The organism is Dellaglioa carnosa, assembly GCF_026948345.1.
GTDB lineage: Bacteria > Bacillota > Bacilli > Lactobacillales > Lactobacillaceae > Dellaglioa > Dellaglioa algida.
In genome coordinates this window covers 519,045-611,386 of the sequence record NZ_JANXLI010000001.1, presented here as the reverse complement: position 1 = coordinate 611,386, position 92,342 = coordinate 519,045, and the positions used below count along the sequence as shown (strand labels likewise).

Here is a 92,342-nt window from a genome sequence, read left to right as displayed (position 1 = left end):
ACAAGAAGTACAAGAAGTACAAGAAGTACAAGAAGTACAAGAAGTACAAGAAGTACAAGACAGTTATTACGATGACCAATCTGATGAAGAAATCGTAATTGCAGATGCCACTTATCAATTCCCATCTCTTGATTTATTACCAGATCCTATCTTAGAGAATGCCGGCGAATTAGATGAGTGGGTACTTTCTCAAATTGATGTATTGAATAATACATTAGAGGCGTTTCACGTGAACGCAGAAGTTGATGGATGGACAGTTGGACCGACCGTTACACAATTCGAAATTTCACTAGCTGCCGGTGTTAAGGTAAGTAAAATTACTAATCTTGTTGACGATTTGAAATTGGCATTAGCCGCAAAGGATATTCGTGTGGAAGCACCAATTCCTGGACGGAGCAGTGTCGGAATCGAAATTCCTAATTTGAAATCGAGACCGGTTCTCCTTTCTGAAGTATTGAGATCTGCAGTCTTTATGGAAAACAAATCACCGCTAACGGTTGCCTTAGGTGTTGATTTATTTGGTGAAGCACAAGTAACTAATCTACAAAAAATGCCGCATGGATTGATTGCTGGAGCTACAGGTTCCGGTAAATCAGTTTTTATTAATAGTTTACTGGTTTCTATTCTATATAAAGCAACACCTAATGAGGTTAAGCTTTTATTAATTGATCCTAAGGCAGTTGAGTTGGCACCATACCATGATATTCCACATCTCTTGGCACCAGTTATTTCAGATGCAAAAGCGGCATCAGCAGCATTGAAGTGGGCTGTTGATGAGATGGAAGAACGTTATCAAAAATTAGCCGCTGCTGGCGCTAAAAATATTGGTAACTTTAACCAAAAGGCGGAAGCAAATGGTGATTTTGGCTTAAAAATGCCATACATTTTAATTATCATTGATGAATTAGCCGATTTAATGATGGTTGCCTCAAATGAAGTGCAAGATTATATCGCTAGAATTACGCAAAAAGCTAGGGCTGCAGGGATTCACTTGATTCTTGCGACACAGCGTCCAAGTGTTGATGTTGTCACGGGAACGATTAAAAACAACATTCCTACCCGAATAGCATTTATGGTTTCTAGTCAAATTGATTCAAGAACAATCTTAGATACTGCTGGAGCTGAAAAATTACTGGGTCGAGGAGATATGTTATATCTCGGTAATGGATCGAGTCAAGCTGTTAGATTGCAGGGAACATACATTGAAGATGAAGTTGATTTAATTACGGATTTTGTCAGAACGCAAGGAAAACCAAGATACGCATTTAATCCGGATGGATTGAAAAAAATGGCAGATCAAAATGAACAACAGGATGATTTGCTTCCAGGTATTTTAGATTTTATAGCACATGAACAGACGATTTCAATTTCTAAGTTACAACGTGTTTTCTCAATAGGTTATAACAGGGCTGCGAATATTATTGATGAGCTTGAGAACCAACAACATATTTCGCATGCTAAGGGTTCAAAGCCACGAGATGTCTATTTAAATGAAGATGAGCTCAGACGAATGAGAGAAGAATTTTAACGACAATCTGAATATTAACTCATTTTAAGGTTTATTTATGGTAAAATTATGAATGAATAATGTCAGAAAAGAGGATAATAATGAATAATCAAAAGGTATATTACTTTGTAGGAATAAAGGGTTCAGGGATGAGTTCTTTAGCCCTAATTTTACATGATCAAGGCTTTAAAGTTGAAGGGTCTGATATTGATCAATATACGTTCACACAACGTGGACTAGAGTTGGCTGGCATTAAGGTCTATTCATTTGACGAAAATAATATGCGTGAAGGATTGACTATAATCGCAGGTAACGCGTTTACCGCAGATCATCCTGAACTTAAAAAAGCACGTGAAATGGGATTAGATATCGTTAGTTATCCTGAAATGTTGAGTCGTTTAATGGAGGGTTACACAAGCATTGGTGTAGCCGGATCACACGGTAAAACAAGTACAACGGGACTTCTTGCACATGTTCTTAGTGGTATTGCACCAACAAGTTACTTAATTGGTGATGGTACCGGTAAAGGGAAACCAGACGCACGATTCTTTGTTTATGAAGCTGATGAATATCGTCGTCATTTCGTTGCTTATCATCCAGATTATTCAATTATGACTAATATTGATTTTGATCATCCAGATTATTTTACCGGTATAGATGATGTTTTCGATGCCTTTGAAACTGTTGCAAAACAAACGAAAAAAGGTATTTTCGCTTGGGGAGATGATCCATTACTTCGTAAAATAAAAGCTGATGTACCAATTTATTACTATGGAACAAAGGATTCTGATGATTTTCAAGCTCGTGATATTAAACGGACGACTAAGGGTTCAGAATTCGACGTTTTCTATCATGATGAACCTTTAGGTCATTACCAAATTCCTATCTTTGGGGAACATAACATTTTAAATAGTTTGGCTGTTATCGCTGTTTCACATTTTGAAAAAGTTGATTTAGAAGAAATTGCAAAAGAATTATTAAGTTTTAAAGGCGTTAAACGCCGGTTTAGCGAAAAATATATTGGTGATATGACAATTATTGATGATTATGCACATCATCCATCAGAAATTAAAGCGACAATTGATGCCGCACGTCAAAAATATCCTGACAAAGAATTAATTGCTGTTTTCCAACCACATACATTTAGTAGGACGATTGCGTTAATGGATGATTTTGCGGTTAGTTTAAATCTTGCCGATAAAGTTTACCTAACTGACATTTTTAGCTCAGCCCGTGAAACATCAGGAAACGTTTCCAGTGAAGATCTGGGTGCTAAAATTGTTAAGGGCGGTGATATTATTAAACTTGATAATATTTCGCCATTACTGGATTATAGTAACGCAGTGGTTATCTTCATGGGCGCCGGAGATGTTCAAAAATATGAATATGCTTACGAAGAGTTATTGAGTAATTTAAGTTTTAAAAATAATTAATAAATTCAGTAAGGAATGACGTAAAAGTCGTTTCTTTTTTATTAGTTAATTATTTTTTAAGAAAAGCGAAGATTCTTGATAATATTAAATAATTTGATACACTTGTGCTTATACAATGAACCAGGAGGAAAAAGAGATGGATAATCAAAATAGAGTTATTATTAACGAAAATGATGGATTAAATAATTTTTTATCAAAGCTATATGGGTATATGGCGCTAGCAGTTGGCGTTTCCGCAATTACGTCGTTCCTAACCTTAACGGTATTTCAAGAATCAGTTTTTGGGTTTATGGCTGAAAATCGTTGGTCAATTTGGGCGTTATTTATCGTTCAGTTGGTAGTTGTTTTAAATATTAATGTTAAAGCTTCAAGGGCGCCTTTTGTAACTTTTGCTTTATTAATGGGTTATTCGGTACTTGAGGGTGTAACGCTTTCGTTAATTATATCTATGTATTCGGTTGGGAACATTATTGCCGCGTTTGCTGCAAGCTCAGCCGTATTCGTTACAATGACTATTTTAGGAAATGTAACAAAACGTGACTTAACTAAGCTTGGTACGCAAGCATTAGCAGCCTTAGTTGGATTAATTGTCGCTTCGTTTGTCAATTTATTCTTACAAAGTGAACTAATTAACTACGTATTCTCATATGTAGCAGTTATTATTTTCACTATTTTAACAGCTTGGGATACACAAAAATTAAGGCAGATATTTTTACAACGTAATAGTGATGTTTCAGTTCCTAATCTCGCAATGACAGGTGCATTAATGTTGTATCTTGATTTTATCAACCTATTCATTTCGTTCTTACGAATCTTTGGTTACGGTGGAAGAGATTAGTAATTAATAAAATAAGTCGTTTAAACCTCTAAGTTAGTCATTCATAACTTGGGGGTTTTTATTACTTTAGAGATATTGCGTGATAAATTATTAATCATGGCTGATGTTTGTTAAAATGGGGATAGAGATTTTAAAAGGAGACGGATATCAGATGACGAATACTAATGAAAAACTATTATTAATTGACGGAAATAGCATTGCGTATCGTGCATTCTTTGCACTTTATCAATCTGTAGATCGATTTACGAATCAAGCAGGGTTACATACAAATGCGTTATATGGTTTCAATAATATGTTGAATGTCATATTGGATACCGAAAAACCCACGCATGTTTTAGTCGCTTTTGATGCTGGAAAGACGACATTTAGAACAAAAAAATATGATAATTATAAGGCCGGAAGATCAAAAACGCCACCAGAATTAAAAGAACAAATGCCTTATTTTAAAGAATTATTGGCTGGATACGGAATTAAAACGTATGAACTAATTGATTTTGAGGCTGATGATATTATCGGAACAATGGCCAAAAAGGGTGAGGCAGCGGGATATGATGTTACGATTGTAACTGGAGATCGCGACCTGACGCAGTTAACGACTGATAAAGTAACTGTTTCGGTTACTAAAAAAGGTGTCAGTGAAATAGAAAAATTTACGCCGGCACATGTGATGGAAAAGTTTGGGTTAACGCCGCTACAAATTATTGATATGAAAGGGTTAGTTGGGGACACATCTGATAACTATCCTGGTGTCACTAAAGTTGGTGAAAAAACAGCAATTAAGTTGTTAACTGAATATGGTTCAATGGAAAATCTTTACGACAATATTGATCAATTAAAGAAAAGCAAGATGAAAGAACATTTAATTGAAGATAAAGATCAGGCATTCATGAGTAAGGATTTAGCAAGAATTAGACAGGATGCGCCTATTACAATTGATTTTCCTGATACAAAATGGGAAGGACAAGACCTAGATAAATTAGTTGCTTTCTATGAAGAAATGGACTTTAAAAAGTTTTTAAGCCAGTTAAATTTAAATCCGACGTCTGACAGTCTTGAACTGAATTTGTTCCCAGAACCTAAAAAGACGAATTACGTTACATTAACAACTGATAATTTGGATGACTTAAAGCAATTATCACAACCAATTTCATTTTATTTAGAGATGTTAGATGATAATTATCATACAGCGGATTTCGATGGATTTGCTATTGGCGATGGCGAAAAATTCTTTGTGACTCAAGATGTTGCGTTATTAAAATCGGCTACTTTGGTTAATATTCTTTCGGATGCCTCAATTTCAAAGAACGTATTTAATTTTAAACGTAATTATGTTGCTTTAAACCGTTTAGGGATTCAACTTGATGGAACTGGATTTGATCTCCTATTAGCCTCATACTTGTTAGATACAAGTGATAATAGTGACGATCTTAGCAAGGTTGCGCAAAAACATGACTATTATGATGTTAAGACGGATGAGGAAGTATATGGAAAAGGTGTTAAGCGTGGAATTCCAGAAGACGAAGCTACTTTCTATAATCATATGGCATCAAAAGTCGAGGCTTTGCATCTTTTAAAAGCCCCATTGATGGCAGGATTGGTCGACCATGAGCAACTTAATTTATATACAGATATGGAACTCCCACTATCACTTGTATTAGCCAAGATGGAAATCCAAGGAATTACTGTGGATGCGGATCGACTAAATACCATGCAAGGCGAGTTTTCAACTATTTTGACGGAGATGGAAACTAAGATATATACCGAAGCGGATGAAGAATTTAATATTAATTCACCAAAGCAGTTGGGTGTTATTTTATTCGAAAAATTGAAGTTGCCAGTTGTTAAGAAAACTAAAACGGGTTATTCAACTGCTGTTGATGTTTTAGAACAACTTAGTACAGTAGCGCCGATCGCGGACCTAATTTTAAAGTATCGACAAATTGCAAAAATTCAGTCGACTTATGTTGAAGGATTATTAAAAGTTAGACATGCCGATAAAAAAGTTCATACGAGATATCTACAGACATTAACGGCAACGGGACGGTTATCATCTGTTGATCCTAACTTACAAAATATACCAGTTCGCGTTCCCGAAGGTAAAAAAATTAGACAGGCATTTGTCCCTGAACACAAGGGATGGAAAATATTCTCATCTGATTACTCGCAGATTGAATTACGTGTTTTGGCGCATATTGCCCATGACGCTAACATGCAAGAAGCGTTTAGAGAGGGAATTGACATTCATGCCAATACTGCAATGAGAATCTTCGGATTAGACTCACCGGATGAAGTAACACCAAATATGCGTCGGACGTCTAAGGCCGTTAACTTTGGAATCGTTTATGGGATTAGTGATTTCGGGTTATCGAAAAATATTGGTATTACTAGAAAACAGGCACAAACGTTCATTGATACTTATCTAAATGAATTCACAGGTGTCAGGGATTATATGGAAAATGTTGTACGCGAAGCTAAAGATAAAGGTTACGTTGAGACACTATTTCATCGTCGTCGTTATTTACCAGATATTAATAGTCGAAACTTCAACTTACGTTCATTCGCGGAAAGAACAGCGATGAATACACCTATTCAGGGAAGTGCTGCTGATATTATTAAAGTGGCGATGATTAATATGAACAAAATGCTTGAGGAAGAACATTTGCAAGCTAAAATGTTATTGCAAGTACATGATGAATTAATTTTTGAAGCGCCAGAAGAAGAAATTGCCATTTTACAAAAGAAAGTACCTGAAGTTATGGATGCCGCTGTTTCTTTAGAGGTTCCTCTAAAAGTTGAAAGTGCATTTGGCGATACTTGGTTTGATACTAAATAAAAGTGGTAAGGAGGAGATAGTATGCCAGAGTTACCAGAAGTTGAAACGGTTCGAAGAGGTCTTAGTCAGTTAGTTATTGGTAAGACAATTGAATCCATAGATGTTTTATGGCCCAAAATTATAAATGGGGATATCATTCCGTTTAAACATGAACTTGAGGGACGGAAAATTGAATCAATCGATCGTTTAGGTAAATATTTACTTTTCCGGTTTGATAATCAAATGACAATGGTATCTCATCTTCGAATGGAAGGTAAATATTTCGTTCGTGCCACGGATGAACCAATTGAAAAACATTCACATGTTATATTCCATTTAACTGATGGTCAAGACTTAAGATATAATGATGTTCGTAAATTTGGTCGAATGCAGTTAATTCCGACCGGACAAGAACGTGAACTTTCAGGTCTTAAAAAATTAGGTCCAGAACCGACTGAAAATGAATTTAAACTCAGCAATTTTAAGAAATATTTAGCGCGAAAACATATGGCTATTAAGCCTGTGTTACTGAACCAAGAAGCGGTTGCTGGTTTGGGGAATATTTACGTCGATGAGGTATTATGGATGAGCAAAATAAATCCGGAACAACCAGCAAATTCAATTTCCGATAGTAAATTAAGTAGTTTACGTAAAAATATTATTCTTGAATTGGCTACTGCGGTTCAAGCTGGTGGTACAACGATTAGATCTTATACTGGTGCATTTGGCGAAACTGGACTGTTTCAATTTGACTTAAATGTTTATGGTCAAACCGGTAAACCATGCCCTAGATGTGGGACGCCCATAGTTAAAATAAAGGTGGCACAACGAGGAACCCATTATTGTCCGCACTGCCAACCACTGAGGAAAGCTTAAATATGACCTATATACTTGGATTGACTGGTGGGATTGCGACAGGTAAATCAACTGTTAGTCATATTTTTAAGAATTCAAACGTACCTGTAATCGATGCGGATATTATCGCAAGGCAGGTTGTTGAGCCGGAATCTGAAACTTTGAAAATGATTATCAATGAATTTGGTGAGAAGTATCTCATGGAAAATGGCACGCTAAATCGTAAAAAATTAGGAAAATTAGTTTTTAGTGATGGTGTCGCATTAGAAAAGTTGAATGGCGTTATCCATCCCGCTATTAGAAAAGAGATTTTAGCGCAAATTCAATCTCATAGAAAATTAGGTAGTCCGTTAATCGTTTTAGACATGCCATTGTTATTTGAAGAGAGTTATCAAACAATCTGTGACGCCGTTATGGTTGTTTTCGTACCCGAAATAACCCAGTTAAAACGATTAATTAATCGGGATGGGCTGACTTCTGCTGAGGCGCGATTAAGAATTAAGGCACAATGGCCAATTCAAAAGAAGAAAGATTTAGCTGATTTTGTAATTGATAATTCGACAACGGTTGCCGTTACAAGGGGTCAAGTGCTAAACTGGCTTAGTAATCAAAATAATGTCTAAATAAATGTAAATAAAAAATAATGAGGTGTCACAATGAAATGTCCACATTGCCAACATAATGGCTCTCGAGTCGTTGACAGTCGACCAACAGATGAAGGTCGCGTTATCAGACGACGTCGCGAATGTGAAAATTGTGAATTTAGATTCACAACATTTGAACGGGTTGAAGCTACACCATTACTTGTTATTAAAAAGAATGGGACGCGAGAAGAGTTTAACCGCGAAAAAATTCTTAAAGGAATTATCAGATCTGCTGAAAAACGACCAGTTTCAATGAAGGATATTACTCATCTTGTTGACCAGGTTGAAAATAATGTCAGAGCATTAGGCGAAAATGAAATTTCAAGTCAACTTATTGGTGAATACGTCATGGGACTACTTGCCGATGTCGATGAAATTGCGTACATCAGATTTGCCAGTGTCTATCGTCAGTTTAAAGATATGGGCGTTTTCCTTAAAGAATTGAATGAGATGATGGATCGGGATAAGACACCTACTGATAAGTAAGATTTGAAGGAATGATAATCAATGATTGAGACATGGGAAAATATGAGTCCAAAAGATGGCTACGTCGTACTAATGGATGAGAAAGTTACAAATGATGATATAGAACGATTAGACTACTTGTATCAACCTATTATGGGTGTGATTGCGAGTGGTCTATTTTCACTATTAAAGGGTGAAGCGAACCAAAATCCGCAATTATCTAATCGGAAGATGCATAACGAATTGCTGTCGTTACTGAATATTGATTTAGCAGCATTCTATGAAGCAAGAAGTTCACTTGAGGCTTTAGGCCTTTTAAAAAGTTTTGAAAAAGATGACGTCATGGGAAAAGTGATGGTCTATCAGTTGCGTCGCCCCCTAGAAGCGGCAGATTTTTTTACGGATGACTTGCTTAGTGTCTTGTTATGGGAATCAATCGGGGATACACGATATAAAGAAATTACTGCGCGATTTGCATTACCCACATTAAAGTTAGACGGATTTAAAGAAATTTCGAAAAGCTTCTTGGACGTTTTCCAAGTTAGCCAAGTACATCTTTCTAATAAACCTGATATTATTTCCGAGAGTAAAAAATCGTTTTTAACCAATAAAAAAGCCCCACAAAAATTGATTGAATCAGATACTATTGACTCGTTTGATTTTAAATTTTTTATTGAATTATTGAAAAAAAGTTTTGTGTCTTTAGATGAAATTAATAATCAACGAGATTTGATTGTTTCAGAGCATCTCCTGTATGATATCGACGAGATTGAAATGGCACAGTTTATTGGTGATGCGGCTGATTTATCAACCAATGAGGTTGATTATAATGTCTTTAAGCAAAAGATTGCGCATAAATATAATCAACAGGTTAAACTAAAAAAACAAGATGATCCAATGAATGATGATAGACAGAATAATGGTCAAAAATCAGTTGAGACTCTAAAAAAGGTTGGTTTTTCAGAAGAAGATTCGCAATTAATTCTTGCTAGTGACGCGTACAGTCCCTTTGATTTTTTGAAATCATTGAAGGAAAGTAAGGGCGGATACGTAACAGACAGTGAATCCTATCTGTTACAACAACTTGTACAACGCCAAATATTTACCAATTCAGTGATTAATATTTTGATACATTATATTTTAATTGATCGAGACTTAGCGACGCTTAATAAATCATTTGTTGATACTATGGCCAATGACTGGTCACAGCAAAAAGTGAAAACACCTGAAGATGCGATTAATCAGGTTCGCCATTTTAATACGAAAAAAACTGAAACTAAGGTAGCAAACCAGCGTCAAAGAAAAATAATAAAAAAAGAAACGTTGCCTGATTGGGCAAAGGATGATTATCAAGCACCAGAGGCAGATACTGAGATTGATAAAGCTGCATTGCAACGACAACTTGATGAGTTTAATAAAACGGCACCAAAAGGAGGATGACAATGGAGGATTTAGGGACAGAAATTAAGAAATTTTTAAAAAATGAAAACTTAAGTGAACGATATCCTAACGTGAATTATCGTGATTTGATGAAGAAAGTTTACGAAGATCCAGACGTGATTGCTTTTTTGGATAAAAATAAAGCTGAATTAACGGAGTCTAATGTTCAAAGAGCCGACGCTAAATTGTATGAATTTTTATCTGAAAAAAATAAAATTATTTTAGGTAAAGGGATGATAGCGCCCGGTTACAAACCTCAGTTAGTTTTGAATAATCATATGATTGATGTGTCTTATGTACCAACGGATGCGCTCATTGAGGCGCAAAAAAGTAAGGCGTTAGCTAAGCGTGTTAAATCTATGAGTATGTCTAAAGATATTAAAAATGCAACGATGAATGATTTTGATATGGATGGGCGAGGGGATGCGCTCAGCCAAAGTCTGAAATTCATAACTGAATTTGTGGCCGATCCTAGCGCATATCATCAAGCGATGTATTTTTACGGTAGTTTTGGAGTTGGAAAAACGTATCTCCTAGGTGCTATGGCCAACGAGTTGGCCAACCGTGGCTATCAAACAACCTTAATGCATTTTCCCAGTTTTGCTGTTGAAATAAAAAATGCAATTAGTGATAATCGCGTTTATGACATGCTAAATGCCGTTAAAAAATCTGAAATTTTAATGATTGATGATATCGGCGCGGATGCAATGTCCAGCTGGGTTCGAGATGATATTTTAGGCGTTATTTTGCAGTACCGTATGCAAGAGGAATTACCAACTTTCTTTAGTTCTAACTTTTCGATGAAACAATTGGAAGATGAACATTTGCGTATTAGTCAAAGGGGTGAAGATGAACCGCTTAAAGCAAAAAGAATCATGGAACGCGTTCATTTTTTAGCAAAAGAAGTTAAAATTGTTGGTAAAAATAGACGACCTAAATAAGATTAGTAGTTGCTAAAATGAACTAAAAATGGTTAAATAGTTATTAAATTGATACGGAAGATTACATTCTTTTTTTATGTCCGCAGGGAGAGAAAGCATAGCTGAAAGCTTTCTTGGCAGAGAATAAGTGATGACCACTTCCATAATGTTGCCTGACTTTTTGTTGGGTCGGATTGAATCCGTTAAAATCTATGGAGAAATTTTTGTTTCGGCAAAGATTTAAATTTGGGTGGAACCACGTTAATCGACGTCCCTAATACACAAGCTTATTTGTGTATTAGGGACTTTTTTTGTATCAAAAAATAGATAAATAATGGAGGAAGTTAACATGTCAAAAATAAATATTACATTTCCAGATGGCGCAATCAAAGAATTTGATGCGGGCATTACAACAGAAGATGTTGCTAAATCAATTAGTCCTAGTTTAGCTAAGAAATCAATTGCCGGTAAATTCAACGGTGTTTTGGTTGATTACCTTCGTCCGTTAGAGGCTGATGGTGCTATTGAAATAGTCACTAAAGATTCTGAAGATGGCTTGGTTGTTTTATGGCATACTGCCGCTCAAGTTTTGGCTAATGCTTTACAACAATTATATCCAGGTATGAAATTTGGAATGAGTTCTGATATTGAAAATGGATTCTATTTTGATACAGATAATGGAGAAACGCAGGTCAGTGTTGATGATTTGAAAAAAATCCAAGACAAAATGAAAGCTATTGTTAAAGAAAACTTAAAAATTGAACGTCAATTAATATCAAAAGCTGAAGCGCTTGAATTATTTGCTGGAGATCCTTATCGTGCTGAACTAGTCGTAGAAGCAACTGATGAAAATGGCCAAGTTGAAGTTTACAAACAAGGCGAATTTGTTAATTTAAGTGATGGTGCTCAATTACGTTCAACAGCAGACGTTAAAATTTTCCAACTATTATCAGTTGCTGGTGCATATTGGCAAGGTAAATCAAGTAATCCAATGTTACAACGTGTTTACGGAACGGCATTCTTCAAACAAAAAGACTTGGATGCAGAATTAGTTCGTCGTCAAGAGGCACGTGAGCGTGATCACCGTGTGATCGGTAACGACTTAGATTTATTCTTTGTCGATCCTAAAGTTGGTGCTGGATTACCTTACTGGTTGCCTAATGGTGCCACAATTCGTCGTACGATTGAACGCTACATTGTTGATAAGGAAGTTTCAAATGGTTATGACCATGTGTATACACCTATTTTAGCTAACCTAGATTTATACAAAACTTCAGGTCATTGGGATCATTATCGTGAAGATATGTTCCCACCAATGGATATGGGAGATGGCGAAGAATTGGAGTTACGTCCAATGAATTGTCCTTCGCATATTCAGGTGTACAAGCATCATATCCGTTCATACCGTGACTTACCTATCAGAATTGCTGAATTAGGTATGATGCATCGTTATGAAAAATCAGGTGCACTTTCAGGATTACAACGTGTACGTGAAATGACGTTGAATGATGGACATACGTTTGTTGCGCCTGATCAAATTCAAGAAGAATTTAAAAGTGTACTTCGTTTAATGATGGAAGTTTATGCTGATTTTGGGATTGCCGATTACTCATTCCGTTTAAGCTATCGTGACCCAGCTAATACAGAGAAGTACTTTGATGATAATGAAATGTGGACTAAATCACAAAATATGCTAAAAGGTGCTATGGATGACTTAGGTCTTGATTACTATGAGGCCGAAGGTGAAGCAGCATTTTACGGTCCTAAATTAGATGTTCAAACAAAAACGGCATTGGGTAATGATGAAACATTGTCAACAATCCAATTAGACTTCATGATGCCTGAAAAATTTGAATTATCATATATCGGTGATGATGGTGAAGAACATCGTCCAGTTATGATTCATCGTGGACTTGTTTCAACAATGGAACGTTTCACTGCTTACTTAACAGAAATGTACAAAGGTGCATTCCCAACATGGTTAGCTCCTAAGCAAGTGACAATTATTCCCGTTAAGAATGATCTCCACGCTGACTATGCGCATGATCTACGTGCCAATTTAGTTGCTCGTGGCGTCCGTGTAACGGTTGATGAACGTAATGAAAAAATGGGTTACAAAATGCGTCATGCACAAGTAACTAAAGTTCCGTATATTCTGGTTGTTGGTGATAATGAAGTTGCAGAGAATACCGTTTCTGTTCGTCGTCATGGTGAAGATGACTCTAACGTGTTCACAAAAGAAGACTTTATTAATAACATTTCAAAAGAAATTGCGAACTACAGTCGTAAGGCATAAAAAAGATTCGTTTCAATTGGCTTGACAAAATGTTACCAACTTGTTATGATTTAAAAGTTAAGAAAAAAGCAGAGGCTCCCGCTTCTCGCCTGAAGGGACAAAAGAGTCTCTGGGCAGAATATTATTGAAATTAAATTCCAATTAAAATGGATTTCAAGCGGGCTGTGATAATTTATTATTACTGCCCGTTTTTCTGTGCTTTTTCTCAAAAAAATTTGGAGGTGCATTGCCATAGCAGTTGATAAAGTAGACAAAATGGTCAATGAAGGTATCCGCGCGTCGGAACTTCGTTTAATTGGTGACGATGGTGAACAGCTTGGTGTTAAAACCAAACAAGAAGCATTAGATATGGCAGAAGCTGCCAATTTAGATGTTGTTGTTGTTGCTGCTAACTCGAAACCACCTGTTGCTAAGATCATGGATTATGGGAAATATCGTTTCGAATTACAAAAGAAACAAAGAGAAGCCCGTAAAAACCAAAAGATTGTTAATGTTAAAGAAGTTAGACTTAGTCCAACAATTGATATTAACGATTTCAATACAAAATTGAAAAATGCCTCAAAATTCCTTGCAAAAGGTGATAAGGTTAAAGTATCAATTAGATTTAAAGGCCGTGCAATTACGCATAAAGAAATCGGACGTGATGTCTTGAATCGCTTCGCTGATGCTGCTAAAGAAGCTGCAACAGTTGAATCAAGAGCGAAGATGGATGGACGTAGTATGTTCATGATGCTTGCACCTAAGGCTGAAAAGTAAAGCTATATTAGGAGGATATTAGGATTATGCCAAAACAAAAGACTCATCGTGCATCAGCAAAACGTTTTAAACGTACAGGAAATGGTGGCTTAAAACGTTCTAAAGCTTATACAAGTCATCGTATGCATGGTAAAACTAAGAAACAACGTCGTCAATTAAGCAAATCAACTACAGTGTCAGCATCAGATAACAAGCGTATCAAACAAATGCTTTCACAAATGAAATAATAAATATAAATTAGACAATTGATGCCATTTTAAATGGCTCAATAAGGAGGAATTTTCATGCCACGAGTTAAAGGTGGAACTGTTACACGTCAACGTCGCAAAAGAATGCTTAAATTAGCAAAAGGTTACCGTGGATCAAAACATATCCAATTTAAGGTAGCTAAACAACAAGTAATGAAATCGTACCAATATTCATTCCGTGATCGTCATCAAACAAAACGTAACTTCCGTCGTCTATGGATTGCACGTATTAACGCTGCAGCACGTATGAACGGTTTAAGTTACAGCAAGATGATGCATGGCTTGAAATTAGCAGAAATTGAAGTTAACCGTAAAATGTTAGCTGAATTAGCTGTTAAAGATTCAGCAGCATTTACTGCTGTTGCAGATGAAGCTAAAAAAGCATTAAGCAAATAATAAATTCAAGAGGGTACTTGACCAATCGTCAAGTGCTCTCTTTTTTTAATAAATTTCTGTAAAGGAGTTAAGCATGTTATTTTCAGAAAAGGTACGACGAGAATCAAATGATTGGTGGGAACGGAGTTTTGAACATCCATTTATTAAACAACTAGTTGATGGTTCCTTACCTGCGGAGACTTTTAGATATTATTTGATTCAAGATCATTATTATCTGAAACACTTTAGTAAAATTCACCAATTAGTTGGGGAACAATCAGATGATGCAGAAATTAAAAAATTAATGTTTGCTTCTGCTGAAGGATTAGCACGGAGTGAGTCAGCAATTAGAGATGATTTTTTTAAAGAGTTAAATATTACGGATGAAGAAATTGAGCAAACCGGAATTGCACCAACTGCGTACCATTACGTATCACATATGTATCGTCAATTAGCTGAATTTAATCCAGAAGCTGCATTTTCTGGCCTTTTACCATGCGCTTGGCTCTATTTAGAGATTGGCTACAAGTTAATTGGTAAAGGCTCTCCAAATCCGATGTATCAAAGATGGATTGAAACGTATTCAACTGATGAATTTAAAGAATCCGTAGACAATCAACGACGTTCATTAGATAGAGTCGCGAAGGAATCCAGCCAAGAGACCGTTGAAGCAATGGCGAACGCATTTAAAATAAGTAGTATTGAAGAATATAATTTTTGGGGAATGGCACTTGATCATCAGACCTGGGAGTAAGTTCGTTTTCATAAATGACCAGGATTAACCGAGGTTCTGAACGTTTCTTTCATTGTAAAGTGAAATTAAATTCAATAGTTTTCATAGAAAACATGCAATTTAAGCGAAAGTACATTATACTTAGATTATTATTCTAAAATTGAGGTAACTAAACATGCTTGAGAGATATAAACCAACCTGGATGGTTGAATCAATCTATGATTTAACGCCAGAAGATTTACAAAACCACGGCATTAAAGTTGTTATGACTGATTTAGATAACACATTAATTGCGTGGGATAATCCAAATGGAACACCCGAATTAAAGAGTTGGCTTGAGATTATTGCTGCGGCTTCAATTCCGGTAATTGTTGTGTCAAACAACAGTCATGAGCGTGTTGAAAAGGCATTGGAACATATTGGATTACCATTTGTTTCGCGAGCACTGAAGCCCTTTACAAAAGGAATAAACCAAGTTAAAGATGAATTCAAGATGGATAACCAAGATTTAGTCTTAATTGGTGATCAATTAATGACTGATATTGCTGCGGCTAATAATGCGGGAATTAAAAGTATTTTGGTGAAACCACTTGTTGAATCTGATGCTTGGAATACGAAGCCTAACCGTTTCATTGAAAAAAGAATTAAAAATCATTTGATTAAAAAACATGACTTTAAAACTAAATGGGGGAATTCATTGGATGACTGACATAATCGAAGTACCAGAAGTTGACGAAGATCTTTTTTGTATTGGTTGCGGATCGAAAATTCAAAGTGAAAACGTTGATGAGTTAGGATACACACCTAAGTCTGCAGTAAAAAAAGGACTTGAAACAAATGAATTATATTGCCAAAGATGTTTTAGATTAAGACATTACAACGAAATTGCTGACGTTAAGTTAACAGATGATGATTTCTTAAAATTATTGAATCAAATTGGTAGCGCCGATGCTTTAATCGTTAATGTTATTGATATTTTTGATTTCAATGGTAGTTTAATTCCTGGATTACACCGTTTTGTGGGTGATAATCCCGTTTTAATGGTTGGAAATAAGGCTGACTTATTACCTAAATCGTTAAGACGCTCGAAGTTAAAAGATTGGATGAGACAACAAGCCAACTTACAAGGATTGAGACCTATTGACGTTGCATTAACAAGTGCAACGAAAAATTTTGCAATTGATGAGTTATTGGAATTAATTGAAAAATACCGTGAAGGTCGTGATGTTTACGTCGTTGGGGTTACTAATGTTGGTAAATCAACGTTAATTAATCAAATTATCAAACAAAGAACGGGTGTCCAAGATTTAATTACAACGTCAAGATTCCCGGGAACAACACTTGATAAAATTGAAATTCCACTGGATGATGACCGTGCTTTAATTGATACACCTGGGATTATTCATCAGGATCAAATGGCTCATTATTTATCGGGTAAAGCATTGAGATTAGTTTCTCCACAGAAAGAAATTAAGCAACGTGTCTATCAGTTAAATGACAATCAAACGTTGTTCTTTGGGGCTGTTGCTAGATTTGACTACATTTCTGGCGGAACGCCCGGAGTTGTCGTCTATCTTGATAATGATTTAATGATTCATCGAACAAAAACGGAATCAGCAAGTGAATTTTATGAAAAACATGCTGGTGGTTTGTTAAATCCACCAACAGATGATGAAATGGTTGATTTCCCAGAATTAGTCCGTTTTGAATTCAAAGCAACACAAAAAAGTGATTTAGTTTTTGCTGGTCTTGGGTGGGTAACCATCAATGAAGGTGCAAAAGTCGCTGGTTGGGCACCAAAAGGTGTTTCAGTTCTTTTACGAAAAGCAATGATATAAGAGGAGTTAACTAACATATGACATTAAGAGGCAAACAAAAAAGATATTTACGCAGTCAAGCACATCATTTACGTCCACTTTTCCAAGTTGGAAAAGAAGGCGTATCGATTGGCTGGTTAAACCAGATCCGCGAAGCAATTGAAAAACGTGAATTAATTAAAATTAACATGTTACAAAATGCTACGGTTGATACAAATGAAGTCCGTGTTTTCATCGAATCTAACAGTTCGATTCAAGTCGTTCAAGTAATTGGACATACTTTAGTTCTTTATCAAGCTGCAACAGATGTTGAAAATCGCGATATCTCTGATAAGGTTAATTTACTCGCTTAATTTAAAATTATGAGGAGGTTTTTGACTTGACTATTCAAGTACAAAAATTAAAAGAAATTAATTTAGTCACGGAATTTAAAACAGCCCCCATATTGGCTAGCGAAAAAAAACGCGTTGGTATTCTCGGAGGAACGTTTAATCCACCTCATATGGGACATTTAATAGTTGCTGATCAAGTTTGTCAACAACTGGGATTAGATGAAATTCGGTTTATGCCAGATGCTATGCCACCACACATAGACAAAAAAGAAGCGATTGATGAAAAATATCGTCTTGATATGGTCAATCAAAGTATTGCTGATAATGCTAATTTTAAAATAGAAGATGCTGAGCTTAAACGCGGAGGTGTTAGTTTTACGTATGACACAATGGTTGCTTTGAAAGCTGAGCATCCGGAAAACGATTATTATTTTATTATTGGTGGCGATATGGTTGCCTACCTGCCTAAGTGGTCTCGTATCGATGAGTTAGTAAAATTAGTTCATTTTGTTGGTGTCAAACGAACGGGATTTGAACAAAAGAGTCCGTACCCGATACTCTGGGTAGATGTCCCAACGATTGATATTAGTTCGACTCAAATTCGAGATAAGATAAAAGAAGGGCGTTCAATTAATTATTTAGTCCCTAAAGCTGTATCTGACTACATTGAGAAAGAAGGCTTATATCGTGAGTAATTTAGTTTATTCTAAGAACCTTTTCAGTGGAACTAGAGAAGAATTAGTACAAATTTTAAGAGATACTTTAAGTGAAAAAAGATTTCAACATGTATTAAATGTTGAAAAATCAGCAATCGAACTTGCTGAACGTAATAATGGTGATAGAGAGAGAGCCAGTATTGCAGGGTTAATTCATGATTATGCCAAGGAACGATCAGATGAAACGTTTATCACGGTAATTAAACAAAAACACTTGGATCCCGATTTGTTGAATTGGGGAAATGCCATTTGGCATGGTATTGTCGGTGCTGAGTTGATTCATGATGAATTAGGTATTTCAGATAATGAAATACTGACTTCAATTGTGAAGCACACAACCGGGGATGTTGATATGACTTTATTGGATAAAATCGTCTATGTAGCTGATTTTATTGAAGAAAGTCGAACTTTCCCCGGGGCCGTTGAAGCACGTAAAATTGCGGCTGTAAACTTAGATGCAGCCGTTGGATTTGAAACGAAACACACACTAAGTTATTTAATTGATACCGATAAAAAAGTGTATCCTAAAACAATTTTGACCTTTAATAAATGGGTCGCAGAATAGAGGAGTAATAATGAATAGTATAGAAAAATTAGAAGTTGCAGTTAAGGCTGCTGACAGTAAACGTGGCGAAAAAACGGTAGCTATTGATGTTCATGAAATTAGCTTATTAGCAGATTATTTCATGGTAACGCAGGCTGATTCGGCTCGCCAAGTTAAAGCAATTGTCAAAGAAATACAGGACCAAGAAGAACTTGCAGGCGTTGAAGTTCGTCGTATTGAGGGACGTAACTCAACTAGCTGGGTTTTATTAGACTTTGGTGATTTAATTGTCCACGTATTTAAAACTGAATCACGTGAATTTTATGATCTTGAAAAATTCTGGTCTGAAGGCGCATCTGTTGATTTATCAGCTTGGATTGAAGAATAATGATTTACACCACCTTTTCAAAATTATATGATCAATTAATGGATCCTGATTTATATGATTCTTGGCAGACATTTGTCGAGGCACAAGTTCCCAATAAAAAAGCAGAGATACTTGAACTGGCTTGTGGTGCGGGACAATTAGCCATCGCATTAACGCAGTCGGGCTATTCAGTTGTTGGGTTAGACTTATCTGAAGAGATGTTATCAATTGCTGATCAACATGCACAAGATGCTAACGTGTCTTTGCCGTTATTACAAGGCGATATGATGGATCTAGAGGATTTGGAGTTACCACAATTTGATGCGGTGACTTGTTTTGCTGATTCATTTTGTTATTTACCGGATGCTCAGTCTGTCGGCAAGGTTTTTAAATCAATCCATGGCCTATTACGAACAGATGGCCGGTTTGTTTTTGACGTGATATCAACGTATCAAACGGACGACGTTTATCCGGGTTATATGTATAACTACCAGGATGATAGTCAAGCTTTTTTATGGTCGACTTTTCAAGATGAACAACCACATAGTGTCGTTCATGAACTGACTTTTTTTGTTAAAAATGAGAGTAATGATCAATTTGAAAAAATTACTGAAGATCACCATGAAAGAACGTATTCTGTTGAAACGTACACTAAACTGTTAAAAAATGCTGGATTTAAAAATATTCAAGTTTCTGCTGATTTTGGTACAAGTAAAATTGATGATAAAACAACAAGATTGTTTTTTGTCTGCGATAAATAGGAGTGAGGCGTTTGGACACCACAGGGGTTATCGTTGAATATAATCCATTTCATAACGGGCATTTGCATCAAATTAATCAAATAAGAGCACAATATCCTGATACAACGATTGTTGCCATTATGAGCGGGCAATTTTTGCAGAGGGGTATTCCGGCGGCACTTGATAAAGAGAGCCGTACAAGGCAGGCATTACAGTCTGGTGTCGATTTAATGATTGAGCTACCCGTTGCGTTTTCCGTCCAGCCGGCCGATTTATTTGCTAAAGGTGCAATTAAGTTATTATCGGGGATGAAAATTACCCGACTTGTATTTGGCGCCGAGCATCCAAAATTAGACTTTAAGTCTATTGCAGTTAAGATTCAAAATATTGATGGTGATTTTGATCAATTTAATGAAACTTATGCTAGTCAGTATCAGCAGGCCGTTTTTGATAATACGGGTATTCATATTGACGAGCCAAATGATTTGTTGGGTCTGGCATATGCTGAAGCCTGTTTATCAGAAAAAGCTGAGATTCAATTATGTCCTATTCAACGGATTGGTGCAGGCTATCACGAAACCATATTTGATGACTCGCAAGAAATTGCAAGTGCCACTGCGATTAGACTAGCGATTAAAAATCAAGAATCCATTGAAAATGTCGTTCCTAGTCAGACGAAGATTGATTCAGAAAATGAAAAATGGATTGATTGGTACGATTTTTGGCCTTATCTTAAATATCAGTTGAGTCTACTAACACCTGAGCAATTATCGACGTTTTATGGCATGTCTGAGGGAATTGAGTACCGATTGCTACAACAGTACGAGAAATTGCCTGAAGACGCTAGTTTTGATGATTGGGTCCATGCAGTAAAGTCAAAACGAGTAACTTATACAAAAATTTCAAGACTCGCAACTTACATTTTATTAAAAATAAATAAAAATGAAATTGACAAACAATACAAGCAGCCTTATTATCATGTCTTAGGGTTCTCTAAAAGAGGTCAGAGTTTACTTAATTATTTGAAGAAGGAAGTCCCATATCCAATACTAACTAAAATTAGTAAAAAAGATAAAGAGGGTCTTTATTCTTTAGATTATCGAGCAGGAATTATTTATGGCTTAGTTAGCCATAAGAAATCTGATCTTTTTAGACACCCCGTGCAAATTAATTAACAACCTGTCAAGGAAATATCATTGACAATGTTTTTAATCACAGGTATAATCATAAGCGTTGCATTAGGAGGCATATTTGCATGAAATGGTCCTTAGTTGAGTTAAAAAAACAAAGTGATGAACCACTTCAAGTTGACGAAATGTTAGACCTTTCCGAAGGATTAATGTTGCGCAACAAAATAATTACGTCGGTATCAGAAGTCCATGTTACGGGTATTCTAACGGCAGACCATCAAGATGTCATCGGCCATTTTAACGTTAGTTTAACAGTTAAGATGCCATCAACACGTTCGCTAGAGAGTGTCGATGTCCCATTGAATTTTTCAGTTGATGAATTTTATGTAGGTTATCGCGATAAAGCACTTGAACGATTTGATAAAAATGATGTCGTAATTATTTTGGAAGAAGATATGCTCAATTTGAATTCTGTGATAGAGGATAATGTTTTATTACAGATTCCGATGCAGATACTGACTGATGATGAGAAAAAAGCAGAAGAATTACCCGCCGGTGACGACTGGGAAGTTCTTACTGAAGATAAACTCGTACAGGTTAGAAAAGAAAAAGTTGATCCTCGATTTGCGTCGTTACAGAATTTTTTCGATAACGACGGTTCTGAAGAGGAATAAACATAACAATACTTTTATTAAAAGTTTTGGATAATTTTAAAGGAGGTGTTTGATAATGGCAGTACCAGCACGTAAAACATCAAAAACACGTAAGAGAATGCGTCGTACGCATTACAAGTTGACAGTCCCAGGTATGAGCGCTTGCCCTAACTGTGGCGAATTAAGAAAATCACATTATGTATGTCCTAGCTGTGGTTTTTATGACGGAAAAGAAGTTGTAAAAGTAAACAACTAAATTTACGCTAAGTAAAAGGCCTTAACAACCATGGTGTTAAGGCTTTTTCTGTATAAAAAACGATGACATTCAGTTGAATGTCATCGTTTTTCGTTAATTGTTAAACTCATAATTTTAAAGTCGGTCTCTGGATTGAAGAATTGAAAAGGTAGTTTAGCCTGGCCTTCAATATAATTCACGTTCTTAGCCGGCGTTTTAACGGCTTTAAAAGTTGATGAATTAATTGATTTAATTAAGTCAATTAAATCTAAAAGTAGTAATTCAGGTTTGTTACTAAGATTTGACCAACCCGAGAATTCAGAGCGGTAATTTTTGAAGATGGCTTTTCTAATCGGACTGATAAAAGCATTACTGCTGTCATTTTCATAAGGAATTGACTGAGAAGCAATTGTATGTTGACTTGTTGTACTATAAATTTGGATACGACTGTCTTTTAGATCTAAAAAATCGGCCGTTAATAATTTTCCGTCAACTTGAACAACTAGGTCAAAAGTGGGAATGTGGTTAGAAAATTCAGCCTTTGCTCGACTGTATAAAAAGGTATCGATAGCGTAGTATAACTCTTGAACTTCAACTAATTTCATATTTGAATGACCTCCTGAAATCAGTATAACAAAAAAAGACAAAATAGATAGGAATTTTTGTTGTCTGGTGTATAATTGACGTTGAAAGTTAAAATGGGTTTATTGACAAAGTCGGTAGCTGATACTTTCTTAGATTACATGGTTTTTGATTCACAAAAAATTAAAGAAATGTAGGGGGTATTATGATGGATAAGGCACAAATTGGTGTTATTGGAATGGCTGTCATGGGTAAGAATCTTGCCTTGAATGCTGAGAGCCGTGGACATACTGTAGCAATCTATAATAGAACAGGGGCTAAAACTGAGCAAGTTATGAAAGACCACTCAGAAAAAAACTTAGTACCTAGCTACTCAATTAAGGAATTTGCAGATTCATTAGAAAAACCTAGAAGAATTATCATTATGGTTAAAGCTGGGAAACCAACTGATGCTGTTATCGCAGAATTATTACCATTCTTGGATAAAGGCGACGTTTTAATCGATGGCGGAAATACTTACTTTGAAGATACTGTGCGTCGTAATGCAGAATTAGATAATTCTGGGATTAACTTTATTGGAATGGGTGTTTCTGGTGGTGAAATTGGTGCCCTTGAAGGCCCATCAATGATGCCAGGTGGCCAAAAAGAGGCATATGACCTCGTTGCACCAATTCTTGAGGAAATGTCAGCTAAAGCTAAAGATGGCGCTCCATGTGTAACTTACATCGGTCCTAACGGTGCCGGACATTACGTTAAAATGGTTCATAATGGAATCGAATATGGTGATATGGAATTAATTTCAGAATCATATCATTTATTGAGAGACTTATTAGGACTTTCAGTGGACGAAGTTGCTAGCATCTTCTCTGACTGGAATGAAGGCGAATTGGACAGTTACCTTATCGAAATTACGGCAGATATTTTAACACGTAAAGATGATTTAGGTACTGGTAAACCAATTGTTGATGTTATCTTAGATCGTGCCGGTAACAAAGGTACGGGTAAATGGTCATCACAAAGTGCCCTTGAATTAGGTGTTCCTCAATCAGTTATTTCTGAATCAGTTTATGCACGTTACATTTCAGCAATGAAAGAAGAACGTGTTGAAGCAAGTAAAGTGTTACCTAAACCTGAAGTTAAATTAGGTGAATTAGATAAAAAAGAATTAGTTGAAAAAATTCGTGAAGCATTATACTTTAGTAAAATTATGAGCTATGCTCAAGGATTTGAACAATTGCGTGTCGCTTCAGAACATTACGAATGGGACTTGAACTTTGGTGATATGGCTAAGATTTGGCGTGCTGGATGTATTATTCGTGCTCGTTTCTTACAAAATATTACTGATGCATTTGATGAAAAAGCTGATTTAAATAACATCTTATTAGATGGTTATTTCAAAGATATTGTTAAAAAGTATCAAGAATCAGTTCGTGATATCGTAGGTATCGCCGTTAAAGCTGGTATTCCAGTTCCTGGATTCAGTGCAGCAATTACTTACTACGATCAATATCGTTCAGAAGTATTGCCCGCTAACTTGATCCAAGCACAACGTGATTACTTTGGTGCGCATACGTATGAACGTACTGACAAACCAGGTTCATTCCATTACACATGGTATACTGAACAATAAATCATTAAATTAAATGTGCTAAAAACAGGTAACGACATTTTAAAATGTTGCTGCCTGTTTTTTTATAAAATTTAATTATCTGGGTGTTTTTCGATAGATTAAATGGTATTTCGATGAAAAATGTATACGGGTAACTGCATATTGTTGATAAATAATATGCAGTATAAATGCTTATAAATGGCTATCTAATTTGAGTAAACCAAGGTGTATGCAAGAATATCATTTAATGGTAGAATAAGAAAAGTAAGATATCGGTTAAAAAGTATCTGGATTTGAATGAGAAAATAAAATTAAACTAACGGGAGATCATGAAAATATGAGTCGTATTCTAATAATTGAAGATGAAAAAAATTTGGCACGCTTTGTTGAATTAGAATTACAACATGAGGGATTTGAAACTGAGGTTCATTTTGATGGACGAACAGGTTTAGAGGCAGCCCTAAATGGCGATTGGGATTCAATTTTGCTTGATTTAATGTTGCCCGAATTAAACGGGCTTGAAGTTTGTCGTCGTGTGCGACAGGTTAAAAACACACCTATTATTATGATGACGGCTCGTGATTCGGTCATCGATCGCGTATCTGGATTAGATCATGGCGCAGACGATTACATCGTTAAACCATTTGCAATCGAAGAGTTATTGGCACGTTTACGCGCATTATTACGTCGTATCGATATCGAAGGTGAACAAAACGTTGCTAAACAAACGACAGTTACCTATCGTGATTTAACAATTGAAAAAGAAAATCGTGTCGTTCGTCGTGATAAAGAAGTGATTGAACTAACAAAACGTGAGTATGAATTATTGTTGGCTTTGATGGAGAGCGTTAATGTCGTTTTAGCGAGAGATGTTTTATTAGCTAAAGTTTGGGGTTACGAATCAGAAGTTGAAACAAATGTTGTCGACGTTTATATTCGTTATTTACGAAATAAAATTGATCGCAGTGGTGAGGAAAGTTATATTCAAACGGTTAGAGGTACGGGGTACGTAATGAGATCATGAAAAATAAAATAATCCAGCATCCAAAAGAAGTAAGACGCATGTCACTCAAATGGAAATGGGCATTGGGAACGGCAATAGGGGTATTACTTATATTTGCCGTTTTTTCTGCGCTTATTTTTCAGAGTTTTAGCGGTGTTTTACTAGATAAAGAAAAAAAAGATGTACAAAATACGTTAAGAACTGTGACACAGCAGTTAAGTCGCGAAAATCAAGAGCTAACCGTCGCGAGTACTGAACAGCATTTAAAACCAATAAATTCAGACCCCAGTCCGTCTAAGGACGAAAATAATTTATATTCAAACGCCGTAATTGTTAATTTATCAAAAGAAAATATCGCGGTTGGCATCTATGATTTGAACCAAAGGGAAGTTTTTGCTTCAAGAAATTTGAATGTCCCATTTATTAAAAAAAATGAAATGACCTTTACCAGTCAGAAAATTGATGGTGTGAATGGGTACGTCGCTAGAAGAGCCATCCATTCGTCTAAGACGGGTAAAAAAATTGGTTATGCACAAGTAGCTAATGCATTAGAAAATTACCACAAAATAAGTAATAAACTCATTTTAATTTTCATAGTTTTAATCGTTACGGCTACATTTGGTAGTGCGATGTTAGGATATGTTCTTGCATCTTGGTTACTAAGGCCGATTGATGTCGTAAATGAGACGATTGATATTATAAATGAAGGGGATACGCCAATTGGACACGTCCGCGTACCCGACTTGCATCGAAATGATGAATTATCTGATTTAACCGATTTATTTAATAGTATGTTAGATCGGATGGAGCGTTATGTTGATCAGCAACAACAATTTGTTGAAGACGTTTCACATGAACTAAGGACTCCTGTTGCGATAATTCAGGGACACATGGAATTATTGAATAGGTGGGGAAAAGACGATCCGGCGGTTCTGGCTGAATCGATTGAGGCATCCCTACAAGAAATTAATCGAATGAAGAGTTTAGTTCAAGAAATGTTAGATTTATCACGAGCTGAACAAGTTGAAATGACATTTAAAAATGAATTAACTGATGTCCGATTAGTGGTTTTACAAATTTTTAACGATTTTAAAATGATACATCCAGATTTTACTTTTATTTTGGATGAAGATTTTAAAGGAGAAAGTTTAGTAAAGATATCGCGTAATCATTTAGAGCAAGTTTTAATTATTTTAATGGATAACGCAGTTAAATATTCAGAAACAAGAAAAGAAATTCATATTTCAGCATCGAAAGACTTGAAAATGGTTCAAATTGCGATTCAAGATTTTGGTGAGGGAATTTCTAAAGATGATTTGAAAAATGTCTTTAATCGCTTCTACCGTGTTGATAAGGCAAGAAGCCGTGATAAGGGTGGAAATGGGCTCGGATTATCAATAGCACAAAAATTGATAATGGGTTACAAAGGTACTTTAGTAGTCGAGAGTGTTGAAAAACGTGGATCAATCTTCAGAATTTCATTACCTTTAACCGCAGAAAAAATTACTGAGGATAAAAAAAACGATTAAACCTTCAAATCGAAGGTTTAATCGTTTTTTTTATTTTCTATTTTGTTTACCTGCGTTACGATTACGATTCTTTTTTGCTGTATCTGAAATGTTATCTTCAACATTATCAAGTGTACGTTCAACTGTTTCTTCGACATCGTCAATGATTGTATGTTCTCTAACGATGGGTGGGTTCTTAGCAAGTTCTGCTTGGATTTCTCGACGAATTCTTGGACGCATTAACATAATAATAAATGTTTGGATACAAGCAAAGATTCCACCGATGAAGAAGTAGAGACCAATACCTGCAGGAGCACTTAATGTCACAAAAACCATCATAACGGGACTTGCAATTAACATCATTTGCATTGTTTTCTTTTGTTCTGGTGGTAAGCCAATTATTGAGATGAATCCTTGACCTAAGTAGACGATAAAACATAAAACGGTAAAAATAATCGATGGTGAACCTAATTTGATACCGAAGAATACGGCACCGTTTAATTCTGCTGAGTAAAGAATGGCCGCATAGAGGGCTGCAAAGATTGGCATTTGGATTAATAATGGTAAACAACCAATTCCGCCGGTCATGCTGACGTTATTATCTTTATAAAGGGCCATCATTTCTTGGTTAATTGCCGCTTTATCTTCTGGTGATTTCGCAGCTTTTTGTCGTTCTTGAATTACTTTTAATTGTGGTTGAATGGAACCCATCTTTTCTTGTTGGACCGTTGCCTTTTTTGATTGATTAATCATCATTGGCATTAAGGCCATTCGAATAACGAATGAGATCACGATGATTGCAAAACCATAGTTGTTACCTAGATGAGCTGATAACCATTCAATTAATCCCTGGGTAGGTTTTGCTAAGTAGTCGTAAACCATTCCGTAAGGATCACCATTTTTGTCTTGGCGTACACATCCTGATAAAAACAAGATGATCGCCATAAATATTGGGAGCATTGTCAAACGTTTAAGCTTTTTCATTAATTTATTTCCCCTTTTAATATGACTATAACGATTACTATACTTTAAATATAAAGGGATTTCAATGAAATATAGACAAATATTGGTTAGTAAAGAACGGTAAATTCAGTCGGATTATAATTAGTTAAGGGGGTTTCTGTATATTCGGTGACCTTACCGGCCGGAGTAGGTGATTTTTTTATTCTTTGTATGAATTTTTCTAACTGAGTATTGTCTGGACTGCTTGCTTTAATTGTGACGCTATCATCAAAATTATTTTGCACTGACCCATAGATACCTAAGTTGTCGGCTAACCTTTTGGTTGTATATCTGAATCCGACACCTTGAACACGGCCAAAAACAGTAATTTGAATTGCATTCATTATATAATCCTCCATAACATAACATAACATAAGATTAGTGTAAGCCCTTTTATTACCCCAGTATAACTTGAAAAGATGAGAACTACCAACTAATGACATTTTAATTATGATATAATTATGATAATAGTAAGAGGGGTAACATTATGGAAAAAATTAATTCAACGCAGAATGCTAAAATAAAATATTGGAAAAAATTGCAAACGAAAAAAGGTCGAAAAAAAGAAAATAAGTATTTACTAGAAGGTTGGCATCTTGTTAAAGAAGCGCTAATGGTAGATGCTAAAATTGAGTATTTACTTGTTACAAATGATTTCAGATATTTTGATGACATTATAAATACGGAAATCGAACAAGTTGAAATCTCGTCCGAAGTAAGCTTGTACCTTGCTGATACGAGTACACCACAAGGAATTTATGCAGTTGTTGAGATGGAAGAAAATCGTCAACTGTCAATTGATAACCTCGCCGGTGGCTGGCTGATGCTGGATGGTGTCCAAGATCCTGGTAATATTGGAACAATGGTCAGAACCGCTGATGCCGCTGGTTTGACAGGAGTTATTTTTGGGGAAGGTAGTGCAGACAGTCACCACCCTAAGGTTTTACGCTCAATGCAAGGAAGTCAGTTTCATATTCAATTGGTGAATGCTGATTTAATGGAAGTTGCGACATTATTTAAAGAAAATCATATCCCTATTTATGGATCCGAATTAAATGAAGATGCACGTAGTTATCGTGAAATACCCGCTACCGCTAATTTTGGTTTAATCATGGGTAATGAAGGTAACGGGATGCGTAATGATTTGTTAAATACAACAGATGCCAACTTATATATTCCAATTAAAGGCCGTGCGGAATCATTGAATGTAGCTATTGCCGCTGGTGTGCTAATGTTTCAACTTAAGGCCTAATTTTAAACGATATAACAAGATTATTACGTTTTGTTAAAGATAGGAGATTACGCTTGCATTGGCCGCTTAATCAGATATGATGGAGATATGAAAAAATGATTCTGGGGGCGCGTTAATAAATGAAAAAAGATTCGTATCTTGATGATGAGTTGTACATGAGCTACGTTGGCGATCTTTTGGCTAAACCAGAAGTTCAAAGATTAAGTGAATATACGCAACATCATTTCTCTACTAGATTAGAACATTCAATTTCAGTTTCCTATGACAGTTATCGCATTGCAAAAAAATTACATTTAAATGCTAAGGCAACGGCAAGAGCCGGATTACTGCACGATTTATTTTACTATGATTGGCGTACAACAAAATTTGATCGTGGAACACATGCCTGGATTCATCCTCGTATCGCAGTTAGAAATGCAGAAAAATTAACAACATTATCTGATTTGGAAAAAGATATCATCATTAAACACATGTGGGGCGCAACAATTGCACCACCTAAGTATCCAGAAGGTTACATTGTGACAATGGTCGATAAGTATGAAGCAACGAGCGAGGTTTCTTCACCAGTGAAGAATAAATCAAAACGTGGTTTCCAGCAGTTAATTGCAATTTTAAAATAAGATTAACAAAGAATGGGTCTTCGGACCCTTTTTTAGTTTATTAGAAAGTAGACCGATTTGTTTACTTTTTGTTAGTTAATGATAAAATATAATAGTAAAGTAATGGAGGAGGGATAAAATGCAAATTATTCAAGAAAAAACAAATTATGAAGTCTGTCCTAAGTTTGAGAAAACTTTCTCAATTCTGGGCAAAAAATGGAACGGTTTAATTATTAATGTTTTGTTGGATGAAGGTCCTCAACGATTTAAAGAATTAGCTCAAAAAGTTGATAAATGCAGTGACCGTGTGTTAGTCGAACGTTTAAAAGAGCTTGAAGAGGTTGGACTTGTTTCGAGAAGTGCGATTGGTGAAACGAGTCGTAGTTCTTATGAACTTACTGAACAAGGTGAGGACATGAAAAATATGATGACAAGTGTTCACGAATGGTCAGAAAAATGGTATACGCTTAAAGATTGTGAGTAGGACTTGACGCTAGGCTTTTATACCTTTAAACTATGAATATAGTGTTAAAGGCTTAGATAGAAAATAGTAGGTATCTTGCTTCGAAATAAAGGGATGGGCAGCTAGACTGAGACTGACCAATAAAATAAGATATTGAATTCACTTCTGGAGCTGTTAATTAACGTAATTTTAACTTAAGTAAAATAATTAACCGGTTAATGGCCGTTATCATTTTGAGTGTTTGGGGGTCTTTTTGTCTCCAAAAACAAGGGTGGTATCGCGAGGCCTCGTCCCTTTTTAGGGATGGGGTTTTTTTGTGTCCAAAAACCTGGTAAAAACAATCAAACGAAGGAGTCGATATTAATGGATTTAAAAGAGAAGTTACTCGAACTACAAGAAAAAGGCTTAAAGCAAATTCGTGAATCAGAAGATTTAAAACAAATTAATGATATTCGTGTTAATTTACTTGGTAAAAAGGGTCCTATTACGGAAGTATTAAGGGGAATGAAAGATTTATCTGCCGAAGAACGTCCTAAAATCGGTAGTTTTTCTAACGCTATTAAAAATGAATTAGCAGAAGCAATTCGATTAAAAAATGAAGAACTTGAAATTAAGAAGACGGCTAAGAAATTAGAAAAAGAGAAAATCGATGTAACCTTGCCAGGGGCTCAAATTCAATTGGGACAACCACATGTAATTGTTCAAGTTATTGAAGAATTAGAAGATCTCTTTTTAGGAATGGGATACCAAGTCGTTTCTGGTCCTGAGATTGAAGAAGATCATTATAACTTTGAAATGTTAAATTTACCTGCTGATCATCCTGCACGTGATATGCAAGATACGTTCTATATTACGAAAGAATTATTAATGAGAACGCAAACGTCACCCGTTCAGGCAAGAACAATGGAGAACCATGACTTTTCAAAAGGTCCATTAAAAATGGTATCGCCCGGTAAAGTTTATCGACGTGATACGGATGATGCGACTCACTCACATCAATTCCATCAATTTGAAGGATTAGTAATTGATAAACATGTAACAATGGCCGACTTAAAAGGAACAATTGAATTAATTGCCAAAACAGTATTCGGTGAAGAACAAGAAATCCGTTTACGACCAAGTTATTTCCCATTTACTGAACCATCAGTTGAAGTTGATGTCACTTGTTTTAAATGTCATGGTAAAGGATGTTCAATCTGTAAGTATACAGGCTGGTTAGAAGTATTAGGTGCCGGAATGGTCCATCCAAACGTCTTAAGAATGGCCGGTGTTGATCCTGAAGTTTACGGTGGGTTTGCCTTTGGCTTAGGACCTGATCGTTTTGCGATGCTTAAATATAGTATTGATGATATCCGTAATTTCTACTTGAATGACAATCGTTTCTTGTCACAATTTACGAAGAGGGGTTAGAAAATAATGAAAGTATCTAAAAATTGGTTAAACGAATATTTAACATTAGACATTGAACCTAAAGCTATTGCTGAAAAAATAGCACGAACGGCTGTTGAAATTGACAGCGTTAAACGTCCCTCTGAAGGACTTAAAAAAATCGTTGTTGGATATGTGGATAGTTTAGTGCCACATCCAGATTCAGATCATCTGAGTGTCTGCCAAGTTGACGTCGGTGAAGAAGAATTGATTCAAATTGTCTGTGGCGCACCAAATATCGCGGCAGGACAAAAAGTAATCGTTGCGCTCCCAAATTCTAGAATTGCGGACAACGTTAAAATAAAACGTGGTAAAATGCGTGGACAAGCCTCAGAAGGTATGATTTGTGCGTTACAAGAAATTGGATTTTCTGAAAGTGTTGTTCCTAAAGAATTTGTTGAGGGAATTTACGTAATGCCAGAAGATGCGGTTCCTGGTGAACCAGTGTTTGATTATTTAGGTATGAATGATGATATCATTGACGTTGATGTCACACCCAATCGTGCTGATATGTTAAGCATGCGCGGTGTGGCTCATGAATTATCTGCAGATTACGACGTACCAGCTACGTTTAAACATCCAGATTTAAAAGAAACTTCTGATGAAAAAATTGAAGACTACGTCTCTTTAGCTTTACCAGATAAGACATTAGCACCAACATATTCTATGCGTGTTATTAAGGACCTAACCGTTAAAGCAAGTCCAATGTGGTTACAGATTAGACTTTGGAATGCGGGCGTTAGACCAATTAATAATGTCGTTGATGTTACAAATTATATCTTAATGGATTACGGTCAACCTTTACACGCATTTGATTATAATAAATTAGGCAGCAAAGATATTTTAGTAAGAACGGCAAATGCCGGTGAAAAAATAACGACGTTAGATACTGAAAAACGCGAATTGAAAGATTCAGATATCGTTATTACAAATGGCGAAAAAGCTATTGCTATTGCTGGAACAATGGGTGGGGAATCAACTCAGATAACAAATGAAACGGTCACGGTTGCACTTGAATCTGCCGTATTTAATAATTCGATGGTCAGAAAAACGGCACGTTCTCAAGGCATCCATAGTGAAGCATCAATGCGCTTCGAACGCGGGATTAACGTTGCTACGGTTCAAGAATCCCTTGATGCGGCTGCTGAATTAATTGCTAAACTTGGTGACGGAACAGTCGTTACCGGTACGGCCAGTGCAAGTCTATTAGAAGCTGAATCAACTTTTGTGGACACAACGACGACGCATTTAAATAATGTGATGGGAACTGAATTGTCAGAAATGCAAATCACTAAATTATTCCAACAATTAGGATTTACCGTAACCAATCGAGGATCAGTTTTAAATGTTGAAGTACCCGCAAGACGTTGGGATATCAGTATTGAAGCAGATTTAGTTGAAGAAATTGCTCGGATTTATGGTTATGACAATATTCCTTCAACTCTTCCAACGGGTGAGATGACACCTGGTAAATATACTTACAAGCAAAAATTGGTTCGTCAAGCACGTCATATTTTGGAATCTGCCGGATTGTCGGAGGCTATCAGCTATGGTCTAACAACTGAAGAAAAAGCCGGTAAGTTTATTTTTGAAGAAAAAGATGTGTATACAACTAATTTAATGTTCCCAATGAGTTCAGAACGAACAACGGTAAGAATGAATTTAATTAGTGGCCTATTAGATGATTTAAGTTATAATGAGGCACGTAAATCGGATAACATTGCTTTTTATGAACAGGGTAGAGTCTTTTTCCGTAGCGAGGGTGAAGATCGCCCCGTTGAAATTGAACATATAGCGGGTGCAATGACAGGTTTATTTAAACTTGCTAATTGGCAAAGTGAGAAACAACCAGTTGATTTCTTCATGATTAAGGGAGTTGTTGAACAACTCTTGACACAATTACAACTAGCTGATGATGTTACCTATGTAGCATCTGAAAGTCACGAAGATATGCATCCGGGACGTACGGCAGATGTATACCTAAAAGATGAATTAATCGGGTTCGTTGGACAAGTTCATCCTAATGCAGCTAAAGAATTTAATTTAAAAGAAACGTATGTCTTTGAATTGGATCTTCAAAAATTAGTTGATGCTAAAAAGGAAGAACGTCTATTTGCACCTATTTCTAAATTCCCGGCAGTTACCCGTGATGTAGCCTTAATGGTTGCTAATGAATCAGCTAATAGTGATATTGAAACACTAATTAAAAACCAGGGTGGAAAACATTTAATTGACATTCATTTATTTGACCTTTATCAAGGATCTCATATTGAATCCGGTATGAAATCTCTTGCCTACACGTTAACTTATCAAGATACCGCTAAGACGCTAGTTGAAGAAGACGTGACGAAAGATTTTAATCGTGTTATTGAGGCCTTGAAAGAAACATTTAAGGCAGACATCCGATAATTTTAAACGCGGCATAATGACATCATTATTATACAGCGCGAGGAGGTTAATTAATGAAAAATGAGGATGTCTCTCCGGAATTGCCACCAGAGAATAATAAAAAGCAGGCTAAAAGAATTATTGTAGGAGTAATAACATTATTATGCGTGTTACTGCTGACAATATTATTTATGACCTATAATTATATAAAGGCGTCATTAGATCCTCTAGATAAAAATAATAATAAAATTGAACAAGTTTATATTCCAATCGGATCAAATACAAAACAAATTGGAACCATTTTAGAAAAAAATAAAATTATTAAAAGTGGAACTGTTTATACCTATTATGTGAAACAAAAAAATGTTTCAAAATTTAAAGGTGGCTACTATCAACTTAAAGCGTCAATGAGTTTAGATAAGATTGCATGGACGCTTCAACAAGGTGGTAGCAGTGAACCTATTCAAAATACGTTAACTAAGGTTTTAGTTAGTGAGGGAACGACAGTCAACGAAATTGGCAAGGCAATTGCTAAAAAAACCAACTTTTCGTATGATGATTTTATTAAACTAATGAAAAATAAAACTTTTTTAGCATATTTGGACAAAAAATATCCGGAACTTTTAAATTCTTCTATGGCGTCTAAAAATGTCAGATATCATTTAGAAGGTTATCTGTTTCCGGCAACGTACACTGTTTATAAAAAGACGACGTTGAAGGATCTTGTTGAACAAATGATTGTTAAGGCCAATGATGAGTTATCACCTTATTATGAAACGATATCAAAACAAAAATTAACGGTTCAAAATGTTATTGCGCTTTCTTCATTAGTTGAAAAGGAGACGGCAAATCATGCCGATCGACAGAAAATTGCGGGTGTATATTTTAATCGAATTGATGCAGAGATTCCGCTACAATCGAACATTTCAACTAGTTATGCTTTAAACACACCGCAGAAAGACTTAACATCGGCGGACTATTATACGGATAAACCATATAATTTGTATGTCTACAAAGGATTTGGACCGGGTCCGTTTAATAATGCCAGCTTGGATTCCATTCAGGCCGTATTAAAACCGTTGGACAGGAAGAAAGATAATATCTATTTCATTTTCAACTCAAATTCTAAAAAAATAGAGTATTCTAAGACATACGAATATTATCAAGCCTTTTCTCCTACGACTCAAACGGATAATGGTTACGTGCAATAATTTACGTAACCGGTTTACAATCGCAACATTAAATGTTAATCTGATAGGCATATTGAACATATCAATTTTAAGAGGAGTAAGTAATGGCAGAAGATAAAGTATACCCAATGACCGTAGACGGTAAAGTTAAACTTGAAGAAGAACTTGAAACATTAAAAACAAAAACACGCGCAGAAATTATTAACCGAATTAAAATTGCGCGTAGCTATGGTGATTTATCAGAAAATTCAGAATATGAATCAGCTAAAGATGAACAAAGCTTTGTTGAAGGTCGCGTAAAGACAATCGAGCATATGCTACATTATGCAGAAATCATTGATAATGCCGGTATAGACGATGACGAAGTTTCAGTTGGAAAAACAGTTTCATTTGTGGAACCTGGTGAAGAAGCGGAAACATATACGATTGTTGGTGCGGCAGAAGCTGATCCAATGTCTGGTAAGATTTCGAATGAATCGCCAATTGCCAAGGGGTTACTTGGTCATAAATTAAACGAAACAGTGACGATTGAAACACCAAATGGTAATTTCGATGTTAAAATTACGGATGTTAAAGATAATTTATAAAAGCTAAATAGAAAGGATTAAGGTGCAAATATATTTGTTTCTTAATCCTTTTTTATTAAAATTAAGTGGGTGAAATAAATTGAAAAAGAATTTTGCAATCATTGGACTGGGCCGATTTGGTTCGAGTGTTTGTCAAACTTTGATTGAATCCGGACAAGAAGTTTTGGTTATTGATAAGGATGAAGCAAGGGTAAACGACTATATGGATATTGCAACGCATGCCGTTGTTGCGGATGCGCAAGATGATGAAGCACTTAAGTCAATTGGAATCCGTAATTTTGATCACGTCATTGTGGCAATTGGTGAAGATATTCAAGCTAGCATCTTAGTTACATTAATGGTTAAAGAGTTAGGCGTTCCCGTTGTGACGGCTAAGGCTTTAAATGAATATCATGCTCGGGTACTCCAAAAAGTTGGGGCAGATCATATTGTACATCCTGAACGAGATATGGGAATAAAACTTGGTAGGGCATTAAGCTCTAATCACTTGCTAGACTATCTAGATTTGGACGATGGGTATCGACTGGCTGAGATTGATATGACGGACCCAAGATACGTTAATAAAACATTAGATGAGTTAAACTTTAGATCAACGTTTAACCTGAATGTGATTAGTATTAGGCGTGGGAAAGAAATGATTATTTCGCCATTGGCGGACCAGATAATTTTACCAAACGATCAATTGTTAATTATCGGGGAAACAAGATTTGTTACAGAATTTGATGGAAAAATGAATAAAACAAAATAAAAAGGATAAGATTGCGATATGCAATCTTATCCTTTTGTATTATGCAAAAACTATCTAATCAATCTTTTAATTACAGCCGTGATTGGGTTAATGAGAACGATTAATATAGCTAGAATCGAAATTAGTAAGCCAATACCCATGTAAGGTGGCCAATAAACGAGCTTAACAGTATGTTTACCAGGCGCAACACTAAAGGCAAGGAAGGTATCCATAGATTTAGTTGTTGAGACCGACTTACCGTCTACTTTTACATGCCAACCTTTGCTATACGGAATAGTTGTGAAAATAGCCTGATGAGTCTTTTTAACATTTACTGAGCCAGTAATTGAATGTTGATTATATTTTTTTACGTTTAATTCATTTGCCTGCAAATGATTAATTTGCGTTTCAAATGACCCTATATCCATTCGGTAGAGCGTGAAGTTTTCTAAGAAAAGGGTTCTTTTCTTTAATTTTGCTGTTAAAGTGATTTTTTTACCTTTATCATTTGACGCAATATTTACAACAACAGTATTTCGATAAGTTTTATATTGTTTTAATTCATGACCATTTAACTTAAATAGGACGTTATCAGTACTTAATCCAGCACCTAAAGTTAAGTAATATGCATCATTTGTTGTTGGCGTATAAGTAAAGGTTACGATTCCAGGTTTACTCAATTTAGTTTTAGTTAACATAGAGTCGGTTAAATTGGCTTGTGAACCAACATTGTCAAAGTTGACGGTATTAAAATTGATTGGTGAGAATAAAGTACTATTGTCAGTACCCGTTAGGGAAGTTAGCCAGTTTGATTGGTATCTCAATGGATTAGTTTCCTTATTTTTCTTCGAAAGAATAGTATCATTTGCCACGTAACCAACTGATAAGGCGTAAGGATTTTTGACTGTCTCAGTCAATGAACCACTTGAAACAGTATTATAGTAAGACGTATCGGGTTTTTCGGTCAGTGGCGTTAGGGTGTCAAGTTGTGTCGTGAGAGCTTTTGACGATTTCATTTGTTTCGGAGTAAAAACGTATTTCATATTTAATAAAGCATCTGTCAGTAAAGTCCCATTTGAATAGGTGACATAGTTATCGCCGTCTGGTTGCCCAATCTTACCATAAAAGGTCGGAATAGATTTAGAGAACGCAGAGCTAAAGTGCGATCCGCTGAAGAAATCGGCTGACATTGCATCATTTTTGGTACGACTATAAGTCTGAGCAACACGGTAGAAAGAATTATCTATTTTCTTTAATGACTTACTCTCTGTTGCCAAAGCTGATGTTGAAACGTCATACTCGCTCGTAGATAAATAACTGATATTATCTAGTGAATAAACGGCATTACAAGACATTTCGGCAATAACACCCATAAATAATAACCATTTAAATGAAGGTGATGAATGGTCTTGAAACTGAATTAATATTAGCATTAACAGAATGAATAGAATCGATAAAAACAATGTTTCGTTTGATAGATAATTGTATGTCGTTCCTGATAAGAATAGGTAAGTGAACATGCCAATGAATAAAATACTTACGATGCCTATCTTCCAATATTTAATAGGATTAAAGTATTCGAACTGTTGAGCGGCCAATAGAATAATCCAAAAACAAAATACGAATGAAAAGCGATAAGGATACCAAACTGGGAACTGCATCCCATGCCATAATAAATCTAAAGGTTCAAAACACATAGATAAAACGAGGAAACTTGTGATTAAGAAAGCGACGACTCGTTCTCTAATAGAGAAACGAATATTCATGAAATATAAAATAAAGCCAATTAAAACCAGGCTTCCGACAAAGATATTTGGAAATCCAGAAGGCATTTGATCAAAATTAAAAGAACCGATTACAAATTTTGACAGCATTGCTAATGGGTTATACTCAAACTTCGCCTTAATAGATTCTTCAGTATATTGGCCCTTACTTGAAAGTAGCGAAAAGAGGGTTGGAAATAAGATAACGGCTGAAATCGCTACAGAAATTAGTGATTTATATGTAAAAGTCCAAGTTTTTTTCAGGAATTGTTTAAACGTTACGTTTAAACGACTTGTGGTATACAAGAAGTATAAAATCATAAAGAGACAAACCATATAACCCATGTAGTAATTAACAACTAAAAGTAATGCAAGCCACCAGGTGTATGCCCAACTCTTAGAATTATTTTGTAGTTTTTCAAAACCTAGAATGACAAGAGGTAATAATATTACCGCGTCCAACCATAACAGATTCAGCTGATTTGCAATCGTCCAACCCATTAAAGCGTACGCCGTAGCAAAAAGTGGAATGTAAAATGAGTTCATTCTGGTTGTTTTTTTCAGGAGTAGTCCAAATGTGAGGCCTGATAAAGCATATTTTAGAAGCGTGACCACCATCACTCCAGCGATTATTGATTTACCCGGAAAAAGCAAAAAGATGAGATTAAAAGGACTCATCAAGTAGTACGCCCATTCGCCTAACATATCGCCACCAATGGCTTGTGAAAATGAGTAGAAGAAACTTGTAGGATGGTGAAGAAGCGTTGCTCTAAAGTATGAGAAAAAATCAATATATTGCTGACCCAAATCAACAGTTAATAAAGAACTGTTGCCAAACGGATACATTTTCCGACCAATGAAGTAACAAAGCATAATGGTGAACGGAATAAGAAAGCTTAAAAGAAGAACACGATGTTTTTTTAGATAATTTTTTATTGGGAGCATTGTAAAACCTCTCTGACTATTAATGTATGGTAATAAGAATAGCATATTTAGGCATTAATCGCATGAATCAATCACGGATATAAGCACCAAATAAGAAGATAATTAAAGTTTTTATTACATTCTAATTCGTTCTCTCGCTTATGATCACAATGGGTCTCAAAATGTGGTAATATGATAAGTGATATATTTATACGAAATAAAAGACTAATAACGATACAGTGAGAGGTAATTAAACGTGAAACTTCCAAAATCAAAGCAAGGTCGAAGTAAACAAAATAAATCGCACATTCCATTCAGGTTAAATTTCTTATTCTTTATTGTTTTCTTGCTCTTTGCGGCATTACTAGCACAATTAGCTTATCTACAAATTTTAAACGGGGCTTCATTTGAAGCAACCGTTAACAGCACGGATACGACAACAGAAACGAAGAATGTTCAACGAGGGATGGTTTACGATTCAACGGGTAAAGTCTTAGTTGGTAACAACTCTTCACGTGCAATTACGTACACAAAAGGCTCAGGGGTTTTATCGCCTGATTTATATAAAATTGCTAATAACTTAGTAACATATGTCAGTATTGATACAAAAAAATTAACGGATCGTAATGCTGCCGACTATTATTTGGCAGATACCAAACACCTAGCTACGGTTACTGCTGCAATTAAAAAAGAAAAAAATTTAACTAATGCTGATGTCAATAAATTAGCTAGTACCGATTTTAACGCGATGGCAGTTGATTATGTTGTTAAAAATAATATTGACTCATTAAATGATAAAGAAAAAGAGGCCGCCGTTGTTTTTGCCAAAATGACAGGGGCATACTCATTATCAACGGTCTATTTAAAAACAGCTGACGTATCGGATAAGGAAATGGCCGAAGTTGGTGAACATTTATCAGGCATGAATGGCATTAAGATCGGGACTAATTGGTCAAGAAGTTATCCAAATGGTAAAAGTATGAATAGTATCATTGGAAATGTTACTAGTGAATCAACTGGGTTACCTAGTGATAATATTGAAACATTAATGGCTGAAGGCTATTCAAGAAATGATAGTGTTGGACAAAGTTACTTAGAGAAACAGTATGAAGATGTTTTAAAAGGAACGAAGTCACAAACAAAAGTTGAAGTGGCCAATAGTAAAATTGTAAAACAAGCACAAGAGTATAGCGGCGAAAAAGGGGATAACCTTGTTTTAAATATTAATGCCGGGTTCCAAGCTGAAGTACAAAAGATTATGAATGATAGTGTGAAATCAATTGCCGGAAGTAATCCATATAATCCTGGTGCTTATGCGGTTGTTATGAATCCCAATACTGGTGCGGTTTATGCCATGGCTGGGGTTAATCGTAATGTTAAGACGGGTAAGATTACAGATGATGCACTGGGTTCGATAAATCAAGTGTTTACAATGGGTTCAGTTGTTAAAGGTGCGACAGTTATGGGAGCTATGATGGATGGTGTGATCACGCCATCAAGTAACACCATAACTGATGAACCAATCAGGCTTGCCGGAACGGCACCTAAATCATCATGGTTTAATGCTTCTGGTTCGGCTAATATTGCATTGTCGGCGTCTGATGCGTTAATGGTTTCTTCTAACTCATACATGATGCAATTAGCAATGCGTGAGGGTGGATTCAAGTATTCAAGCGGTTCTTCACTTGATATGGCCAATTCTATCTTCCCAAAAATGCGAGGTTATTTTAATCAATTTGGACTGGGCATCAAGACTGGTGTCGATTTACCTGGAGAATCAACCGGATTTGAAGGGGTCGCTAATCAAGAAAATATTGGTAAGGCACTTGATTTATCTTTCGGAAATTATGATTCATACACGACAATTCAATTAGCGCAATATATGTCAACGATGGCTAATGGTGGGACAAGATTGCAACCACAAATTGTTAAAGCAATTCGTTCAACGAACGAAGATGGCTCATTAGGATCCGTAAAAACGGAAATGACACCTAATATTTTAAGCACGGTTAACGCAACAAAATCAGAATTTGATGTTGTTCAATCTGGATTCTATAAAGTTGTTCACGGATCGAACTCATTGAGAACTGGTGGTACGATGAGTGATGTAACACCATCTATTTCTGCTAAAACAGGTACTGCGCAAACATTCTATGGTACGGCCGAAACAGAAGCACTTAGTTTGGCTTCATATGCGCCATCTAATAAACCTAAAGTGGTTGTTGCGTTAGTATTCCCTGGTATGGCTAACAATACAGGTAGTGGTATTAACTCGCAGGCAGCGGTTAAAATTTACTCAGCATTCTGGAAAATGGTGGAATCTAGTGGTAAATAAGCATCAGAGTTAGTAATTTTAGTGCTGTAAAGTAAATTTCCTTAACAAATAAAAAAAAACACTAGCGTTTACTTATTAATAATGATATTATATAAGACGTTAAAGACTAATATGTCTTATGAAATTATGAAGAAATATATGGAGGGTTGCAACCATGCGTGTACACATTACATTAGAATGTACGGAATGTCATGAACGGACATACCTATCAAGTAAAAACAAACGTAATAATCCAGATCGTGTTGAGCTTAATAAATTTTGCCCACGTGATCGTAAGGTTACTTTACATCGCGAAACAAAATAACAACGGGAATTTTCCTGTTGTTTTTTTATTTTAAATAACTTTTATACTATTTGAAACAAAATCTTGTAAACGTTATTTTGTAAATTTGTAGATAAATAAGGAGCTATTTCATGAATTTGGCAAAATATAAAAACACACCATTTATGACGTACTTCTTCATTGGACTATCGGCAATTATTTTTGTCATGATGACGATTGCCGGTGGTAGCCAGGATACAAATGTATTAATTGAATTTGGTGCAAAATACAATCCACTGATCATAAATGGTGAGTGGTGGCGGTTATTTAATCCCATATTTTTGCATATTGGCTTTGAACATATCGTACTTAATATGTTTACGCTGTACTTTATAGGAATTCAAATCGAGACAATGTTTGGACATTGGCGTTTTACGGGTATTTATTTATTGGCAGGTATTGCCGGAAATATTGCCAGCTTTACGTTCAGTCCCGATACCATCTCGGCTGGTGCCAGTGGTGCTATTTTTGGGTTGTTTGGTGCTTTTTTAATGCTAGGAGATAACTTTAGAGAAAGTGCTTATTTCAGACAGATGTCACAGCAATTTCTACTATTTATTATGTTAAATCTGGTATTTGGATTTATGTCGTCAAGTACAGATAATGCCGCCCATATTGGTGGTATTTTATCCGGATTCTTAATTGCAACTACCGTGGGTGCACCAAATCTAGCACAGATTAGTCGTGTTAAACAGATAGCAGCATTCATTATTTTTATCGTGATTAATTTAGTTCTAATCAGAATTGGTGTTTCTAACAGTATCTAGCTTAAGGTGGTGGCTACCAAATGAAAGATTTATACGATGTCCAACAACTATTGAAGCAATTCGGTGTGTATGTCTATGTTGGTAAGCGAATGTGGGACATAGAACTGATGGCGTTAGAATTAGATAATTTACATCGATCAGGTGTGATTGATGATAAAATCTATGCTAGGGCTAAAATTGTACTATCTCACGAACACAGAATCGAAGAACAAAATAATTGAAAGCATAAGCGGAGGAATTGAATAATGGCAATTGAGAAAAAATTAATCGGTGTTGACTTAGGTGGCACAACGGTTAAATTTGCAATTTTAACAGAAACAGGCGAAATTCAACAAAAATGGAGTATTGAAACAAACGTCCTTGATGAAGGTTCACATATCGTGCCAGACATCATTGATTCAATTAATCATCATATCCAATTATTCGATATGACTGCAGACCAATTCAGTGGAATTGGCATGGGCTCACCGGGTACAGTTGATCGTGCAAACGGAACTGTCATTGGTGCCTACAATTTAAACTGGAAAACATTGCAAAATGTTCAATCAGAAATTGAAGCAGGTACTCAAATTACATTTGCCATTGATAACGACGCTAACGTTGCTGCCTTAGGCGAACGTTGGAAGGGTGCTGGCGAAGATGATGATGAAGTTGCCTTTATTACACTTGGAACTGGTGTCGGTGGTGGAATCATTGCCAACGGTAAATTAGTGCATGGTGTTGCTGGTGCTGGTGGCGAAATTGGACATATTACGGTTGAACCAAATGGTTACATGTGTACTTGTGGCAAGAGAGGTTGTTTAGAACAATACGCATCAGCTACAGGTGTCGTACGTGTTGCTCGCGATATGGCTGAAGAATTTGCTGGTCAATCAAAATTAAAAGAAATGTTAGATGATGGTCAAGAAATAACATCAAAATTAGTTTTTGATTTGGCTAAAGATAACGATGCTTTGGGTAAAATGGTTGTAGATAGAGTTTCTTATTACTTAGGTTTGGCTTGTGGAAACTTGGGTAACATGTTGAACCCTGCCTATATTGTTATCGGTGGTGGTGTTTCTGCCGCTGGAACTTTCTTGTTGGATCAAGTAACAAAATACTTTAAACAATTCTCATTCCCAACAGTTCGTTCATCAACATCATTAAAATTAGCGCAATTGGGAAATGAAGCTGGCGTTATCGGTGCCGCTTCACTTGCTCGTCAGTTTATTAAATAATAATTGAGGGGAGAACCATCATGATTTTAGGAGCAATGAAAGTTAATGTAATCATTAATATTATTTTAATTATTATTTTAGTAGGTCTTGCTGGTAATCAATTTTACCTTTGGTACATGGGCCGTCGTTCAGCTAAATTAGTTACAAATGAAGAATTTAATGAAGGTATGCGCAAAGCGCAAATCGTTGATTTACGTGAAAAAAGTGAATTTGATGCTTCTCACATCATGGGTGCTAGAAATATTCCATATTCTCAATTTAAAACTGCAGTTGGTGGATTAAGAAAAGATTTACCACTTTATCTATATGATCAAGGTAAATCGATTAGTACTCGTGCTGCTTTTAAGTTGCATAAACAAGGATATACAGATATTACTATTTTGAAAACAGGTTTTTCAAAATGGGATGGAAAAACTAAAAAACGTTAAATAAATAAAAGCATCGAAGAATTTTTATTCTTCGATGCTTTTATTAGTTTATGAATGATGTGATGAGCGACTCTTACGTGTTGCACGTTTACGATTATCTTCAATCATTTGTTCTTTTTCTTCAAGAGGTGCAACGACGGTTTTTTTAAAGGCAACAACGCTACCAATTAATGCGCCTACAGTTGCAGCTGCTCCAACAAAGAATCCTTTTGAGAAGTTTTTCATTATGTAGACCTCCTTATTCATTTGACCCCTTCATTATGACTTATTCCGGCTAAAATTGCCACTAAAAGCACCGCTATTTTTTGATTAATGATATAATAATTTTTGGAAGTTAGGGGTGGATTGCGAATGAAGACGAAAATTTTTGCACATCGTGGTAGTAAGGGAACCAGACCAGAAAATACATTAATTAGTTTTCAGGCCGCAATAGATGCAGGTGCTGATGGCATTGAGACCGATGTTCAGTTGTCCAAAGATGGCAAACTAATCATTATGCATGATGAAAAAATTGATAGAACAACTAATTTAACAGGTAGAGTAACTGATTTAACGCTAACTGAATTAAAAAAAGCAGATGCTGGCGTTAAGTTTAGCAACGACTATGAGGGTGAACAAATTCCAACTTTAGAAGAAGTTATTGAATTATTGAAGCGCAATAACTTTAAGGGGACATTTAATTTGGAATTGAAAACAAATCATATTGAGTATCAAGGAATTGAAGAACTCGTGAACGAACAAATGAGGCAATTACCAGCGGATATTCATCTTTTGTATTCGAGTTTTAATCCAAACTCAATTCGAAGAATACAAAAAATTAACCCTGAAGCTGAATTTGCAAGTTTGTTTCAATTTAAAATTAAAGAATCGCGTCTTTTGGCTAAAAATCATTTAATTACTAGCTTACATCCTGATGTCACTTGGTTGAGGGAACGACACGGTTTATTTTGGCCAAAGTTATTAATTCGTCCTTGGACGGTTAATTCGACTAAAGATATGACCTATTGTTTTAAAAAGAAGTATGACGCTATTTTTACAGATTACCCAGCAAAGGCGTTGGAAGTGCGAGGGAACATTCAAGGAGATTAGAAATGACACAAAAAGTATTGCTGATTGTTGGACCAACTGCAGTTGGTAAAACTGATTTATCAATTAAGTTGGCGAAAAAATTAAATGGTGAAATTATTTCGGGTGACTCTATGCAGGTTTATCGTAAGTTAGACATTGGAACCGCTAAAGTGACGGAAGATGAGATGGATGGAATACCACATCATTTAATTGATCATAAAAATAGCGATGAGCGCTATTCAGTTGCCGAGTTTGTAGAAGAAAGTCGTGCGGCTATTACTGATATTGCTGCTAAAGGAAAACTACCAATAATCGTTGGAGGAACTGGCTTTTATGTGCAAGCGCTACTTGATAATTTTCAGTTGGGTACAAAAAATGACGATGATTTAACCCTTAGAGGGAAGCTTCAAGAACGTGCCGAACAACTGGGACCTGAAGCAATTTGGCAGGAGTTAAACGATTTGGATCCAAAGGCTGCAATAAAGATTCCTGTCAATAATACACTGCGAGTAATTAGAGCTTTAGAGGTTATTCAGAAATCAAAAGCGTTATTCTCTGCACAGAATGACAAAAAAACGAATGAGTATGATCCGTTCATTATCGGTTTGTCTACAGATAGGGCTGTCTTATATGATCGAATCAATCAACGGGTTGATTTAATGATTCAATCGGGACTTATCGATGAGGCGAGATGGCTCTTTGACCAGAAAATTGATGATCTTCCGGCCGGAAAAGGAATTGGTTACAAGGAATTATATCCTTATTTTGAAAACACTCAATCACTTGAAGAAGCAACAGAATTAATTAAACGAAACTCAAGGCGCTATGCAAAGAGACAGCTAACTTGGTTCAGGAATAAGATGACGGTCAACTGGTTTGATCTAATTGAATATCCAGAACAGATGGCTATGATAGAGCAACAAGTGACCGATTGGTTACGAAATTAAAAGATATCAGGAGATGAATAGATGAAAAAATGGACAGATAGCTTACCAGATAAATTGGTTGAAATTGTGGCAGAAACCGATACTCAGATTGAATCAAAGTTAAAAGAAATCGATGAACAAGTTCTATTTAATCAACAAAAAGTTTTAGAAGCATTTAAGAAAAATAATGTTTCTGAAACTTATTTTGCCGGATCAACGGGCTATGGTTATGATGATATTGGTCGTGACGGACTTGATCGTATTTATGCAGATGTTTTTAAAACAGAATCGGCAATGGTGAGACCACAAATTGTTTCCGGCACCCACTCAATTTCAACAGCCCTTTTTGGTATGTTACGACCTGGGGACGACTTATTGTACATCACAGGGATGCCATACGATACGATTCAGGAAGTTATTGGTGTTTCCGGTACTGGTATTGGCTCAATGAAAGAATACGGCATTGGGTTTGATTATGTGCCATTGACGGATGATGATCATATGGACGTTGAGGGCTTGAAAGAAAAATTGACTGATAAAGTTAAAGTTGTCGCCATTCAACGTTCTCGAGGATATGCGACCCGAGATAGTTTTGTTGTCTCTGAAATTGCGGACATGATCAAAGAAGTACGGAACATTTCGAAAGATGTCATTATTTTTATTGATAATTGTTATGGCGAATTTTCTGAAACCATTGAACCAACAGAAGTTGGAGCTGATATTATGGCAGGTTCTTTAATTAAGAATGCAGGTGGCGGGCTAGCTAAAACGGGTGGTTATATTGTTGGCCGAGCAGATTTAATTGAACAGGCTGGTTATCGGTTAACAACTCCCGGTACAGGTAACGAAGAGGGCGCAACCTTAAATGTTATGAGAGATTTCATTCAAGGGTTCTTTTTATCACCTCATGTAACGGGTGAGGCGATTAAGGGTGCCATTTACACAAGTGCTTTACTTGAAAAAATGGGGTTAGATGTTTCACCCAAATGGAATGCACCTCGAACAGATTTAATTCAGACGGTTAACTTTGGTAAACCGGAACCTATGGTTAAATTTGCGCAAGCTATCCAACACGAATCCCCTGTAGATGCTTATGTTGAACCTAAACCGAGTGAGATGGCCGGTTATGAAGATAAAGTTATCATGGCTGCGGGAACTTTTGTTGAAGGTGCTAGTGTTGAATTATCAGCCGATGGTCCACTAAGAGAGCCTTATACACTCTATGTTCAGGGCGGATTAACGTATGCGCATGTTAAGTTGGCCGTTACGGCAGCCGTAGAAAAAACATTTTATTAAACGGTTAGCTTCAAGTTATGTCATAAAATCTAACATTGCGCGTTGACAGCGATTTATTTCCTTGTTACTATAAGACTGTAATTAAAGAGGAGGCTTGTTTATGAAAGAGAAGGAACTCAGAAGGTCATTGGCGGTTCTACCAATTGGAACGGTAATGAAATTAACGGATTTAACGGCTCGTCAGATTCGTTACTATGAGGAGCAAGAACTGATTATGCCCCAAAGAAATGATGGTAATCGTAGAATGTATTCACTGAATGATATTGATAAATTATTTGAAATTAAAGATTATTTGGATGAAGGCGTAAATATGGTTGGCATTAAGGAAATTTATCTTGAAAAAGAAGTGCGCGCTAAGAGACAACGTGAATTGTTAAAGAAACCTTTAAGCGATAACGATGTTAGACGTATTTTTCAAAATGAATTTCTTTCAGTTAGTGGACTCAAAAATCCTGATGAACCTTCTTTTAACGCAAACAAGCCTCTATAAATTATAAATAACGAGGAGAGATAAAATGGCAAAAGCTGCATACACTAAAGATGATATTGTTTCACTGGCAAAGAAAGAGAACGTTAAGTTTTTAAGACTAATGTTTACAGATTTATTCGGAATTATTAAGAACGTAGAAGTTCCGATTAGCCAACTAGACAAATTATTGGAAAACAAATTAATGTTTGATGGTTCTTCAATCGACGGATTCGTTCGAATCGAAGAGAGTGATATGTACCTATACCCAGATTTATCGACTTGGATGATTTTTCCGTGGGAACATGAACATGGTAAAATTGCGCGTATTATTTGTGAAGTTTATAACGCCGACAGAACTCCATTCCAAGGCGATCCAAGAAATAATTTAATCCGTGTTTTAAAAGAAATGAACGATTTAGGCTTTACGGAATTTAATATTGGACCTGAACCAGAATTTTTCTTATTTAAATTAGACCCCATTACTGGGAAACCAACAACGCAGTTAAATGATAAAGGAAGCTATTTTGATTTAGCACCAGTTGATTTGGGTGAAAATTGTCGTCGAGATATTGTTTTAGAATTAGAAAACATGGGCTTTGACGTTGAAGCTTCTCATCATGAGGTTGCACCCGGTCAGCATGAAATTGATTTTAAATACGCGGACGCGCTACAAGCCTGCGATAATATTCAAACGTTCAAATTAGTTGTTAAGACAGTTGCCAGAAAGCATGGTTTACATGCAACATTTATGCCCAAACCATTGAATGGTATTAATGGTTCAGGGATGCATATTAACATGTCGTTATTCCATAAAGATGGTAATGCCTTCTTTGATGAAAAGGACGAGATGCAATTATCTGAATCAGCTTATCAATTTCTCGGCGGGTTATTACAGCATGCTCGTGGCTACACGGCAGTAACAAATCCTACGGTTAATTCATACAAGCGACTTGTACCCGGATTTGAAGCACCTGTTTATGTTGCCTGGTCTGGCCGTAATCGTTCACCATTAGTGCGTGTACCAATTGCACGAGGATTATCAACTCGGTTAGAGTTAAGAAGTGTTGATGCAACAGCTAATCCTTATCTTGTTATTGCTGCTATTTTAGAAGCAGGACTTGATGGACTTAGAAATAAGGTTGTTCCACCAGCATCTGTTGATAGAAATATCTATGTGATGAATCGTCAAGAACGTCAAGATAACCAAATTGGCGATTTACCATCGACGTTGCATAATGCCATTAAAGCGCTAGAAAAAGATGATGTTATGGAAAAAGCGATGGGTCCTCATTTATATCCAAGCTTTATTGAAGCTAAACAATTGGAATGGTCCGCTTATCGTCAAGAAGTTTCTGAATGGGAAAGAGATCAATATTTAGAACTTTATTAAAAAAAGTGTAATAAAGATTTGAAATGACTAACTAAATGATTGATAATGAAACTAGAGCAAGTAAAATTGTTTTAGTTTTTTTGATTATGCAACGAATAATAAAATACATAGTAAAAAAAGCAACAATTAAATATGAAATAAAGGGGTAAAACATGATGAAAGACAACCAATTTAGTTTATCAGATCATGATGAAGCTACGAATAATATAGAATTCGCACTCTCTAAAAAAGTTGAATATTTAAATCAACTAAGAGAGGCCATTAAACAACAAGATGATCGCTTAGTTTATCAATTAATTAACCAATCACGTTATGCGCAACTTTTATTAAAAAAGAGAAGCGTTTCGGAAATGGCCGTTCAAGAAGAATTGGTCGTTAAAGATTATCCGCAAATTCAACAATATTTAAGCTTGAAACTTATTTCATATTTACGTGATGCTTATCCATTCTTCTATTTTGAAGAAATGACAGTTGGAAAATTTAAAATTCATTTTGGTAACTGGTGGGATCGTAAAGAATTTGGGTATTTAGACGTTTTGAATGTTGAATTTAAATTCGATGAAGAAGAGCTAGCTAAGTTAGCTAAATCGTTTGAACTAGAATCAACGAATAAGCGCGTTAATACGGATAAGATTAATCAAATTTCAACTCAAAATAAAGAACGTCAAGAATTAGTTGATTCTCAAGATGAACGTGATTCTGAGAAAGATAAAATTCGTGAAGAAATGAAACGTAACTCGCAAGAAAAAGGTCGTCCTTGGGATGCTGGACGTATTCGTGAAGAACGACATGTTCTGAAAGAACGTCTGACGAAATTAACTGAAATGGACGAAGAAGCTAATAGCGCCTATCAAGAAATTAAATCAAGCGAGACTGATGTTTTAAGTTTAGCTAAGGAAGATACATTAATTGGTTATGAAAGACAGAGTGTTATAGGTGTATTTGGTGACTTTGAAAAATTTACTAAACATAATAATGAATTATATAGCAATTATTTATCTCACCTAATTAGTCAAAAAGGACAGGTGACTGAATAATGGCAGAAAAAGAAAAAAAATTAATTTCAACAAAATCTCGTTTAGTAGAATTTAACGAACAAATTAAATTGAGTTTAAATAACGGTATCAAATTTACTGAAACATTAGATATTTTGATGAACACGCAAGATAAAGTTGAATTAATTGATGCTGCAATGAGTTTAATGGGCTATCAATTAGATACGAGCTATTTAACTTTCCCACAAAAATATAGTGCTGCAGATTATTGTATACTCTTCTTTAATCGATTAATGGACTTACATGATAATGAAACAGCTATTTTACATTTTTCGGAACCTAGAAAAGCACTTGTTCATGAGATTCCTGGAATTAATGCTGTTGATAGTTTTTCATTCAAAATTGATGATAGCGATGGCGCTTATTATGTTGCGCAAGAGTCAGGCGCTTCGCTTTTTTATCTGAATTTACGTAAGAGAATGATTCGGATTAATAGTTCGGCTATTACGAATGTCTTAATTGTTAGTTATTTAGAGAAACTAGATGCAAAAGCAATTAAGCACCTTGAAATGATGTTGATTGATTTTGCAACGTATTTAAAAGAGGACTATGGATTCAGTGTTGATCTTAACCTTTTGGATTCAGGGAACCCGGCAAGATATGAATTAGCTGAAGACATGCTCAAGAGAGATGTTATCGATGAATTATTCGTGCTTGCTTCAGAGAATGAGTTAATGGTTGAAGCGGGCGCTAATAATAGTGCCGTCCTAAAACTAGCAAACTCAGAAATAACGATTTACGATCAACAGCAAATGGGCGAAAATGACAATGAAAAATGGGTTATCGCAGTTATGGATACGACTCAGGAAATATCATGGTTTGATATTTTACTAAATGAACCTTTCATTAGGAACTGGTATTTAAATAATATCAGTGAGTTAAGTATTAAATCAGATCCCTTAATATTTAAATAATAAGATAAAATCTGTCCATTAAGGGACAGATTTTTTTGGAGGAAAATAAGTGAATTTAACAGATATGATCCAAATGGAACGAAAATTTGACCGAGATGTTATCCAGGATAAAAAAATCAGATGGAGTCCAGAAGAAAGATTATTTAACGCTTATGTAAGTTTGGATGTTGAGTTATCAGAATTAGCAAATACAGTTGAGTGGTTTAAGGTTTGGAAAGATAATCGAGGACAAAAAACTGAAGCAGGTAAAACGCACGAAGAAACGGTACTTTCAGAATATGTTGATGCGATGAGTTTTTTCTTTAATATTGCAAACCAAAATAAATGGACTTACCTGCTATTAATCAGTGATGACGAAATGGCTAATTTTGCAAAAAAACCAATGACGATATCTCTAAATAAAGTTTTTTTATCGCTAAAATTAATGATTTCTAAAAGTTTGTTTAGTCATAAATTGGAAGATTTTAAACACGCTTGGCATCTTTTTATAAAGTTTGGATTGGTTGATCTTAAATTATCTTGGGATGATATTGAAGAAGAGTTTGTTAAAAAAAATATTGAAAATGTTGAAAGACAAGAAAATAACTATTAATTTAATGTTTTACAATAAATAATATATGTTTATTATAAAATTCATTCAATGAAGTGCCCTCCGATGCCAGACGTAAATCTGATATTGAAGGGCTATTTATGTGTTGTTATTTAAGGAAGGGTATTAGTATCCGCAATTATTCATTTAAATGTACATTCATTTTTAATTATGGTTATTATAATCATATTAATTGATTTCCAATGTTGGGATGGTATACTTAAGATGTACCCAAATAGTAGAGGGGGAGACAGAGATGAGAATGCTTAATAATATTTTGTTTAGTCTATTAATTGTTGGTGGCTTAAATTGGTTATTAGTAGGTATTTTTGGATTTGATCTGATTGCCTTTCTATTTGAAGGTGCCATCCCCGCTAGTTACGGTATTATATATATTCTCGTAGGTGTAATTGTTATCTGTTCATTAAGTCTTTTTAAGAAAACCAACGATTGAGTTGGTTATAACAAATAAAAGGAGGAAGTACAATGACAAAAGAAGATAGATTAGATGCGAAGATGGATCAAATTAAGGGTAAAATTACGGAAACTAAGGGTAAGATAACCCATGATAAACAAGAAGAAGTTAAGGGCAGGGCAGAAGGTTTACTTGGCAAAGCTAAAGAGAAACTAGAAGATGTTAAAGATGATGTCTCGGAAAAAATAATTGAAGTTATGGATAAAAGTAAGAAGAAATAATTGTTTTTAAGAAAAACGTATTACTATTAACAAGTAATACGCTTTTTTCTGTGTCAATTGCGGGGAGGAATTTTAATAGCATATTTTCCTATATTTATTATGGCTTATTGTGTACTTAATTGACACCAGAGTGTGAAAACTAGTATGCTTAAATGTATAATACAAAATTATTTAAGTTAGTTTTAAAAATTTAAAGATGATAAATAAAATTTTGAGGAAAAAATAAATGGTAACCATTCGTGATGTAGCAACAGCGGCAGATGTAGCAGTATCAACAGCTTCAAGGGCATTAAATAATAATCCTCGAATTAGTCAAAAAAGTCGAGACCGTATTCAATTGATTGCTAAGGATATGGGATATCGGGTTAACTCAAATGCAAAAAATTTGAGCCTTGGCGAGTCGAATGTGGTTGGGGTGATATTCCCGGTGACTAAGGTGGGTAACCAAGAAAATACATTTCATATTGATATGATGCGAGGGGTGAATAAAGAACTAGCTCCCCGAAAGTATGTTATGTCTGTTGCGATGGGACAAACGGATACGGAATTGTTATCTAATGTGCAGGCAATGGTTCTTGAAGCACAAATACATCGTTTTATTTTATTATATTCAAAAAAGAATGATATGGTGACTCAGTTTTTATCGACACAGAATGATGTAAGATATGTAGTTATTGGTGAGCCAGTTGATTCTGGAACTCAATTTTATGTAAATAATGATAATGTTTTAGCGGGCTTTGATGCAACTAAATTTTTAGAAAGAACATATAACAGTAAACATATATTGTTCATTAAATCAAATAAGAATTGGAACTTCGAAATACAGCGCGAACATGGATTTAATCATGCTATTGATGAACTAAAAATAAAACGTGAAAGTAGTAACCTAGGATTGCGTCACGGAAATGACAATAGTGATAGATTAATTTCATACATTAAGGCACATTCGAATGTAGATGGCGTTGTGGCTGCCGATGATATGATTGGGTTTACTTTTTTTAATTTTTGGGAAAAAACATTTAATAAAGATATACCGGTAATTGTTTTTAATAATAATCAATTATTTAGTCGAATGGGTAATAATAATTTCCATTGTGTTGATTTATATCCAGATAAATTAGGGCAGGAAGCAGCTAAGTTAGTATTTTCAGATGACACTAGAGGATATATTGTTGTTCCACATAAAGTACGTTAGAAGATTAAATTTAATATTTATAATAAGAAAAGTGAAAAGGATTTCACTTTTTTTTATATTTTTAGTGCAACCGCTTGCAATTTAATGCAAACGGTTGCATAATAAAACATATCGAAGACGTTCGATGGATTTTATTAAATTTAAGTAAGGAGAGTTTATAATGGATAATGAAAAAAATACGGTAGTTAAAACTGCCACGCTGCCTAAATTGCCAATTAGTACAATCTGGATGATGAGTTTTGGTTTTTTAGGTGTTCAAATGGCATTTGCGCTTCAAAGTTCGAATATGGGGAGAATTTTTCAAACATTGGGAGCTGATCCAACAAAGTTAGGATTTTTCTTTATATTACCTCCTCTAGCCGGAATGGTAGTACAACCAATTGTTGGTTATTATTCTGATCGTACGTGGATGCCTAAACTCGGTCGTCGTATACCATACCTTTTAGTTGGTGCCGTTGTAGCCGTTATTGTAATGTGCCTACTACCTAATTCAGGAAGTTTTGGTTTTGGAGCGGGGTCAGTAACAGCTTTAATGTTTGGGGCAATTGCAATTATGTTTATGGACGTGTCTTCTAATGTCGCGATGCAACCATTTAAAATGATGGTTGGCGATATGGTTAATGAAGATCAAAAGGGCTTTGCTTATTCAATTCAAAGTTTCTTATCTAATACTGGGGCAGTGTTGGCTAGTATATTTCCATTCGTTTTAACGATTATTGGTGTCTCGAATGTGGCGCCTAATGGTGTAATTCCACAATCAGTTGTCGTCTCGTTTTATGTTGGTGCAATTATTTTGATAATCTGTTCTCTATTTACAGTATTCAAAGTTAAAGAATATACGCCAGAACAATATGCTATCTATCATGGGATTACTGAAGAAGCGAATACTGAAAAAGTTAGTATGATTACGCTTTTGAAAAAAGCGCCAAAGGTATTCTGGACAATCACGCTTGTACAGTTTTTTTGTTGGATGGGATTTCAGTATCTCTGGACATATGGAACTGGGGCCGTTGCGTTTAATGTTTGGCATACTACGGATGCAGCATCAGCCGGATTTCAATCGGCCGGTAATTGGTTTGGTATTTTATCGGCTGTCCAGTCGGTTGCAGCGGTTATTTGGTCGCTTGTTTTATCCAAGGTTCACAATGATAAACATAAATTAGCATATAGTTTAAGTTTATTTTTAGGCGCAATTGGATTTGGAACGATATTTTTTATACACGGTCAAATGGCGTTAATTGTCTCGTTCACATTAATTGGCATCGCGTGGGCTGGAATGATGGCGTTTCCATTTATTATGCTGACAAATGCACTCTCTGGCAGCCATATGGGGACATACCTTGGATTATTTAATGGATCAATTTGTCTACCTCAAATCGTAGCATCTATTGCTAGTTTCTCATTATTTCCATTGTTAGGTTCAAGTATGCCTAAAATGTTAATGGTTTCCGCAATAATGTTACTATTTGGGGCTGTATCAGTGATGGTTATTAAGGAAACTTCTGCTGAAGCTGAAGAAGCCGAAAAAGAAATTGCTGAAGAAAATAAGTAATTATAAAATGAAAGAGGTATTTAATATGGCTAAAACAAAGTGGTGGCAAAATAGTATCGCATACCAAGTGTACCCACGTTCATTTCAAGATACAAATAATGATGGGATTGGGGATATCGGCGGAATTATCGAAAGGCTCGATTATTTAAAATCATTGGGAATTAATATATTATGGATTTCACCAATTTATAAATCGCCGATGGTTGATATGGGCTATGATATTGCTGATTATCAAGCCATTGATCCACAATTTGGTACAATGGCTGATTTTGATAGATTATCGGCAGAGTGTGACAAACGTGATATAAAAATTGTAATGGATTTAGTAATTAATCATACATCTGATCAACACGATTGGTTTAAAAAAGCACTAGCAGATAAAAATAGTAAGTACCGTAATTATTATATCTTTAAAAAAACAACTAATGGTAAGGTCCCTAATAATTGGCGTTCAATTTTTGGTGGTTCAACTTGGACTGAAGTGCCCGGTGAACCTGGTACGTATTATTTTCATACGTTTGCTAGACAACAACCAGATTTAAATTGGGAAAATTCAGTATTACGTCATGAAATCTACGATATGATTAATTGGTGGCTGGACAAAGGTGTTTCGGGTTATCGTTGTGATGCAATTACTCATTTGAAGAAAGACTTGGATTGGGCAAGTTTGGAACCAGATGGCAATGATGGACTAGTTGCCGTTATAAAAAAAGGCCAAAATCGTCCAGGAATTGACTTTTTTTTAGAAGAGCTTAAACGGGAAACTTTTGATAAATATGATGCAGTCACAATTGGCGAGGCATACGGGGTACCTGTTGAAGACTTACCTAAATATATCGGTGAGGATGGTTACTTTTCAATGATATTTGATTTTTCATATTTAAATATTGAAGTTAAAAATGTTGATGAATGGTATCAAGGTCGATCAAATTGGACTATTTCTGATTTGAAAAAAACTATTTTTGATAGCCAAAAGTCAATCGAAAATGCTCATGGTATTAGTGCCAATGTGTTAGAAAATCATGATCAACCCAGAACACTATCTAAGTTAATTGTTAAGAAAGAACATCAAACACCAACTGCCGCCAAAGCACTGGCAACAATGTACTATTTTTTACCCGGTGTACCGTTTATATATCAAGGACAAGAAATCGGGATGAAGAATATGCAACGAAAAACTATCAGTGAATTTAATGATGTTTCGACCATTAATAACTATCAGATGGCGTTACGTGAAGGATACTCTGAGGATGATGCTCTAGAACTTGTTAATTATAAATCTCGAGACAATGCACGGACTCCAATGCAATGGGATTCTAGTGAATATGCTGGATTTTCAGGCGTCAAACCATGGTTGTCAATGGGAACAGATCGTAAAGGAATTGACGTTGCTGATGAAAAAAATAACGACGAATCAGTATTAACATTTTATAGAAATCTTGCGGTTTTACGTAATGATATACAATTTCATGAAACAATTATATCCGGTAATTTGTTTGAAATTGTAGACGTACCCGAGGATGTAGTTGGGTATAAACGTGAAACCGATAGTCAAACGCTCACGATTCTGGTGAATTTATCAAATGAAGAACAAGAAATTAAATTAATGAATCCAGGACTAATAGTATGTTCTAACATTTCCGTTGATGATAACAATGTCGGAGGGATATATATTTTAAAGCCATTCCAGGCAATTGTTATTAATGAATAAATAAATTCAAGTACCATATCTTTGATTATTTTAATGGTACTTGTCAGAATTGGATATAAATATGCTAATAGATAATTAAGTTTGAGGCGCAAAAAAAGCGCAAAATGTTTTCACCATCCTATGCTTTTTAGTGCTTTCTCAAGTAAAACAAAAAACAGAAATGCCCGTTTAAAGGCATTCCTGTTTTTTTAAATCGTTCTAATGTGACTATCCATGACTTGGGTGAGATTCGAACTCACGACCGTCCGCTTAGAAGGCGGATGCTCTATCCAGCTGAGCTACCAAGTCATAACAACATCCAATAGTATATGATAAAATACCGGTGTTTGTCAATCAAAATTAGGGAAACTCTTTTAACAATATTAAATGTAAATGAAATTTTTAATGAAATGTATTATACTAATAGAGTAATATACACAAATAGAAATTAAGTCTAATTGAAATGAATGAAGAGGTTGGAAATGGTTGATTCTAATGATCCAAGAGTAAAAAGAACAAAACAAAATTTAAAAAAATCATTAGTAGTACTTATGCAGCATTATAAAGTTGAAAATATTAGCGTTCAAAAAATTACTCAAGAGGCAAATGTAACTCGAGGAACATTTTATTTACATTATCATGATAAACAGGATTTTATTGATCGAGCAATGGATGAAATTTTGGATGATTTTTTTGATAATATCATGATTATGTCAAATCAAACGCCGGACAAAAAATATGTCTATTCAAATCCAGTGGAAGTTTGTTGCCTGGACAGAGTGTTTAATTACTTACAGGATGAATCAATGATGTTCGGTGTTCTTTTGAATAGTCAAGAAGATGTCGCTTTTTCTGATAAAGTATATGATCGATTAGTTATTTATTTGAATAACTTCAGAGAGCAGTTGGCTGGCGATTTTGAGGTTTCTAAGATACCTAATGAGCTACAAGTATCATACGTGGCTTCGGCCCACCTAGGGTTCATTAAGCGCTGGTTGCGGGATGATATGATTTATACACCGCATTACGTTGCCAAAGTACTAAAAGAAATAACAGGCGTTGACACAAGTAATGGCGTTAATCTGACACATTTCTTTGTTGAAAATGAAGGATAGCGTTGACTTAATAACTTACATTTGATACTATAATAACGTTGTATTTGTGAACACCACAACTGCAACCGCACGTTTTAAGTTTTTAAGCGTTGGATTATTGTAATCTGACCACTAAATTACGGCGAGTCTAAGTAATCTATAAGGAGGTGTAATACACATGTACGCAATTATTAAAACAGGTGGCAAGCAACTTAGAGTTGAAGCCGGAGAAGCTATTTACATTGAAAAATTATCAGCAGAAGCTGGTGAAAAAGTTACATTTGATGAAATTGTTTTAGTTGGTGGCGAAAAAACCGTTATTGGTGCTCCTTTTGTTAAAGGTGCTACAGTAACTGGTACTGTTGAAAAACAAGGCCGTGAAAAGAAAGTTGTTACTTTCAAATACAAACCTAAGAAACATTCTCATACAAAACAAGGTCATCGTCAACCATATACTAAGGTTGTTATTGATGCCATTAACGCATAATTTTGAAAGTAGGTTACTAGTATGATACGTGCAGTTGTTTCCCGGAGAGATGCCAAAATCATCGATGCGTTTGAAATAACAGGGCATGCTGATTCTGGTGAATATGGTCAAGATATTGTGTGTGCTGCGGTTTCAGTGTTGACCATTAATACGGTTAACAGTTTAACCGAAATTGCTAAAATCGACCCTGAGGTTGAGATGGACAAAGAAAACGGTGGCTTAATGAAAGTTAAGTTACCGAATTCAGAGTTAACCAATCCTAACGGGCAATTGCTTTTAGAAAGTTTAGTCTTAGGACTACAGTCAATTGAGCAAAACTATCAAGATTACATTAAATTAACACTTAAATAATAAACTATAACAAGGAGGTGCATTGATTATGTTAATGAATTTACAATTTTTCTCACATAAAAAAGGTGGGGGTTCTACTTCTAATGGTCGTGACTCTGTCGGTAGACGTTTAGGTTCTAAGAGAGCTGATGGACAAGAAGTAACAGGTGGTTCAATTCTTTATCGTCAACGTGGAACACGTATTTATCCTGGTGTTAACGTTGGTAAAGGTGGAGATGATACTTTGTTTGCTAAAGTCGATGGTATCGTTCGTTTCGAACGTAAAGGCCGCGATAAGAAACAAGTCTCTGTATACCCTGTAGCTGAATAATAATAATTTAAAGGAAATCTCTTCATTTATGACAGAGATTTCCTTTTTTTGTACATAAAAAGGAGAACTTAAATGAATACCAATAGAATTGAACAATTAAGATCAACGTTTGAAAATCTCTCAATTGATTCATTTTTGGTAACTGATACCGTAAATATAAACTATCTGAGTGGATTTGAAGGCGACGGTGTATTATTAATTACGGATAAACAACAATTTATAATCACTGATCTTAGATACGAATTGGCGTTAGAAGATTATGACAATAGATTTGAAATTGAATTTACGCGGAACTATCTGGGCGTTGCAGCCGATATCATTGAAAAAAATGGACTCACCGTCATGGGATTTGAGTCTTCAATATCGTTTTTAGAATACGAGCAATTAGATGAAGAGTTGACGAGCGATTTAGTATCACTTACTAACATCGTTGAGGAGTTACGACGTATTAAAGACAAATTTGAACAAGAAAAATTAGTTAAGGCAGGACAACTGGCCGATGAAGCATTTGATTACATTGTTGGAACAATGAAAATTGGGCAAACAGAAATAGAAATCGCCAATCGACTGGATAGTTATTTGAAAAGTTTAGGCGCATCAAACGAATCATTTGAAACAATTGTGGCAAGTGGCATTCATTCAACGTGGCCACACGCGACAGTTTCAAATCGGAAAATTCAAAAGCAAGATTTAATTACGATTGATTTTGGGTATTATTATCAGGGGTACACGTCTGATGTAACCAGAACCGTTGCTATCGGATCGATATCTGATGAATTAAAAAAAATATACGATACCGTATTAATCACACAGAAACATGTTATTTCACTAATTAAACCGGGCTGTAGACTGAGTGAGTTAGCAAGGGTCGCAAATGAAATGATTGCGGAGGCTGGATATGGTGACTACTTTAATCATGGTATCGGTCACGGGATTGGCTTATCAATTCACGAATTACCTAATATCAGGACTAATGACCAAAATGGTGTTTTAATGGTCGGAGATGTTATCACAATTGAACCAGGTATTTATGTGCCGAAACTTGGTGGCGTACGAATTGAGGACGATATTTTGGTTGTTGAAAATGGTCATCAATTGTTAACGGATTCTTATAAAAAATTAATGATAATATAGACTTTAACTTGCTTTTATATGTTCATTATTGCTATTATTAGAACTATGAGATACACGAGATACTAGGAGGAATTTGCTTTATGATGTCCGTTAATGAATTTAAAAATGGTGTTACAATAGAGGTTGATGGTGATTTATGGCGTGTTGTTGAATTTCAACATGTTAAGCCAGGTAAAGGTTCAGCCTTTGTCCGTTCAAAATTAAAGAATCTCCGTACAGGCGCAGCACAAGAGAAGACATTCCGTGCCGGTGAAAAAGTTCAAAAGGCACAAATTGATAACAAAAAAATGCAATATCTTTATGCGGATGGTAGTAACTACGTGTTTATGGATATGGACACATATGAACAATTGGAATTACCTGAACAACGTGTACACGAACAGTTGAACTATTTAAAAGAGAACTTGATGGTTAACGTTATTATGTTTGGAACAGAAACAATTGGTGTCGATGTTCCTAACACGGTTGAATTAAAAGTGGCATCAACTGAAGCTGGTATTAAAGGTAATACACAGTCAGGTGGTACTAAACCGGCAGTTCTTGAGACAGGATTAGTCGTTCAAGTGCCATTCTTTGTTAATGAAGATGAAATGTTAATTATTAATACGCAAGACGGGACATACATTTCCAGAGCACAATAAATCGATGGAGGTAAAAACTTATGGCTGAAGAAACAAATATTGTTTTAAAAAGTACTGAACCTTCTTTGGGTGACATTAAGATTGCACCTGAAGTGATTGAAATTATTGTTGGAATAGCCGCTAATCAAATCGATGGCGTCTACTCAATGCGAGGAACAATTGCTAAAAATTTAACTGAACTATTTGGTCGTAAAAAATCACTTGGTAAGGGCGTTAAATTGGACTTGGCAGATGATCAATTAAATATTGATGTCTTTGTTTACCTTGACTATGGGGTGTCTGTACCTAAAGTGGCCCTGATGATGCAGGAAAAGATTAAACAACAATTATTGTTTATGACAGGTTTAGAAATTATTGAAGTGAATGTTCATGTTGAAGGGGTTATTCCTGAAAAGGAAGTCGACAAACTGAATACGGACGATTTATTTTCAGAAAAAGATGGTGAAAATTAGTGAGTGTAATATTAACTAGACATGCAATTCGTGAGAAAGCATTTCAAGCGCTTTTTGCGTTAAAATCTAACCCAGATGCTGAGAGAGAAGCTATTTATCGTGAGTTGTTAGAAGTTCCTGATGAAGAATCGGCAGTTATTCCACCATATTTAGAAGCATTAGTATCAGGTGTTAGTGACAAACAAACGGAGATAGATGCTGTGATTGAGGCTAATCTAACATCACGTTGGAAATTATCACGTTTGAATAATACGGATTTAATCATTTTAAGACTTGCCATCTATGAAATGAATTATATTGATGATGTACCAGCTAAGGTTGCTTTGAATGAAGCTTTAGAGATTGCTAAAGAATTCAGCGATGATGAATCAAGAAAATTCATTAACGGTGTGTTAGATCCTGTTGTTGAAAAAATGCCAGCTGAAACTGAAGAAACAAATGAATAATGATAATTGAGAAGTGTTGCATTTTTGCAACGCTTTTTTTTTAGAAATAAATGTCTTAAATATGATAAAATATAAGAAGTAAAAAACGAAATAGAGGTACTAATATGGTTAAAATAATTGATGGCAAAGAATTGGCGAAAACAACCACTGATAACTTGAAATTCGAAATTGAAAATTTAAAGAAAAAAGGGATTGTCCCTGCATTGGTCGTTATTGTAGTTGGAGAAGATCAGGCAAGTCAAATTTACGTTAAAAATAAACATCGAGTTGCTGAATCAATTGGTATCAAATCAATCATCACAAAATTACCAAGCTCAACATCTGAATCGGACTTATTAGCACTCATTAATGAGTATAATGAAAATCCCGACGTTCATGGTATATTAGTACAATTACCATTACCAAAACAAATAAATGAAAAGAAAATAACTGAATCTATTAAACCGGAAAAGGATGTAGATGGCTTTCATCCGGTTAATATTGGTCGGTTAGTTATGAATGATCCATTAGCAATTCCTTGTACGCCAATGGGAATTATGAGAATGTTTATGGCATACGATATTGACGTAAAAGGTAAAAATGCAGTCGTTGTGGGTCGTAGTAATATTGTTGGTAAACCGATGGCAGCACTGCTTTTGAATGCTAATGCTACGGTAACCGTTACGCATAGTCATACGCAAAATTTGTCGGAGATAACCAAACAGGCCGACATATTAGTCGTTGCGATTGGACAAGCGAACTTCATAAAGAAAGCGGATGTAAAACAGGGAGCCGTTGTAATAGACGTTGGCATGAACCGCTTAGATAGTGGCAAATTGGCCGGGGACGTTGATAAAGATGTTGCTGATGTTGCTGGATATTTAACACCGGTACCAAAAGGTGTTGGACCTATGACGATTGCAATGTTGATGGAACAAACAATTGAATTAACAAAACGGAGTGTTGGAATTGGATAAAGACAATTATTTATCAGTTACATCGTTAAACACATATCTGAAAAAAAAATTTGATGCTGATCCTTATCTCGGGACCGTTTATTTAACTGGTGAAATTTCAAACTTACGCCCTCGACCTAATGCGCACCAGTATTTTAGCCTAAAAGATGATCATGCTAAGATTAGTGCAATCATGTTTCGTTCAGCTTTTGATAAAATAAAATTTCAACCTGAGGACGGAATGAAAGTGCTAGTTGTGGGTCGTATATCTTTATATGAAGCGACCGGTAACTACCAAATTTATATTAACCGAATGGAGCCAGATGGTGTTGGGGCCTTATATCAGGCTTATGAACAGTTAAAAAATAAGTTACAAGCTGAAGGACTTTTTTCGGCACCAAAACAACCGTTAGTTAAGTACCCAAAACGAATTGCGGTCATAACGAGTCCATCAGGAGCAGTCATCAAGGATATTATGACAACTGTTAACAGACGTTATCCTATTGCTCAGTTAGTTTTATTTCCCGCTATTGTGCAAGGTGATAAAGCAGCCGGCGACTTAATAAAACGCTTGAAACAAATTAATAAATTGGGTAATTTTGATACAATTATCATTGGACGAGGCGGGGGATCAATAGAAGATTTGTGGCCCTTCAATGAAGAACTAGTCGCACGCGCAATATTTGATAGCCAGATTCCAATTATATCTTCGGTTGGACATGAAACGGATACAACAATTGCCGATTTAGTTGCTGATATTCGAGCGGCGACGCCAACGGCTGCAGCGGAATTGGCTGTTCCTGTTTACGCCGATGAATTAATCAAAATTAATCAATTGAAAGTTAGATTGTTACAAGTAACGCAAAGTTTATTGAACTTAAGAAGACAGCAATTAAATAAAATTAGACAGTCTTATGTTTTTCAACAGCCTAATCGTTTATACGAAGGCTACTTGCAAAATTTAGATAATCTAACGCAGCGTTTGACGCAAATAACTAAACAAACAATTATGGTTAAAAAACAACAATTTGAACAAGTCCGTAATCAGTTAAGTTACCAGAATCCACAACAACTAGTGGAACGATTACAGGACCAAGTTCAGCAACAAGACAAGCAGCTCCGTCAAGTAATGACATATCTACTTGAAACGAAGAAACAACAAGTTGGAGAAAAAATAAGTGCATTGGACCTATTAAGTCCATTGAAAATTATGGGCCGAGGATATAGTTATGTTTCCATGGGTGAAAACATTATTAAAAGTGTTGAATCGGTGAAAGTCGATGATAAAGTTGTCTTACATCTTGCCGATGGACAAGCACAAGCGAAAATTGAAAAAATTGAAAAGGAGACTCATTAGATGGCTGAAAAAAAAGCAACATTTGAAGATAACTTAGTGGAACTTGAAAAAATTGTTACGGAATTAGAACAGGGAGACGTCCCATTGGAAAAAGCATTAACGCAATTTCAAGACGGGGTTAAATTGAGTTCAAAATTACAAAAAATGCTTGAAAATGCAGAAAAGACATTAACAAGCGTAATGAATGATTCTGGCGAAGAAATTCCATTTGAGCAGGATGCAAAAAATGATTAGTTTAACCACTTTTTCTGATGAGATTTTACCAGAATTTAATCATAAATTAGTTGGTCGCCTGCAGGATTTAGATACTGAAAAAGCTTTAAAAGAATCAATGATTTATTCAGTTGAGGCCGGTGGAAAAAGGATGAGGCCGTTATTAATTTTTGTGATTTGTCAGATGTTTAATCATGAAATTGATAACGGGGTTTATTCGGTGGCCGGTGCGTTAGAATTAATTCATACGTATTCATTAATTCATGACGACTTACCCGCGATGGATAATGATGATTTGAGACGTGGAAAACCAACAAATCATATTGTTTATGGTGAGAGTATGGCTATTTTAGCTGGAGACGCCTTAAATACATTGGCATTTGAATGGATTGGTCGTTCTGATGTGGGCGACGCACAAAAAGTGGCTCTTATGTCTCGATTGGCCCAGTTAGCCGGACCAGAAGGTATGGTTGGTGGTCAAGTAGCCGATATTGAAGGTGAGCACCAAGTCTTATCACTGGCACAATTGAAACGAGTTCATAAACGTAAAACGGGCGATTTAATTGAGTTTTCGGTTTACGCGGGTGGTATACTTGGGAATGCAACTACTGAACAACAGGCGGAGCTCATTCAATATGGTCGCCAATTTGGATTAGCATTCCAAATTTATGACGATATTATGGACGTTGTTGGAACTTCTGAAGAAATGGGCAAGGCCGTGCATAAAGATAATCAGGAAAATAAAAATACCTATCCTGGACTAATCGGATTGGATCAATCTTATGACACGTTGAGAAGTGTAATTGATCAAGCCAAGGTAGCCATTCAAAATCTTAGAAAAACTGGTCTGGAAACCGGGTACTTAGAAGAATTATTACACTACTTTAAATTAAAAAACTAGGAGTCTTTATGAAAAAAGAACGTATTGATGTTTTATTAGTTCAACAAGGCTTGTTCGAAACTCGTGAACAAGCTAAACGCGCGGTTATGGCCGGCGAAATATTGGGTGAAAATGAAGAGCGTTTGGATAAACCAGGTGTTAAAATTTCTGTAGAAACGGAACTTCATTTTAAAGGTAAAAGACTACCTTATGTGAGTCGTGGTGGATTGAAATTAGAAAAGGCACTTAAAGTTTTTGACGCGACGGTTCAAGATAAAACTGTCTTAGATATTGGGTCATCAACTGGTGGATTTACTGATGTTGCCTTGCAAAATGGGGCAAAATTAAGTTATGCATTAGACGTTGGTACAAACCAACTTGTTTGGAAATTACGACAAGATCCAAGGGTTGTGGTTATGGAAAATACTAACTTTAGATACAGTAAAAAAGAAGATTTTGAATCTGGACAACCTAATTTTGCGACAATTGATGTGTCATTTATCTCATTACACCTCATTTTACCTGCTCTAAAGAAAATTATTACTGAAAATGGGGACGTTGTAGCACTAATTAAACCTCAATTTGAAGCCGGAAAAGAAAATGTTGGAAAACGTGGGATTGTGCGAGATGAAAAAATTCATCGTAAAGTTCTTGAAGACATTGTTCAATTCTCTGTTGCCACTGGGTTTGATGTTGCGGACCTAAGTTACTCACCTATCAAGGGTGGCGAAGGTAACATTGAATTTTTAATCCATTTAAAATCGGCGACAAATGAACAAGGTGTCATTATGGATAAGGTCAGTATTGATGCAACCTTAGCTGACGCATATGATAATTTGAATGCCGTTAAATGAGGATTTGAAGTGAATTTCTTTAACAATCATCAATATTACGTTATACTTACTGCATAAGTAATGGGTCAAGGGCTGGGGGGACTTTAATGAAAAAGCAAGAACGACAACGTTATATCCGAGAGTTATTGAAGGCAAATAATATTGATAAACAAGAAGATTTTGTTATTTTGCTTAAAAAAGAAGGTATAACCGTCACACAGGCTACAATTTCTAGGGATATTAAAGAAATGCAATTAATTAAAGTTCCGGCTACTGATGGGACCTATAGTTATAACTTACCTGTTCAAAAACAATTAAATACAGAAAAAAAATTAACAAAAACGCTGAAAGATGCTTTTATTTCAACTGATGTTCAAAATGAAATGTGTCTTATTAAGGTGACCCCGGGAAGTGGACCAGCAATTGTATCGTTAATTGAACAAATGAACTATTCATTTGTTTTTGGGACCGTAGGTGGAGATGGATCCGCGTTAATTATTTGTCACTCAAATAAAGACGCGTTGAAACTAAGTAGAATAATAAATGAAATCGTAATTGAATAAACAAACGAAAAATCTGTGACATTCTGTTTCAGATTTTTTTATTTTAAAGGGGTGAACGTATGTTACAAGAATTGACAATCAAAGATTTTGCCATTATTGATTCTTTGAATATCGATTTTATGGCTAATATGACTGTTTTAACGGGTGAAACGGGTGCCGGAAAGTCAATTATTATTGATGCATTAGGTCTTCTATCAGGCGGTAGAGGGTCACAAGAATTTATTAGAAAAGACGCAAAAAAAATGGTCCTTCAAGGTCTATTTATTCCGGCGAAACAATCAAATACATTGATAAAATTAGATCAACTAGGTATTGGACATGATGACAATTCTGTTATTTTGCAACGCGAAATACATAGATCTGGAAAAAACATCTGTCGTATCAACGGGATGTTGGTCAATACGAGTACGCTTAAATCAATTGGTGAAACATTGGTTGATATTCATGGTCAAAATGAACATCAAGAATTAATGCAACAAGACAAACATTTAGGCATGCTAGATGAATATATCAAAAATGATATTCAAACATTGACAGCAAAGTATCAAGATGCGTTTGAACAATATCAAAACTTACACAAATTACAAGTTAAGCGACAAACGAACCAAAATGAATGGGCACAACGCTTAGATATGTTACATTTCCAAAAAGATGAAATTGAGAGCGCTGATTTAATTGAAAACGAAGAAGAGTTACTTAGCGCTGAAAAAGAGCGATTAGAGAACTTTCAAACAATTAACCAATCGTTGGATGCCAGTTACCAAGCATTATCAGGTGAGGATGAGAATACGGTTGATCGTGTTGGTGTGGCAATGTCTAATATGCAAAAGATTGATAATTTGGATAGCGAATACAAAGAGTTAGCGGAGCGTTTGTCATCAGCTTATTATATGTTACAAGATGCCTCCAGTGACTTGTTACGACAATTGGATGCTTTAGAGTGGGACGAACAACGATTAAACGAGATCGAAAATAGACTCGAAATTATCGTTCAGTTAAAACATAAATATGGTGATTCCGTTGAAAAAATTTTGACATATTTAAAAACCATTTCAGATGAATTATTTGAAATGGAGGCGACTGAAGGGACAGCTGATAATTTAGACAATCAGGTTAACTTGGCCAAAAAAGAAGCTCAAAAAATAGCTGATAAATTAACTAAAACGCGAAAAAAGGCGGCTCTTGTTTTACAAAAAGAGGTACACAAGCAATTAAGTGAGCTCTATATGGATAAGGCAATCTTTGAAGTTAAATTTGAGACGTTAGATCAATTGAATAATTCAGGACAAGATAAAGTTGAATTTTATATTCAGACGAACGTCGGGGAAACAATGGGACCACTAGCTAAAATTGCTTCGGGTGGCGAATTATCTCGAATGATGTTAGCGCTAAAGACTATTTTTTCTAAGACGCAAGGTGTTACGAGTATCATATTTGATGAAGTTGATACGGGTGTTAGTGGTCGTGTTGCGCAAGCAATTGCTGAAAAAATTAGTCAAATTGCTCAAAACTCACAAGTGTTATGTATTACGCATCTGCCACAGGTAGCTGCGATTAGTGAGCACCATTACTTTATATCCAAAGAAGTTATTGGTGAACGTACAGAAACATCTATTAAGTTATTGTCTAAAGAAGAACGAATTCAAGAGATAGCTCGCATGTTGGCTGGTTCTGAAATTACTAAGTTAACCGTTAAACATGCCGAAGAGCTATTGAATATGGCCCAAAAAAATAATTAGACCAAGGTAACTTTATAACTGGGTAATAACTAGTTATAAAAAAGGAGAGTGTTAATATGCTTAAGTTTGACAATATATCAAAAATTTATAAAGGTAATAAAGCTGTAGATAATTTTAATTTAGAGGTTCAAGATGGCGAATTTATCTGTTTTATTGGAACTTCAGGTTCGGGTAAAACAACCACAATGAGAATGATTAATCGGATGTTGACGCAAACGTCCGGGACAATCACAATTGACGGTAAAGATATCGCGAAAATGGATCCAGTTAAATTACGTCGTCAAATTGGTTACGTTATTCAAAATATTGGATTAATGCCACATATGACGATTCGTGAAAACATAACATTGGTGCCAAAATTGTTAAAATGGCCCGAAGAAAAAAGAAATGAACGTGCCAAGGAAATGATTGAATTAGTTGAGTTGCCTGAATCATATCTGGACCGTTACCCATCTGAACTTTCAGGTGGGCAACAACAAAGAATTGGGGTTGTCCGTGCCCTAGCTGCTGATCAAGATATTATACTAATGGATGAACCTTTTGGTGCACTTGATCCGATTACTAGAGAAGCTTTACAAGATTTAGTTAAGGATTTACAAGAACGTCTAGGTAAAACATTTATTTTTGTGACGCATGATATGGATGAAGCTTTAAAATTGGCAACACGTATCGTTGTTATGTCTGAGGGTAAAATTGTTCAAGCAGATACGCCAGATAATATTTTGAAAAACCCAGCCAATAAATTCGTTGAAAACTTGATTGGACAAGATAGATTGATTCAAGCGCGTCCAAGTATTACAACGGTTGGACAGGTAATGTTGGCTAATCCGGTGTCAATTACGCCGGGTAAATCTTTGGTAACGGCTATTCGTTTGATGCATGATCGTCGAGTTGATACATTATTGGTTACTGATGATGCCGGTATTTTGAAAGGTTATATTGATATTGAGAGTTTAGATTATAATTTTAATACGTCAAGTAGCGTTAGCGATATTATGAACAAAGATATTTTTTATGTAAAAGAAGATTCATTAGTTCGTGATACTGTTGAACGTATTTTAAAACGTGGCTTTAAGAACGTACCAGTTATTAACAAAGAAGGTATTTTGGTCGGGATTGTGACCCGGGCAACGTTAGTTGATATTGTTTATGATGCACTTTGGGGTGATGAAAATAGCGCACCGCATGAAGAGGTATCAGGAACAACAACTGAAACTACGAACGAGAATAACCCAAGTTCAACGAAGGAGGGTTAATAATGACTTCATTTTTACAAGAATATGGCGCGATGATTATCTCGAAATTATGGGAACATATTGAAATTTCTGGGATGGCACTGTTCCTCGGAGTTGTCATAGCCGTTCCGTTAGGTGTCTTATTAACGAGATTACCCAAAACGGCAAGTGTCGTGATTGCAATTGCGAGTATGTTGCAAACAATCCCTGCCTTGGCTCTATTGGCCATGATGATTCCATTATTTGGAATTGGTAAATTTCCAGCCGTTATCGCATTGTTTGTTTACTCATTACTACCAATTTTGAGAAATACGTATATTGGGATTAATGGTGTTGATCCAGTGTTGAAAGATGCCGCAAAAGGAATGGGAATGACTAACTTGCAATCTATTATGCAAGTTGAATTGGTAATGGCTTCGCAAGTTATTATGTCAGGAATTCGGTTAGCTGCGACGTATGTCATTGCTTGGGCAACGTTGGCTTCATACATTGGTGCTGGCGGATTAGGTGATATGATTTTTAATGGGTTGAACCTATACCAACCAAAATTAATTCTCGGTGGAACGATTCCAGTTATTTTATTAGCTTTATTAGTTGATTTTATACTCGGACAAGTTGAAAAAAAACTAACAACAAAAACAACCAGAAATTAAGGAGGGCTTTAACATGAAATTAACGATAAAAAAAATACTTGTTAGCTTAAGCCTTCTGTTTGTTGGCGTAAGTTTATCAAGTTGCGGGTTTCCTGGTTTAACAGATGGATCTCAGTCGACAATTAAAATTGTGGCACAATCGACGACGGAATCTCAAATTATTGGTTCAATGCTGCAACAATTAATTGAACATGAATCAGATAATAAAGTAGAACTAATTAATAATTTAGGTTCTGGTACGTTAAGTTTTAATGCACTTAAAAATGGTGATGCAGATGTATCATCGGCTCGTTATACAGGAACTGATTTAAGCGCCGTGTTGAATAAACCGGTCGTAAAAGATACTGTTAAGGCTAATAAGATGGTTAAAGAGGGCTTTGAGGATAGATTTCAAATGAAATGGTTTGATACCTTAGGTTTTGCTGATACATATGCCTTTATGGTTACGCAAGAAACAGCTAAAAAATATAATTTAAAAACAGTTTCTGATTTAAAGAAAATTGAATCAGAATTAACTGTTGGTGTTGATGCTAACTGGATTAGTCGGATTGGTGATGGCTATGATGGATTCCAAAAAGAATACAATATTAAATTTGGAAACATTTATCCCATGCAGATTGGGTTAGTTTATAGTGCGCTTGCAAAAGGTAAAATGGATGTTGTGTTGGGCTACTCAACGGATGGGCGAATTAAAAGTTACGATTTGAAAATATTAAAAGATGATCGTCAATTTTTCCCACCATACACGGCAAGTCTAGTCGCAAATAATTCTATTTTGAAAAAACATCCAGAATTAGGACCACTGATTAATCGACTTACAAATAAAATTGATTTGTCGACGATGCAATCGCTGAATTATAGAGTTGATAATGATTTTTATGAACCATCGGTAGTCGCAAAACAATTCTTAGAGAAACATCATTACTTTGAAAAGGCGGGTGATTAATATGAATACTTTTGATCAGTTAATGTCTTATTTTGGTAATAATGGATTGTACGTTTTACAAGAATTCACACGACATTTTTTAATATCAATATACGGTGTTTTAATTGCCGCAGCTATTGGTATTCCAATTGGAATATTTATTTCGAAGCATCACCGATTAAGTGACGTTATCATTGGCGCCGCAAATGTCATCCAGACTGTGCCTTCCCTGGCAATGTTATCTATTATAATGTTAGGTTTAGGTTTGGGCGTTAATACGGTTATTGTCACTGTAGCTCTATATTCACTTCTACCTATTTTGAAAAATACGTATTCAGGGATGATTAATGTTGATCCTGGGGTGCTCGACTCTGGTAAAGGGATGGGCATGACAAGATTCCAAATTCTATATATGATTGAGTTACCATTATCATTGTCAGTTATTATGGCTGGTGTTAGAAATGCGTTAGTTGTTGCCATTGGTATTACGGCGATTGGTTCTTTCATCGGTGCAGGTGGTCTTGGAGATATTATTATTCGAGGAACAAATGCTACGGACGGTGCTGCTATTATTTTAGCAGGTGCATTACCAACTGCCCTAATGGCAGTAATTGCCGATGCAATTTTGGCACTGATCCAAAGAAAATTTGATCCAGCGACAATTAAGCGTAAATAAAAAAATGGTCATCTTCTAGTTAAATAGAAAATGGCCATTTTTATATTGAGTCAAGTAAAGCAATGTAACGAAGTTGATCATCATTAAGCAAATAAGTAACGTTGGTATATTGCGTTTTAAATATTAATTGAGCTGAGACTGGATGTCTGTATAAAGTACCACGAAGCTCTTGGAATTCTTTTTGGAATCCAGAAGGGTTTAACTGTAGAATGATCGTTTTCTTCATGGCTAAAACTTTCTCAGTAAAGAGTTCCAACTGAAATTGAGGCATTTGTGGTTTTAAAACGAAATCATCTAAATCAAAAATTTTGTGATATGAGTATTGAAGCGTTGATCCAATTGTTTGAATAGTTGTCTGCTGTTTATTTTGCATAATAAAAGTCCTCCCCGAACATTTGTTTGTATTTTTATTATACGAACAAATGTTCGATAAAGCAAGTATCAATTTAAGTTAATTTGTAAAAGCCCATTGTAGCGGATAAAGGACTTGAATAATCGACGTAAAAAGTGCATACTGTTCATTAATACTTATCTTAGAGGAGTTTACAAAATTAATGGCTAATCGTGGAATGTTGATCGTACTATCTGGTCCATCAGGGGTCGGTAAAGGAACCGTAAGAAAAGCGATTTTTGATCAAGATGACAATAAGTTTCTTTATTCGATTTCAATGACCACTCGTAAAATGCGAGAGGGAGAAGTTGATGGTGTTGACTATCATTTTGTGTCAAAAGAAGAATTTGAGAACGAAATTTCAACGGGCGGTATGCTAGAATATGCCAAGTATGTTGACAATTACTATGGAACACCGTTAAAATATGTAAATAAGATGCTTGACGCTGGTCAAGATGTCTTTCTTGAAATTGAAGTACAAGGTGCTATGCAAGTTCGAGAAAAAATTTCTGATGGCTTATTTATTTTCTTAACACCACCTGATTTAATGGAATTAAGACAGAGAATTACGGGACGTGGAACAGATGATTCTGCAACAATTGATAAACGAATGACAAAAGCCATTGGTGAGATTGATATGATGCAGAATTATGACTACGCGGTCGTTAATGATGAAATAAATGACGCTGTTGAGAAAATTCAAACAATTATAAAAGCTGAACGTTGGCGTGTAAAACGATTCTTACCTGACTATAGAAAACAATTAGGAGATGTATTTAAATGATTTTATATCCTTCAGTCGATGACTTATTAAAACAAGTAGATTCAAGATACTCATTAATTATGTTAGCAAGTAAACGTGCCCATGAATTAGACGCCGGTGCTTTACCAATGCTCTCAAGTTACAAATCAATTAAAAACGTTGGACGTGCTTTGGAAGAAGTCGTTACCGGTGATTTAATTATTGATCCAGTTGAAAAAGAAGATATTCGTTAATTCAATTAAATGAAAGGGAGTTAAGACAAGCTAATTGTCCTAGCTCCTATTTTATTTCGTAGAAAATTGATACAATAGAAACTAATATAAATTCGATATGGGGGTAACATGGAATGACATTAGAAAATAAAAAAATTGGTCTTATTATAACGGGTGGTATTGCGGCCTATAAAAGTTTAGGATTAGTTCGATCAATGATTAAACAAGGCGCAGAAGTCAGAGTTGTCATGACAAATGCGGCTACTAAGTTTGTGACACCATTAAGTTTTGAAACATTAAGTAAAAATAATGTGTTAACTGACCTTTTTTCAGAAAAAGAATCTGAACATGTTGCCCATATTGAATTCGCGGATTGGGCAGACTTAATGGTTGTAGCACCAATAACAGCAAATATGATTGCTAAGATGGCCAATGGAATTGCGGATGATTTCGCGTCAACGACGTTATTAGCAACCGAGGCACCCAAAGTTATTGTGCCTGCAATGAATGAACATATGTTAATGAATCCAGCGATGCAACGCAATCTTAGATTATTAGAACAAGACGGCGTTCAGATTATTGAACCGGAGACTGGATTTTTAGCAGAAGGTTATTCAGGCAAGGGCCGATTCCCCGAGTTGGAGACAATCATGGCGGTGGTTAATGCTAATTTTAGCGATAAAAATAAACCATTAAAAGGTAAAAATATTTTAGTTACCGCGGGTGGTACTCAAGAAAGAATTGACCCAGTTCGGTTTATTGGTAACGACTCTTCAGGTAAGATGGGGTTCGCAATTGCTATTGAAGCTCAAAAGCTGGGCGCTAACGTTACCTTAGTTAGCGGTGTAAGCAAATTACCAGATCCAGTTGGTATTACAACCATTCGAGTTAAAACGGCAGTAGAGTTATCCGAAGCAATTACTCGCCGCTTCGATGAACAAAATATTTTAATTATGGCAGCTGCAGTCTCGGATTATCGGGTTCAAAATGTAGCGGACCAGAAAATTAAAAAAGACGAAGATACGCTGACGCTAACCTTGGAAAAGAATCCAGATATTTTAAAACAGTTAGGTAAAATTAAGCAAGATCAATATTTAGTTGGATTTGCGGCTGAAACTCAAAACGGATTAATAAATGCGCAAGAAAAATTAGAAAAGAAAAATTTAAATTTATTAGTATTAAATGATGTCTCAAACGCTGCAATTGGATTTAATAGTAATGATAATGAAGTGACGTTACTTAGACCGCAGATGGAAAATATATTTATTAAGCAAACAAGTAAAAAACAAATTGCCAGAGAGTTACTCAATGTTGTTATTAGTGATTTAAAAAAATAAGCAGTTGATCAAAAGAAAGGAGGTTTTGGTATGACACAGTTCGCAAAAATTATTGTTGATGTTCCCACGATGCAAACGGACCAACCTTATACTTATTCAATTCCTGAATTGTTAACGCATCAGATTGAAATTGGTATGCGTGTTGTTGTTCCGTTTGGTAATGGAAAACGACTTGTTCAAGGATTTGTAATCGAAATTATTGATAATAATCAGTTTGATGGTGACGTGAAGGCTATTCAATCAGTTGTGGATCTTAAACCTGTTGTGAATACCGAATTGTTAGATTTATCCGCATGGATAGCTAATGAAACCTTCTCATTTCGAATTACTGCGTTACAAATGGTGTTACCAAGTGTTATGCGTGCCACGTACAAAAAAAGAATTCAGTTGATTGACGAAATAGATGAGAGTCTACAAGATAAATTATTTCAAGGTAACGATTCGATTGAATTTGATTCAGAACACATGGATGCGGAATTAATGAAAGAGTTGTTGCAACTTACGAAAGCTGGAAAAGCTGAGTTAATTTATGAAGTTGGTAACAAAGCAAAGTTTAAGATGCAACTTTCTATTCAACCCGAACTTGGATTTGAAGCTTATGAAGACATTAAAAGTGGCTTACGTAAAAATGCCAAACAACAGCATTTATTAGTTAATTATCTCCAGTCGTTAACGGAATCTAAAAATAAGTTGATACCACAAAAACAGGTTGTTAAAGAAATAGGTATAACAACAGCAACAATCACGTCCGGGGCTAAAAATGGTTGGCTCAAAAAAATTGAGACAGAAGTTTACCGGGATCCTTATAAAGATACAGTTATTGAATCAACTGGTATGCAGAAGCTGACACCTGATCAAGACATTGCAGTAGCAGCCGTTGATGAGGCGATTAAAACTGAAATAAATAAAACTTTCTTACTTCAAGGAGTTACCGGAAGTGGTAAAACGGAAGTTTATTTACAGACCATTGCGAAGGCACTGGAACTTGGTAAAACGGCATTAATGCTTGTTCCGGAAATTGCGCTGACACCGCAAATGGTAAAACGGGTCAAGTCTCGTTTTGGTGATTTGGTTGCTGTTTTGCATAGTGGATTATCTGATGGTGAACGATACGATGAGTGGCGCCGAATTGAACGCAAAGAGGCCCAAGTTGTTGTTGGTGCACGCTCAGCTGTTTTTGCGCCTCTAGATAATATTGGCGTTATTATTGTGGATGAAGAACATGAATCAAGTTACAAACAAGAAGAGACACCAAGATACCATGCAAGGGACATTGTTCTTTGGAGAAGTCAGAGACACCATTGTCCTGTAATATTAGGAAGTGCAACACCGTCACTCGAATCTCGTGCTAGGGCTCAAAAGGGTGTGTATGAGTGGTTACAATTACCACAACGTATTAATGGGCAACCGATGCCTGAAGTGACGCTAGTCGACATGAGAGAAGAAATGAAAAATACGGGTGAAAGTAATTTTTCTGAACCACTTAGAAATGAAATTACCAAACGACTTGAAAAAAAAGAACAAACGGTTCTAATGTTAAATCGTCGTGGATTTTCATCATTTGTTATGTGCAGAGATTGCGGATTTGTTTTACCTTGCCCTAACTGCGATACCTCTTTGACATTGCATATGGATACGCATACGATGAAATGTCATTATTGTGGTCATGAGGAGGGAATTCCTAAGATTTGCCCCAATTGTCATAGTCGTAAAATAAGATATTATGGTACGGGTACACAAAAAGTTGAAGAAGAACTCAAAACCTTATATCCAGAAGCTAGAATTTTACGAATGGATGTCGATACAACACGTAAAAAAGGTGCCCATGAGAAAATTCTAGCTAAATTTGGTGCTAAAGAAGCCGATATTCTATTAGGGACACAAATGATTGCAAAAGGGCTCGATTTTCCTGACGTAACGTTGGTCGGCGTGCTAAATGCTGATACGGCACTCAGTCTACCGGATTTTAGGTCGAGTGAACGAACCTTCCAATTATTAACGCAGGTGAGTGGTCGGGCAGGTCGGGCTGATAAGGAAGGACAGGTCGTTGTTCAAACCTTTAATCCGGATCATTATGCCATTCAATATGCCAAACATCATGATTATGAATCGTTCTATAGAAAAGAAATGGCCGTCCGGCACATGGAAAATTATCCGCCGTATTACTACACAATCCAGCTCACTGCGAGCTACACGGATGAAGCGGGCGCGGCTAAGAAAATGTTGGAGGCCGTTCAGTTTTTGAAACCTGCGTTGTCGGATAAAGCGATCATTCTTGGTCCGACGCCAAAATCAATTATGCGAGTTAATAATCGATTTTATTATCAAGTCGTTATTAAATATAAATCAGAAGAACAGTTAAAAGAACGATTAAGAGAATTAATGACAAAATCACAAGCCGAAGTTCGTAAAGGCTTAAGATTAACAATTGATTCTGAACCAGTAAACTTTATTTAGGTTAAGGAGAAACTATGACGTCAATTGTATTTATGGGAACACCAGAATTTTCAGCACCAATTTTAGAAAGCTTAATAGAGAACGGGTACGACGTGAAAGCTGTTATGACTCAACCGGATCGGATGGTTGGTCGTAAACGAGTTTTGACTCAGTCACCAGTGAAGCAAGTAGCAGTTAAACACGGTATTAAAGTGTTACAGCCAGAAAAATTAAGTGGTAGTGACGAAATGGCCGAAGTTATTGCGATGAAACCAGACTTTTTAGTAACAGCAGCATTTGGACAATTTTTACCAACAAAATTATTAGCGGCTGCTCAAATTGGTGCCATTAATGTCCATGGGTCACTATTACCTAAATATCGCGGAGGCGCACCTATTCAATATGCTATTATGAATGGTGAGCAAGAAACAGGTATCACTATTATTTACATGGTTAAACAAATGGATGCGGGAAACATTATTAGTCATCGAACTATTAAAATTGAAGATAATGATGATTCTGGTTCAATGTTTGAAAAATTAAGTTTATTGGGTAAAGAGTTACTTTTAGAAGCATTACCAAAATTGGTTAATGGGACGAGTGAGTCGATACCACAAAATGAAGATGAGGTTACTTTCTCTCCTACAATTAAACCAGAAGAAGAGGCACTTGATTTCACAAAGACGGCTAAAGAAATTGACTGGAAAATTCGTAGTTTAAGACCAGTACCTGGCGCATATACGATTTTGAAAGGTAAAAGAACTAAATTTTGGGATGTTACTGTTTTAGACGAAAAAACTGAATTGGCGGCTGGTCAAGTCGTTGAAGTAGCTAAGAAGTTACTTAAAATTGCGTGTGGAAATGGAACGGTGTTAGCAGTTAACGAACTCCAACCCAATGGTAAATCGAAACAAACCATTGTTGACTATCTAAATGGTAGTGGACAAGGAATAAAAGAAGGACAACAGGTGATTGATGTATGAAAACTGATTTAAAAACAACGCCCCGATTCTTAGCAGTCGATCTTTTAACGAGAGTTGCTAAACAAGGAACTTATTCGAATATTGCATTGAATCAGGTAATCAAGAATAACCATATGGAAGTTCGCGATGCGCATTTATTAACACAACTGGTTTATGGTGTTATCCAAAGACGACTAACCTTGGAATACTGGTTGGCACCATTTGTTAAGAATCCTGCCAAAATGGATAATTGGGTTCAAGAATTATTATTGAGTGCCATTTATCAAATGCACTACCTTGATAAAATTCCAACTCGAGCAATTTTTAATGAATCGATTGAAATTGCAAAGAGAAAAGGTCATGCAGGAACACGTAAATTCGTAACGGGTGTTTTACATGCCATTGAGCGCGAAGGTATTCGCCCAATTTCTGATATCAAAGATGATATTGAACGTTTGAGTATCGAAAGCAGTACACCTGTTTGGTTGGTTAATGAATTAATTAAACAAGTTGGGTTGGAGAAAACGACCCATATGTTGGCTTCAATTAATGAGGCACCTGATCAATCCGTCAGAGTGAATACAACTAAAGCGACAGTTGAAGAAGTGATTGAAAAAATGGAAGCAGAAGGCTTCGACGTTAAACGCAGTCAGGTTTCACCAGTTGGCTTATTAGTGACTAATGGATTTGCTCCCGACAGTGGCGTGTACCATGATGGCTTAATCACAATTCAAGATGAAAGCGCAATGTTAGTTGCTGACGCAATGAATATTCAACCGGGTGATAAAGTTTTGGATGCCTGTGCCGCACCTGGTGGAAAAACAACGCATATTGCATCATTTTTAGATGAATCTCTATTTGGAGAGGTTGTTGGATTAGACATTCATGCGCATAAAGTTAAATTAATTGGTGATAATGCCAGACGATTAGGTTTGTCTAGTGTTGTAGAAGAAATGGTTTTAGATGCACGTTTAATTTCAGAAGAATTTGATAATGAGTATTTTGATTCTATTCTTGTTGATGCACCTTGTTCCGGAATTGGCTTATTACGTCGTAAACCAGAGATTAAATATGAGAAGACATTGGCTGATTCAAATAATCTACAAAAAATTCAATTAGCTATTTTAGACAAAGTGGCACCAACTTTAAAGAACGGTGGTCGCTTAACTTACAGTACATGTACTATTTTGGATATTGAAAATAAAGATGTTGTTAAACAATTTGTTGAAACACATCCTGAATTCAAAGTGATTGAAACGCCAACGGCTTTAGCGTTGAAGGAAGATCGAGACGACAAAGAATTAACCATTTATCCGGATGATTATCATTCAGATGGTTTCTTCATTACATGTTTAGAAAAACAACTTTAAATTCGAGGTGTAAGTATGAAGGTTGCCTATCAAACAGATGTAGGTAGTGTTAGAGAAAATAACGAGGACTATGTTGGCGTTTTTAAAAACAAGAGTGATATTTCTTTCGTGATGGTCGCAGATGGCATTGGCGGGCATTTAGGCGGAGATGTTGCTTCGAAAATGGCCGTTTCACACATGGGGTTTCGGTTTGAAGAAACAGACTTTGGTGAACCTAGTGACGCGATTAAATGGATCACCAAAGAAGTAGAGATGGAAAATAAAAAGATTATTGAAAAATCTAATCAATATGAAGATCTTTCTGGTATGGGGACAACGATGGTATGTGCCGTCTTTTTTGAGGACAAGTTTATTGTTGCCAACATTGGAGATAGTAGAGGCTATCTATTGCGTGCTGGACAGTTTTACCAATTGACTGAAGACCACTCATTAGTTAATGAATTAATTAAACGTGGAGAATTATCAGCGGAAGATGCTAAAAATTATCCTCAAAAAAATATGATTACGAGAAGTTTAGGGATTTCTTCAGACGCTGATGCTGATATTGCGGTTAATGATTCTGAACCGGGTGACTTACTAGTTTTATGTACGGATGGCCTGACCAATATGGTTTCTGACAGTGAGATGAAAGCCGTTTTGGAAAATCCAAAAAGTCTTGAAGAAAAATGTGAAGAACTTATTCGAATGGCAAACAAAGCAGGTGGATTAGACAATATTACAGTTCTCCTAGTTAATGATAATCGACGGAGGACGGTAAAATGAAACCTGACATGATATTTAATGAGCGCTACAGAATAATTAAATCGCTGGGTGAAGGCGGTATGGCAAACGTTTATCTTGCAACTGATTTAATATTAGATCGACCAGTAGCAGTAAAAGTTTTACGAGTTGATTTAAGGGATGATCAAGATACCATCCGTCGTTTTAAACGGGAAGCTTTAGCAACAACTGAATTAGTCCACCCTAATATTGTGAGTGTCTATGATGTTGGTGAAGTTGATGGATTCCAGTATATGGTGATGGAATATGTGGCGGGATACGATTTAAAAACGTATATCACAAAACAATTCCCAATTCCATACCAAGTCGTTATTGATATTATGACTCAAATATTATCGGCCGTGGAAGTGGCCCATGATCATAATATTATTCATCGTGATCTAAAACCGCAAAACATTCTAATTGATGAAGAAGGTAATGCTAAAATTACCGATTTCGGAATTGCAGTAGCATTAGCTGATCATTCGTTGACGCAAACAAACACCTTATTAGGTTCTGTTCACTATTTATCACCAGAGCAAGCCAGAGGTAGCATGGCAACTAAACGTTCGGATATTTATTCACTTGGTATCATTTTGTATGAAATGTTAACTGGAAAGGTTCCTTTTGAAGGCGAAACAGCCGTTTCGATTGCCTTGAAGCACTTCCAAAGTGAAGTTCCATCCGTTCGTGAATTTGATCCTAGTATTCCACAATCTCTTGAAAATATTGTCCTACAAGCAACATGCAAGGTCCCACAAGATAGATTCCAGTCTGCTGAAGAGATGTCAATTGCGTTAAGTAAATCTTTATCGCAAAAAGACGCAGAAAAATGGCATCCTGAAGTATTAGTTAGCGGTGAAACGAAGGTATTACCGGTACTTGATAAGAACGCTGCGGAAGCATCAAACACGACTAAAGAACCAGAAGTAACGGCAGATAAAAAGAAAAAAATGAGTCGCCGTAAAAAATGGACTGTTGGCGTTATTATGGTTGCTTTACTGATGCTTATTGTCGGTGGGGTTGTCGTTGCTACCAGTTCGCCAAAAGAAGTTAAGGTACCCGACCTAAGTGGGATGACAATTAGCGAAGCTAAATCAAGTTTGGCAGATAAAAATTTAAAATTAGGTAAAGTTACTCGAACTAACAGCGAAACTGTTTCTAGCGGGGATATTATTAACTCCGCGCCTAAAAAGAATGAAACAATTCGCGAAGAAAATAAGGTTGATGTGATCGTGTCAAAAGGGAAATCTAAAATTACGGTGGAAAATTATGTTGGTAGTACCTATTCCGACGTTAAATCAACACTGGAAAAAGATGGATTTACTGTTGAGAAAGAGACACAACACTCGGACTCCGTAACTGAAAATGAAATTATGGAACAAGATATTTCGGCAGGCGATAAAGTGGTACCAAGTGATACCGTGATAACGTTAACCGTTAGTTCAGGGCCTGAAATGTTTACACTTAGAGATTTATCTGGTTACACGACAAAGAGTGTTCAAGATTACGCTACTGAAATCGGTGCTAGATTATCAATCAGTGAGGCTTATTCAAATTCAGTTGAAAAGGGGCAAGTTGTTAAACAATCTCCAACGGCGGGTTCGAATATGTCTAAAGGTGGTAGTCTATCCGTCACTATCTCTAAAGGAAAAAAAGAGACAACGGATGAATTCACAAGAACTATAACGGTTCCGTTTAAATCAATTGTTACGGAAAGTACAAGCTCATCTGATAAAGATAAGGAAGAGTCATCAGATGATAGTTCAAGTTCCAGCTCCAGCTCGAGTTCTTCAGAATCAAAAACGGACGAAAATGTTATTGAAGTCTATATTGAAGATAAGACACATAACATTGACACCCTGTATGAGCGAAAAACGATTACGAAGGATACTGAATTTAAATTATCATTTATTGTAGATTCCGGTAAATCAGGTAAGTACAAAATTTTACGTGATGATAAAGTAATTGCGGAAAATGGTAATGTCACTAAGAATTAAATAAAAGATGTGGTAAAATTAGGTAGAAGGTAACTTTTTACCTAATTTTTTAGTTAGCAATATAAAACGATTACATTATGTTGTCTAGAGGAGGTTGATTTATTGGTAACAGGTCAGATTAGACAATCGCTAAGTGGATTTTATGACGTTGATGTTGACGGAGAAACTTATCGAACAAGAGCTCGAGGTAATTTTAGGAATTCAAATCAGGCTCCGTTAGTTGGCGATTGGGTTGACTTTAAAGCTGAAAATAAAAAAGAAGGTTACATTCTTAGTATTCATGAACGGGAGAACAGTTTGATTCGCCCACCGGTTGCTAATATTGATGAAGCAATTGTTGTGACATCGTGTGTTGAACCAGCATTTTCGAGTAATTTGTTGGACAGACAACTAATTATGTTAGAATCGCACCATGTTAGACCCGTTTTATACTTTTCAAAGGGTGATCTTATTCCCGAAGGAAAAGTGACAGAATTAAGTGACATTATTGAAGCATATGGCAAGATTTATCCTACATTCTTTCCTTTTGGTGAAAATGAGGATGATGTGGTTAAATCGTTACAAGATACTTTTCCAGGTAAAATCGCAGTTGTGATGGGGCAGACTGGGGCCGGTAAATCGACATTATTAAATAAGATTATGCCGGAACTAGAGTTACAGACGGCTGAAATATCAAAGGCATTACATCGTGGGAAACATACAACGCGTAAAGTAACCTTGATGCCTATTGCCGGTGGATTGATTGCTGATACACCAGGATTTTCATCTTTTGACTTGTTTGATATGTCAAAAGAAGAACTACCCAAATTATTTCCAGAATTAAATGAACTATCTGTGGGATGCAAGTTCAGAGGATGCCTGCACATTAAGGAACCTAAATGTGCAGTTAAAGCAGCGCTAGAACAAGGAGAAATACTAGAGAGTCGCTATAAAAACTATTTACAATTCAATCAATTGATTGTTGATCAAAAACCAAACTATAAGAAATGAGATGACCAAAATGAAATTATCACCTTCGATTTTAAGCGCTAATTTTGCAAATTTGGAAAAGGATATTAAGGTAGTCGATCAAGCAGGAGCAGAGTACCTACATATTGATATTATGGATGGTCACTTTGTGCCTAACTTAACTTTTGGCGCAAACGTGGTTGAAGCAATTCGCCCATTAACAAAAATGGTTTTAGACTGTCATTTGATGGTTGAAAACCCAGAAACATATATTGAAGAATTTGCTAAAGCGGGTGCTGATATTATTGGTGTCCATGTTGAAGCAACAGCACATATTTTTGGTGTGATTCAACAAATTAAAAAACTAGGCGTTAAAGCTGAAGTTGTGATTAACCCAGGAACGTCATTAGAAACTATTAAACAAGTTTTACCACTTGTTGATCAAGTACTTATAATGACCGTTAACCCTGGATTTGGTGGTCAATCGTTTATTCCAGAAATGAAACGTAAAATTGATCAATTAGACCGCATTAAACAAGTTCAAAATTATGATTTTGATATTGAAGTTGATGGCGGCATTAACGACCAAACGATTAAAGAATGTCTTGAAAGTGGTGCAACTGTTGCAGTTGCCGGATCATATATTTACAATAGCGATAACCCAACTGAACAAATTAATAAGTTGAGAGAATCAACAAAATGATCCTCAATATCTTAGTTGGTGGACCTAAGGAACAGTGGCCAGACGAATTGGTTGTCGGAAATATTCAGGGTCCATGGATAGGTGTCGATCGGGGTGCATTAAGATTAGTTCAATTAGGTATTACACCAGAGTTGTCAATTGGTGACTTTGATTCAATGACTGAATCTGAATTTAAATTAGTGACACAACACAGTAGGCATACTAAAACGGCTAACCCTGAAAAGGATGATACGGATACTGAATTGGCTTTGAGAGAAGCCATTGCGAATTTTACATTTGATACAGTAATGATTTATGGTGCGACGGGTGGTCGAATTGATCATTTATTGGCTAATTTATTTTTTATCTTTAGAGAACCGTTTAACACGATGTTTGAAAAAATATGTTTAGTTGATAAGCAAAATTCAATTCGTTTTTTTAAACCGGGAAGTTACCATTTGGTGAAAGAAGACGGGAAAAAATATCTTGCATTTATTCCGTTGACTCAGGTGACCCATTTAAGTTTAATAGATGAAAAATACACGTTGAATAAAACCGATTTTGTATACCCGGTCTCGCTAGCAAGTAACGAATTTGTGGGGGATACAGGTGAGTTTAGTTTTAAATCAGGAGTCGTTGCGGTTATTCAAAGTCGCGATGATGAAAAATAGGGCAAAAAAAAAGACTTAGCGTAATGCTGAGTCTTTTTAAATTGAATTAAACACGAGTAACTTTACCTGACTTCAAAGCGCGAGCAGATACATAAACTCTTTTAGGTTTACCATCAACTAAGATGCGAACTTTTTGTAAATTAGGTTTCCAGCTACGGTTTGTTTGGTTCAATGCATGAGAACGTTTCTTACCGAAAGTAGTCTTACGTCCTGTAATAAAATCTTTTGCCATATTCATATCCTCCTCTGCAATTCACTTAAAAAGCAAAGCTATGCTTACTTACCTAAACAAAAATATCATATTTAACCATATAATGCAATACTTTTCTTTCAAGTAAATTTGCTTGACAGCTTGAAATTCCCACGTGTTGGGGAATTGGATTTACTTGGCTGCTATTTTTCTTTTATTCTACCATATCCTATGATAAAATACTCTTATTGATTGTGTGAAAATATAAGGAGGCTATTCTTATGGCTGTTAAGATCAAAACGCAATTTGGTACGATTGATATTGATAATGAAGTTATTGCGACAGTTGTCGGCGGTGCCGCAACTGAAATTTTTGGTATTGTCGGAATGGCAAGTAAAAACCAAATCCGTGACAATGTAAATGAAATTTTAAGAAGAGATAATTATTCTAGAGGTGTTGTTGTTCGCCAAGAAGATAATGGTGTTGCTATTGATGTTTACATTATTGTTGGCTATGGCACAAAAATATCTGAAGTTTGTCGTAATGTCCAAGAAAAAGTGAAATACAATTTAGAAACGATGCTAGGTGTATCTGCTAATTCAGTAAACGTGTTAGTACAGGGCGTTCGCGTACTAGGCGATTAGTAACCAGCTATTTTAGTAGTGACCGAGGAGGAAGACGAAGTGACTGTAACAGAAATTACGGACCAAGAATTCAGACAAATGGTCCAAATTAGTTCACAACGATTGGCTAAAAATGCCGAATTTATTAATTCATTAAACGTATTTCCAGTGCCAGATGGTGATACAGGTACTAATATGAACCTTTCATTTGCAAGTGGTGCAAAATATGTTCAAGATTCACCTTCTGAACATGTTGGGGAATTATCTTCAATTTTAGCTAAAGGTTTGTTAATGGGCGCTCGAGGTAATTCGGGTGTTATTTTATCACAAATTTTTAGAGGTTTTTACAAACGAATTGAATCTAAAGAAGTCCTAACTGCTACTGATTTAGCAGACGCTCTAACAGGCGGGGTAGAAGTTGCCTATAAAGCTGTTATGAAACCAACTGAGGGAACTATTCTGACGGTTGCCAGAGAAGCTGCTAAGGCGGCAAATAAAGCCGCTTCTGAAAGTGACGATGTTATTGTCGTTATGGAAGCAACCTATGAGGCAGCTAAGAAGGCCTTAGCAACGACACCTGATTTATTACCTGTTTTAAAAGAAGTCGGTGTTGTTGATTCAGGTGGTCAAGGATTAACATTCGTTTATGAAGGCTTTTATGATGCATTAACTGGTAAGGAAACGGTTAGTGAAGAATATAAACCAAACGAAAAAGAGATGGACGAAATGGTTAATGCTAGTCACCATCAAAGTGTCCAAAGTCAATTAAGTACTGAAGACATTCAGTTTGGTTACTGTACGGAAATTATGCTTAAATTAGGTGCTGGTCGTCTAGTTGATCAAAAATTTGATTATGATGAATTTAGAAATCATTTGAGTGAAATTGGTGACTCATTGCTCGTTGTTGCCGATGACGAAGTTGTTAAAGTGCATGTTCATACGGAAAACCCCGGTGAGGTAATGACTTACGGTCAACATTATGGCTCATTAATTAAAGTTAAAGTTGATAATATGCGCCAACAACACGAAACAATCTTAGAAAATGACGAAGAAGAAGCCGAAGCAGCTGATACAAGTGTGGAACCTAGCGAAATCGCAGTTATTTCAATTTCATCTGGTGCCGGTGTCGCAACGTTATTTAAGAGTTTAGGTGTTTCTTACATCTTAAGTGGTGGACAAACAATGAATCCAAGTACGGAAGATATTGTTAAAGCCATCGAAGCAACTAAAGCTAAAAATGTTATTATTCTTCCTAATAATAAAAATATTTTCCTAGCTGCTGAACAAGCTGTTGAAGTATCAGCAGTTCCCGCAGTTGTTGTACCAAGTCGTACAATCGCTCAAGGAATGACGGCAATGCTTGGATTTAATATTGATAGTACATTAGAAGAAAATAAAGAGGTTATGATTGAAAACTTGGATACAGTAACTTCTGGACAAGTAACAATTGCTGTGCGTGATACAACGATTGAAGGCGTTGAAATTAAAAAAGACAACTATATGGGGATCATTGATGGTAGCATCAAAGTAACCGATAATGATCGTAAAAAAGTTGCCATCGAAATGACTAAGGAAATGTTGGATGAAGACAGTGAAATCATCACAATTATTGTGGGTGAAGATGGTTCTGAAGCTGAGGCTAAAGAAATCGAAGCGGCTATTTACGAAATTGATGAAGATTTAGAAGTTGAAATTCATGAAGGAAACCAACCGGTTTATCCTTATTTAATTTCGGTTGAATAAAATAACATAAAATAAAGGCGGGATGAGGCTATGTTCTCTCCTTTTTTTTTATATTCTGAGGAAAGTGAGGTATCAAAATGGCATCATTAGATGATTCAGTCGGCGTTTTAACGGGTGTTGGACCTAAAAAATTAACGGCACTTAACCAGTTAGGTATTAATACTATTGAAGATTTATTAACGTTTTACCCCTATCGATATGATGATTTAAAAGCGAAAAAGTTATCCGAGATTACGGATCAAGAAAAAGTAACATTAAAAGGCACTGTTTCTTCTGAGCCCGTTTTAGTTAGATTTGGTCAGAAAAGAAATTTGTTAAATGTTCGACTACTAGTTGATGACGGTAATATAACTGTTAGTTTCTTTAATCAACCTTTCCTGCAGAAGCAATTTGAGATTGGTAAGGAAGTTGCCGTGTACGGTAAGTGGGACGATAAGCGAAAAAGTTTGTCTGGAATGAAATTATTAACTAAACAAACCGATGATGGATTAGCTGCAATTTACCGGTCATCTAAGGATATTCACCAAACGGCAATTCGACAATTAATTACCCAGGCGTTTGAACAATATGCCGATGAGGTCGGCTCGTTGTTACCGACAGAATTAATTCAGAAGTATCGTTTAGTAAATCGTAAAATGATGCTTCATGATATTCATTTTCCGCAGGATGAAAAAAATTTTCATGAAGCAAAACGAACGGCTATCTTTGAAGAGTTCTTTTTATTCCAGTTAAAATTACAATATGTAAAAAAGACTGATACTAAAAATTATGGAATTAAAATTAATTATCAAAATAATGAATTAAAAAAATTTATTCAAACATTACCTTTTGAGTTAACTGCCGCCCAAAAAAAGGTAGTTAATGAAATTTGTGCTGACATGAAGCAACCTATTCATATGAATCGCTTACTTCAAGGAGACGTTGGATCGGGTAAAACAATCGTGGCAGCAATAGTTATGTACGCGGCCATAACGGCTGGTTATCAGGCTGTCTTAATGGCACCAACGGAAATCTTAGCTGAACAACATGCTAACAATATGGTAACCTTATTTGCGGACTTTCCAGTGAATGTTGCGCTTTTAACGGGGTCAATGAAGGTGAAGGCTAGACGTGAGTTGCTAGCTCATCTTGAGTCAGGAGAAGTAAACTTGATTATTGGAACACATGCTATCATCCAACCGGATGTCTCATTTAAACGCGTTGGTTTGGTAATTACTGATGAACAACATCGATTCGGTGTGAATCAACGACGTATTTTAAGAGAAAAAGGTGCCGAACCAGACGTTTTAGCAATGACGGCTACGCCAATTCCGAGAACGCTTGCAATCACCGCTTACGGCGAAATGGATGTCTCCACGATTAATGAATTACCCGCGGGACGTCAGCCAATTACGACATCATGGTTAAAAAGTTCTCAGGTGGGAAAAGGCATTGATTTAATTAAAGAACAGTTAGCTCAGGAATCACAGGCCTACATTATTACGCCATTAATTGACGAATCGGAAACTTTGGATTTGAAAAATGCGTTAGCTTTATATGAGAATATGAAAGAAATATTTGAACCAAAATATAAAGTTGGCCTGTTACATGGTAAAATGAAGAATGACGAAAAAGACCAAATGATGGCTGACTTTAAGGCGAATAAGTACCAGGCTTTAGTGTCAACAACGGTTATTGAAGTTGGGGTTGATGTGCCTAATGCGACTGTCATGATGATATATAACGCAGAACGCTTTGGGTTAGCGCAGTTACATCAATTACGAGGACGAGTTGGTCGAGGAAAAAAAGCGTCGTACTGTGTTTTAATTGCGGATCCAAAGAACGAATTTGGTATTCAAAGAATGCAAATTATGACGGAGACAACGGATGGTTTTGTGATTTCTCAAAAAGATTTAGAGTTAAGGGGTGCTGGAGACGTATTAGGTCGCAAGCAGTCGGGGATTCCTGAATTTAAAATTGGTGACCCAATAGGCGACATTAATGCATTGCAAGTTGCTCAACAAGAAGCACATGAAATTGTATTTCGGGATGATTTTGAAAATAATCCCGAATTTAAACCATTAAATGATTACTTAAAAGAACACCAAAATACGGATTTAAAATTCGATTAAACAAGTTGGGAGAATAAGATAATTATGAAATTAGCAGTTGATGCAATGGGTGGCGATTTTGCACCTCAATCAGTCGTTGAGGGTGTTGAACGCGCTAGAAATGAAGATAATACGATTCAATTTACATTGTATGGGGATGAAAAAAGAATTCGTGAATTTTTGAACGACGATAAAAATATTGTAATAGTGCATACTGATGAAGAAATCGACGGGAATGATGAACCAGTTAAGGCAATTCGTTCGAAAAAAAATGCGTCAATGGTCTTAGCGGCTCAATCCGTTAAAGATGGCGAAAATGATGCCATTTTCTCATGTGGAAATACGGGAGCGTTACTTGCCGCAGGTCTTTTTGTAATCGGCCGGATTAAAGGTATTTCACGACCTGGCTTAATGGCAACATTACCTGTTATGTCTAATGATGGAACTGTTAACTTATTAGATGCAGGTGCAAATGCAGAGAGTAAGCCTGAACATTTACACCAATATGCTGTATTGGGGAATTACTACGCTAAAAATGTTCGCCATATTGAAAAGCCTAAGATCGGTCTTTTAAATAATGGTTCTGAACCTCACAAGGGTAATAAAGTGACGCAAGAAGCATACCAATTATTATTGAATGATCCTGAAATAAACTTTGTGGGTAATATCGAATCTAATGATTTACTTTCTGGTAAAGCTGATATCATCGTTTCTGACGGTTTCACCGGTAATGCCGTTTTGAAATCAGTTGAGGGAACTGCTTTAGGGATGTTTTCTTTATTAAAAAGTGCCATTATGAGTGGTGGATTACGTGCTAAAATAGGTGCGCTTTTATTAAAACCAAGTTTGAAACAATTGAAAAACAAAATGGATTCACCAAAATATGGCGGTGCCGTTTTATTAGGAGTCAAAGCGCCTGTTGTGAAGGCCCATGGTTCAAGTAAAGCTGAGTCAATTTACTACACCATTAAGCAAACTAACGATATGGTTAACGCAAACATGGTTCCTAATATTGTTGACTATTTTGAAAAAGAGACTGATAAAACGCAAAATTAACTAGACATTTCTCTGGAAAATGGTTAAAATTACGTCATGATTTAAAAGGAGGTTATTAGAATGACAGAAGAAGAAATTTTTGAAAAGATTGCTAAAATCATTGAAGAACATTTTGATTTACCAACGGAAAAGATTACACCTGATTTAGACTTTAAAAAAGATTTGGACGCAGATTCAATAGATGTTGTTGAATTTGTTTTAGAACTTGAAGATACATTTGGTGCAGAAATTTCTGATGAAGATGCAGAAAGTTTGGTAACCATCGGAGACGTTGTTACTTTCATCAAAGCTAACTTAAAATAATTATTAAAATTAATAAATTAAATAGGTTTGTAAAAGCGTCGAGGCAATTCAGTTTGCCAGCGCTTTTTTGCGTATTAAGTACCCTTTAATTCATAAAACGGGTATAATTGTAAGAGCGTTAATGATAATAAATGGAGGATAATAAATGATAAAAGGACTAAACGAAATGTTGGAAGAAGATTTTGGTATTAAATTTACGAATGTTGCTTTGTTGGACGAAGCATTTACACAGGCATCATATGTAAACGAACATCCAAAAGAAAATTTAAAATTTTATGAACGAATTGAATTTTTAGGGGATGCCGTTTTACAGTTAACGGTTTCAGAATACTTATATCAGAGATACACGATGCTACCACAAGGCAAATTAACACGTTTGAGAGCCGCAATGGTTTGTGAGGAGAGTTTCAGTGCATTTGCTAAAGAATGTCGCTTTGATGAATTTATTCGCTTAGGTAAAGGTGAAGAAAAAGCGAATGCGCGTCAAAGACCTGCATTATTGTGTGATATTTTTGAATCTTTTGTAGGAGCGCTTTATCAAGATCAGGGTAAATTAGCCGTCGAAACATTTATTAGGAAAGTTATTTTTCCTAAATTAGATTTGGGATGGTTTGATCACGTTATGGATTATAAAACGTCGCTACAAGAGTATTTACAAAAAGATGGTGATATCGTGATTACGTACGATGTCGTTGATGACCTTGGACCGGAACATGACAGACAATATGTGATGACTGTTAGTGCTGATGGCAAGATTATCGGACAGGGTGCTGGACACTCTAAGAAAGTAGCGGAACAACAAGCAGCAAGTAATGCATTGGGGTTACTAAGAAAGTAAAAATGTTCAGGGGGTCAGTAATAAATGAAATTAGAGTCTTTAGTCATTGATGGGTTTAAATCATTTGCAGACAAAACAACAATTGAATTTAAAGATGGGATGACTGGCGTCGTTGGCCCTAATGGTAGTGGTAAAAGTAATATTATTGAGGCTATTCGTTGGGTACTTGGTGAACAATCGGCAAAAAATTTACGTGGGAGTAAGATGCCGGACGTTATTTTTGCGGGTTCAACAAACCGAGTATCGATTAACCGTGCCGAGGTTAGCATTACTTTTGATAATTCTGATTTTTATATTCAAGATAATCCCGAAAAAATAACCGTTACCCGACGGTTATTTAGAGACGGAAATAGTGAGTTTATGATTAATCAAAGGCAATGTCGACTTAAGGACATTACGAACCTGTTTATGGATACCGGACTTGGAAAAGAATCCTTTTCAATTATTTCTCAAGGTCGAGTTGCCGAAATTTTTAATAGTAAACCTGAAGATAGACGCTCAATTATTGAAGAAGTTGCGGGCGTTTTAAAATATAAACAAGAAAAACATGTTGCGGTGCGACAGTTAGAAGAAACAAAGGGACATTTGGACCGAGTTTCTGATATTATATTTGAACTCAAAGGTCAATTGGATCCGTTACGTGAGCAAAGTAGTCTGGCAAAAGATTATGTGGCCCAAAAAAAGCAATTTGATGAATTAGAACTCAGCCGGTTAGTGAAATCTATTAAAAGACAATCATTACAAAAAGAGTCTGTGGTATCGTCGTTAGATAAGTTAATTAAAATGGACGGCGATTTTAAAACTAAAGTAACGATAAAAGAACAAGAAGTAACTAAACATCGAACTGAACTAGAAAAAATTGAAAATTTAATTGATCAAACTCAAAATGACTTATTAGATTTAACAATCAATAAGGAACGTTTAACGGGACAAAGTAACGTCTCTACTCAAAAAAAAGATTTTGAAAAACAAAAAATAACGGAATTAAAAAATGAGCAAGAGACATTGGCTGATCAAATTAAGTTAAAACAAGAAGCGTTAGTAAGTATGAATAAACGTTTATTGGTATTGCAACAAAATATTACGGATGAAGAAGTGGTTATCAGTTCGATTGATAACGAGTTATCTAATATTGCTGTGTCCGGTGAAGACCACTTAAAGAACTTAGAGAACAAGGCTAATGAAGCCATTCAACAACGAACACGACTACAAAGTGAAAATGAATTTTTACAAAAATTAATAAAGTCCAATATA

The 92,342-nt window shown here is 35.7% G+C and carries 98 protein-coding genes, 1 tRNA gene and 3 other annotated features (1 of these 102 only partly in view); of the genes, 91 read left to right on the top strand and 8 right to left on the bottom strand.

All coding sequences use genetic code 11. The features are described 5' to 3' along the window. From N0K80_RS03000 to rpmF, 24 genes are all read left to right on the top strand, one after another. A partial coding sequence (locus tag N0K80_RS03000) for a DNA translocase FtsK (protein WP_269007919.1) occupies positions 1 to 1,528 on the top strand: 1,528 nt, incomplete at its 5' end. A gap of 80 nt (positions 1,529 to 1,608) precedes the next feature. Continuing rightward, positions 1,609 to 2,940: a UDP-N-acetylmuramate--L-alanine ligase gene (gene murC / locus N0K80_RS02995; protein WP_269023721.1), complete on the top strand. Its 1,332-nt coding sequence runs from the start codon at positions 1,609 to 1,611 to the stop codon at positions 2,938 to 2,940. 136 nt (positions 2,941 to 3,076) lie between these two features. Next, positions 3,077 to 3,778 (top strand): Bax inhibitor-1/YccA family protein, encoded by a 702-nt coding sequence (locus N0K80_RS02990; protein ID WP_112249612.1) that lies wholly within the window; start codon positions 3,077 to 3,079, stop codon positions 3,776 to 3,778. Positions 3,779 to 3,929: 151 nt separating this feature from the next. Continuing rightward, on the top strand, positions 3,930 to 6,611 hold the full coding sequence (gene polA, locus N0K80_RS02985; protein WP_269023720.1) for a DNA polymerase I: 2,682 nt from the start codon (positions 3,930 to 3,932) through the stop codon (positions 6,609 to 6,611). A gap of 21 nt (positions 6,612 to 6,632) precedes the next feature. Then, the gene (gene mutM, locus N0K80_RS02980; protein ID WP_269023719.1) at positions 6,633 to 7,466 is read left to right on the top strand and encodes a DNA-formamidopyrimidine glycosylase; all 834 of its coding nucleotides are present in this window, start codon (positions 6,633 to 6,635) and stop codon (positions 7,464 to 7,466) included. A gap of 2 nt (positions 7,467 to 7,468) precedes the next feature. Further along, positions 7,469 to 8,068 (top strand): dephospho-CoA kinase, encoded by a 600-nt coding sequence (coaE, locus tag N0K80_RS02975; protein ID WP_269023718.1) that lies wholly within the window; start codon positions 7,469 to 7,471, stop codon positions 8,066 to 8,068. A gap of 33 nt (positions 8,069 to 8,101) precedes the next feature. Then, a complete protein-coding gene (gene nrdR, locus N0K80_RS02970; RefSeq protein WP_269023717.1) occupies positions 8,102 to 8,575 on the top strand; it encodes a transcriptional regulator NrdR in 474 nt (157 codons plus the stop codon). Between the two features lie 21 nt (positions 8,576 to 8,596). Then, positions 8,597 to 9,994: a replication initiation and membrane attachment family protein gene (locus tag N0K80_RS02965; RefSeq protein ID WP_269023716.1), complete on the top strand. Its 1,398-nt coding sequence runs from the start codon at positions 8,597 to 8,599 to the stop codon at positions 9,992 to 9,994. A 2-nt stretch (positions 9,995 to 9,996) separates the two neighbouring features. Continuing rightward, positions 9,997 to 10,935: a primosomal protein DnaI gene (gene dnaI, locus N0K80_RS02960; protein WP_269023715.1), complete on the top strand. Its 939-nt coding sequence runs from the start codon at positions 9,997 to 9,999 to the stop codon at positions 10,933 to 10,935. Positions 10,936 to 11,263: 328 nt separating this feature from the next. Then, entirely contained in the window at positions 11,264 to 13,210 is a 1,947-nt protein-coding gene (gene thrS, locus N0K80_RS02955; RefSeq protein WP_269023714.1) for a threonine--tRNA ligase, read from the top strand. Positions 13,211 to 13,270: 60 nt separating this feature from the next. Next, positions 13,271 to 13,409 (top strand) — a sequence feature (ribosomal protein L20 leader region). A 56-nt stretch (positions 13,410 to 13,465) separates the two neighbouring features. Further along, positions 13,466 to 13,966, top strand: a complete 501-nt coding sequence (infC, locus tag N0K80_RS02950) for a translation initiation factor IF-3 (RefSeq protein ID WP_057973379.1) — start codon at positions 13,466 to 13,468, stop codon at positions 13,964 to 13,966. A gap of 26 nt (positions 13,967 to 13,992) precedes the next feature. Next, complete coding sequence (gene rpmI / locus N0K80_RS02945) at positions 13,993 to 14,193, top strand: 50S ribosomal protein L35 (RefSeq protein ID WP_057973380.1); 201 nt, start codon at positions 13,993 to 13,995, stop codon at positions 14,191 to 14,193. 57 nt (positions 14,194 to 14,250) lie between these two features. Beyond that, positions 14,251 to 14,610: a 50S ribosomal protein L20 gene (rplT, locus tag N0K80_RS02940; protein ID WP_057973381.1), complete on the top strand. Its 360-nt coding sequence runs from the start codon at positions 14,251 to 14,253 to the stop codon at positions 14,608 to 14,610. A gap of 73 nt (positions 14,611 to 14,683) precedes the next feature. Further along, on the top strand, positions 14,684 to 15,343 hold the full coding sequence (gene tenA / locus N0K80_RS02935; RefSeq protein WP_269023713.1) for a thiaminase II: 660 nt from the start codon (positions 14,684 to 14,686) through the stop codon (positions 15,341 to 15,343). Positions 15,344 to 15,497: 154 nt separating this feature from the next. After that, on the top strand, positions 15,498 to 16,031 hold the full coding sequence (locus N0K80_RS02930) for a YqeG family HAD IIIA-type phosphatase (protein ID WP_146342823.1): 534 nt from the start codon (positions 15,498 to 15,500) through the stop codon (positions 16,029 to 16,031). Continuing rightward, complete coding sequence (gene yqeH, locus N0K80_RS02925) at positions 16,024 to 17,160, top strand: ribosome biogenesis GTPase YqeH (protein ID WP_146342824.1); 1,137 nt, start codon at positions 16,024 to 16,026, stop codon at positions 17,158 to 17,160. The genes N0K80_RS02930 and yqeH overlap by 8 nt, the downstream gene beginning before the upstream one ends. Positions 17,161 to 17,177: 17 nt before the next feature. Continuing rightward, on the top strand, positions 17,178 to 17,492 hold the full coding sequence (yhbY, locus tag N0K80_RS02920) for a ribosome assembly RNA-binding protein YhbY (RefSeq protein ID WP_269023712.1): 315 nt from the start codon (positions 17,178 to 17,180) through the stop codon (positions 17,490 to 17,492). 26 nt (positions 17,493 to 17,518) lie between these two features. Then, positions 17,519 to 18,166, top strand: a complete 648-nt coding sequence (locus N0K80_RS02915) for a nicotinate-nucleotide adenylyltransferase (protein ID WP_407932674.1) — start codon at positions 17,519 to 17,521, stop codon at positions 18,164 to 18,166. Further along, the gene (yqeK, locus tag N0K80_RS02910) at positions 18,156 to 18,752 is read left to right on the top strand and encodes a bis(5'-nucleosyl)-tetraphosphatase (symmetrical) YqeK (RefSeq protein ID WP_269007938.1); all 597 of its coding nucleotides are present in this window, start codon (positions 18,156 to 18,158) and stop codon (positions 18,750 to 18,752) included. Before N0K80_RS02915 ends, yqeK begins: the two co-directional genes overlap by 11 nt. Positions 18,753 to 18,762: 10 nt before the next feature. Next, entirely contained in the window at positions 18,763 to 19,119 is a 357-nt protein-coding gene (rsfS, locus tag N0K80_RS02905) for a ribosome silencing factor (protein WP_057973388.1), read from the top strand. Further along, complete coding sequence (locus N0K80_RS02900; RefSeq protein ID WP_269023711.1) at positions 19,119 to 19,859, top strand: class I SAM-dependent methyltransferase; 741 nt, start codon at positions 19,119 to 19,121, stop codon at positions 19,857 to 19,859. The genes rsfS and N0K80_RS02900 overlap by 1 nt, the downstream gene beginning before the upstream one ends. Positions 19,860 to 19,870: 11 nt before the next feature. Further along, positions 19,871 to 21,013 carry a nucleotidyltransferase gene (locus N0K80_RS02895; protein WP_269023710.1) on the top strand — a complete coding sequence of 381 codons (1,143 nt, stop codon included), beginning with the start codon at positions 19,871 to 19,873 and terminating at the stop codon, positions 21,011 to 21,013. A gap of 80 nt (positions 21,014 to 21,093) precedes the next feature. Continuing rightward, complete coding sequence (locus N0K80_RS02890; RefSeq protein ID WP_146342829.1) at positions 21,094 to 21,642, top strand: YceD family protein; 549 nt, start codon at positions 21,094 to 21,096, stop codon at positions 21,640 to 21,642. 55 nt (positions 21,643 to 21,697) lie between these two features. Further along, positions 21,698 to 21,877 carry a 50S ribosomal protein L32 gene (rpmF, locus tag N0K80_RS02885; RefSeq protein WP_057973392.1) on the top strand — a complete coding sequence of 60 codons (180 nt, stop codon included), beginning with the start codon at positions 21,698 to 21,700 and terminating at the stop codon, positions 21,875 to 21,877. An 80-nt stretch (positions 21,878 to 21,957) separates the two neighbouring features. On the opposite strand, the gene N0K80_RS02880 is transcribed toward rpmF, so the two are convergent. Further along, positions 21,958 to 22,461: a hypothetical protein gene (locus tag N0K80_RS02880; protein ID WP_269023709.1), complete on the bottom strand. Its 504-nt coding sequence runs from the start codon at positions 22,459 to 22,461 to the stop codon at positions 21,958 to 21,960. A gap of 185 nt (positions 22,462 to 22,646) precedes the next feature. On the opposite strand from N0K80_RS02880, the gene gndA reads away from it, so the two are divergent. From gndA to N0K80_RS02865, 3 genes are all read left to right on the top strand, one after another. Next, complete coding sequence (gene gndA / locus N0K80_RS02875) at positions 22,647 to 24,068, top strand: NADP-dependent phosphogluconate dehydrogenase (protein WP_057973394.1); 1,422 nt, start codon at positions 22,647 to 22,649, stop codon at positions 24,066 to 24,068. Between the two features lie 316 nt (positions 24,069 to 24,384). Further along, positions 24,385 to 25,071, top strand: a complete 687-nt coding sequence (locus N0K80_RS02870; RefSeq protein ID WP_057973395.1) for a response regulator transcription factor — start codon at positions 24,385 to 24,387, stop codon at positions 25,069 to 25,071. 38 nt (positions 25,072 to 25,109) lie between these two features. Then, a complete protein-coding gene (locus N0K80_RS02865) occupies positions 25,110 to 26,579 on the top strand; it encodes a HAMP domain-containing sensor histidine kinase (RefSeq protein WP_269026185.1) in 1,470 nt (489 codons plus the stop codon). Positions 26,580 to 26,609: 30 nt separating this feature from the next. Here the strand turns inward: N0K80_RS02865 and yidC are convergent, their stop codons facing one another. Both yidC and N0K80_RS02855 read right to left on the bottom strand, forming a co-directional pair. Further along, positions 26,610 to 27,542, bottom strand: a complete 933-nt coding sequence (gene yidC, locus N0K80_RS02860) for a membrane protein insertase YidC (protein ID WP_057973397.1) — start codon at positions 27,540 to 27,542, stop codon at positions 26,610 to 26,612. An 86-nt stretch (positions 27,543 to 27,628) separates the two neighbouring features. Continuing rightward, entirely contained in the window at positions 27,629 to 27,904 is a 276-nt protein-coding gene (locus N0K80_RS02855) for an acylphosphatase (RefSeq protein WP_112249639.1), read from the bottom strand. A 143-nt stretch (positions 27,905 to 28,047) separates the two neighbouring features. On the opposite strand from N0K80_RS02855, the gene N0K80_RS02850 reads away from it, so the two are divergent. The 8 genes from N0K80_RS02850 (at position 28,048) to N0K80_RS02815 (ending at position 36,215) form a co-directional block, all read left to right on the top strand. Then, complete coding sequence (locus N0K80_RS02850) at positions 28,048 to 28,812, top strand: TrmH family RNA methyltransferase (RefSeq protein WP_269023707.1); 765 nt, start codon at positions 28,048 to 28,050, stop codon at positions 28,810 to 28,812. A 119-nt stretch (positions 28,813 to 28,931) separates the two neighbouring features. Next, entirely contained in the window at positions 28,932 to 29,432 is a 501-nt protein-coding gene (locus N0K80_RS02845; RefSeq protein WP_057973400.1) for an HD domain-containing protein, read from the top strand. Positions 29,433 to 29,550: 118 nt separating this feature from the next. Continuing rightward, complete coding sequence (locus tag N0K80_RS02840) at positions 29,551 to 29,895, top strand: winged helix-turn-helix transcriptional regulator (protein WP_057973401.1); 345 nt, start codon at positions 29,551 to 29,553, stop codon at positions 29,893 to 29,895. A gap of 44 nt (positions 29,896 to 29,939) precedes the next feature. Further along, positions 29,940 to 30,172, top strand: a binding site (T-box leader). A gap of 65 nt (positions 30,173 to 30,237) precedes the next feature. Then, positions 30,238 to 31,284: a phenylalanine--tRNA ligase subunit alpha gene (pheS, locus tag N0K80_RS02835; protein WP_269023706.1), complete on the top strand. Its 1,047-nt coding sequence runs from the start codon at positions 30,238 to 30,240 to the stop codon at positions 31,282 to 31,284. A gap of 6 nt (positions 31,285 to 31,290) precedes the next feature. After that, complete coding sequence (pheT, locus tag N0K80_RS02830) at positions 31,291 to 33,711, top strand: phenylalanine--tRNA ligase subunit beta (protein WP_269023705.1); 2,421 nt, start codon at positions 31,291 to 31,293, stop codon at positions 33,709 to 33,711. Between the two features lie 53 nt (positions 33,712 to 33,764). Continuing rightward, entirely contained in the window at positions 33,765 to 34,901 is a 1,137-nt protein-coding gene (mltG, locus tag N0K80_RS02825; protein WP_269007904.1) for an endolytic transglycosylase MltG, read from the top strand. 83 nt (positions 34,902 to 34,984) lie between these two features. Further along, positions 34,985 to 35,467 (top strand): transcription elongation factor GreA, encoded by a 483-nt coding sequence (gene greA / locus N0K80_RS02820; RefSeq protein WP_146342837.1) that lies wholly within the window; start codon positions 34,985 to 34,987, stop codon positions 35,465 to 35,467. Between the two features lie 79 nt (positions 35,468 to 35,546). Then, positions 35,547 to 36,215, top strand: coding sequence for a potassium channel family protein (locus N0K80_RS02815; protein ID WP_112249648.1), 669 nt, complete (start codon positions 35,547 to 35,549; stop codon positions 36,213 to 36,215). A gap of 50 nt (positions 36,216 to 36,265) precedes the next feature. Here N0K80_RS02815 and N0K80_RS02810 read toward each other — a convergent pair whose 3' ends face one another. Then, complete coding sequence (locus tag N0K80_RS02810) at positions 36,266 to 38,902, bottom strand: YfhO family protein (RefSeq protein ID WP_269023704.1); 2,637 nt, start codon at positions 38,900 to 38,902, stop codon at positions 36,266 to 36,268. Positions 38,903 to 39,137: 235 nt separating this feature from the next. Between N0K80_RS02810 and N0K80_RS02805 the strand changes: the two genes are divergently transcribed. The 6 genes from N0K80_RS02805 (at position 39,138) to N0K80_RS02780 (ending at position 43,950) form a co-directional block, all read left to right on the top strand. Further along, the gene (locus tag N0K80_RS02805) at positions 39,138 to 41,216 is read left to right on the top strand and encodes a peptidoglycan D,D-transpeptidase FtsI family protein (RefSeq protein ID WP_146342839.1); all 2,079 of its coding nucleotides are present in this window, start codon (positions 39,138 to 39,140) and stop codon (positions 41,214 to 41,216) included. 154 nt (positions 41,217 to 41,370) lie between these two features. Further along, positions 41,371 to 41,520: a 50S ribosomal protein L33 gene (rpmG, locus tag N0K80_RS02800; protein WP_057973409.1), complete on the top strand. Its 150-nt coding sequence runs from the start codon at positions 41,371 to 41,373 to the stop codon at positions 41,518 to 41,520. A 110-nt stretch (positions 41,521 to 41,630) separates the two neighbouring features. Further along, entirely contained in the window at positions 41,631 to 42,305 is a 675-nt protein-coding gene (locus N0K80_RS02795; protein ID WP_146342840.1) for a rhomboid family intramembrane serine protease, read from the top strand. A 20-nt stretch (positions 42,306 to 42,325) separates the two neighbouring features. After that, positions 42,326 to 42,526, top strand: coding sequence for a YqgQ family protein (locus tag N0K80_RS02790; RefSeq protein WP_057973411.1), 201 nt, complete (start codon positions 42,326 to 42,328; stop codon positions 42,524 to 42,526). A 30-nt stretch (positions 42,527 to 42,556) separates the two neighbouring features. Continuing rightward, entirely contained in the window at positions 42,557 to 43,522 is a 966-nt protein-coding gene (locus N0K80_RS02785) for an ROK family glucokinase (RefSeq protein ID WP_057973643.1), read from the top strand. Between the two features lie 20 nt (positions 43,523 to 43,542). Continuing rightward, positions 43,543 to 43,950: a rhodanese-like domain-containing protein gene (locus tag N0K80_RS02780; protein WP_057973412.1), complete on the top strand. Its 408-nt coding sequence runs from the start codon at positions 43,543 to 43,545 to the stop codon at positions 43,948 to 43,950. Between the two features lie 48 nt (positions 43,951 to 43,998). Here N0K80_RS02780 and N0K80_RS02775 read toward each other — a convergent pair whose 3' ends face one another. Beyond that, complete coding sequence (locus tag N0K80_RS02775) at positions 43,999 to 44,175, bottom strand: DUF3042 family protein (RefSeq protein WP_083478910.1); 177 nt, start codon at positions 44,173 to 44,175, stop codon at positions 43,999 to 44,001. A gap of 126 nt (positions 44,176 to 44,301) precedes the next feature. On the opposite strand from N0K80_RS02775, the gene N0K80_RS02770 reads away from it, so the two are divergent. The 13 genes from N0K80_RS02770 (at position 44,302) to N0K80_RS02710 (ending at position 56,811) form a co-directional block, all read left to right on the top strand. Then, positions 44,302 to 45,039 carry a glycerophosphodiester phosphodiesterase gene (locus N0K80_RS02770; RefSeq protein ID WP_269023703.1) on the top strand — a complete coding sequence of 246 codons (738 nt, stop codon included), beginning with the start codon at positions 44,302 to 44,304 and terminating at the stop codon, positions 45,037 to 45,039. Positions 45,040 to 45,041: 2 nt separating this feature from the next. After that, a complete protein-coding gene (gene miaA / locus N0K80_RS02765; RefSeq protein ID WP_269026184.1) occupies positions 45,042 to 45,965 on the top strand; it encodes a tRNA (adenosine(37)-N6)-dimethylallyltransferase MiaA in 924 nt (307 codons plus the stop codon). Between the two features lie 21 nt (positions 45,966 to 45,986). Continuing rightward, positions 45,987 to 47,240 carry a methionine gamma-lyase family protein gene (locus N0K80_RS02760; protein WP_269023701.1) on the top strand — a complete coding sequence of 418 codons (1,254 nt, stop codon included), beginning with the start codon at positions 45,987 to 45,989 and terminating at the stop codon, positions 47,238 to 47,240. A 100-nt stretch (positions 47,241 to 47,340) separates the two neighbouring features. Beyond that, positions 47,341 to 47,730, top strand: coding sequence for a MerR family transcriptional regulator (locus N0K80_RS02755; RefSeq protein WP_269007898.1), 390 nt, complete (start codon positions 47,341 to 47,343; stop codon positions 47,728 to 47,730). 25 nt (positions 47,731 to 47,755) lie between these two features. Further along, on the top strand, positions 47,756 to 49,099 hold the full coding sequence (gene glnA, locus N0K80_RS02750; protein WP_057973417.1) for a type I glutamate--ammonia ligase: 1,344 nt from the start codon (positions 47,756 to 47,758) through the stop codon (positions 49,097 to 49,099). Positions 49,100 to 49,251: 152 nt separating this feature from the next. Next, the gene (locus N0K80_RS02745; RefSeq protein ID WP_269023700.1) at positions 49,252 to 50,136 is read left to right on the top strand and encodes an exonuclease SbcC; all 885 of its coding nucleotides are present in this window, start codon (positions 49,252 to 49,254) and stop codon (positions 50,134 to 50,136) included. After that, positions 50,136 to 51,068, top strand: a complete 933-nt coding sequence (locus N0K80_RS02740; protein ID WP_269023699.1) for a hypothetical protein — start codon at positions 50,136 to 50,138, stop codon at positions 51,066 to 51,068. Before N0K80_RS02745 ends, N0K80_RS02740 begins: the two co-directional genes overlap by 1 nt. 49 nt (positions 51,069 to 51,117) lie before the next feature. Beyond that, positions 51,118 to 51,660, top strand: a complete 543-nt coding sequence (locus N0K80_RS02735) for a dUTP diphosphatase (protein ID WP_112249663.1) — start codon at positions 51,118 to 51,120, stop codon at positions 51,658 to 51,660. A 253-nt stretch (positions 51,661 to 51,913) separates the two neighbouring features. Further along, positions 51,914 to 52,111 carry a DUF378 domain-containing protein gene (locus N0K80_RS02730; protein ID WP_269023698.1) on the top strand — a complete coding sequence of 66 codons (198 nt, stop codon included), beginning with the start codon at positions 51,914 to 51,916 and terminating at the stop codon, positions 52,109 to 52,111. Between the two features lie 32 nt (positions 52,112 to 52,143). After that, a complete protein-coding gene (locus tag N0K80_RS02725; protein ID WP_269007894.1) occupies positions 52,144 to 52,353 on the top strand; it encodes a CsbD family protein in 210 nt (69 codons plus the stop codon). A gap of 226 nt (positions 52,354 to 52,579) precedes the next feature. Then, complete coding sequence (locus tag N0K80_RS02720) at positions 52,580 to 53,548, top strand: LacI family DNA-binding transcriptional regulator (RefSeq protein WP_269023697.1); 969 nt, start codon at positions 52,580 to 52,582, stop codon at positions 53,546 to 53,548. Positions 53,549 to 53,708: 160 nt separating this feature from the next. Continuing rightward, positions 53,709 to 55,100 (top strand): SLC45 family MFS transporter, encoded by a 1,392-nt coding sequence (locus tag N0K80_RS02715; RefSeq protein ID WP_269023696.1) that lies wholly within the window; start codon positions 53,709 to 53,711, stop codon positions 55,098 to 55,100. A gap of 25 nt (positions 55,101 to 55,125) precedes the next feature. Further along, the gene (locus N0K80_RS02710; protein ID WP_269023695.1) at positions 55,126 to 56,811 is read left to right on the top strand and encodes a glycoside hydrolase family 13 protein; all 1,686 of its coding nucleotides are present in this window, start codon (positions 55,126 to 55,128) and stop codon (positions 56,809 to 56,811) included. A 214-nt stretch (positions 56,812 to 57,025) separates the two neighbouring features. Here the strand turns inward: N0K80_RS02710 and N0K80_RS02705 are convergent. Continuing rightward, positions 57,026 to 57,099, bottom strand: a tRNA-Arg gene (locus N0K80_RS02705). 173 nt (positions 57,100 to 57,272) lie between these two features. On the opposite strand from N0K80_RS02705, the gene N0K80_RS02700 reads away from it, so the two are divergent. The 19 genes from N0K80_RS02700 (at position 57,273) to N0K80_RS02610 (ending at position 71,714) form a co-directional block, all read left to right on the top strand. Further along, a complete protein-coding gene (locus N0K80_RS02700) occupies positions 57,273 to 57,905 on the top strand; it encodes a TetR/AcrR family transcriptional regulator (RefSeq protein ID WP_269023694.1) in 633 nt (210 codons plus the stop codon). Between the two features lie 53 nt (positions 57,906 to 57,958). Beyond that, positions 57,959 to 58,044, top strand: a sequence feature (ribosomal protein L21 leader region). A gap of 18 nt (positions 58,045 to 58,062) precedes the next feature. Continuing rightward, positions 58,063 to 58,371, top strand: a complete 309-nt coding sequence (gene rplU / locus N0K80_RS02695) for a 50S ribosomal protein L21 (protein ID WP_186726294.1) — start codon at positions 58,063 to 58,065, stop codon at positions 58,369 to 58,371. Positions 58,372 to 58,392: 21 nt separating this feature from the next. After that, positions 58,393 to 58,722, top strand: a complete 330-nt coding sequence (locus N0K80_RS02690) for a ribosomal-processing cysteine protease Prp (protein ID WP_146342854.1) — start codon at positions 58,393 to 58,395, stop codon at positions 58,720 to 58,722. A 22-nt stretch (positions 58,723 to 58,744) separates the two neighbouring features. Further along, entirely contained in the window at positions 58,745 to 59,032 is a 288-nt protein-coding gene (gene rpmA / locus N0K80_RS02685; RefSeq protein ID WP_083478911.1) for a 50S ribosomal protein L27, read from the top strand. A gap of 72 nt (positions 59,033 to 59,104) precedes the next feature. After that, positions 59,105 to 60,166 (top strand): M24 family metallopeptidase, encoded by a 1,062-nt coding sequence (locus N0K80_RS02680; protein ID WP_269023693.1) that lies wholly within the window; start codon positions 59,105 to 59,107, stop codon positions 60,164 to 60,166. A gap of 80 nt (positions 60,167 to 60,246) precedes the next feature. Next, the gene (gene efp / locus N0K80_RS02675; RefSeq protein ID WP_057973428.1) at positions 60,247 to 60,807 is read left to right on the top strand and encodes an elongation factor P; all 561 of its coding nucleotides are present in this window, start codon (positions 60,247 to 60,249) and stop codon (positions 60,805 to 60,807) included. 20 nt (positions 60,808 to 60,827) lie between these two features. After that, a complete protein-coding gene (locus tag N0K80_RS02670) occupies positions 60,828 to 61,259 on the top strand; it encodes an Asp23/Gls24 family envelope stress response protein (RefSeq protein ID WP_112249685.1) in 432 nt (143 codons plus the stop codon). Then, positions 61,259 to 61,705 carry a transcription antitermination factor NusB gene (gene nusB, locus N0K80_RS02665; protein WP_057973430.1) on the top strand — a complete coding sequence of 149 codons (447 nt, stop codon included), beginning with the start codon at positions 61,259 to 61,261 and terminating at the stop codon, positions 61,703 to 61,705. The genes N0K80_RS02670 and nusB overlap by 1 nt, the downstream gene beginning before the upstream one ends. Before the next feature lie 104 nt (positions 61,706 to 61,809). After that, positions 61,810 to 62,661: a bifunctional methylenetetrahydrofolate dehydrogenase/methenyltetrahydrofolate cyclohydrolase FolD gene (gene folD, locus N0K80_RS02660; protein WP_269023692.1), complete on the top strand. Its 852-nt coding sequence runs from the start codon at positions 61,810 to 61,812 to the stop codon at positions 62,659 to 62,661. Next, on the top strand, positions 62,654 to 63,997 hold the full coding sequence (gene xseA / locus N0K80_RS02655; protein WP_269023691.1) for an exodeoxyribonuclease VII large subunit: 1,344 nt from the start codon (positions 62,654 to 62,656) through the stop codon (positions 63,995 to 63,997). The genes folD and xseA overlap by 8 nt, the downstream gene beginning before the upstream one ends. Beyond that, positions 63,998 to 64,231: an exodeoxyribonuclease VII small subunit gene (locus tag N0K80_RS02650; RefSeq protein WP_269023690.1), complete on the top strand. Its 234-nt coding sequence runs from the start codon at positions 63,998 to 64,000 to the stop codon at positions 64,229 to 64,231. It begins immediately after the preceding gene. Beyond that, positions 64,224 to 65,111, top strand: coding sequence for a polyprenyl synthetase family protein (locus N0K80_RS02645; protein ID WP_269023689.1), 888 nt, complete (start codon positions 64,224 to 64,226; stop codon positions 65,109 to 65,111). The genes N0K80_RS02650 and N0K80_RS02645 overlap by 8 nt, the downstream gene beginning before the upstream one ends. An 8-nt stretch (positions 65,112 to 65,119) precedes the next feature. Further along, positions 65,120 to 65,944, top strand: a complete 825-nt coding sequence (locus tag N0K80_RS02640) for a TlyA family RNA methyltransferase (protein ID WP_146342859.1) — start codon at positions 65,120 to 65,122, stop codon at positions 65,942 to 65,944. A gap of 86 nt (positions 65,945 to 66,030) precedes the next feature. Then, on the top strand, positions 66,031 to 66,486 hold the full coding sequence (locus tag N0K80_RS02635; RefSeq protein ID WP_269023688.1) for an arginine repressor: 456 nt from the start codon (positions 66,031 to 66,033) through the stop codon (positions 66,484 to 66,486). A gap of 59 nt (positions 66,487 to 66,545) precedes the next feature. Next, positions 66,546 to 68,225, top strand: a complete 1,680-nt coding sequence (recN, locus tag N0K80_RS02630; protein WP_269023687.1) for a DNA repair protein RecN — start codon at positions 66,546 to 66,548, stop codon at positions 68,223 to 68,225. Positions 68,226 to 68,281: 56 nt separating this feature from the next. Continuing rightward, positions 68,282 to 69,481, top strand: coding sequence for a betaine/proline/choline family ABC transporter ATP-binding protein (locus tag N0K80_RS02625; RefSeq protein ID WP_112249699.1), 1,200 nt, complete (start codon positions 68,282 to 68,284; stop codon positions 69,479 to 69,481). A 2-nt stretch (positions 69,482 to 69,483) separates the two neighbouring features. Further along, positions 69,484 to 70,113, top strand: coding sequence for an ABC transporter permease (locus N0K80_RS02620; RefSeq protein ID WP_269023686.1), 630 nt, complete (start codon positions 69,484 to 69,486; stop codon positions 70,111 to 70,113). A gap of 13 nt (positions 70,114 to 70,126) precedes the next feature. After that, a complete protein-coding gene (locus N0K80_RS02615) occupies positions 70,127 to 71,059 on the top strand; it encodes an osmoprotectant ABC transporter substrate-binding protein (RefSeq protein WP_146342861.1) in 933 nt (310 codons plus the stop codon). Beyond that, complete coding sequence (locus tag N0K80_RS02610; RefSeq protein WP_284143995.1) at positions 71,052 to 71,714, top strand: ABC transporter permease; 663 nt, start codon at positions 71,052 to 71,054, stop codon at positions 71,712 to 71,714. The genes N0K80_RS02615 and N0K80_RS02610 overlap by 8 nt, the downstream gene beginning before the upstream one ends. 40 nt (positions 71,715 to 71,754) lie before the next feature. On the opposite strand, the gene N0K80_RS02605 is transcribed toward N0K80_RS02610, so the two are convergent. Beyond that, positions 71,755 to 72,087 carry a hypothetical protein gene (locus N0K80_RS02605; protein ID WP_269023685.1) on the bottom strand — a complete coding sequence of 111 codons (333 nt, stop codon included), beginning with the start codon at positions 72,085 to 72,087 and terminating at the stop codon, positions 71,755 to 71,757. A 181-nt stretch (positions 72,088 to 72,268) separates the two neighbouring features. Here N0K80_RS02605 and gmk point away from each other — a divergent pair, with 181 nt between their 5' ends. The 11 genes from gmk to N0K80_RS02550 all read left to right on the top strand — a co-directional run bounded on the left by gmk (position 72,269) and on the right by N0K80_RS02550 (position 84,245). Beyond that, a complete protein-coding gene (gmk, locus tag N0K80_RS02600; RefSeq protein WP_057973443.1) occupies positions 72,269 to 72,889 on the top strand; it encodes a guanylate kinase in 621 nt (206 codons plus the stop codon). Further along, positions 72,886 to 73,101, top strand: coding sequence for a DNA-directed RNA polymerase subunit omega (gene rpoZ, locus N0K80_RS02595; RefSeq protein ID WP_057973444.1), 216 nt, complete (start codon positions 72,886 to 72,888; stop codon positions 73,099 to 73,101). Before gmk ends, rpoZ begins: the two co-directional genes overlap by 4 nt. A gap of 113 nt (positions 73,102 to 73,214) precedes the next feature. Next, entirely contained in the window at positions 73,215 to 74,417 is a 1,203-nt protein-coding gene (gene coaBC, locus N0K80_RS02590; RefSeq protein ID WP_269023684.1) for a bifunctional phosphopantothenoylcysteine decarboxylase/phosphopantothenate--cysteine ligase CoaBC, read from the top strand. 30 nt (positions 74,418 to 74,447) lie between these two features. Beyond that, positions 74,448 to 76,874: a primosomal protein N' gene (gene priA / locus N0K80_RS02585; protein WP_269023683.1), complete on the top strand. Its 2,427-nt coding sequence runs from the start codon at positions 74,448 to 74,450 to the stop codon at positions 76,872 to 76,874. 14 nt (positions 76,875 to 76,888) lie between these two features. Next, positions 76,889 to 77,836: a methionyl-tRNA formyltransferase gene (gene fmt, locus N0K80_RS02580; RefSeq protein ID WP_269023682.1), complete on the top strand. Its 948-nt coding sequence runs from the start codon at positions 76,889 to 76,891 to the stop codon at positions 77,834 to 77,836. Further along, entirely contained in the window at positions 77,833 to 79,185 is a 1,353-nt protein-coding gene (gene rsmB / locus N0K80_RS02575; protein WP_057973448.1) for a 16S rRNA (cytosine(967)-C(5))-methyltransferase RsmB, read from the top strand. Before fmt ends, rsmB begins: the two co-directional genes overlap by 4 nt. Positions 79,186 to 79,200: 15 nt before the next feature. Beyond that, positions 79,201 to 79,947 (top strand): Stp1/IreP family PP2C-type Ser/Thr phosphatase, encoded by a 747-nt coding sequence (locus N0K80_RS02570; RefSeq protein ID WP_269023681.1) that lies wholly within the window; start codon positions 79,201 to 79,203, stop codon positions 79,945 to 79,947. Further along, positions 79,944 to 81,944 (top strand): Stk1 family PASTA domain-containing Ser/Thr kinase, encoded by a 2,001-nt coding sequence (gene pknB, locus N0K80_RS02565; RefSeq protein WP_269023680.1) that lies wholly within the window; start codon positions 79,944 to 79,946, stop codon positions 81,942 to 81,944. Before N0K80_RS02570 ends, pknB begins: the two co-directional genes overlap by 4 nt. A 102-nt stretch (positions 81,945 to 82,046) precedes the next feature. After that, positions 82,047 to 82,934 carry a ribosome small subunit-dependent GTPase A gene (rsgA, locus tag N0K80_RS02560; RefSeq protein WP_057973451.1) on the top strand — a complete coding sequence of 296 codons (888 nt, stop codon included), beginning with the start codon at positions 82,047 to 82,049 and terminating at the stop codon, positions 82,932 to 82,934. A 10-nt stretch (positions 82,935 to 82,944) separates the two neighbouring features. Continuing rightward, positions 82,945 to 83,595: a ribulose-phosphate 3-epimerase gene (gene rpe / locus N0K80_RS02555; protein WP_057973452.1), complete on the top strand. Its 651-nt coding sequence runs from the start codon at positions 82,945 to 82,947 to the stop codon at positions 83,593 to 83,595. Beyond that, positions 83,592 to 84,245, top strand: coding sequence for a thiamine diphosphokinase (locus N0K80_RS02550; protein ID WP_269023679.1), 654 nt, complete (start codon positions 83,592 to 83,594; stop codon positions 84,243 to 84,245). The genes rpe and N0K80_RS02550 overlap by 4 nt, the downstream gene beginning before the upstream one ends. Positions 84,246 to 84,291: 46 nt before the next feature. Here N0K80_RS02550 and rpmB read toward each other — a convergent pair whose 3' ends face one another. Next, positions 84,292 to 84,477: a 50S ribosomal protein L28 gene (gene rpmB, locus N0K80_RS02545; protein WP_057973454.1), complete on the bottom strand. Its 186-nt coding sequence runs from the start codon at positions 84,475 to 84,477 to the stop codon at positions 84,292 to 84,294. Positions 84,478 to 84,716: 239 nt separating this feature from the next. Between rpmB and N0K80_RS02540 the strand changes: the two genes are divergently transcribed. The 7 genes from N0K80_RS02540 to smc form a co-directional block, all read left to right on the top strand. Continuing rightward, entirely contained in the window at positions 84,717 to 85,079 is a 363-nt protein-coding gene (locus N0K80_RS02540) for an Asp23/Gls24 family envelope stress response protein (protein WP_057973455.1), read from the top strand. A gap of 39 nt (positions 85,080 to 85,118) precedes the next feature. After that, complete coding sequence (locus N0K80_RS02535; protein WP_269023678.1) at positions 85,119 to 86,801, top strand: DAK2 domain-containing protein; 1,683 nt, start codon at positions 85,119 to 85,121, stop codon at positions 86,799 to 86,801. Positions 86,802 to 86,878: 77 nt separating this feature from the next. Beyond that, positions 86,879 to 88,912, top strand: coding sequence for an ATP-dependent DNA helicase RecG (gene recG / locus N0K80_RS02530; RefSeq protein ID WP_269023677.1), 2,034 nt, complete (start codon positions 86,879 to 86,881; stop codon positions 88,910 to 88,912). 24 nt (positions 88,913 to 88,936) lie between these two features. Further along, the gene (gene plsX / locus N0K80_RS02525; protein WP_269023676.1) at positions 88,937 to 89,947 is read left to right on the top strand and encodes a phosphate acyltransferase PlsX; all 1,011 of its coding nucleotides are present in this window, start codon (positions 88,937 to 88,939) and stop codon (positions 89,945 to 89,947) included. 60 nt (positions 89,948 to 90,007) lie between these two features. Then, positions 90,008 to 90,250 carry an acyl carrier protein gene (acpP, locus tag N0K80_RS02520; protein ID WP_057973459.1) on the top strand — a complete coding sequence of 81 codons (243 nt, stop codon included), beginning with the start codon at positions 90,008 to 90,010 and terminating at the stop codon, positions 90,248 to 90,250. Positions 90,251 to 90,395: 145 nt separating this feature from the next. After that, positions 90,396 to 91,088 (top strand): ribonuclease III, encoded by a 693-nt coding sequence (gene rnc, locus N0K80_RS02515; RefSeq protein ID WP_269023675.1) that lies wholly within the window; start codon positions 90,396 to 90,398, stop codon positions 91,086 to 91,088. Between the two features lie 24 nt (positions 91,089 to 91,112). Continuing rightward, positions 91,113 to 92,342: the 5' portion of a chromosome segregation protein SMC gene (smc, locus tag N0K80_RS02510; RefSeq protein ID WP_269023674.1), read on the top strand. The gene runs 2,301 nt beyond the window's last position; the window shows 1,230 of its 3,531 coding nt (coding positions 1-1,230); its start codon is at positions 91,113 to 91,115; the stop codon falls past the right edge of the window.

Excerpts from the sequence above, each read along its gene's own strand:
- N0K80_RS02540 (WP_057973455.1), top strand. The coding sequence starts at position 84,717 with ATGGCTGTTAAGATCAAAACGCAATTTGGTACGATTGATATTGATAAT.
- polA (WP_269023720.1), top strand. The coding sequence starts at position 3,930 with ATGACGAATACTAATGAAAAACTATTATTAATTGACGGAAATAGCATT.
- N0K80_RS02550 (WP_269023679.1), top strand. The coding sequence starts at position 83,592 with ATGATCCTCAATATCTTAGTTGGTGGACCTAAGGAACAGTGGCCAGAC.
- N0K80_RS02990 (WP_112249612.1), top strand. The coding sequence starts at position 3,077 with ATGGATAATCAAAATAGAGTTATTATTAACGAAAATGATGGATTAAAT.
- mutM (WP_269023719.1), top strand. The coding sequence starts at position 6,633 with ATGCCAGAGTTACCAGAAGTTGAAACGGTTCGAAGAGGTCTTAGTCAG.
- rplT (WP_057973381.1), top strand. The coding sequence starts at position 14,251 with ATGCCACGAGTTAAAGGTGGAACTGTTACACGTCAACGTCGCAAAAGA.
- N0K80_RS02740 (WP_269023699.1), top strand. The coding sequence starts at position 50,136 with ATGGCAGAAAAAGAAAAAAAATTAATTTCAACAAAATCTCGTTTAGTA.
- N0K80_RS02690 (WP_146342854.1), top strand. The coding sequence starts at position 58,393 with ATGATACGTGCAGTTGTTTCCCGGAGAGATGCCAAAATCATCGATGCG.
- N0K80_RS02780 (WP_057973412.1), top strand. The coding sequence starts at position 43,543 with ATGATTTTAGGAGCAATGAAAGTTAATGTAATCATTAATATTATTTTA.
- N0K80_RS02715 (WP_269023696.1), top strand. The coding sequence starts at position 53,709 with ATGGATAATGAAAAAAATACGGTAGTTAAAACTGCCACGCTGCCTAAA.
- N0K80_RS02810 (WP_269023704.1), bottom strand. The coding sequence starts at position 38,902 with ATGCTCCCAATAAAAAATTATCTAAAAAAACATCGTGTTCTTCTTTTA.
- rpmG (WP_057973409.1), top strand. The coding sequence starts at position 41,371 with ATGCGTGTACACATTACATTAGAATGTACGGAATGTCATGAACGGACA.
- N0K80_RS02640 (WP_146342859.1), top strand. The coding sequence starts at position 65,120 with ATGAAAAAAGAACGTATTGATGTTTTATTAGTTCAACAAGGCTTGTTC.
- rpe (WP_057973452.1), top strand. The coding sequence starts at position 82,945 with ATGAAATTATCACCTTCGATTTTAAGCGCTAATTTTGCAAATTTGGAA.
- acpP (WP_057973459.1), top strand. The coding sequence starts at position 90,008 with ATGACAGAAGAAGAAATTTTTGAAAAGATTGCTAAAATCATTGAAGAA.
- N0K80_RS02965 (WP_269023716.1), top strand. The coding sequence starts at position 8,597 with ATGATTGAGACATGGGAAAATATGAGTCCAAAAGATGGCTACGTCGTA.
- N0K80_RS02645 (WP_269023689.1), top strand. The coding sequence starts at position 64,224 with ATGATTAGTTTAACCACTTTTTCTGATGAGATTTTACCAGAATTTAAT.
- N0K80_RS02620 (WP_269023686.1), top strand. The coding sequence starts at position 69,484 with ATGACTTCATTTTTACAAGAATATGGCGCGATGATTATCTCGAAATTA.
- yhbY (WP_269023712.1), top strand. The coding sequence starts at position 17,178 with ATGACATTAAGAGGCAAACAAAAAAGATATTTACGCAGTCAAGCACAT.
- gmk (WP_057973443.1), top strand. The coding sequence starts at position 72,269 with ATGGCTAATCGTGGAATGTTGATCGTACTATCTGGTCCATCAGGGGTC.
- N0K80_RS02745 (WP_269023700.1), top strand. The coding sequence starts at position 49,252 with ATGATGAAAGACAACCAATTTAGTTTATCAGATCATGATGAAGCTACG.
- priA (WP_269023683.1), top strand. The coding sequence starts at position 74,448 with ATGACACAGTTCGCAAAAATTATTGTTGATGTTCCCACGATGCAAACG.
- folD (WP_269023692.1), top strand. The coding sequence starts at position 61,810 with ATGGTTAAAATAATTGATGGCAAAGAATTGGCGAAAACAACCACTGAT.
- greA (WP_146342837.1), top strand. The coding sequence starts at position 34,985 with ATGGCAGAAGATAAAGTATACCCAATGACCGTAGACGGTAAAGTTAAA.
- rpoZ (WP_057973444.1), top strand. The coding sequence starts at position 72,886 with ATGATTTTATATCCTTCAGTCGATGACTTATTAAAACAAGTAGATTCA.
- N0K80_RS02605 (WP_269023685.1), bottom strand. The coding sequence starts at position 72,087 with ATGCAAAATAAACAGCAGACAACTATTCAAACAATTGGATCAACGCTT.
- mltG (WP_269007904.1), top strand. The coding sequence starts at position 33,765 with ATGAAAAATGAGGATGTCTCTCCGGAATTGCCACCAGAGAATAATAAA.
- N0K80_RS02625 (WP_112249699.1), top strand. The coding sequence starts at position 68,282 with ATGCTTAAGTTTGACAATATATCAAAAATTTATAAAGGTAATAAAGCT.
- N0K80_RS02845 (WP_057973400.1), top strand. The coding sequence starts at position 28,932 with ATGAAAAAAGATTCGTATCTTGATGATGAGTTGTACATGAGCTACGTT.
- rnc (WP_269023675.1), top strand. The coding sequence starts at position 90,396 with ATGATAAAAGGACTAAACGAAATGTTGGAAGAAGATTTTGGTATTAAA.
- N0K80_RS02855 (WP_112249639.1), bottom strand. The coding sequence starts at position 27,904 with ATGAATGCAATTCAAATTACTGTTTTTGGCCGTGTTCAAGGTGTCGGA.
- N0K80_RS02850 (WP_269023707.1), top strand. The coding sequence starts at position 28,048 with ATGGAAAAAATTAATTCAACGCAGAATGCTAAAATAAAATATTGGAAA.
- N0K80_RS02615 (WP_146342861.1), top strand. The coding sequence starts at position 70,127 with ATGAAATTAACGATAAAAAAAATACTTGTTAGCTTAAGCCTTCTGTTT.
- N0K80_RS02720 (WP_269023697.1), top strand. The coding sequence starts at position 52,580 with ATGGTAACCATTCGTGATGTAGCAACAGCGGCAGATGTAGCAGTATCA.
- rpmF (WP_057973392.1), top strand. The coding sequence starts at position 21,698 with ATGGCAGTACCAGCACGTAAAACATCAAAAACACGTAAGAGAATGCGT.
- murC (WP_269023721.1), top strand. The coding sequence starts at position 1,609 with ATGAATAATCAAAAGGTATATTACTTTGTAGGAATAAAGGGTTCAGGG.
- dnaI (WP_269023715.1), top strand. The coding sequence starts at position 9,997 with ATGGAGGATTTAGGGACAGAAATTAAGAAATTTTTAAAAAATGAAAAC.
- yqeH (WP_146342824.1), top strand. The coding sequence starts at position 16,024 with ATGACTGACATAATCGAAGTACCAGAAGTTGACGAAGATCTTTTTTGT.
- rplU (WP_186726294.1), top strand. The coding sequence starts at position 58,063 with ATGTACGCAATTATTAAAACAGGTGGCAAGCAACTTAGAGTTGAAGCC.
- recG (WP_269023677.1), top strand. The coding sequence starts at position 86,879 with ATGGCATCATTAGATGATTCAGTCGGCGTTTTAACGGGTGTTGGACCT.
- N0K80_RS02930 (WP_146342823.1), top strand. The coding sequence starts at position 15,498 with ATGCTTGAGAGATATAAACCAACCTGGATGGTTGAATCAATCTATGAT.
- coaBC (WP_269023684.1), top strand. The coding sequence starts at position 73,215 with ATGACATTAGAAAATAAAAAAATTGGTCTTATTATAACGGGTGGTATT.
- N0K80_RS02840 (WP_057973401.1), top strand. The coding sequence starts at position 29,551 with ATGCAAATTATTCAAGAAAAAACAAATTATGAAGTCTGTCCTAAGTTT.
- N0K80_RS02710 (WP_269023695.1), top strand. The coding sequence starts at position 55,126 with ATGGCTAAAACAAAGTGGTGGCAAAATAGTATCGCATACCAAGTGTAC.
- N0K80_RS02880 (WP_269023709.1), bottom strand. The coding sequence starts at position 22,461 with ATGAAATTAGTTGAAGTTCAAGAGTTATACTACGCTATCGATACCTTT.
- N0K80_RS02755 (WP_269007898.1), top strand. The coding sequence starts at position 47,341 with ATGAAAGAGAAGGAACTCAGAAGGTCATTGGCGGTTCTACCAATTGGA.
- tenA (WP_269023713.1), top strand. The coding sequence starts at position 14,684 with ATGTTATTTTCAGAAAAGGTACGACGAGAATCAAATGATTGGTGGGAA.
- rpmI (WP_057973380.1), top strand. The coding sequence starts at position 13,993 with ATGCCAAAACAAAAGACTCATCGTGCATCAGCAAAACGTTTTAAACGT.
- fmt (WP_269023682.1), top strand. The coding sequence starts at position 76,889 with ATGACGTCAATTGTATTTATGGGAACACCAGAATTTTCAGCACCAATT.
- plsX (WP_269023676.1), top strand. The coding sequence starts at position 88,937 with ATGAAATTAGCAGTTGATGCAATGGGTGGCGATTTTGCACCTCAATCA.
- gndA (WP_057973394.1), top strand. The coding sequence starts at position 22,647 with ATGGATAAGGCACAAATTGGTGTTATTGGAATGGCTGTCATGGGTAAG.
- nrdR (WP_269023717.1), top strand. The coding sequence starts at position 8,102 with ATGAAATGTCCACATTGCCAACATAATGGCTCTCGAGTCGTTGACAGT.
- N0K80_RS02635 (WP_269023688.1), top strand. The coding sequence starts at position 66,031 with ATGAAAAAGCAAGAACGACAACGTTATATCCGAGAGTTATTGAAGGCA.
- N0K80_RS02725 (WP_269007894.1), top strand. The coding sequence starts at position 52,144 with ATGACAAAAGAAGATAGATTAGATGCGAAGATGGATCAAATTAAGGGT.
- N0K80_RS02700 (WP_269023694.1), top strand. The coding sequence starts at position 57,273 with ATGGTTGATTCTAATGATCCAAGAGTAAAAAGAACAAAACAAAATTTA.
- N0K80_RS02730 (WP_269023698.1), top strand. The coding sequence starts at position 51,914 with ATGAGAATGCTTAATAATATTTTGTTTAGTCTATTAATTGTTGGTGGC.
- pknB (WP_269023680.1), top strand. The coding sequence starts at position 79,944 with ATGAAACCTGACATGATATTTAATGAGCGCTACAGAATAATTAAATCG.
- N0K80_RS02775 (WP_083478910.1), bottom strand. The coding sequence starts at position 44,175 with ATGAAAAACTTCTCAAAAGGATTCTTTGTTGGAGCAGCTGCAACTGTA.
- N0K80_RS02795 (WP_146342840.1), top strand. The coding sequence starts at position 41,631 with ATGAATTTGGCAAAATATAAAAACACACCATTTATGACGTACTTCTTC.
- N0K80_RS02900 (WP_269023711.1), top strand. The coding sequence starts at position 19,119 with ATGATTTACACCACCTTTTCAAAATTATATGATCAATTAATGGATCCT.
- infC (WP_057973379.1), top strand. The coding sequence starts at position 13,466 with ATGGTCAATGAAGGTATCCGCGCGTCGGAACTTCGTTTAATTGGTGAC.
- pheS (WP_269023706.1), top strand. The coding sequence starts at position 30,238 with ATGGATTTAAAAGAGAAGTTACTCGAACTACAAGAAAAAGGCTTAAAG.
- N0K80_RS02650 (WP_269023690.1), top strand. The coding sequence starts at position 63,998 with ATGGCTGAAAAAAAAGCAACATTTGAAGATAACTTAGTGGAACTTGAA.
- rsfS (WP_057973388.1), top strand. The coding sequence starts at position 18,763 with ATGAATAGTATAGAAAAATTAGAAGTTGCAGTTAAGGCTGCTGACAGT.
- rsmB (WP_057973448.1), top strand. The coding sequence starts at position 77,833 with ATGAAAACTGATTTAAAAACAACGCCCCGATTCTTAGCAGTCGATCTT.
- yidC (WP_057973397.1), bottom strand. The coding sequence starts at position 27,542 with ATGAAAAAGCTTAAACGTTTGACAATGCTCCCAATATTTATGGCGATC.
- N0K80_RS02790 (WP_057973411.1), top strand. The coding sequence starts at position 42,326 with ATGAAAGATTTATACGATGTCCAACAACTATTGAAGCAATTCGGTGTG.
- N0K80_RS02890 (WP_146342829.1), top strand. The coding sequence starts at position 21,094 with ATGAAATGGTCCTTAGTTGAGTTAAAAAAACAAAGTGATGAACCACTT.
- N0K80_RS02680 (WP_269023693.1), top strand. The coding sequence starts at position 59,105 with ATGAATACCAATAGAATTGAACAATTAAGATCAACGTTTGAAAATCTC.
- thrS (WP_269023714.1), top strand. The coding sequence starts at position 11,264 with ATGTCAAAAATAAATATTACATTTCCAGATGGCGCAATCAAAGAATTT.
- N0K80_RS02670 (WP_112249685.1), top strand. The coding sequence starts at position 60,828 with ATGGCTGAAGAAACAAATATTGTTTTAAAAAGTACTGAACCTTCTTTG.
- rpmB (WP_057973454.1), bottom strand. The coding sequence starts at position 84,477 with ATGGCAAAAGATTTTATTACAGGACGTAAGACTACTTTCGGTAAGAAA.
- N0K80_RS02870 (WP_057973395.1), top strand. The coding sequence starts at position 24,385 with ATGAGTCGTATTCTAATAATTGAAGATGAAAAAAATTTGGCACGCTTT.
- pheT (WP_269023705.1), top strand. The coding sequence starts at position 31,291 with ATGAAAGTATCTAAAAATTGGTTAAACGAATATTTAACATTAGACATT.
- N0K80_RS02570 (WP_269023681.1), top strand. The coding sequence starts at position 79,201 with ATGAAGGTTGCCTATCAAACAGATGTAGGTAGTGTTAGAGAAAATAAC.
- N0K80_RS02770 (WP_269023703.1), top strand. The coding sequence starts at position 44,302 with ATGAAGACGAAAATTTTTGCACATCGTGGTAGTAAGGGAACCAGACCA.
- efp (WP_057973428.1), top strand. The coding sequence starts at position 60,247 with ATGATGTCCGTTAATGAATTTAAAAATGGTGTTACAATAGAGGTTGAT.
- miaA (WP_269026184.1), top strand. The coding sequence starts at position 45,042 with ATGACACAAAAAGTATTGCTGATTGTTGGACCAACTGCAGTTGGTAAA.
- glnA (WP_057973417.1), top strand. The coding sequence starts at position 47,756 with ATGGCAAAAGCTGCATACACTAAAGATGATATTGTTTCACTGGCAAAG.
- recN (WP_269023687.1), top strand. The coding sequence starts at position 66,546 with ATGTTACAAGAATTGACAATCAAAGATTTTGCCATTATTGATTCTTTG.
- N0K80_RS02865 (WP_269026185.1), top strand. The coding sequence starts at position 25,110 with ATGTCACTCAAATGGAAATGGGCATTGGGAACGGCAATAGGGGTATTA.
- N0K80_RS02760 (WP_269023701.1), top strand. The coding sequence starts at position 45,987 with ATGAAAAAATGGACAGATAGCTTACCAGATAAATTGGTTGAAATTGTG.
- coaE (WP_269023718.1), top strand. The coding sequence starts at position 7,469 with ATGACCTATATACTTGGATTGACTGGTGGGATTGCGACAGGTAAATCA.